At 72.9% G+C, this 111,499-nt stretch carries 118 protein-coding genes and 1 tRNA gene (1 of these 119 cut by a window edge); 48 read left to right on the top strand and 71 right to left on the bottom strand.

The annotated features are described in order from the left end of the window. Positions 1–589 carry the start of a vitamin B12-dependent ribonucleotide reductase gene (locus INN71_RS13445; RefSeq protein WP_277497999.1) on the bottom strand. Its footprint begins 2,297 nt before the window's first position, so only the first 589 of its 2,886 coding nucleotides appear in the window; it begins with the start codon at positions 587–589; its stop codon lies off the left edge, out of view. A 205-nt stretch (positions 590–794) separates the two neighbouring features. Beyond that, positions 795–1,331 (bottom strand): transcriptional regulator NrdR, encoded by a 537-nt coding sequence (gene nrdR / locus INN71_RS13440; RefSeq protein ID WP_277497998.1) that lies wholly within the window; start codon positions 1,329–1,331, stop codon positions 795–797. 359 nt (positions 1,332–1,690) lie between these two features. On the opposite strand from nrdR, the gene INN71_RS13435 reads away from it, so the two are divergent. The 5 genes from INN71_RS13435 (at position 1,691) to INN71_RS13415 (ending at position 5,194) form a co-directional block, all read left to right on the top strand. Further along, a complete protein-coding gene (locus INN71_RS13435) occupies positions 1,691–2,023 on the top strand; it encodes a hypothetical protein (protein ID WP_277497996.1) in 333 nt (110 codons plus the stop codon). Positions 2,024–2,131: 108 nt separating this feature from the next. Continuing rightward, the gene (locus INN71_RS13430) at positions 2,132–2,695 is read left to right on the top strand and encodes a DUF6318 family protein (protein ID WP_277497994.1); all 564 of its coding nucleotides are present in this window, start codon (positions 2,132–2,134) and stop codon (positions 2,693–2,695) included. A 302-nt stretch (positions 2,696–2,997) separates the two neighbouring features. Then, on the top strand, positions 2,998–3,540 hold the full coding sequence (locus INN71_RS13425; RefSeq protein ID WP_277497993.1) for a PKD domain-containing protein: 543 nt from the start codon (positions 2,998–3,000) through the stop codon (positions 3,538–3,540). Positions 3,541–3,806: 266 nt separating this feature from the next. Further along, positions 3,807–4,367, top strand: a complete 561-nt coding sequence (locus INN71_RS13420; protein ID WP_277497992.1) for a DUF6318 family protein — start codon at positions 3,807–3,809, stop codon at positions 4,365–4,367. Further along, positions 4,340–5,194: a PKD domain-containing protein gene (locus tag INN71_RS13415; protein WP_277497991.1), complete on the top strand. Its 855-nt coding sequence runs from the start codon at positions 4,340–4,342 to the stop codon at positions 5,192–5,194. Before INN71_RS13420 ends, INN71_RS13415 begins: the two co-directional genes overlap by 28 nt. Positions 5,195–5,429: 235 nt before the next feature. Here the strand turns inward: INN71_RS13415 and INN71_RS13410 are convergent, their stop codons facing one another. Further along, positions 5,430–5,810, bottom strand: coding sequence for a LysM peptidoglycan-binding domain-containing protein (locus INN71_RS13410; RefSeq protein ID WP_277497990.1), 381 nt, complete (start codon positions 5,808–5,810; stop codon positions 5,430–5,432). Positions 5,811–6,180: 370 nt separating this feature from the next. Here INN71_RS13410 and lexA point away from each other — a divergent pair, with 370 nt between their 5' ends. The 4 genes from lexA (at position 6,181) to INN71_RS13390 (ending at position 10,684) form a co-directional block, all read left to right on the top strand. Next, positions 6,181–6,936: a transcriptional repressor LexA gene (gene lexA, locus INN71_RS13405; protein ID WP_277497988.1), complete on the top strand. Its 756-nt coding sequence runs from the start codon at positions 6,181–6,183 to the stop codon at positions 6,934–6,936. Between the two features lie 109 nt (positions 6,937–7,045). Next, on the top strand, positions 7,046–7,474 hold the full coding sequence (locus INN71_RS13400) for a hypothetical protein (protein ID WP_277497986.1): 429 nt from the start codon (positions 7,046–7,048) through the stop codon (positions 7,472–7,474). A 140-nt stretch (positions 7,475–7,614) separates the two neighbouring features. Then, positions 7,615–9,348, top strand: coding sequence for an alkaline phosphatase (locus INN71_RS13395; protein ID WP_277497984.1), 1,734 nt, complete (start codon positions 7,615–7,617; stop codon positions 9,346–9,348). Between the two features lies 1 nt (position 9,349). After that, positions 9,350–10,684: an alkaline phosphatase family protein gene (locus INN71_RS13390; RefSeq protein ID WP_277497982.1), complete on the top strand. Its 1,335-nt coding sequence runs from the start codon at positions 9,350–9,352 to the stop codon at positions 10,682–10,684. 51 nt (positions 10,685–10,735) lie between these two features. Here INN71_RS13390 and INN71_RS13385 read toward each other — a convergent pair whose 3' ends face one another. The 6 genes from INN71_RS13385 to INN71_RS13360 form a co-directional block, all read right to left on the bottom strand. Beyond that, the gene (locus INN71_RS13385) at positions 10,736–12,691 is read right to left on the bottom strand and encodes an ATP-dependent DNA helicase (protein ID WP_277498024.1); all 1,956 of its coding nucleotides are present in this window, start codon (positions 12,689–12,691) and stop codon (positions 10,736–10,738) included. Positions 12,692–12,928: 237 nt separating this feature from the next. Then, complete coding sequence (secD, locus tag INN71_RS13380) at positions 12,929–15,250, bottom strand: protein translocase subunit SecD (RefSeq protein WP_277497980.1); 2,322 nt, start codon at positions 15,248–15,250, stop codon at positions 12,929–12,931. A 220-nt stretch (positions 15,251–15,470) separates the two neighbouring features. Then, the gene (gene hflX, locus INN71_RS13375; protein WP_277497978.1) at positions 15,471–16,979 is read right to left on the bottom strand and encodes a GTPase HflX; all 1,509 of its coding nucleotides are present in this window, start codon (positions 16,977–16,979) and stop codon (positions 15,471–15,473) included. Between the two features lie 42 nt (positions 16,980–17,021). Continuing rightward, positions 17,022–18,668, bottom strand: coding sequence for an alkaline phosphatase (locus tag INN71_RS13370; RefSeq protein ID WP_277497977.1), 1,647 nt, complete (start codon positions 18,666–18,668; stop codon positions 17,022–17,024). A 95-nt stretch (positions 18,669–18,763) separates the two neighbouring features. Next, on the bottom strand, positions 18,764–19,639 hold the full coding sequence (gene dapF, locus INN71_RS13365) for a diaminopimelate epimerase (RefSeq protein WP_277497976.1): 876 nt from the start codon (positions 19,637–19,639) through the stop codon (positions 18,764–18,766). 168 nt (positions 19,640–19,807) lie between these two features. Beyond that, positions 19,808–20,434, bottom strand: coding sequence for a TetR/AcrR family transcriptional regulator (locus INN71_RS13360; RefSeq protein WP_277497975.1), 627 nt, complete (start codon positions 20,432–20,434; stop codon positions 19,808–19,810). A gap of 70 nt (positions 20,435–20,504) precedes the next feature. On the opposite strand from INN71_RS13360, the gene INN71_RS13355 reads away from it, so the two are divergent. Next, positions 20,505–21,419 carry a sterol desaturase family protein gene (locus INN71_RS13355; RefSeq protein WP_277497973.1) on the top strand — a complete coding sequence of 305 codons (915 nt, stop codon included), beginning with the start codon at positions 20,505–20,507 and terminating at the stop codon, positions 21,417–21,419. Here INN71_RS13355 and INN71_RS13350 read toward each other — a convergent pair. The 3 genes from INN71_RS13350 to miaA form a co-directional block, all read right to left on the bottom strand. Continuing rightward, positions 21,416–21,994: a dihydrofolate reductase family protein gene (locus tag INN71_RS13350; protein ID WP_277497971.1), complete on the bottom strand. Its 579-nt coding sequence runs from the start codon at positions 21,992–21,994 to the stop codon at positions 21,416–21,418. The genes INN71_RS13355 and INN71_RS13350 overlap by 4 nt on opposite strands. Next, the gene (locus INN71_RS13345; RefSeq protein WP_277497969.1) at positions 21,991–23,052 is read right to left on the bottom strand and encodes a helix-turn-helix domain-containing protein; all 1,062 of its coding nucleotides are present in this window, start codon (positions 23,050–23,052) and stop codon (positions 21,991–21,993) included. The genes INN71_RS13350 and INN71_RS13345 overlap by 4 nt, the downstream gene beginning before the upstream one ends. Positions 23,053–23,274: 222 nt before the next feature. Then, a complete protein-coding gene (gene miaA, locus INN71_RS13340; protein WP_277497967.1) occupies positions 23,275–24,198 on the bottom strand; it encodes a tRNA (adenosine(37)-N6)-dimethylallyltransferase MiaA in 924 nt (307 codons plus the stop codon). Positions 24,199–24,292: 94 nt separating this feature from the next. Between miaA and INN71_RS13335 the strand changes: the two genes are divergently transcribed. From INN71_RS13335 to INN71_RS13320, 4 genes are all read left to right on the top strand, one after another. Then, positions 24,293–24,523 carry an antitoxin gene (locus tag INN71_RS13335; protein WP_277497965.1) on the top strand — a complete coding sequence of 77 codons (231 nt, stop codon included), beginning with the start codon at positions 24,293–24,295 and terminating at the stop codon, positions 24,521–24,523. Next, a complete protein-coding gene (locus INN71_RS13330; protein ID WP_277497963.1) occupies positions 24,520–25,116 on the top strand; it encodes an NUDIX domain-containing protein in 597 nt (198 codons plus the stop codon). The genes INN71_RS13335 and INN71_RS13330 overlap by 4 nt, the downstream gene beginning before the upstream one ends. Next, the gene (locus INN71_RS13325; RefSeq protein ID WP_277497962.1) at positions 25,113–25,358 is read left to right on the top strand and encodes a hypothetical protein; all 246 of its coding nucleotides are present in this window, start codon (positions 25,113–25,115) and stop codon (positions 25,356–25,358) included. Before INN71_RS13330 ends, INN71_RS13325 begins: the two co-directional genes overlap by 4 nt. Positions 25,359–25,466: 108 nt before the next feature. Next, positions 25,467–26,447, top strand: coding sequence for a glycoside hydrolase family 26 protein (locus INN71_RS13320; RefSeq protein WP_277497960.1), 981 nt, complete (start codon positions 25,467–25,469; stop codon positions 26,445–26,447). Positions 26,448–26,462: 15 nt separating this feature from the next. Here INN71_RS13320 and miaB read toward each other — a convergent pair whose 3' ends face one another. Beyond that, positions 26,463–27,968 carry a tRNA (N6-isopentenyl adenosine(37)-C2)-methylthiotransferase MiaB gene (gene miaB / locus INN71_RS13315; protein WP_277497958.1) on the bottom strand — a complete coding sequence of 502 codons (1,506 nt, stop codon included), beginning with the start codon at positions 27,966–27,968 and terminating at the stop codon, positions 26,463–26,465. 184 nt (positions 27,969–28,152) lie between these two features. Here miaB and INN71_RS13310 point away from each other — a divergent pair, with 184 nt between their 5' ends. The 4 genes from INN71_RS13310 (at position 28,153) to INN71_RS13295 (ending at position 31,584) form a co-directional block, all read left to right on the top strand. Continuing rightward, a complete protein-coding gene (locus tag INN71_RS13310) occupies positions 28,153–28,881 on the top strand; it encodes an amino acid ABC transporter ATP-binding protein (protein WP_277498023.1) in 729 nt (242 codons plus the stop codon). A 174-nt stretch (positions 28,882–29,055) separates the two neighbouring features. Continuing rightward, complete coding sequence (locus tag INN71_RS13305; protein ID WP_277497956.1) at positions 29,056–29,913, top strand: glutamate ABC transporter substrate-binding protein; 858 nt, start codon at positions 29,056–29,058, stop codon at positions 29,911–29,913. Between the two features lie 133 nt (positions 29,914–30,046). Further along, positions 30,047–30,739: an amino acid ABC transporter permease gene (locus tag INN71_RS13300; RefSeq protein ID WP_277497955.1), complete on the top strand. Its 693-nt coding sequence runs from the start codon at positions 30,047–30,049 to the stop codon at positions 30,737–30,739. After that, positions 30,736–31,584, top strand: a complete 849-nt coding sequence (locus tag INN71_RS13295) for an amino acid ABC transporter permease (RefSeq protein WP_277497954.1) — start codon at positions 30,736–30,738, stop codon at positions 31,582–31,584. Before INN71_RS13300 ends, INN71_RS13295 begins: the two co-directional genes overlap by 4 nt. Before the next feature lie 70 nt (positions 31,585–31,654). On the opposite strand, the gene INN71_RS13290 is transcribed toward INN71_RS13295, so the two are convergent. Both INN71_RS13290 and INN71_RS13285 read right to left on the bottom strand, forming a co-directional pair. Beyond that, positions 31,655–32,134 (bottom strand): hotdog fold domain-containing protein, encoded by a 480-nt coding sequence (locus INN71_RS13290; protein ID WP_277497953.1) that lies wholly within the window; start codon positions 32,132–32,134, stop codon positions 31,655–31,657. 33 nt (positions 32,135–32,167) lie between these two features. After that, a complete protein-coding gene (locus tag INN71_RS13285) occupies positions 32,168–32,992 on the bottom strand; it encodes a methyltransferase domain-containing protein (RefSeq protein WP_277497951.1) in 825 nt (274 codons plus the stop codon). Between the two features lie 87 nt (positions 32,993–33,079). On the opposite strand from INN71_RS13285, the gene INN71_RS13280 reads away from it, so the two are divergent. Continuing rightward, positions 33,080–33,565 (top strand): MarR family winged helix-turn-helix transcriptional regulator, encoded by a 486-nt coding sequence (locus INN71_RS13280; RefSeq protein ID WP_277497950.1) that lies wholly within the window; start codon positions 33,080–33,082, stop codon positions 33,563–33,565. Between the two features lie 422 nt (positions 33,566–33,987). Here the strand turns inward: INN71_RS13280 and INN71_RS13275 are convergent, their stop codons facing one another. From INN71_RS13275 to rsmI, 7 genes are all read right to left on the bottom strand, one after another. Further along, on the bottom strand, positions 33,988–35,802 hold the full coding sequence (locus tag INN71_RS13275; RefSeq protein WP_277497949.1) for an ABC-F family ATP-binding cassette domain-containing protein: 1,815 nt from the start codon (positions 35,800–35,802) through the stop codon (positions 33,988–33,990). Next, on the bottom strand, positions 35,802–36,773 hold the full coding sequence (locus tag INN71_RS13270) for a 4-(cytidine 5'-diphospho)-2-C-methyl-D-erythritol kinase (RefSeq protein WP_277497947.1): 972 nt from the start codon (positions 36,771–36,773) through the stop codon (positions 35,802–35,804). Before INN71_RS13270 ends, INN71_RS13275 begins: the two co-directional genes overlap by 1 nt. Beyond that, positions 36,770–37,690, bottom strand: a complete 921-nt coding sequence (rsmA, locus tag INN71_RS13265) for a 16S rRNA (adenine(1518)-N(6)/adenine(1519)-N(6))-dimethyltransferase RsmA (RefSeq protein ID WP_277497945.1) — start codon at positions 37,688–37,690, stop codon at positions 36,770–36,772. Before rsmA ends, INN71_RS13270 begins: the two co-directional genes overlap by 4 nt. A gap of 135 nt (positions 37,691–37,825) precedes the next feature. After that, complete coding sequence (locus INN71_RS13260) at positions 37,826–39,031, bottom strand: resuscitation-promoting factor (RefSeq protein WP_277497943.1); 1,206 nt, start codon at positions 39,029–39,031, stop codon at positions 37,826–37,828. A 336-nt stretch (positions 39,032–39,367) separates the two neighbouring features. After that, complete coding sequence (locus INN71_RS13255) at positions 39,368–40,318, bottom strand: TatD family hydrolase (RefSeq protein WP_277497942.1); 951 nt, start codon at positions 40,316–40,318, stop codon at positions 39,368–39,370. Beyond that, positions 40,315–41,178 carry an alpha/beta fold hydrolase gene (locus INN71_RS13250; RefSeq protein ID WP_277497941.1) on the bottom strand — a complete coding sequence of 288 codons (864 nt, stop codon included), beginning with the start codon at positions 41,176–41,178 and terminating at the stop codon, positions 40,315–40,317. Before INN71_RS13250 ends, INN71_RS13255 begins: the two co-directional genes overlap by 4 nt. A 19-nt stretch (positions 41,179–41,197) precedes the next feature. Then, positions 41,198–42,022: a 16S rRNA (cytidine(1402)-2'-O)-methyltransferase gene (gene rsmI, locus INN71_RS13245; RefSeq protein ID WP_277498022.1), complete on the bottom strand. Its 825-nt coding sequence runs from the start codon at positions 42,020–42,022 to the stop codon at positions 41,198–41,200. A gap of 90 nt (positions 42,023–42,112) precedes the next feature. Between rsmI and INN71_RS13240 the strand changes: the two genes are divergently transcribed. After that, a complete protein-coding gene (locus INN71_RS13240; protein WP_277498019.1) occupies positions 42,113–43,825 on the top strand; it encodes a dolichyl-phosphate-mannose--protein mannosyltransferase in 1,713 nt (570 codons plus the stop codon). Here INN71_RS13240 and INN71_RS13235 read toward each other — a convergent pair. Then, positions 43,822–44,817: an SDR family NAD(P)-dependent oxidoreductase gene (locus INN71_RS13235; RefSeq protein WP_277497940.1), complete on the bottom strand. Its 996-nt coding sequence runs from the start codon at positions 44,815–44,817 to the stop codon at positions 43,822–43,824. The two genes, INN71_RS13240 and INN71_RS13235, sit on opposite strands and share 4 nt — an antisense overlap. 51 nt (positions 44,818–44,868) lie before the next feature. Between INN71_RS13235 and INN71_RS13230 the strand changes: the two genes are divergently transcribed. Continuing rightward, a complete protein-coding gene (locus INN71_RS13230) occupies positions 44,869–45,750 on the top strand; it encodes a hypothetical protein (protein ID WP_277497937.1) in 882 nt (293 codons plus the stop codon). Next, positions 45,747–46,157, top strand: a complete 411-nt coding sequence (locus INN71_RS13225) for a pyridoxamine 5'-phosphate oxidase family protein (protein WP_277497935.1) — start codon at positions 45,747–45,749, stop codon at positions 46,155–46,157. Before INN71_RS13230 ends, INN71_RS13225 begins: the two co-directional genes overlap by 4 nt. A 131-nt stretch (positions 46,158–46,288) precedes the next feature. Here the strand turns inward: INN71_RS13225 and INN71_RS13220 are convergent, their stop codons facing one another. Continuing rightward, complete coding sequence (locus INN71_RS13220) at positions 46,289–46,825, bottom strand: Dps family protein (protein ID WP_277497933.1); 537 nt, start codon at positions 46,823–46,825, stop codon at positions 46,289–46,291. Between the two features lie 202 nt (positions 46,826–47,027). Here INN71_RS13220 and INN71_RS13215 point away from each other — a divergent pair, with 202 nt between their 5' ends. Next, a complete protein-coding gene (locus tag INN71_RS13215; RefSeq protein ID WP_277497930.1) occupies positions 47,028–48,335 on the top strand; it encodes an MFS transporter in 1,308 nt (435 codons plus the stop codon). A 62-nt stretch (positions 48,336–48,397) separates the two neighbouring features. Continuing rightward, positions 48,398–48,673 (top strand): HU family DNA-binding protein, encoded by a 276-nt coding sequence (locus tag INN71_RS13210; RefSeq protein ID WP_277497928.1) that lies wholly within the window; start codon positions 48,398–48,400, stop codon positions 48,671–48,673. Between the two features lie 109 nt (positions 48,674–48,782). Here the strand turns inward: INN71_RS13210 and INN71_RS13205 are convergent, their stop codons facing one another. From INN71_RS13205 to INN71_RS13185, 5 genes are all read right to left on the bottom strand, one after another. Then, positions 48,783–49,373 carry a hypothetical protein gene (locus tag INN71_RS13205; RefSeq protein WP_277497926.1) on the bottom strand — a complete coding sequence of 197 codons (591 nt, stop codon included), beginning with the start codon at positions 49,371–49,373 and terminating at the stop codon, positions 48,783–48,785. A 113-nt stretch (positions 49,374–49,486) separates the two neighbouring features. Next, positions 49,487–49,609 (bottom strand): type B 50S ribosomal protein L36, encoded by a 123-nt coding sequence (gene ykgO / locus INN71_RS13200; RefSeq protein ID WP_023645249.1) that lies wholly within the window; start codon positions 49,607–49,609, stop codon positions 49,487–49,489. Positions 49,610–49,672: 63 nt separating this feature from the next. Continuing rightward, positions 49,673–49,858, bottom strand: coding sequence for a 50S ribosomal protein L32 (gene rpmF, locus INN71_RS13195; RefSeq protein WP_277497913.1), 186 nt, complete (start codon positions 49,856–49,858; stop codon positions 49,673–49,675). A gap of 92 nt (positions 49,859–49,950) precedes the next feature. Beyond that, entirely contained in the window at positions 49,951–51,030 is a 1,080-nt protein-coding gene (locus tag INN71_RS13190; protein WP_277497911.1) for a GTP-binding protein, read from the bottom strand. Beyond that, positions 51,027–51,320, bottom strand: coding sequence for a type B 50S ribosomal protein L31 (locus tag INN71_RS13185; RefSeq protein WP_277497909.1), 294 nt, complete (start codon positions 51,318–51,320; stop codon positions 51,027–51,029). The genes INN71_RS13190 and INN71_RS13185 overlap by 4 nt, the downstream gene beginning before the upstream one ends. Before the next feature lie 69 nt (positions 51,321–51,389). Here INN71_RS13185 and rpmB point away from each other — a divergent pair, with 69 nt between their 5' ends. The 3 genes from rpmB to rpsN are packed head-to-tail and all read left to right on the top strand — an operon-like array spanning position 51,390 to position 52,101. Further along, entirely contained in the window at positions 51,390–51,626 is a 237-nt protein-coding gene (gene rpmB, locus INN71_RS13180) for a 50S ribosomal protein L28 (RefSeq protein WP_277497908.1), read from the top strand. Further along, positions 51,626–51,796: a 50S ribosomal protein L33 gene (rpmG, locus tag INN71_RS13175; RefSeq protein ID WP_277497906.1), complete on the top strand. Its 171-nt coding sequence runs from the start codon at positions 51,626–51,628 to the stop codon at positions 51,794–51,796. The genes rpmB and rpmG overlap by 1 nt, the downstream gene beginning before the upstream one ends. Beyond that, positions 51,796–52,101, top strand: coding sequence for a 30S ribosomal protein S14 (gene rpsN / locus INN71_RS13170; protein ID WP_277497904.1), 306 nt, complete (start codon positions 51,796–51,798; stop codon positions 52,099–52,101). The genes rpmG and rpsN overlap by 1 nt, the downstream gene beginning before the upstream one ends. A 301-nt stretch (positions 52,102–52,402) precedes the next feature. Here rpsN and npdG read toward each other — a convergent pair whose 3' ends face one another. Next, complete coding sequence (gene npdG, locus INN71_RS13165) at positions 52,403–53,086, bottom strand: NADPH-dependent F420 reductase (RefSeq protein WP_277497903.1); 684 nt, start codon at positions 53,084–53,086, stop codon at positions 52,403–52,405. Positions 53,087–53,407: 321 nt separating this feature from the next. Between npdG and INN71_RS13160 the strand changes: the two genes are divergently transcribed. Beyond that, entirely contained in the window at positions 53,408–54,676 is a 1,269-nt protein-coding gene (locus INN71_RS13160) for a hypothetical protein (protein WP_277497900.1), read from the top strand. Positions 54,677–54,688: 12 nt separating this feature from the next. Beyond that, positions 54,689–55,345, top strand: a complete 657-nt coding sequence (locus tag INN71_RS13155) for a class F sortase (protein WP_277497899.1) — start codon at positions 54,689–54,691, stop codon at positions 55,343–55,345. A gap of 106 nt (positions 55,346–55,451) precedes the next feature. Here INN71_RS13155 and INN71_RS13150 read toward each other — a convergent pair whose 3' ends face one another. The 3 genes from INN71_RS13150 to INN71_RS13140 are packed head-to-tail and all read right to left on the bottom strand — an operon-like array spanning position 55,452 to position 57,279. After that, entirely contained in the window at positions 55,452–55,916 is a 465-nt protein-coding gene (locus INN71_RS13150) for a carboxymuconolactone decarboxylase family protein (protein ID WP_277497898.1), read from the bottom strand. Further along, entirely contained in the window at positions 55,916–56,233 is a 318-nt protein-coding gene (locus INN71_RS13145) for a GNAT family N-acetyltransferase (protein WP_277497896.1), read from the bottom strand. Before INN71_RS13145 ends, INN71_RS13150 begins: the two co-directional genes overlap by 1 nt. A gap of 26 nt (positions 56,234–56,259) precedes the next feature. Next, a complete protein-coding gene (locus INN71_RS13140; protein WP_277497894.1) occupies positions 56,260–57,279 on the bottom strand; it encodes an LLM class flavin-dependent oxidoreductase in 1,020 nt (339 codons plus the stop codon). 109 nt (positions 57,280–57,388) lie between these two features. Between INN71_RS13140 and INN71_RS13135 the strand changes: the two genes are divergently transcribed. Then, positions 57,389–58,999 (top strand): peptide chain release factor 3, encoded by a 1,611-nt coding sequence (locus INN71_RS13135; RefSeq protein WP_277497891.1) that lies wholly within the window; start codon positions 57,389–57,391, stop codon positions 58,997–58,999. Between the two features lie 16 nt (positions 59,000–59,015). Here INN71_RS13135 and INN71_RS13130 read toward each other — a convergent pair whose 3' ends face one another. The 9 genes from INN71_RS13130 to INN71_RS13090 form a co-directional block, all read right to left on the bottom strand. Next, positions 59,016–59,873, bottom strand: a complete 858-nt coding sequence (locus INN71_RS13130; RefSeq protein WP_277497890.1) for a class I SAM-dependent methyltransferase — start codon at positions 59,871–59,873, stop codon at positions 59,016–59,018. 93 nt (positions 59,874–59,966) lie between these two features. Further along, positions 59,967–60,042: transfer RNA gene (locus INN71_RS13125), tRNA-Ala, on the bottom strand. Positions 60,043–60,122: 80 nt separating this feature from the next. After that, positions 60,123–60,974: a hypothetical protein gene (locus INN71_RS13120; protein ID WP_277497888.1), complete on the bottom strand. Its 852-nt coding sequence runs from the start codon at positions 60,972–60,974 to the stop codon at positions 60,123–60,125. Positions 60,975–61,054: 80 nt separating this feature from the next. Then, the gene (locus tag INN71_RS13115) at positions 61,055–61,972 is read right to left on the bottom strand and encodes a GDSL-type esterase/lipase family protein (RefSeq protein WP_277497886.1); all 918 of its coding nucleotides are present in this window, start codon (positions 61,970–61,972) and stop codon (positions 61,055–61,057) included. Positions 61,973–62,131: 159 nt separating this feature from the next. Beyond that, positions 62,132–62,743: a GNAT family N-acetyltransferase gene (locus INN71_RS13110; RefSeq protein ID WP_277497883.1), complete on the bottom strand. Its 612-nt coding sequence runs from the start codon at positions 62,741–62,743 to the stop codon at positions 62,132–62,134. Positions 62,744–62,751: 8 nt separating this feature from the next. Further along, positions 62,752–63,291 (bottom strand): molybdenum cofactor biosynthesis protein B, encoded by a 540-nt coding sequence (locus INN71_RS13105; protein WP_277497881.1) that lies wholly within the window; start codon positions 63,289–63,291, stop codon positions 62,752–62,754. Continuing rightward, positions 63,288–63,782 (bottom strand): cyclic pyranopterin monophosphate synthase MoaC, encoded by a 495-nt coding sequence (gene moaC / locus INN71_RS13100; RefSeq protein ID WP_277497879.1) that lies wholly within the window; start codon positions 63,780–63,782, stop codon positions 63,288–63,290. Before moaC ends, INN71_RS13105 begins: the two co-directional genes overlap by 4 nt. Then, positions 63,782–65,044: a gephyrin-like molybdotransferase Glp gene (glp, locus tag INN71_RS13095; RefSeq protein ID WP_277497877.1), complete on the bottom strand. Its 1,263-nt coding sequence runs from the start codon at positions 65,042–65,044 to the stop codon at positions 63,782–63,784. Before glp ends, moaC begins: the two co-directional genes overlap by 1 nt. Before the next feature lie 56 nt (positions 65,045–65,100). Continuing rightward, the gene (locus INN71_RS13090; protein WP_277497874.1) at positions 65,101–66,480 is read right to left on the bottom strand and encodes a UTP--glucose-1-phosphate uridylyltransferase; all 1,380 of its coding nucleotides are present in this window, start codon (positions 66,478–66,480) and stop codon (positions 65,101–65,103) included. Positions 66,481–66,503: 23 nt separating this feature from the next. On the opposite strand from INN71_RS13090, the gene INN71_RS13085 reads away from it, so the two are divergent. Further along, positions 66,504–67,106 (top strand): 5-formyltetrahydrofolate cyclo-ligase, encoded by a 603-nt coding sequence (locus INN71_RS13085; RefSeq protein ID WP_277497872.1) that lies wholly within the window; start codon positions 66,504–66,506, stop codon positions 67,104–67,106. Between the two features lie 22 nt (positions 67,107–67,128). On the opposite strand, the gene INN71_RS13080 is transcribed toward INN71_RS13085, so the two are convergent. Next, positions 67,129–67,575, bottom strand: coding sequence for a hypothetical protein (locus INN71_RS13080; protein WP_277497870.1), 447 nt, complete (start codon positions 67,573–67,575; stop codon positions 67,129–67,131). A 43-nt stretch (positions 67,576–67,618) separates the two neighbouring features. Next, positions 67,619–69,292, bottom strand: coding sequence for a HAMP domain-containing sensor histidine kinase (locus INN71_RS13075; RefSeq protein ID WP_277497868.1), 1,674 nt, complete (start codon positions 69,290–69,292; stop codon positions 67,619–67,621). A gap of 229 nt (positions 69,293–69,521) precedes the next feature. On the opposite strand from INN71_RS13075, the gene INN71_RS13070 reads away from it, so the two are divergent. Beyond that, complete coding sequence (locus INN71_RS13070) at positions 69,522–70,037, top strand: hypothetical protein (RefSeq protein ID WP_277497867.1); 516 nt, start codon at positions 69,522–69,524, stop codon at positions 70,035–70,037. Between the two features lie 79 nt (positions 70,038–70,116). Here INN71_RS13070 and INN71_RS13065 read toward each other — a convergent pair whose 3' ends face one another. Further along, entirely contained in the window at positions 70,117–70,317 is a 201-nt protein-coding gene (locus INN71_RS13065; protein ID WP_277497864.1) for a hypothetical protein, read from the bottom strand. Positions 70,318–70,471: 154 nt separating this feature from the next. Here INN71_RS13065 and INN71_RS13060 point away from each other — a divergent pair, with 154 nt between their 5' ends. From INN71_RS13060 to INN71_RS13025, 8 genes are all read left to right on the top strand, one after another. Continuing rightward, positions 70,472–70,795, top strand: coding sequence for an FmdB family zinc ribbon protein (locus INN71_RS13060; protein ID WP_277497862.1), 324 nt, complete (start codon positions 70,472–70,474; stop codon positions 70,793–70,795). Between the two features lie 178 nt (positions 70,796–70,973). Beyond that, complete coding sequence (locus INN71_RS13055; protein WP_277497859.1) at positions 70,974–71,648, top strand: SAF domain-containing protein; 675 nt, start codon at positions 70,974–70,976, stop codon at positions 71,646–71,648. A gap of 38 nt (positions 71,649–71,686) precedes the next feature. Further along, positions 71,687–72,073, top strand: a complete 387-nt coding sequence (locus tag INN71_RS13050) for an MscL family protein (RefSeq protein WP_277497857.1) — start codon at positions 71,687–71,689, stop codon at positions 72,071–72,073. Positions 72,074–72,214: 141 nt separating this feature from the next. Then, complete coding sequence (locus INN71_RS13045; protein ID WP_277497855.1) at positions 72,215–73,366, top strand: glycosyltransferase; 1,152 nt, start codon at positions 72,215–72,217, stop codon at positions 73,364–73,366. Further along, complete coding sequence (locus INN71_RS13040; protein ID WP_277497854.1) at positions 73,363–74,358, top strand: GDP-mannose 4,6-dehydratase; 996 nt, start codon at positions 73,363–73,365, stop codon at positions 74,356–74,358. Before INN71_RS13045 ends, INN71_RS13040 begins: the two co-directional genes overlap by 4 nt. After that, positions 74,358–75,290: an NAD(P)-dependent oxidoreductase gene (locus INN71_RS13035; protein ID WP_277497853.1), complete on the top strand. Its 933-nt coding sequence runs from the start codon at positions 74,358–74,360 to the stop codon at positions 75,288–75,290. The genes INN71_RS13040 and INN71_RS13035 overlap by 1 nt, the downstream gene beginning before the upstream one ends. Beyond that, positions 75,287–76,468: a glycosyltransferase family 4 protein gene (locus INN71_RS13030; RefSeq protein ID WP_277497852.1), complete on the top strand. Its 1,182-nt coding sequence runs from the start codon at positions 75,287–75,289 to the stop codon at positions 76,466–76,468. Before INN71_RS13035 ends, INN71_RS13030 begins: the two co-directional genes overlap by 4 nt. Further along, on the top strand, positions 76,465–77,517 hold the full coding sequence (locus INN71_RS13025) for a glycosyltransferase family 4 protein (protein WP_277497851.1): 1,053 nt from the start codon (positions 76,465–76,467) through the stop codon (positions 77,515–77,517). The genes INN71_RS13030 and INN71_RS13025 overlap by 4 nt, the downstream gene beginning before the upstream one ends. 32 nt (positions 77,518–77,549) lie before the next feature. Here the strand turns inward: INN71_RS13025 and INN71_RS13020 are convergent, their stop codons facing one another. The 8 genes from INN71_RS13020 to INN71_RS12985 all read right to left on the bottom strand — a co-directional run bounded on the left by INN71_RS13020 (position 77,550) and on the right by INN71_RS12985 (position 85,924). After that, the gene (locus tag INN71_RS13020; protein ID WP_277497850.1) at positions 77,550–78,380 is read right to left on the bottom strand and encodes a glycosyltransferase family 2 protein; all 831 of its coding nucleotides are present in this window, start codon (positions 78,378–78,380) and stop codon (positions 77,550–77,552) included. Next, positions 78,377–79,681, bottom strand: coding sequence for a lipopolysaccharide biosynthesis protein (locus tag INN71_RS13015; protein WP_277498017.1), 1,305 nt, complete (start codon positions 79,679–79,681; stop codon positions 78,377–78,379). Before INN71_RS13015 ends, INN71_RS13020 begins: the two co-directional genes overlap by 4 nt. Before the next feature lie 47 nt (positions 79,682–79,728). Continuing rightward, positions 79,729–79,950 (bottom strand): hypothetical protein, encoded by a 222-nt coding sequence (locus tag INN71_RS13010; RefSeq protein ID WP_277498015.1) that lies wholly within the window; start codon positions 79,948–79,950, stop codon positions 79,729–79,731. A 331-nt stretch (positions 79,951–80,281) separates the two neighbouring features. Beyond that, positions 80,282–81,223, bottom strand: a complete 942-nt coding sequence (locus tag INN71_RS13005) for an NAD(P)-dependent oxidoreductase (protein ID WP_277497849.1) — start codon at positions 81,221–81,223, stop codon at positions 80,282–80,284. Continuing rightward, positions 81,220–82,356, bottom strand: a complete 1,137-nt coding sequence (locus tag INN71_RS13000) for a glycosyltransferase family 4 protein (protein ID WP_277497848.1) — start codon at positions 82,354–82,356, stop codon at positions 81,220–81,222. The genes INN71_RS13005 and INN71_RS13000 overlap by 4 nt, the downstream gene beginning before the upstream one ends. A 79-nt stretch (positions 82,357–82,435) precedes the next feature. Next, a complete protein-coding gene (locus INN71_RS12995) occupies positions 82,436–83,680 on the bottom strand; it encodes a sulfate adenylyltransferase subunit 1 (RefSeq protein ID WP_277497847.1) in 1,245 nt (414 codons plus the stop codon). Then, entirely contained in the window at positions 83,680–84,594 is a 915-nt protein-coding gene (gene cysD, locus INN71_RS12990; protein ID WP_277497846.1) for a sulfate adenylyltransferase subunit CysD, read from the bottom strand. The genes INN71_RS12995 and cysD overlap by 1 nt, the downstream gene beginning before the upstream one ends. Positions 84,595–84,757: 163 nt before the next feature. Then, positions 84,758–85,924, bottom strand: a complete 1,167-nt coding sequence (locus tag INN71_RS12985; RefSeq protein WP_277497844.1) for a nucleotide sugar dehydrogenase — start codon at positions 85,922–85,924, stop codon at positions 84,758–84,760. Between the two features lie 393 nt (positions 85,925–86,317). Here INN71_RS12985 and INN71_RS12980 point away from each other — a divergent pair, with 393 nt between their 5' ends. Next, complete coding sequence (locus INN71_RS12980) at positions 86,318–87,670, top strand: hypothetical protein (RefSeq protein WP_277497842.1); 1,353 nt, start codon at positions 86,318–86,320, stop codon at positions 87,668–87,670. On the opposite strand, the gene INN71_RS12975 is transcribed toward INN71_RS12980, so the two are convergent. Together INN71_RS12975 and cysC are read right to left on the bottom strand one after the other, a co-directional pair. After that, positions 87,651–88,331, bottom strand: coding sequence for a GDSL-type esterase/lipase family protein (locus tag INN71_RS12975; protein WP_277497841.1), 681 nt, complete (start codon positions 88,329–88,331; stop codon positions 87,651–87,653). The two genes, INN71_RS12980 and INN71_RS12975, sit on opposite strands and share 20 nt — an antisense overlap. 286 nt (positions 88,332–88,617) lie before the next feature. Then, positions 88,618–90,414: an adenylyl-sulfate kinase gene (gene cysC / locus INN71_RS12970; RefSeq protein WP_277497839.1), complete on the bottom strand. Its 1,797-nt coding sequence runs from the start codon at positions 90,412–90,414 to the stop codon at positions 88,618–88,620. Positions 90,415–90,766: 352 nt separating this feature from the next. On the opposite strand from cysC, the gene INN71_RS12965 reads away from it, so the two are divergent. Both INN71_RS12965 and INN71_RS12960 read left to right on the top strand, forming a co-directional pair. Further along, positions 90,767–91,144: a helix-turn-helix domain-containing protein gene (locus INN71_RS12965; RefSeq protein WP_277497837.1), complete on the top strand. Its 378-nt coding sequence runs from the start codon at positions 90,767–90,769 to the stop codon at positions 91,142–91,144. A gap of 88 nt (positions 91,145–91,232) precedes the next feature. Next, positions 91,233–91,937 carry a hypothetical protein gene (locus INN71_RS12960; protein WP_277497835.1) on the top strand — a complete coding sequence of 235 codons (705 nt, stop codon included), beginning with the start codon at positions 91,233–91,235 and terminating at the stop codon, positions 91,935–91,937. A gap of 46 nt (positions 91,938–91,983) precedes the next feature. On the opposite strand, the gene INN71_RS12955 is transcribed toward INN71_RS12960, so the two are convergent. Further along, positions 91,984–93,159, bottom strand: a complete 1,176-nt coding sequence (locus INN71_RS12955; protein ID WP_277497833.1) for a nucleotidyltransferase family protein — start codon at positions 93,157–93,159, stop codon at positions 91,984–91,986. A gap of 25 nt (positions 93,160–93,184) precedes the next feature. Between INN71_RS12955 and INN71_RS12950 the strand changes: the two genes are divergently transcribed. After that, on the top strand, positions 93,185–93,490 hold the full coding sequence (locus INN71_RS12950; protein WP_277497831.1) for a DUF2516 family protein: 306 nt from the start codon (positions 93,185–93,187) through the stop codon (positions 93,488–93,490). On the opposite strand, the gene INN71_RS12945 is transcribed toward INN71_RS12950, so the two are convergent. Together INN71_RS12945 and rfbB are read right to left on the bottom strand one after the other, a co-directional pair. After that, positions 93,471–94,883: a bifunctional dTDP-4-dehydrorhamnose 3,5-epimerase family protein/NAD(P)-dependent oxidoreductase gene (locus INN71_RS12945; protein WP_277497828.1), complete on the bottom strand. Its 1,413-nt coding sequence runs from the start codon at positions 94,881–94,883 to the stop codon at positions 93,471–93,473. The two genes, INN71_RS12950 and INN71_RS12945, sit on opposite strands and share 20 nt — an antisense overlap. Before the next feature lie 53 nt (positions 94,884–94,936). Continuing rightward, positions 94,937–95,935: a dTDP-glucose 4,6-dehydratase gene (gene rfbB, locus INN71_RS12940; protein ID WP_277497826.1), complete on the bottom strand. Its 999-nt coding sequence runs from the start codon at positions 95,933–95,935 to the stop codon at positions 94,937–94,939. A gap of 23 nt (positions 95,936–95,958) precedes the next feature. Here rfbB and rfbA point away from each other — a divergent pair, with 23 nt between their 5' ends. After that, positions 95,959–96,819, top strand: coding sequence for a glucose-1-phosphate thymidylyltransferase RfbA (gene rfbA, locus INN71_RS12935; protein ID WP_277497825.1), 861 nt, complete (start codon positions 95,959–95,961; stop codon positions 96,817–96,819). Positions 96,820–96,933: 114 nt separating this feature from the next. Here rfbA and INN71_RS12930 read toward each other — a convergent pair whose 3' ends face one another. Next, complete coding sequence (locus tag INN71_RS12930; RefSeq protein ID WP_277497823.1) at positions 96,934–98,409, bottom strand: sugar transferase; 1,476 nt, start codon at positions 98,407–98,409, stop codon at positions 96,934–96,936. Positions 98,410–98,622: 213 nt separating this feature from the next. On the opposite strand from INN71_RS12930, the gene INN71_RS12925 reads away from it, so the two are divergent. Beyond that, positions 98,623–100,038: a polysaccharide biosynthesis tyrosine autokinase gene (locus INN71_RS12925; RefSeq protein WP_277497822.1), complete on the top strand. Its 1,416-nt coding sequence runs from the start codon at positions 98,623–98,625 to the stop codon at positions 100,036–100,038. A 58-nt stretch (positions 100,039–100,096) separates the two neighbouring features. Here the strand turns inward: INN71_RS12925 and INN71_RS12920 are convergent, their stop codons facing one another. From INN71_RS12920 to INN71_RS12905, 4 genes are read right to left on the bottom strand one after another with little or no spacing between them, the layout of a single operon-like run. Then, positions 100,097–101,842, bottom strand: coding sequence for a DUF4012 domain-containing protein (locus tag INN71_RS12920; RefSeq protein ID WP_277497821.1), 1,746 nt, complete (start codon positions 101,840–101,842; stop codon positions 100,097–100,099). A gap of 20 nt (positions 101,843–101,862) precedes the next feature. After that, positions 101,863–102,822: a folate-binding protein YgfZ gene (locus INN71_RS12915; protein ID WP_277497820.1), complete on the bottom strand. Its 960-nt coding sequence runs from the start codon at positions 102,820–102,822 to the stop codon at positions 101,863–101,865. Beyond that, entirely contained in the window at positions 102,815–103,282 is a 468-nt protein-coding gene (locus INN71_RS12910; protein ID WP_277497819.1) for a Fur family transcriptional regulator, read from the bottom strand. The genes INN71_RS12915 and INN71_RS12910 overlap by 8 nt, the downstream gene beginning before the upstream one ends. Before the next feature lie 3 nt (positions 103,283–103,285). Continuing rightward, positions 103,286–103,780 carry an FABP family protein gene (locus INN71_RS12905; RefSeq protein ID WP_277497818.1) on the bottom strand — a complete coding sequence of 165 codons (495 nt, stop codon included), beginning with the start codon at positions 103,778–103,780 and terminating at the stop codon, positions 103,286–103,288. A gap of 154 nt (positions 103,781–103,934) precedes the next feature. Here INN71_RS12905 and INN71_RS12900 point away from each other — a divergent pair, with 154 nt between their 5' ends. Then, positions 103,935–104,294 (top strand): DsrE family protein, encoded by a 360-nt coding sequence (locus tag INN71_RS12900; protein WP_277497817.1) that lies wholly within the window; start codon positions 103,935–103,937, stop codon positions 104,292–104,294. Between the two features lie 88 nt (positions 104,295–104,382). Here INN71_RS12900 and INN71_RS12895 read toward each other — a convergent pair whose 3' ends face one another. Beyond that, on the bottom strand, positions 104,383–104,826 hold the full coding sequence (locus tag INN71_RS12895) for a hypothetical protein (protein ID WP_277497816.1): 444 nt from the start codon (positions 104,824–104,826) through the stop codon (positions 104,383–104,385). A 153-nt stretch (positions 104,827–104,979) separates the two neighbouring features. Beyond that, positions 104,980–105,822 carry a 3-keto-5-aminohexanoate cleavage protein gene (locus tag INN71_RS12890; RefSeq protein ID WP_277497815.1) on the bottom strand — a complete coding sequence of 281 codons (843 nt, stop codon included), beginning with the start codon at positions 105,820–105,822 and terminating at the stop codon, positions 104,980–104,982. Between the two features lie 144 nt (positions 105,823–105,966). Between INN71_RS12890 and INN71_RS12885 the strand changes: the two genes are divergently transcribed. Next, complete coding sequence (locus INN71_RS12885; RefSeq protein ID WP_277497814.1) at positions 105,967–108,207, top strand: acyltransferase family protein; 2,241 nt, start codon at positions 105,967–105,969, stop codon at positions 108,205–108,207. Between the two features lie 34 nt (positions 108,208–108,241). On the opposite strand, the gene INN71_RS12880 is transcribed toward INN71_RS12885, so the two are convergent. The 6 genes from INN71_RS12880 to INN71_RS12855 form a co-directional block, all read right to left on the bottom strand. Next, positions 108,242–108,367, bottom strand: coding sequence for a hypothetical protein (locus INN71_RS12880; protein WP_277497813.1), 126 nt, complete (start codon positions 108,365–108,367; stop codon positions 108,242–108,244). 147 nt (positions 108,368–108,514) lie between these two features. Continuing rightward, positions 108,515–108,853, bottom strand: coding sequence for a hypothetical protein (locus INN71_RS12875; RefSeq protein WP_277497812.1), 339 nt, complete (start codon positions 108,851–108,853; stop codon positions 108,515–108,517). 166 nt (positions 108,854–109,019) lie between these two features. Next, positions 109,020–109,316, bottom strand: coding sequence for a DUF1416 domain-containing protein (locus INN71_RS12870; RefSeq protein WP_277497811.1), 297 nt, complete (start codon positions 109,314–109,316; stop codon positions 109,020–109,022). Position 109,317: 1 nt separating this feature from the next. After that, positions 109,318–110,181 carry a sulfurtransferase gene (locus INN71_RS12865; protein WP_277497810.1) on the bottom strand — a complete coding sequence of 288 codons (864 nt, stop codon included), beginning with the start codon at positions 110,179–110,181 and terminating at the stop codon, positions 109,318–109,320. A gap of 82 nt (positions 110,182–110,263) precedes the next feature. Then, a complete protein-coding gene (locus INN71_RS12860) occupies positions 110,264–110,746 on the bottom strand; it encodes a DUF4395 domain-containing protein (protein ID WP_277497809.1) in 483 nt (160 codons plus the stop codon). A 291-nt stretch (positions 110,747–111,037) separates the two neighbouring features. Further along, positions 111,038–111,499, bottom strand: a 462-nt coding sequence (locus tag INN71_RS12855; protein ID WP_301800730.1) for an FHA domain-containing protein, incomplete at its 5' end; no start/stop codon positions are given.

Genomic DNA, 111,499 nt, shown 5'->3' with positions numbered 1-111,499 from the left:
AGCGGATGCGGGAGAGGTTGAGGCCGGCGCCGGAGCCGCCCTTGAAGATGAACCCCTCCTCCTTGTACCAGTTGAGGATCGAGTCCATCGAGTCGTCGACCGACAGGATGAAGCAGGCCGAGACCTGCTGCGGCGACGGGGTGCCCACGTTGAACCACACGGGCGAGTTGAACGAGAAGTACTGGTGCACCAGCAGCCAGGTGAGCTCGTGCTCGAAGACCTCGGCGTCGGCCTCGGACGCGAAGTAGCCGTGCTCCACGCCGGCCTTCACGTAGGTCTTCACGACGCGGTCGACGAGCTGCTTGAGGCTCCACTCGCGGGCGTCGGTGCCGACGGCGCCGCGGAAGTACTTCGACGTGACGATGGTGGAGGCGTTGACCGACCAGAAGTCGGGGAACTCGACCCCGCGCTGCTCGAAGACGGTCGCGCCGGTCTTCCAGTTCGTCTGGACGACGTCCCGACGCTCCCAGGTGATCTCGTCGTACGGGTGCACACCGCTGCTGAACACCCGGTCGATGGTGAGGCCCGTCGAGCCGTTCGACCGACCTGCGGCGCCCGCTGCTCCGGGGCCGCTCACCGTCTCCGTCATGGAATCTCCTCGTCACTCTCGGTCGCTGCGTGGTGTCGTTCTGGGGTCGCCGTCGCGGGCCGGAGAGGCCTTCTGCACAACAAGGCCGCGACGACGGGTGTTCCGGTTGCTGGGTGCTGCTGCGGTGTAGATGGGTGCTGCTGCGGAGGAAGGAGTGGTGCGCCCGGCACGCCGCTTCCCCACGACGCGCCGGGCGGTCTGGTGGTCAGCCGGAGGTGGCTGACGTGGCCCGTTCACGATGCTGACCGGGGGCACCGACACTCTTCGTGTCGCTCCCCTCGGCGGCCGCCGCGGCCTCCCGGTCGAGGCGCAGCAGGGCGATCTCGGCCTCGAAGTCGGCGGCGGACTCGAACGAGCGGTAGACGCTGGCGAAGCGCAGGTAGGCCACCTCGTCCAGCTCGCGGAGCGGGCCGAGGATCGCGAGCCCGACCTGGTGGGCCGGGAACTCCGCCGAGCCGGAGGCACGCAGGGCGTCCTCGACCTGCTGACCGAGGCAGGCGAGCTCGTCGGTGCTCACGGGGCGGCCCTTGCAGGCCTTCCGCACGCCGGCGATCGCCTTCTCGCGGTTGAACGGCTCGGAGGCGCCCGAGCGCTTGACCACGGTCAGCTGCATCTGCTCGACCGTCGTGAATCGCTGCTCGCACCCGAGGCACGCGCGCCGGCGACGGATCGAGGCGCCGTCCTCCGCGACCCGCGAGTCGAGGACCTTCGTGTCGCTGTTGCGGCAGAACGGGCAGTGCACGACGAAGCTCCTCTCGGGCGCGGGGGTGTGTATGGAACGGGGTCTACCTGTGGATGGATCTGCACTTCGTGTGGGTATCCAGACCCGGGCCTGTGAACTAGATGTGGATAACTACACGGCTGTAAGTACTAGATGTGGGGGTAACCGTACGCGCGGTCCCCTAGAGGTGCAAGCGGATCGGCGTGTCTCCCGACACCCGTCCGGACCAGTCGGCGAACCCGCAGGTCAGCGCCCCGCGAGACGTCCGGTACGGCGTGTCGCGGCCCCACGGACGGGGTCCGGCGAAGCCGTTCACAGGCCCGCGGACGGGGTCCGGCGAACCGCCTGCGGGGTTGGGGACGGTGGGACATGATGGAGCGGTGCGGGGAGGGAAGAGAGCGGGTTCGCGACGGGAGTCCACCGCTGCGCCCCGCCCCCGCGGCCGCCTCGCCGCACTGGCCCTCGGCATCACGGTGACGGTCGTCGCGTGGGGCTACCTCGTCTGGGTGGCCATCGACTTCGGGGCCACCGCGCGCGCCGGCGAGGGCGCTGCCTGGTGGTTCGTGGCGCTGGCCTCGCTGGGCGCCATCGCGTGTCTCTTCATCGCGCTGCTGCTGGGCGCGGCAGCCCTGCGCACGCTCGGCGGCCCGGCGGCGCCGACCGCCCCCGAGAGTCCCCCGCGGCCCAGCGGCGGCAAGCGCGCCGCACGCTGACGGTTCTCCACAGGCACCCGTACGACGGGTAGCCGTGCCCCACGAGTCTCGTTAGATTCGACAGCACGCCGGCGCGATCGGGGCGCCGGACACCTCTCGGGAGGATCCATGCGCCTGCGACGACGCCTGATCGCCTGCACCCTGGCCGGTACGACGGCCCTCACCGCCTGCACCAGCAGCTCCGGCGAGACCGACGACGCCGACCCCAGCGGCGGCGCGAGCAGCAGCTCGAGCGCGCCGGTCGAGTCGACAAGCACCGCCCCCACACCCCCGCCGCTGCCCGACGAGGCCACCGGCGACGACGACGCAGCCGCCATCGCCTTCGTCGAGCACTGGGTGGAGTTGGTGAACTACAGCTTCCAGACCGGTGACACCGTCCCAGCGCGCGCCTTGTCCACTGGCTGCGAGGCCTGCGCGGCTGCCCTGGACCACATCGAGTCGACATTCGGCGAGGGCCCGCCGGGCAGGTGGCAGATTGCCAATCCCGACGCACTGGCACCACAGGGAGACGATGCTCCTCGAACCGACATAGTCATCGTCACGGACATCGAGGTATTCGACGGCCCTGAGGCAAGCGCCACGGTCACTCGATCGGGCATCTTCACGTTTGGTCTCGCCAGCGTCGACGAAACATCGTGGAACGTGGCCTGGGCGGACGGGCAAGAGTCATGAAGCGCCCTCGCGCCGTATCAAGAACTCTCGGGGTCACAGCACTCGCTGCAGGGTGCATTCTCGGAACGGCGTGGCAGGCGGCTGGTGACCGCGACACCGATGTCGGATCGGGCGCGGGCAGCTTTGATGTATGGGGCGACGCGGGTACTGGCGGGGAGACGTACGCCGAAACCCGCTCAGAAGGCTCAACCAACGGTGCCCGGGCGCCCGAAGTCGTAGACCCCGTTCAGGCGTGGGCAGACAACATCAACGCGCACACCTGCCTACCCATCGCGGGCCTAGCGTCACCCTGCATCGCGCCGGTGGCATGTGGGGACGGCGAGCTGAACGCCGTCCCAGCCGGCTGGCTCCTCGGCGGAGCATCGGCCGTCCGCTCCGAGTGCGAAGCCCCCGCCGCCGCGGCACCGGTCATCACCCCGGCACTCGTCCTGCAGGCGTTCCAGTCCGTGCCGTTGCCTGAGACCGTCCTGACGATCCAGCCCCCCGACGGCCTAACCCTGGTCAACTTCGACACGAACTTCTACACCGAAGCCGCTCCGTTCACGACCACCGTCACCCTCCTGGGCCAAGCCGTGGAGCTCGACATCACGCCGACGTCGTACACCTGGGCCTACGGCGACGGGACCACCGCCACCACCAGCACCCCCGGCGCGCCCTACCCCGACCTTGAGGTCACCCACCGGTACCAGCAGACCGGTAGCTACCAGGTCACCGTCACCACCACCTGGTCCGCCCGCTACCGCGTCAACGGCGGCCCCTGGCTCGATGTCGCCGGCACCGTCACCATGCCCAGCGCACCCGTGCCCCTCCAGGTCGACGAAGCCACACCCATCCTCACCGACTGACCACCCGTATTCACCTGCGCGGAGGTTTGCTGCGCCACGTCTGCTCAGCAGACCCCCGCACAGCCCGTCGACACGACGCCCGGTGGCGTGCTCCCTGCGCAGCGAAGTCGATCGCCACGCCTCGTCCTGCACCGCGTGGGCGCGGCTCCGCTGATCGACGCCTTCGTCCACAGGCGCCCGTGCGACGGGTAGCCGCGCCCCGCGAGTCTCGTTAGATTCGACAGCACGCCGGCGCGATCGGGGCGCCGGACACCTCGGGAGGATCCATGCGCCTGCGACGACGCCTGCTCGCCTGCACCCTGGCCGGTACGACGGCACTCACCGCCTGCACCAGCAGCTCCGGCGAGACCGACGACGCCGACCCCACTGGCGGCACCAGCAGCTCCGGCGCACCGGTCGAGTCGACCAGCACCGCCTCTACGCCCCCGCCACTGCCCGACGAGGCCACCGGCGACGACGACGCAGCCGCCATCGCGTTCGTCGAACACTGGGTCGAGTTGGTGAACTACGCCTTCCTGACCGGGGTGGGCGACTCCGCCAGGGCCCTGGCACCCGGGTGCGAAAACTGTGCCGCGGCCATCGACAACATCGAGAGCACTTTCGGAGACGCGGAACCGGGCTCGTGGACCGTTGATGGAGGCGAGACGTTCGATCCCCAGGCTCCCGATCGAGCCACTACCGACGTTGTTGTCCTCATGAATGTTGAGATCGCCGACAACGTGATCGAGGACCCCGCGATTACAGGCACCGGAACCCTCACCTTCGGCTTGAAGCGGACCGACGGATCGTGGGAGGTGTCATGGCTCGACGCAGCAACCGCGGCCTAGCGGCAGCGCTTGCCACGGCATTCCTGGTTGCACCGACAACGTCGGCGGTCGCCCTCTCCGACGGAGAGGAAGAGGTGACTCCCGGAATCGATAGCTTCAACATTGTGGGTGGCAATGTCACGGGCGGCGGCACATACCAGGCCGGCCAGGGCCGCCAGAACGAGAGCAGCAACTCTCAGAACTTCGATCCGATGGCCGCATGGGCGGCCAACTACAACGCCCACGCGTGCTTGCCATCCCCGGTCAGCTTTTTCAGTTTGATCAACCCCTGCTACGCCCCGGTGGCCTGCGGCGAGGGGGCGTTGAATGCGGTGTCGCACATCGGGCTGCTCGCCGGGGCATCGGCGGTCACGTCCGAGTGCGCAGCCCCCGCCGCGGCAGCCGCACCGGTCATCACCCCGGCGCTCGTTCTCCAGGCGTTCCAGTCCGTTCCGCTGCCCGAGACCGTCCTGACGATCCAGCCGCCCGACGGGCTCACCCTGGTCAACTTCGACACGAACTTCTACACCGAGGCCGCTCCGTTCACGACCACCGTCACTCTCTTGGGCCAAGCCGTCGAGCTCGACATCACGCCCACGTCGTACACCTGGGCCTACGGCGACGGGACCACCGCCACCACCAGCACGCCCGGCGCGCCCTACCCCGACCTGCAGGTCACCCACCGCTACCAACAGACCGGCAGCTACGACGTCACCGTCACCACCACCTGGTCAGCCCGCTACCGCGTCAACGGCGGCCCCTGGCTCGACGTCGCCGGCACCGTCACCATGCCCAGCGCACCCGTGCCCCTCCAGGTCGACGAAGCCACACCCGTCCTCACCGACTGACCGGTGCCGTCGCCCCGCCGCGGGTCAGGACGTGGTTTCGAGGCTCGCTAGCGCGAGCACCTCAACCACCGGGGGCGACGGACGCGCACCACCAACGGCACGAGGGGCGGAGCCGAAGCTCCGCCCCTCGTGGTTCTTCCCCGGTGGACCGACAGGTCGGGGTCGAAGCGACCTGTCGGGGTCTGTGGCCGCCCGAGCGCGCGCCGACGGGATGCCGGGCGCGGGGCGGCCGGGGTCAGCTGGTGGGCACCACCAGCAGCTGACCAGCCTGCAGCGAGCCGCTCGACATCGCGTTGAGGGAGCGGATCTCGTCGATGACGCTCTGGACGCTCTCGCCGTCGGCGGCCCGCTCCGACGCGATGGCCCACAGCGTGTCGCCAGCGCCGACGCGCACCGTCTCGGTCGTGCCGGTCGGGCCGGGCTCGTCGGTAGCGGACGAGACGGAGCCCAGCACGACGCCGAGCGCGAGCATCACCAGGAGCGCGAGCGCGACGACGACCACACGACCCCGGTGGGTGAGCCGCACGGTGCTGCGACGAGCGGACTGCGCGGCGACGGAGCGCGGCGCGGCCGGACGACGGGTGCGGACGGCGGGAACGGCGTACGTGCTGCTCATGATGACCTCCAGGGGAAGGAGTCGGGTCGGACGAGCTGATGTCTACCGACGGCCACCGACAGTTCTGATCCGCAACCGCTCCAGACCCACTGTCGATCATCCGTTCGATCGAACACGTGCTCGACAGTAGAGCAGGTGTTCGAACCAATCAAGGGTGCAGTCGAACATTTCTTCGAGCCTCCCCGCACGCCGACCGACACGCCGGTTCGAACAGATGTTTGATGCCGGAGGTCACGAACGACTAGCGTGACCTGCGTCGACCGGGCCCGGCCCGATGCCCGACGCAGCGGCACGGTGGCCCGGGCGCACGACGGAACCGGTCCACCGAACAGGCAGACGGAGCGCGCCCCGGCGCGGGAAGAAGGCGGAGATGGCCAGCAGCAGCAAGAGCGACGAGACGGGCGCCACGGTCGAGGACCTGTCCGCCCTTCCCGAGCCCGCCGCCGGCCAGGCCCGCCTGACCCCCCGCCAGGCCAAGGTGCTCGCCGTCATCACGCAGGCGCTCGACGACCAGGGCTACCCGCCGAGCATGCGCGAGATCGGCGAGCAGGTCGGCCTCACCAGCTCCTCCTCGGTCGCCCACCAGCTCAAGGCGTTGGAGGAGAAGGGCTACCTGCGCCGCGACCCGAACCGGCCGCGGGCCATCCAGGTCGTCACCCCCGGCTCCCCCGAGCGCGCCGCCGTCTCCTCCGTCACCGACCCCGACCTCGACGCCGTCCTCGACGAGACCGGCATCGGCGACGCCCAGCCGGCCGCGACGTACGTGCCGGTCGTCGGGCGCATCGCCGCCGGCGGCCCGATCCTGGCCGAGCAGCGCGTGGAGGAGGTCTTCCCCCTTCCGCAGCAGCTCGTCGGCGACGGCACCCTCTACCTGCTCGAGGTCTCCGGCGACTCGATGGTCGACGCCGCGATCTGCGACGGCGACTACGTCGTGGTTCGCCAGCAGCCCAACGCCGAGAACGGCGAGATCGTCGCGGCCATGATCGACGGCGAGGCCACCGTGAAGACCTTCCAGCGCAAGAACGGCCAGGTCTGGCTGCTGCCGCACAACCCGGCGTACGACCCGATCGACGGCACCCACGCCACCATCCTCGGCAAGGTCACCGCGGTCCTGCGCCGCCTCTGAGCCACCTGCACCCGCGCCCGCCCGGGCACCGGCCGTCCCACCCGCGGTCGATGCCCCGGTCGGGCGGGGTGCGCCGTACCCTTGCGGGGACCCGCTCCGAGGAGGTGCCATGTCGGCTGACGCGCCCCGCTTCCCCGTGCTGGAGGCCGCCGACGGCTACGACATCGCCGCGGTCGACCGGCACGTCGCGACGCTGCTCGACGACGTGCAGCGCGGCCGCCGCACCGGCTTCCACCCCGGCCCCCTCGACACCCGGCCGTTCGCCCTCGTCCACCGCTCGCAGGTGTACGACGCACGCGCCGTCGACGCCTGGTTCGACCGCTGCTCCGGCGAACTCGAGGCCCGGCGTCACCATCCCTCGGGGCTCGGCCGCGCGACGTACGACGGCGACCTCGACGACCCGCCGGAGCTGCGCGACGTGCCGGCGTCGCAGCCCGCGACCGACGACCACACCAGCACCATCCCCACCTGGGCCCGCATCGTGGCGCTCCTCGTGATCGTCGCGCTGCTCGGCAGCTACGTGCTCTCCTTCTTCTGACCCGCACCCGCCGTCCGCACCCGCCGCCCGCACCCGCCGCCCCACCCACCCAGTCGACCTCCGGGTGAACTCCCGCCGTCCGGACGGTGCTCACATCACCGTTCGCGGGACCTGGCCCGTTTTTCGTCGTTCAATGAGGTGTGACCGAGGCCTCATCCCCCACCCGCACCGACGCTGGAGTCGAGCAGCAGCTCGCCCTCCCGTCCGTGCCCCGCCGTACCGTGCTCGCCGGCGGCGCCCTCGTCGGCGCCGCAGCGCTCGTCGTCAGCCCCTTCGACGACGACGAGGCCCGCGCCGCGCTGGCCGGCGCGTCGCCGTACTTCCGCCACGGCGTCGCCTCCGGCGACCCGCTCGCCAACCGCGTCGTCCTGTGGACCCGTGTGACCCCCACCCCCGACGCCACCCCCGGCTCGGGCCGCGGGCCGGCGGTGACGGTGGAGTACCAGGTCGCGACCGACACCCGCTTCCGCCAGCTCGTCACCCGCGGCACCGTGCGCACCGACGCCGCCGCCGACCACACGGTCAAGGTCGACGCGTGGGGCATGCAGCCGGGCCGGTGGTACTACTACCGCTTCCTCCACCGCGGCGTGGCCAGCCCGGTGGGGCGCACCAAGACGGCGCCGGCCTACACGAGCGCGCCCGCACGCCTGCGGATGGGCGTCGTCTCCTGCGCCAACCTGCAGGCGGGCTACTTCCACGCCTACCGCCACCTCGCGGCCCGCAACGACCTCGACGCGATCCTCCACCTCGGCGACTACCTCTACGAGTACGCACCCGGGCAGTACGGCATGGGGCAGGACGACGTCGACGTGCGCCGCCACGTGCCCGCCCGCGAGATGGTCTCCCTCGCCGACTACCGGCAGCGCCACGGGCAGTACAAGGAGGACCCCGACCTCCAGTGGCTGCACTCGAAGTACCCGTTCGTCGTCACCTGGGACGACCACGAGTCGACCAACGACGCCTGGCGCGACGGCGCCGAGAACCACCAGCCGGGCGAGGGCGACTGGGCCACGCGCCGCTCGCGCGCCCACCGCGCGTACGACGAGTGGATGCCCGTGCGGCTCGGCTCGACCGCCGCGCTGGGTGACGGGACCCGCCTGTTCCGCAGCCTGCGGTTCGGCACCCTCGCCGAGCTGAGCATGCTCGACCTGCGCACCTACCGCGACCAGCAGGTCGCCTACCCGGTCGTCGACCCGGCCGTGAGCGACCCCGCCCGCACCATCACCGGCCGCGAGCAGCTCGCGTGGCTCAAGAAGGCGGTGGCCAGCACCGCGGTGCAGTGGAAGCTGGTCGGCAACCCCGTGATGATCGCGCCCGTCACCTTCGCCCAGCTGCCGACCGACCTCATCGACCCGGTCAACGACGTCACCGGCCTGCTGCCGCGCGACGGCGCGCCCTACAACGTCGACCAGTGGGACGGCTACACCGACGACCGGCGCGAGCTGTTCACCCACATCCGCGACCAGGGCATCCGCGACACCGTCTTCGTCACCGGCGACATCCACTCGGGGTGGGCCGCCGACCTGCCGTACGACGTCGCCACCTACCCGCTGGGCCGCTCGGCCGGCGTCGAGTTCGTCGCCAGCTCGGTCACGTCGAACAACCTCAAGGACATCCTCGGGGCCCCGCCGCGCACGGCGAGCCTCGCCGTCGAGACGGTCATCAGGACGGCGAACCGCCACGTGCGCTACCTGGACTTCGACAGCCACGGCTACTCCGTGCTCGACGTGACGCCCGCCCGGGCGCAGATGGACTGGTACACCACCGGCCCCCGCGACCAGCGGAACGCCGGCTCCACCTGGGCGGCGTCGTTCCAGACGCTCGCCGGCACCAACAAGCTGAGCCGGGCCGCCGGGCCCGTGGGAGGAAACTGACATGGGCCACGACCACCGTTCCTCCGGGCCCTCGCCGTTCCTCGACGGTGATCCCGAACGCGAGCAGCAGCGCCCGGCGGCGCAGCGTCGTACCTTCCTCAAGGTCGCCGGTGCGGGCGGCGCGAGCCTGCTCTTCTCCGCCGCTGCGGGCGCCCCCGCGCAGGCCGCGCCGAAGAGCTGGAACCGGGCCTACGTGCTCGTCGTGGACGGCTGCCGCCCCGACGAGATCGACTCCGGCTTCATGCCGAACCTCCGCGCGCTGCGCGACGGCGGGTTCAACTTCCCGCGCGGGCGGTCGATGCCGATCCTCGAGACCATCCCGAACCACGTGATGATGATGACCGGCGTGCGCCCCGACCGCAGCGGCGTGCCGGCCAACTCGATCTTCGACCGCACGATCGGTGAGGAGCGGACCCTCGACCGGCCCGGCGACCTCGTCGCCCCCACGCTGCTGTGGTGGGCCCGCAAGCACGGCCTCACCGCCGGGACGGTGCTGAGCAAGGAGTACCTCTACGGCATCTTCGGGCGCCAGGCGACCTTCCGCTGGGAGCCGCGGCCCATCGTGCCCATCAGCGGGCACGCGCCCGACGCCTTCACGATGGACGCGGCGCTGTCGATCGTCGAGCAGTTCGACCCCCACCTGGTCTTCGTCAACCTCGGCGACGTCGACCGCGTCGGGCACACCGACCTCACCGGCGGGCTCTCGCTCGAGGTGCTGCGCCGCACCGCGCTCGTCGCGACCGACCAGCAGGTGAAGCGCTTCGTCGACATGCTCAAGGCCACCGGCCGCTGGGAGAAGTCGATGCTCGTCGTGCTCGCCGACCACTCGATGGACTGGTCGCTGCCCCACAAGGTCATCTCGCTGACGCGGCCCCTCGAGGCCGACCCGCTCCTGCGCGGCAAGGTCGCCATCGCGCAGAACGGCGGCGCGGACCTCCTCTACTGGACCGGCCCGGCGTCGGGCCGCGAGGCCGGCGTACGCCGGATGCTGCAGGTCGCCGCGGCCCAGCCCGGCGTGCTCTCGGCCCACGACCGGGTACGGACGCCGTCGCTGCGCCTCGGGCCGAACGCGGGCGACGTCATCGTCTACTGCCAGGCGGGGTGGCGCTTCTCGGACCCGAGTGTCGTCAGCAACCCGATCCCCGGCAACCACGGGCACCCGGCGACCGGGCCCATCCCGTTCTTCCTCAGCGGCGGGCACCCGGCGATCCGGCGCGGCTCGTCGTCGGAGCCGGCCTACACCGTCGACGTCACCCCGACGGTCGCGAAGTTCCTCGGCCTGCCGGCGATGACCGGGCGCACCGCCTGGGACGGGAAGTCGCTGCTGCGCTGGTGAGGTCGCCCGGGCGGCCCGGGCGGCTCAGGCGGCTCGTGCGGCTCGTGCGGCTCAGGCGGTGACCGAGGCGAGGCGCGCGAGCGCCTTCGCCACCACCGCCGGGTCGCTCGTGCGCCACATCGAGGGCAGGCTCGCCTCGAGGAAGCGGCCGTAGCGCGCGGTCGACAACCGCGGGTCGAGGACCGCGACGACGCCGCGGTCCTCCGTGGTGCGGATGAGACGACCCGCGCCCTGGGCGAGCAGCAGCGCGGCGTGGGTGGCCGCGACCTGCATGAAGCCGTTGCCGCCCGCGGCATCGGCGGCCTTCTGGCGCGCCGACATCAGCGGGTCGTCGGGGCGCGGGAACGGGATGCGGTCGATGATGACCAGCTGGCAGGTGTCCCCCGGCACGTCGAGGCCCTGCCACAGCCCGAGGGTGCCGAACAGGTTCGTGTGCGGGTCGTCGACGAACTGGCGCGTCAGCTCCGACAGCTGCGCGTCGCCCTGCGCCAGGGTCGTGAGGTGGGGCAGCCGCTCGCGCACCGCCTCGGCCGCCGCCTCGGCGGCCCGCCGCGAGGAGAACAGCCCGAGGGTGCGGCCCTCCGCGGCGTCGACGAGCCGCACGATCTCGTCGAGCTGCGCCGGGCCGAGCCCGTCGCGGCCGGGGGTGGGCAGGTGGCGCGCGACGTACAGGATCCCCTGCTTGCCGTAGTCGAACGGCGAGCCGACGTCGAGACCCCGCCACGGCAGCACGGTGGGGCCCTGCCCGCTCTCCCCGGGAGTACGGCGCCGCTGCGGCTCGGCGCCCTCGGCGACGCGCTCGGAGGGCTTGAGGCCCATCGTCGAGGCCACCGCGTCGAAGTCGCCGCCCAGCATCAGTGTCGCGCTCGTCAGCACGACCGTCGACTCCGACAGCAGGCGGTCACGCATCTGGCCCCACACCTGCAGGGGCGCCACGCAGAGCCGGTCGGGCACGCGGTCGCGGCCCGGCGCGTACGGCTTCGAGAGCCACACGACGTCGTGGTCGCTGTTGGCCACCAACCGCTCGGCGGTCGTGAAGACCTCCTGCACCCCGGCCTTGGCCTGGGCCTTGCCCGCGTCGCCCTCCCCGTCCTTGTCCTTGCCGCGTTCCTTCGCGAACGCGGAGACGCACTCGCGGGCGGCGTCGCGCACCAGCACGAGGGCGTCGGAGAGCTCCTCGCCGAGCGTGTCGAGGCGTCCGCCCTCGGTCTCGCCCATCGCGGCCCGCAGGGCCTCGGCGGCGTCGGCGAGGTCGTCGGCGGGGTTGCCGAGGGAGTCCGACTCCTCGACGTGGCGCCGGGCCCGGCGTGCCGCGCGGTCGACCTCGCCGGCGGTCAGCTCGTCGGTGGCCGCCTGGGTCACGCGCGCGACCAGCTCGTGGGCCTCGTCGACGACCACCGCGTCGTACTCCGGGATCATCGGGATGCCTTCGATGGCGTCGATCGCGAGGAGGGAGTGGTTGGTGACGACGAGCTGGGAGGTGGCCGCCTTCTCCTTCGCCCGCTCGGCGAAGCACTCCTCGCCGTACGGACAGCGGGCCGCGCCCAGGCACTCGCGCGCGCTCACGCTCACCTGGCGCCACAGCCGGTCGTTGTGGCGCGGCGCGTGGTCCTTGTCGCCGGGGCCGCCCGACTCGGCCTGCTCCTCCGCCCACGCGCGCAGCGCCAGCACCTCGGCGCCCATGGAGCCCTCGGGCACGTCGACGAGCACGCCCTGGTCGTCGGGCACGCCCTCGCGGATGCGGTGCAGGCACGCGTAGTTCGACCGGCCCTTGAGCACCGCGTACGACGTGTCGACCCCCGCCTCTCCCTTCACCGCGCCGACGAGGCGCGGCAGGTCGCGCTCGACGAGCTGGTGCTGCAGCGCCAGCGTCGCGGTGGCGATGACGACCCGCTCGCCGTGGAGCATCGACGGCACGAGGTAGGCCAGCGACTTGCCGGTGCCCGTGCCGGCCTGGACGAGCAGGTGCTGCTCGTCGCGCAGCGCGGCGGCGACGGCCTCGGCCATCCGCACCTGGCCCTCGCGCTCCGCACCGCCCAGCCCGGAGACCGCCGTCGCCAGCACCTCCCGCACGCGGTCGGGGGTCGGGGTCTCCTCGGGCACTGGAGAACCCTAGCCGCGCGGCGGCTCCCGTCGTACGGCGCCTCCACAGCCCCCGCGACGGTTGCGGGGACGGCTGGGAACGCCGACGGGCCCGCCGCGTGGTGCGGCGGGCCCGTCGGTGGGTCGTGCTGGTGACGCGGGTCAGACCACCGCGCCGGAGTCGGTCGGGTCGCGCACGACCTTCTCCTTCTTCTCCCGGCCGAACGGCGAGAAGGGGTTGAGGTAGGTCAGCAGCGGCGTCGCCAGCGTGATCGTCGACAGCGTGCCGACCACGAGACCGATGAGCAGCGCGAGCGCGAAGTCCTGCAGCGAGTCGCCACCGAGGATGGTGAGCGCGGCGAGGATGAACATGGCGCCGAGACCGGTGTTGACCGTGCGGGGCAGGGTCTCCACGACGGCGTCGTTGGCGACGTCGATGAACTCGTCGTCGTCCTTCGACCCCCACCACTTCTCGCGGACGCGGTCGAAGACCACGACGGTGTCGTTGACGGACAGACCGATGATCGTCAGGGCCGCGGCGAGGAAGACACCGTCGATGGGCTTGCCGAGCCAGGCGAACACACCGACCACGATCACCACGTCGTGCGCCATGGCGAGCACCGCGGAGGCGCCGAACGTCCACTTGAACCGGAACGCCAGGTAGATCATCTGGGCGGCGAGCGCCAGGACGAACGCGATGATCGCGTTGCGCAGCAGCTCCCCACCGAGGGCGGCACCGAGGTTGTCGTCCGTGACGACGTCGGTGACCCCGACCTCCGCGTCGAGGGCGTCGCGGATCTGCTGCTCCTCCTCGTCGGAGATCCGGCCCGTGCGCACGGAGATGTCGCCGGCGTCGGCGCTCTGCACGGTCGCCTCCGGGAAGCCGGCGTCGGCGATGACGTCGCGGGCCCGGTCCGGCTCGATCGGGGACTCGGTGGCGTAGACGACGTTGCGGCCGCCGGTGAACTCCAGGCCCAGGTTGAGCCCCTGGGTGGCGATGCCGGCGACGGCCAGGACGACCGCGGCACCGGAGATGCCGAGGAACACGTTGCGGCGCTGCACCAGCTTCGGGCGCTTGCGCTCCAACCACGTGCGCACGCGGCCCACGTTGGCGAGACCGGTGATCTTCGGCTTGCGGTTGACCCAGCGCGGCTGCACACCGGCGGTGGTGAACACCCGGGCGACGACGAGCGCCGAGATCATCGACGCCACGGTGCCGATGATGAGGGTGACACCGAAGCCCTGGACAGGGCCGGAGGCGAGGAAGAACAGCAGGACCGCCGCGAGCAGCGTCGTGACGTTGGAGTCGAGGATGGCGGAGAACGCCTTGTTGAACCCGACCTGCAGGGCCCGGCGCAGGCCGGAGGCCCGGTTGGCGGCGTACTCCTCCCGCGCTCGTTCGAACACGAGGACGTTCGCGTCGATCGCGAGACCGATGGCGAGCACGAAGCCGGCGAGGCCGGGCAGCGTCAGGGTCGCCCCGACGATGACGAGCATCGCGTAGGAGATGAGGGCGTACGTCGCGAGCGCGACCGTGGCGAGGAAGCCGACGAAGCGGTAGACGAAGACGATGAACAGGCCGGTCAGCAGCAGGCCGATGACGCCGGCCTCGGCGGACGCCTCGATCGCCGAGTCACCGAGCGTGGGGCCGATGGTGCGGACGTCGGGCGCGATGTCGGCGCCGTCGTCCTCCGAGGCGATGCGCAGCGGCAGCGAGCCGCCCTCGATGAGGACGGCGAGGTCGCTGGCCTGCGACTGGTTGAAGTTGCCGGTGATCTGCGTGGAGCCCGTGATGGAAGCACCGCAGGCCACGGTCACCTGCGGGGACGAGATGACCTCGTCGTCGAGCAGGATCGCGATGCGGCCGGCGTCGCCGGTGGCGCACGCGGCGGTCTTGCTGAGCTCGCCGAACGCGTCGGAGCCCGAGCCGGAGAAGTCGACGGTGACGGCCCAGCCGGTGGAGTTCTGCGGCTGCTCGGCGGCGGCACCGGTGATCTGGTCACCCTTGAGCGCCACCGGGCCCATGACGATGGGGGCGCCGGACTGGTCGTCCGCGGCCTGGCACTGCGCGTCGTCCTCGGCCTCGGAGCACTCCACGATCGTGCCCAGCACCGTCGGGTCGATGGTCGACTGGTCGACCACGGGACGCACCTCGAGTTGCGCCGTGCGGCCCACCACATCGAGGGCGTCGTCCGGGTCCTGCACGCCCGGCAGCTCGACGATGATGCGGTCGGAGCCCGACCGCACGATGGTCGACTCACTGACGCCGATGCCGTCCACGCGCTGGCGCAGCACCTCGACCACCTGGTCGACCTGCTCGGCGGTGGGCTCCTCGCCCTCCTCCTCCGACAGCACCGTCAGCGTGATCTGGCTGCCGCCCTCGAGGTCGATGCCGAGGCGGGGCTGGATGCTCCACGCCGCGGCCGCGCAGGCGGCCAGCAGGGCGACGACGAACAGCAGCCGGACGAGGATTCCGCGAGACATGCACTACCTGCTCTGTCGTGGGCGAGAAGAACGCAAACGCGGGAAAGGGTACAGACACCGGACGTCCGCGAGGCATCGACGCTCCTCGACCACGACCACGACGACGACCACGCGCCCCGGGCCGGGCCCGGGGCGCGTCGGATCGTGCACGGCCGCCGTCGGGCGGCCCGAGGTCGTCAGGTCGTCGGGGTCAGCCGGGGTCAGTCGGGCTCAGCCGGGGTCAGCCCACCGCGTACGGCGCCAGGTCGCCCGCGAGGGCCGCGTTCGCCCGGCCGCTCACCCGGGTGCCCTCGCCCGTGTGCTCGAGGTGGTCGATCTCGCCCTGCTGGTGGATGCGGTTGACGAGGTCGCCGCGGGAGTAGGGCACGAGCACGTCGAACGGCTCCGCCGGGTGCGGCAGCTCGCCCTCGATGACCCGCAGGGCCTCCTCGATGCCCTCGCCCGTGCGGGCGCTGACGACGACCACGTGCGGCTCGCGCTGCTGCAGCCGCGCGATGACGAGCGGGTCGGCGGCGTCCGCCTTGTTGACGACCACCAGCTCGGGCACCTTGTCGGCGCCGATCTCGGCGAACACCTCGCGGACCGCGGCGATCTGGCCCTCGGGGTCGGGGTGGGAACCGTCGACGACGTGGAGCACGAGGTCGGAGTCGGCCACCTCCTCCAGGGTGGAGCGGAAGGCCTCGACGAGCTGGTGGGGCAGGTGGCGCACGAAACCGACCGTGTCGGACATCGTGTAGACCCGCCCGTCGGAGGTCGTGGTGCGTCGCGTGGTGGGGTCGAGCGTCGCGAAGAGCGCGTCCTCGACGAGCACCCCGGCGCCCGTCAGCCGGTTGAGCAGCGACGACTTGCCGGCGTTCGTGTAGCCCGCGATCGCGACGCTCGGCACCTGGTTGCGGTGGCGCTCGGAGCGCATCGTCTCCCGCGTGCCCTTCATCTGCGCCAGCTGGCGACGCAGCTTCGCGATGCGGGTGTTGATGCGGCGGCGGTCGGTCTCGATCTTGGTCTCACCGGGGCCGCGACCACCGATGCCCGCGCCGCCGGCGACCCGGCCACCGGCCTGGCGCGACAGGTTGCCGCCCCAGCCGCGCAGGCGCTGCTTCATGTAGCTCAGCTGGGCCAGCTCGACCTGCGCCTGGCCCTCCCGGCTCTTCGCGTGCTGGGCGAAGATGTCGAGGATCAGCGCGGTGCGGTCGACGACCTTGACCTTGAGCCGGTCCTCCAGGTTGCGCAGCTGGCTGGGCGCCAGCTCACCGTCGCAGATCACGGTGTCGGCGCCCGTGGCCTGCACGATCTCCCGCAGCCCGTCGACCTTGCCGCGTCCGACGTACGTCGCGGGGTCGGGCGACTGGCGCCGCTGGTACATCGCGTCGAGCACCTCGGAGCCGGCGGTCTCGGCCAGCAGCGCGAGCTCGGCCATCGAGTTCTCGGCGTCGGTCACCGTGCCGCCCGTCCACACCCCGACGAGCACGACGCGCTCGAGGCGCAGCTGCCGGTACTCGACCTCGGTGATGTCCTCGAGCTCGGTGCGCAGGCCGGCGACGCGGCGGAGCTGGTGGCGCTCCACCAGGTCCAGGTCGCCGGTCGTGAGGTCCTCGGGGTCGGGGCCGTCGGCGTCGACGACGTCGGGGTCGTCGGGCTCGTCGGCGTACCCCGAGACGAAGTCGTCGTCGTCCCAGTCGTCAGTGGCCGCCAGCTCGGCGGCGAGGGAGAAGTCAGGTGCGTTGCTCATACGTCCTCCAGAGTAGGCCGCGGTGCCGCACCTGGCGATCCGTTATCCCCCGGACGGCTCGGGCTCCAGGTCGACGGCATACAGCTCGGTACCCAGCGCGTCGCGCAACGAGACCCGCAGGAGGCCGTCGGCGGCGATCTCGCCGTACCCGATGAAGGTCTGATCCGGCGTCGGCGCCCGTCGGCTCGGCGCCGACGAGCCGGTCGCGAAGACCTGCTGGGCGCCGAAGGTGGTGTCGGGCTCCTTGACGCCGAACGAGCTGCACGCGATCGGGCCGGCGACGAACTCCCAGAAGGGGTCGAAGTCGGTGAAGGCCGCGCGGTCCGGGCGGAAGCGGTGGGCGGCGGCGAAGTGGACGTCGGCGGTGATCCAGACGACGTTGCGCACGCCGGCGGCGCGGAAGGCCGACAGGATGCGTGCCAGCTCGTGCTCGCGACCGCGCGGGGCGGCGCCGTCGGCGTTGCCGTAGCCGTCGAAGTCGACCGGCTTGCGGGGCCCCAGTGCGAGGGGCTGGTCGGCGGAGATGACCTTCCACGTCGCCCGCGAGGCCGTGACCTCCCGGATGAGCCAGTCGGTCTGCTCCTCCCCGAGCAGGGCGGCGGGGCGCTCGCCGTCGGCCTCGTCGTTGGTGGAGCGGTACGAGCGCTGGTCCAGGCAGAAGAGGTCCAGGTGGGCGCCTCGCGCGACCTTGCGGTAGATCCCCCGGTCGGCGAACCCCGTCGCCCCGCGGCCGAGCAGGTGGGCCTCGCCGATCGGCATGTACTCCTGCCAGGCCTGGCGGCCCCACCGCGCGAGCACGTCGACGCGCCGCTCGTCGGTGTAGGGGTGCGTGGTGGTCTCGTCGGTGAGCACCTCGCCGGGGTACCAGTTGTTCGTCGTCTCGTGGTCGTCCCACTGCGAGACCACCGGCACCGACGCGTGCAGGCGGCGCACGTGCTCGTCGAGGAGCACGTAGCGGTAGCGCCCGCGGTACTCCTCCAGGGTCTGCGCGGGGCGCGCCACCTGGTCGGTCACGACGTTGCGCCAGACCGTGCCGTCGGGCTCGACGACGGTGTCGGTGATGGGCTCGTCGGCGTAGATGTTGTCGCCGCAGTGCACGAAGACGTCGGGCCGCAGGTCGGCCACCGCGCCGTACCCCACGAGCCCGCCCGCGTCGGGGTTGATGCCGTAACCCTGCCCGCAGGTGTCCCCCGACCACGCGAACGTGGTGCGGGCCGGGGTGGTCGACGGCGTCGCGAAGGTGACGCGGCGGGTCTCGCCCGCCACCCCGGCGGCGTCGGTGAACCAGAGGTCGGCGGCGTACTCCCGGCCCGGCTCGAGCCCGTCGAGCGACATCCGCGCCGTCAGGTCGGTAGCGGCGGTCGCGACCTGCCCCACGCGGGTGCCGATCACCCGGCTGCCGCTCGACAGGCGCACCGTCAGCTGCCCCGGGCCCTCCCCGCGGGCCCACAGCACCCCCGAGGTCGGCGTGACGTCACCGGTCTGCGCGTGGGTGATGCCGTCGCGGGTGCGCACCAGGTTGGCCGTCGTGTGCGGCACCGGCCGGTCGGTGGCGCGCGCCGCCACCGCGGGGTCGCGCAACGCGTCGAAGGGTGGGCCCAGCATCACCCCACCCGCCACGCCGCCGCCGAGGGCCAGCAGCCCCCGCCGTCGCACGACCGCCTGCCCGAGACCTCGCGAAGTCGGCACGCACCGCACTCGACCGAGCGCGGGTGAACCGCGGGCCGACCCGCGGTGGCGTCGCGTCGGGGGCTGGGCGAAGGCTGGGCGGACGCCCGACGGCCCTACAGTGCGGAGACGCCCTCGGCGACGATCTCGGCGGGGCCGGTGAGGACCACAGTGCCCTGCGGCGTCCACGTCAGGTCGAGCTCGCCGCCCGGCACGTCGACGCGGTAGACCACCGGTTCGCCCGGCGGGGTGCCGTCGGCCGGGACGGCGCCGTCGGCCAGCGCGCTGGCGACCATGACGGCCGCCGCGCCGGTGCCGCACGACTGGGTCTCGCCGGAACCGCGCTCGTGCACCCGCATCGCGACGTGCCGCTCGCCGCGGCGCACCACGAACTCGACGTTGACCCCGTCGGGGTAGAGCGCACGGTCGTACGCCGGCCCGGCCAGCAGGCTGCCGGCCTCCGCGAGGTCGTCGACGAACGCGACGGCGTGGGGGTTGCCCATGTCGACGCCCGTCGTCGGCCAGGTCACCTCGGTGTCGGCGACGGTGACCTGGGAGGCGGGCAGCAGCGTCGGCGTACCGACCTCGGCGCTGACGCGGCCGTCGTCGTCCACGCGCACCGAGAGCACGCCGGCGCGGGTCGCGACCGCGACGGGTGCGGAGGGGTCGACGCCCTCATGGTCGACGAGCCAGCGGACAAAGACCCGGATGCCGTTGCCGCACATCTCCGCGACCGAGCCGTCGGCGTTGCGGTAGTCCATGAACCACTCGGCGGCGTCGCGCGCCGCGACCGCGTCGGGGTCGTCGGTCGCGGCCGTGCGCACGACGCGGAGGATGCCGTCGCCGCCGATGCCCGCGCGCCGGTCGGTGAGCGCCTGCACCCGCGCAGGGTCGAGGTCCGCGTGCCGCGTGCCGTCCGCGTCGGGGAGGATCACGAAGTCGTTGCGCGTGCCGTGGCCCTTGGCGAAGGGGTACGTCGGGTGCTCGCTCACGGCGTCGATCCTCCCACCCCGGACCACCGCGGCCCAGCCGCTGCATGTTCGTGGTGGGGGCGCCAGGCATTCCGCGGCGCTGCTCCCACGAACGGGGGCGGCGGCGGTTCGTGGTGGGAGCGCCAGGCCTTCCGCGGCGCTGCTCCCACGAACGGGGTACGGCGCCGCTCAGCCGGCGGCGAGCCCGGCACCGAGCCCGGCGGCCAGCCCCGCCGCGATGCGCTCGACACGGGCGAGCACGGAGGCGCCCGGCTCGTCGGGGTGCTCGGCCCACCAGCGCAGGACGGTGTCGAGCATCCCGATCCAGATGCGGGTGGTGAGCGCGCGGTCGGCGGGGTCGCTGTCGCCGGCGAGCTCGAGCATCTCCCCCACGCCCTCGACGGCGAGCCGGTGGAGCCGGTCGGTGTGGCGGGCGGCGGCCCGGGCGGCCTCGGTGCCGTCGGGCACCGTGGGGTCGAACAGCACGCGCCACAGGTGCGGACGGCCGTCGAGCACGGCCGTCAGGCCCGCCACGGTGAGCAGCCCGCGCTCGAGGCCGACGGCGCCGAGCCCGGCGCTGCGCTCGACCTCGTCGGCGACAATGGAGCCCGCGGCGTCGACGCACGCGACGTACAGCCCCTCCTTCGACCCGAAGTAGCTGTAGACGAGCGGCTTCGAGATGCCGGCGGCGCGGGCGACGGTCACGACGGAGGCCGCGCCGTACCCGACCCGGGCGAACTCCTCCTGCGCCGCGGCGAGGATCTGCTCCTCGCGGTCGCGGCGCGGGACGCCCTTCGTGCCGGTGCGTGCTGCCATGCGCCGGACTCTAGCCAGGTCATATGACCTAGGGGTAACTTACCTCGAGGTCACATCCCCTGGAGGTCCCGTGGACGAGCTGCTCGACCCGATGAAGAACCCGGTCACCTACGCCGCGCCGTTCTTCGTGCTGACGATCCTGGTCGAGCTCGCCGCGCTGCGTTGGCTCGACCACGACGACAACCTCACCGGCTACGCGCTGAAGGACGCCCGCACCTCGATCTCGATGGGGATCGTCTCGCTCGTCTTCCTCACCGCGTTCAAGCTCGTCTCGTTCGTCGGTTTCGTGGCGGTCTCGACGTACCTGGCGCCGTGGCACCTGCCGACCGACACGTGGTGGTACTGGGTGCTCGTCGTGCTCGGCGTCGACCTGGGCTACTACGCCCACCACCGCTTCAGCCACCGGGTGCGGATCGCGTGGGCCGGGCACCAGGCCCACCACTCCAGCGACTTCATGAACTTCGGCACCGCGCTGCGCCAGAAGTGGAACCCGTGGTTCGAGTTCTTCTTCTGGCTGCCGCTGCCGCTGCTCGGGTTCGCGCCGTGGACGCTCTACGTGGCCTTCGGCCTCAACCTGATCTACCAGTTCTTCACCCACACCGAGATCGTCGACCGCCTTCCGCGGCCCGTCGAGTGGGTGATGAACACGCCCTCGCACCACCGCGTGCACCACGGCAGCGACCCGGAGTACCTCGACAAGAACTACGGCGGCATCCTCATCGTCTGGGACCGCCTCTTCGGCACCTTCGCCCCCGAGCGGCACCGGCCGCGGTACGGGCTGACGACCCCGGTGACGACGTTCAACCTGCTCGAGCTGCAGTACGGGCACTACCGCGAGATCTGGCAGGACGCGCGCGCGGCGACGCGGTGGCGCGACAAGGTCGGGTACGTCGTGGGGCCGCCCGGATGGGCACCGACTGATCCGGCCACGCCGAGCGCCCCGGCTGCGCCGGGCCCGGCGCCCGCCGTACCGGAGCTGCCCTAGCCGGTCCAGCCGCCCCGCACCACGTCGTGGGTGGTGACGACGAAGTCGGCGTTGCGCTCGACGCCACGCAGCGCGAGCTCGAGGTGGCGCGGCAGGAGCGGCGCCCCGGCCCCCAGCACCACCGGGGCGTAGGCCACGACGACCTCGTCGAGCAGGCCCACGTCGGCGAGCCGGGCGGCGAGCTCGCCGCCGCCGACCACCCACACGTCGCGGTCCCCGGCCACGGCCGCCGCCTCCGCGTGGAGCGCGCGCACCGCGGCATCGTCGTCGGCCGCGACGAAGCGGATGTCGGCGCCGGCCCAGCCCGCCGGGCGCGCGGCCTCGAGCTCGGCGGCGCGGTGGGTGAGCACCCAGGTGGGCACGTCGTACGCCCACGGGTCGTCGCCGGCGTGCCGCGCGACCCAGGTGTACGTCGAGGCGCCCATGAGCGTCGCGCCCACCCGCGCCATGAAGGTCGTGTGGTTGCCCGGGCCCTCGGGGTCGAGGTCGCGGTGGAGCAGCCACTCCAGGGAGTGCTCGGGGGTGGCGATGAAGCCGTCGAGGCTGCTGGCGGTGTTGTAGACGGTGGTGGTCACGGGTGCTCCTGTCGGGTCGGCTGGCGGCTCGGCTGTCGGATGGGCTGGCGGACCCACTCGACGGGGTCGCCGAGGTCGGGGGCGGGCGGGGCGTCGTCGAGCGCGCCGAGCTCGCGCAGCAGGCGGCGCACGAGGAGGCGGCGGTGCGCGCCGTACTGCAGGACGTGGGCGCCCACCCCGCTCAGCACGAACGACTCGGGCGGCTCGCACAGCGCGTCGACGAGGCGGTCGTCCCAGGCGTCGCGGGCCACGACGTCGGCGACGGCGGCGACCCAGCGGGGCCCGGCCACGGCGTGGCGGGCGCGGAGGTCGTCGAGGTCGTCGGTGCCGGCGCCCGGGTGGTCGGCGCCCTCGATGCTCGCGACCCACACCTCCTGCGAGAACACGAGGGCCTGCAGCAGGGCGGCGACGCTCTCCTCGGGCGGGCCCCAGGCGTGGACGCGGTGGCCGGGCAGCAGCGGGCGTCGGTACGCCGCCGCGTCGAGCCCGCGCGCCGCCTCCAGCATGAGGGTGGTGTCGGCGACGCCGTGGTGCAGCTGCACGGCGAGCACCGGGTCGAGCCGCGCCCGCCCGGCGGACGGCTCGCGCACCCACAGGTTCGTCGGTGGGTGGAAGTGGATGCCGTTGGGGGCGGCGAGCCAGGTCGCGGTGCCGCTCGTCGTCGCGCTCGGCGGGTGCCCGTAGGCCCGCGCGAACGCCCGCCCGAACCCGTCGGTCGAGTCGTAGCCCGCCTCCAGCGCCACCTCCGTCACCGTCGCGCCGCCCGCCAGGCGCCATGCGGCCCGCTCGAGCAGCACCCGGCGGCGCAGCGCCACCGGCGGCTCCCCCGCCTCGCGGGCCACGAGCCGGCTGAAGTGGTACGGCGACGCGTGCGCCCCACGCGCCATGTCGCCCAGGCGCGGGTGGGCGTCGTCGAGCACGGCGTCGAGGAGCTCGCGCAGACGGTCGCGGCCGCGCGGCGGCGCGGGCTGGTCGCCGGGCTGGCTGCCGGGCTGGCTGCCGGGCTGGCTGCCGGGCTGGCTGCCGGGCTGGCTGCCGGGCTGGTCGGGGTCGGTCACGGGGTCCAGTCTGGGGCGGCCGGGGGCGTGCGCGCCCGACCGATCTTGCCGTCCTGCCCCCCGTCCTGCCCCCCGGCCTGCCCCCGTCCTGCCGCCGCCCGTTCGTGGTAGCAGCGCCACACATTCCGCGGCGCTGCCACCACGAACGGGGACGCCGGCGGTCCGTGGTGGGAGCGCCACACATTCCGCGGCGCTGCCACCACGAACGGGGTACGGCGCGCCTCAGCCCAGCGCGGCGACGGCGGCGAGGGCCCGGTCGACGCGGTCGGGCGCGTCGTACGGAACCCACGTGATGCGCGGGTCCTTCGTGAACCACGACTCCTGGCGCCGCGCGAACCGCCGCGTGGCCACCACGGTGCGCTCGCGGGCATCGGCAAGGGACAGCCGGCCGGCCAGGTGCTCGGCGACCTCGCGGTAGCCGATGGCGCGCGACGCCGTCAGCCCGTCGAGCAACCCCTCGCCCAGCAGCCGCTCGACCTCGGCGACGAAACCGGCGGCGAACATGGCGTCGACGCGCCGGGCGATGCGCTCGTCGAGGGCGGGCCGGTCGATGGCGACGCCGACCTGGACGGTGCGCGGGTCCACGTGCTCGAGCACCGGCAGCGACGCGCTGAACGGGCGCCCGGTCAGCTCGACCACCTCGAGCGCCCGCACGACACGCCGCCCGTTCTCGGGCAGGATCCCGGCCGCCGCGGCGGGGTCGACCTCCGCGAGCCGGGCGTGCAGCGCGGCCGACCCGACGCGGGCGAGCTCGGCGTCGTACCGCTCCCGGACGGCCGGGTCCGTGCCGGGGAACTCGAAGCGGTCGAGCACCGCCCGCGTGTAGAGCGCGGAGCCGCCGACCAGCACCGGCACCCGTCCCCGCGCGCGGACCTCCGCGATCACGCCGCGCGCCCGGCCCTGGAAGTCGGCGACGCTGGCGGGCTCGGTCACGTCGAGGAGGTCGAGCAGGTGGTGCGGGACGCCGCGGCGCTCGCTGGCGGGGAGCTTCGCCGTACCCACGTCCATCCCGCGGTAGAGCTGCATCGCGTCGGTGTTGACGACCTCCCCGCCGAGGCGTTGGGCCAGGTCGAGCGAGAGGTCGGTCTTCCCGGCCGCCGTGGCCCCGACCACCGCCACGATCGGCGGGACGGGCGGCTGGTTCACGCTGGCTATCCTTCCAGGACCGCACGAGACGACGTGCCCGACCGGCCGCCGCCACGATCCGGCGGCGTCGGGTGCCCCACCAGGAGGACCTCACATGGCGTTCAGCGACAAGCTCAAGGGCGCGCTCGGCCAGGCCCGCACGAAGGCCGGCGACGTGGTCGCCGAGCACGGCGACAAGATCACGGGCGGCATCGACAAGGCCGCGGCCGTGGCGGACGCGAAGACCAAGGGCAAGTACTCCGACAAGATCGCGAAGGGCACGTCGAAGGCCAAGCAGGGCCTCGACAAGATCGACCGGCGCAACGACGGCGGCACCGCTCGATGACGCCCGCCGAGCCGGACCCCGCGCCGCGCTCGGACCAGCGCCCGACCACCGACGACCCCGTCGGGATCGGGCGCTTCGTCGTGGTGCCCGCCGCCTACGTGCTGCTCCTGCGACCCGGCCGCGGTGACGTCCCCGAGGTGCTGCTGCAGCTGCGCTCGGGCACGGGCTTCATGGACGACCACTGGGCGTCGGGCGCGGCCGGGCACGTGGAGAAGGGCGAGACCGCGTACGACGCCGCCCGCCGCGAGGCGGTCGAGGAGCTCGGCGTCTCCGTCGCCGACCTGCGGATGCTGGCCACCATGCAGCGCCGGGCGCCCGGCCCCGAGCCCGTGGCGCCCATCGACGAGCGCGTGGACTTCTTCCTCACGGCGACGTCGTGGACCGGCCAGCCGCGGATCATGGAGGGCGCGAAGTGCGCCGACCTGCGGTGGTTCGGTCTCGACGCACTCCCCGAACCGGTCGTCCCGCACGAGCTCGTGGCGCTCACCGAGCTGCGCCGCGTCGTGGGGCCGCTGGGTACGGTGGAGGGCGAGCCGACGCCGTACCTGACCTACGGTTTCGCGACGCCCCAGCCCGAGGAGGAACAGCCGTGAGCGACCCCGGTCCGCAGCCCGAGCCCACCATCGAGCCCGCCGAGCCCAACCCCGGGGGGGCCGACGCGATCGACGAGTCGGACCGCTACGGCGACGCCGGCCAGGCGATCACGCCGGACCTGCCGTCCGGCAGCAACCCCGCCGTCGACGAGGACGCCCTGCCCGACGGCGTGACCGAGGGCGAGGACAAGCAGCAGGAGGGCGACGAGGACGTCGACCGCGACGCCGAGCCCGCCGACTGACGGACCCGAGCGGCGCGGGATCCCTCAGGTCGGCGGCGAGCCCGCCGACAGGAGGACCAGGTCCCGCGAACCCCTCTCCTGCGCGCGGGGTCCCGAGAGGTCTCCGTCGTGCTCCCCATCACCGTCGCCGCTGCTCCCCGCATGAGCCGCCGCTCCCTCCTGGGCGCCCTGGGCGCCACCACGCTCGCGGGGGCAGCAGCCCCCGCCTTCCTCGCGTCCCCCGCCGCTGCGGCCGGCGCCGGGCGGGGCTACGGCCTGTTCCTGCCGTCGTACCCCGGCAGCATCGACTCCGTGCGGGTCGCCGGCGAGGCCGTGGGACGGGCGCCCGAGCTGGTCATGTGGTACGCCGCGTGGTCGACCGGCGGCGCGTTCCCCCTGGCCCAGGTGCAGGAGGTCAGCGCCGCGGGCGCCGTCCCGGAGATCACCTGGGAGCCGTGGGACCCCGCGCTGGGCACCGCCCAGACGCGCTTCTCCATGGCGTCGATCGCCAGCGGCCGCCACGACGTCTACGTCAAGGCCTGGGCCCGGGCGGCGGCCGCGTGGGGCGGCGCCGTGCGCCTGCGGTTCGCCCACGAGTCGAACGGCCCCTGGTACCCCTGGTCCGTCGGGGTCGCCGGCACCACCAGCCGTGGCTACGTCGCCGCCTGGCGCCGCGTCGTCACCATCTTCCGCAACGCGGGCGCCCGCAACGTCCGCTTCGTCTGGTGCCCCAACGTGCCGTTCGCGGGGACTCCGGCGCTCGCCTCGATCTACCCCGGCGACGCGTACGTCGACGCCGTCGGCCTCGACGGCTACAACTGGGGCACGAGCCAGGACTGGTCGACCTGGGGCAGCTTCACCGACGTGTTCGGCGCCGGCGTCGCCGAGCTGCGCACGCTGACGACCAAGCCGCTCGTCATCGGCGAGGTCGGCTGCGCCGAGGACGGCGGCGACAAGGCCGCCTGGATCACCGACATGTTCGCCGTGCTCGCCGCCCACCCGGAGATCTCGGGCTTCACGTGGTTCAACGTCGCCAAGGAGGCCGACTGGCGCGTCGAGTCGACGCAGGCCTCGCTCGACGCCTTCCGCGCCGGCGTCGCCGGCGCCTGACGGCCGCCGACGGCCTCAGCGCACCGAGCAGGCGTTCTCGACGACGGGCAGGGGCGCGGGGACGCCGATGCTCGGCATGCCGAGCGACACGCCCGCGGGGGCGGGGGGCTCCGCCGTACGACGCTCCCAGGCGTCGCCGGCGCGCGTGCGGCGCAGCGCGAGCACGGGGCCGTCGGCGACGAGGTGGTGGGGCGCGCCGTACGTGATCGCGACCTCGACCATGTCGCCCGGGCGCGGAGCCTCGCCGCCCACGAGCGAGAAGTCCGACGCGAAGTGCACCAGCCGGTTGTCGGGAGCGCGGCCCGACAGGCGCGCGGTGGCGGCGTCCTTGCGGCCCTCGCCCTCGGCGACCATGAGCTCGAGCCGGCGGCCCTCGAGCTTCCGGTTCTCCTCCCACGCGATCTCGTTGACGAGCGCGACGAGGCGCTCGTAGCGCTCCTGCACGACGGCCTTCGGCACCTGGTCGGTCATGGTGGCGGCGGGGGTGCCGGGGCGGGTGGAGTACTGGAACGTGAACGCGCTCGAGAACCGCGACTCCCGCACCGCGTGCAGCGTCTGCTCGAAGTCCGCCTCGGTCTCGCCCGGGAAGCCCACGATGATGTCGGTGGTGATCGCCGCGTCGGGGATGGCGGCCCGCACCCGCTCGATGATGCCGAGGAACTTCCGCTGGCGGTAGGAGCGGCGCATCGCCTTCAGCACCGTGTCCGAGCCCGACTGCAGCGGCATGTGCAGCGACGGCATGACGTTCGGCGTCTCGGCCATCGCCTCGATGACGTCGTCGGTGAACTCCGCCGGGTGCGGCGAGGTGAAGCGCACGCGCTCCAGGCCCTCGATCTCGCCGCAGGCTCGCAGCAGCTTGCTGAAGGCCTGACGGTCGCCGAACTCCACGCCGTACGCGTTCACGTTCTGCCCCAGCAGCGTCACCTCGGTGACGCCCTCCGCCACCAGCGCCTCGATCTCGGCGAGCACGTCGCCGGGGCGGCGGTCCTTCTCCTTGCCGCGCAGGCTCGGGACGATGCAGAAGGTGCACGTGTTGTTGCAGCCGACGCTGACCGAGACCCACGCGGCGTACGCCGACTCGCGGCGGGTCGGCAGCGTGGACGGGAAGACCTCGAGGCTCTCGAGGATCTCGACCTGCGCCTCCTCGGCGATGCGGGCCCGCTCCAGCAGCACCGGCAGCGAGCCGATGTTGTGCGTCCCGAACACCACGTCGACCCAGGGGGCCTTGCGGGTGATCTCGCCCTTGTCCTTCTGCGCGAGGCAGCCGCCGACGGCGATCTGCATGCCCGGGCGCCGCGCCTTCACCGGCGCCAGGTGACCGAGGTTGCCGTACAGCTTGTTGTCCGCGTTCTCCCGCACCGCGCAGGTGTTGAGCACGACGACGTCGGCGTCCGCGCCGGCCGGCGCCGCGACGTACCCCGCCTGCTCCAGCAGGCCGGTGAGCCGCTCGGAGTCGTGGACGTTCATCTGGCACCCGAAGGTGCGGACGTCGTAGGTGCGGGGCGTGGCGGTCTCAGGCATGACCGCACCAGGGTACGGCGACCCGCGGCCGCCACACGAACGCGCGCGTCCTCATCACGAATAGGTCCCGATCATCGCGAACGGGCCCCTCCGGCTGGCTCGCACGGACCAGTTGGGTCTAGGTTCCCCGACCATGACGACGCTGGAGAAGGAGCCGACCCCTGCGGCGCCGCAGGGCGAGCCGCTGGTCGTGCTGTCGGGGGTGCAGAAGTGGTTCGGCGACCTCCACGTGCTGAAGGACATCGACCTCACCGTCCACCGCGGTGAGGTCGTCGTGGTGATCGGCCCCTCGGGCTCCGGCAAGTCGACGCTGTGCCGCACCATCAACCGCCTCGAGACGATCGGTGAGGGCTCGATCACGCTCGACGGCCAGCCGCTGCCCGAGGAGGGCAAGGCGCTCGCCGGGCTGCGCGCCGAGGTCGGCATGGTGTTCCAGAGCTTCAACCTGTTCGCCCACAAGACGATCCTCGAGAACGTCACCCTCGGGCCGATCAAGGTGCGCGGCGTCAAGAAGGCCGAGGCCGAGGCCCGCGCACAGGAGCTGCTCGACCGCGTCGGGGTCGGTGCCCAGGCGGGCAAGTACCCCGCCCAGCTCTCCGGCGGCCAGCAGCAGCGCGTCGCGATCGCGCGGGCCCTGGCGATGGAGCCGAAGGTGATGCTGTTCGACGAGCCCACCTCGGCGCTGGACCCCGAGATGATCAAGGAGGTCCTCGACGTCATGGTCGAGCTCGCCCGCGGCGGCATGACCATGGTCGTGGTGACCCACGAGATGGGCTTCGCCCGCACGGCGGCCGACCGGGTCGTCTTCATGGCCGACGGCCAGATCGTCGAGTCCGGCACCCCGCAGGAGTTCTTCACCAACCCCCAGAGCGAGCGCGCGCAGGACTTCCTGGGCAAGATCCTCAAGCACTGAGACCCGCCGGGCCCGGCCCCCGGTGACGGGGTGCCCGGGTCGACCGGCACGTACGACGGGACGCGCGCCCCGGCGCGACGCCCCCGCGCAGCCCCACCACCCCATCACCCGATGACGGGCCCCTCGGCGGCCCTGGAAGTAGGAGAGATGCGACTCAGAAGGACGATGGCCACGATGACCGGCCTGGTGCTCGCCGCCTCGCTGGCCGCGTGCGGCGACGCCGGCAGCGACGAGGAGGAGTCGGTCGACGTCGACGTCAACTCCGACGCGGCCGAGAGCTTCGAGGAGGGCACGCGCATGCGCGAGCTCGCCGACCAGGGCACGATCAAGATCGGCGTGAAGTTCGACCAGCCCGGCATCGGCTACAAGGGCGCCACCGACGAGGTCCCGACCGGCTTCGACCCGCAGGTCGGCACGATCCTGGCCGCCTCGCTGGGCATCGCGGCCGACGACATCGAGTGGGTCGAGACCATCTCGGCCAACCGCGAGTCGTTCCTCGAGAGCGGCGAGGTCGACCTCGTCATCGCGTCGTACTCGATCACCGACGCCCGCCGCGAGGTCGTGGGCCAGGCGGGTCCGTACTACGTGACCGGCCAGCAGCTGCTCGTCCCCGCCGACAGCGACATCGCCGGCGTCGAGGACGTGCAGGGCCAGGAGGTCTGCTCGGTGACGGGCTCGACGTCGCTCGACAACGCGCAGGCCGAGGGTGCGGTGCCGCGCGGCTTCGACACCTACTCCGAGTGCGTCGACCAGGTCCGTGACGGCACGGTCGCCGCGATGACGACCGACGGCGCGATCCTCCTCGGCTACGCCGCCGAGGACCCCGACAACCTCAAGGTCGTCGGCGACCCGTTCTCGGAGGAGCGCTACGGCATCGGCTACTCGATCGACGCCCCCGAGATGTGCGGCTGGATCAACGAGACCCTCGAGGAGTCGTTCGACGACGGCACCTGGGAGGAGGCGTTCAACAACACGCTGGGCGTCTCCCTCGACGAGGCCCCCGAGCCCCCCGCGCTCGACCCCTGCGCGTGAGGTGAGGTGGCGGGTTCCCCGGTGAACCGGGGAACCCGCCACTTACAGCACGAAACTTTCACCCTGAAGTGGTGGGTTCCCCGGTGCACCGGGGAACCCGCCACCCCCCTGAACCGGAAGGAGGAGCCGCCGCGTGGAGGCAGTCCTCTCTGACTACGACCTCTACCTGAAGGGCTTCGCCCTGACGGTCGGGCTGGTGCTCGTGTCCGGGGTCGCGTCGCTGGTGTTCGGCGCCCTGCTGGCCGCCGCGCGCGTCGGCCCCATCTGGGTGCTGTCCAAGGCCGCGAGCCTCTACGTGACGATCTTCCGCAACACCCCGTTGCTGATGGTCTTCATCTTCGTGGCGATCGCGATGCCGCGGATCGGCATCACCTTCAAGTTCGTCGAGGAGATCGCGGTCGGCGACTGGAGCATCTCGGCGTTCTTCTTCCGGGCCTGCGTCGCCCTGACGCTCTACACCTCGGCGTTCGTCTGCGAGGCGTTCCGCTCGGGCATCAACGCGGTCCCGCTCGGCCAGGCCGAGGCCGCCCGCGCGCTGGGCCTGACGTTCACCCAGAACATGACGAACGTCGTGATGCCGCAGGCGCTGCGTGCCGTCGTACCCCCGCTGACCAGCGTCATCATCGCCCTCACGAAGAACACCTCGGTCGCGGCCGCGTTCGGCATCGCCGAGGCGACCTCGGCGATGCGCACGCTCGGCAACCGCTACGGCGACCAGGTGGTGGAGATCTTCTTCTTCATCGCGATCGGTTACATCGTGGTCGTCGAGCTGCTCGCCCTCGGCTCGTACGCGCTCGAGCGGCGCTGGAAGGTGGCGTCGCGATGAGCGCCGGAGTCCTCTTCGACGCCCCGGGCCCCAAGGCCCGGGTGCGCCACCGCATCTACACGGTGCTGTCCGTGCTCGCGCTCGCCGGCGTGGTGGCCCTCGTGGTGCTGCGCCTGGCCGACAAGGGCCAGCTCGAGTACGCGCTGTGGGAGCCGTTCGTCACCCCGGACTACCTCCAGGTCATCCTCGACGCGCTGACGCAGACGCTGAAGATGGCGTTCGGCGCGATCGTGCTGGCCATCGTGTTCGGCGTGCTGTTCGGCATCGGCAAGCTGTCGGACCACGCCTGGGTGCGCTGGCCGTCGTGGGCGGTCGTGGAGTTCTTCCGCGCGGTGCCCGTGCTGCTGCTCATGACGGGGCTCTGGCTCGCGTTCTCGATCGGCGACGGTCCGCTCAGCCCGTTCTGGTGCGTCGTCATCGCCCTGACGCTCTACAACGGCTCCGTGCTCGCCGAGGTGCTGCGCGCCGGCATCAACGCGGTGCCCGCCGGGCAGGTCGAGGCGGCGTACGCCCTCGGTCTGCGCAAGTCGCAGGTCATCTGGCTGGTGCAGCTGCCGCAGGCCGTGAAGATCATGCTCCCCGCCCTGGTCAGCCAGTGCGTGGTGGCGCTCAAGGACACGAGCCTCGGCTACTACATCACCGCGCCGGGCCTCACCGCGGTCATGCGGCCGATCTACCTGGAGTTCCAGAACCAGGTGCCGACCGCCATCGTCATCGCGAGCATCTACATCGTCGTCAACATCCTGCTCACGCTGCTGGCGACCTGGCTGCAGCACAAGCTCGTCGGCGAGCGCAAGCAGCTCGACGTGCCGATGGTGGGCGCGGGCACGACGAGCACCACCTGACCGCACGCACGCGTACGACGAGGGGCCCCGCACCCGGGCAGGTGCGGGGCCCCTCGTCGTACGGGCGGGCTCAGCGCTTCTTCGGTGTCACCCACAGGCGGATGACGCCCTCGATGACGACCGTGCCGTCCTCGCGCACGCCCCGCACCCGCACCGGGAGATCCGGGTCGTCGCCGGTCCACTGCTCGGGGTCGGTCTCGGCGATGCAGCGGACGTCGCTGTCCGCCTTGGCGGTGTAGGCGACGTCCATGCCCTTGGGGATCCACCGCTTGTCGGCGGGGATCGTCGCCTCGGCGAGCGCACCCATCGCGGCCTCGAGGCCGTTGCACAGGGCGATGGCGTGCACGGTGCCGATGTGGTTGTGCACGCCGCGGCGCTTGGGGATGCGCAGCTCGGCGTAGTTGGGCCGCAGCTCGGTGAACCGCGGGCGGATCGTCGCGAAGTAGGGCGCCTGCTGGCTGAACGCCAGCGAGAAGACCCGCTTGCCCAGCAGCGGGCCGACGACGGGGAGCGAGGTGGTCTGCTTCCACAGCTGGAGCACGTTGGCCATGCGCCCCACCTTACTCATCGGTAACCGTACACGTCACTCCCCCGCCGCGCCCGTGCCGCCGGGTCGGGTCGCCACGACGAACACCCGCCGGAACGGCAGCACCACGGCCGGCTCGCCGCCGACCTCGGTGGTCGGGTACGCCGCCCGCAGCGCCGCGCGGAACTCGTCGGCGAAGCGCTCGCGCAGGTCGTCCGGGAGCGCCTCGAGGGTGGGCCGGGCGCCGGTCGAGCGCACCCACGCGAAGACCGGGTCCGGGCCGCGCAGGACGTGGAGGTAGGTCGTCTCCCAGGCGTCCACCTCGGCGCCCGTCGCCGCGAGCACCTGCAGGTAGGTCGCGGCGTCGTGCGCCGCGGGCACGTCGATGTCACGGGTGTGCTCCCGGTACGGCGCGCGCCCGGCCAGCTCGGCGCGCAGCACGTGGCTGGGCTCGGCGAAGTTGCCGGGCACCCCGAAGGCGAGCGTGCCGCCGGGCGCCACGCGCGCCAGGAGGTCGGGCAGCAGGTCGAGGTGGCCCGGCACCCACTGCAGCGTCGCGTTGGAGACGAGGACGTCGACGGGACGCTCGGGTCGCCAGGTGCGGACGTCGCCGACGGCGAAGGACGGCCCGCAGGGCTGCCCGGCGGGCGGCCCGGCGGGGTGCTCCGCCCGGGCGCGGTCGATCATCTCGGGCGAGGAGTCGATGCCGACGACCTCGGCCCCGGGCCAGCGGCGGGCGAGCAGGGCGGTCAGGTTGCCGGGGCCGCAGCCGAGGTCGACGACGCGGCGGGGCGCCTCGGCCCGCACCCGCGCCAGCAGCTCGACGAAGGGGCGGCCCCGTTCGTCGGCGTACTGCAGGTAGCTCGTGGGGTCCCAGGGCACGGTGGTCTCCTCGCGTCGGCGGCAGCTCCACCGTCCGCCCGAAACCTCTTGATGTCAAGATTCTCGACGGGCGGTACCATCGCTGTCATGCGGGACGAGGTCGACGAGCTGGTCGAGGCGTGGGCGCGCGAGCGCCCCGACCTCGACCTCGCGCCCGTCGAGGTGTTCAGCCGCATCAGCCGCCTGGCCCGGCACCTCGACCTGGCGCGTCGCAAGGCGTTCGCCGCGCACGCCATCGAGACGTGGGAGTTCGACGTGCTCGCCGCGCTGCGGCGGGCGGGCGCGCCGTACGAGCTCTCCCCCGGACGGCTGCTGCGCGAGACGCTCGTGACGAGCGGGACCATGACGAACCGCGTCGACCGTCTCGTCGCCCGTGGCCTCGTCGACCGCCTCCCCGACCCCCACGACCGCCGCGGCGTGCTCGTGCGCCTCACGCGCGAGGGCGGCGCCGCAGTGGACGGCGCGTTCGAGGCGCTGCTGGAGGCCGAGGCGTCCCTCGTCGCCTCCGTCCCCGCCGGTGAGCGCGAGCGCCTCGGCGCGCTGCTGCGCGAGCTGATGCGCCCGTTCTCCTGACGCCGGCGCGGTACGGCGGACGGTCGAGGTGGCCGGGCCGAGGTAGGGCGGACGGTCGAGGTGGCCGCGCCAGCGCCCCGACCGGTGGTTGAGGTGGCCGCGCCAGCGGCCCTCGAAACCACCACCCGCAACCAGACGTGGTTTCGAGGGGTTGCCAGAGCAACCCACCTCAACCACCGGCGGCCGGTGGTCGAGGTGGCCGCGCCAGCGGCCCTCGAAACACCACCCGCAACCAGACCTGGTTTCGAGGGGTTGCCAGAACAACCCACCTCAACCACCGGCGGCCGGGCAACCCACCTCAACCACCGGCGGCCGGGCAACCCACCTCAACCACCGGGAGCCGAGCAACCCACCTCAAACGCCGGAGGCCCAACGATCCACCTCGACCACCGGGAGCCGACCTCCCGCCCGGGGAGGCGACCTCAGCCGAGCAGGTCCGCCGCCTCGAGCCACTCCATCTCGAGCTCGTCCTTCTCCTCGGCCAGGGCCTGCAGCCGGGCGCTGACGGTCGCGAGTCGCTCGTAGTCCTGCGCGTGCTCGAGGGCCTCGGCGTTGAGCGCGGCCTCCTCCTGCGTCAGCCGCGCCAGGCGCTTCTCGACGCGGGCGACGGTCTTGCGGGCGGCGCGCTCCTCGGCGCCGCCGACCTTCGCCTTCCCCTCGGCGGACCCGGCCCCGGCCCCGGCCCCGGCTCCGGCCCCGGCGCCCGCCGTACCCCCGCCGGACGCACCGGCCGCGGCGCGGGCGTCGGTCTCGCGACGCTCGAGGTACTCGTCGACACCGCGCGGCAGCATCGAGATCTTGCCGTCGCCCAGCAGCGCCCAGGTGGCGTCGGTGGCGCGCTCGAGGAAGTACCGGTCGTGGCTGACCACGACGAGCGTGCCGGGCCAGCCGTCGAGGAAGTCCTCGAGCACCTGCAGGGTCTCGATGTCGAGGTCGTTGGTGGGCTCGTCGAGCAGCAGCACGTTGGGCTCGCCGAGCAGCAGGCACAGCAGCTGGAACCGGCGCCGCTCACCGCCGGACAGGTCGCCGATGCGCGCCGTCAGCCGGTCGCCGGTGAAGCCGAAGCGCTCCAGCATCGACGTCGCGGTGATCTCGCCGTCGGCGGTGCGGGTGACCCGCCGGATGTCCTCGACGAAGGGCAGCACGCGGGCGTCGGGGTCGAGGTCGTCGAGCTGCTGCGTCAGGTGCGCCAGCGCCACCGTGCGGCCGCGCTTCACCCGGCCCTTCTGAGGCTCGAGGGTGCCGGCGAGCAGCGACAGCACGGAGGTCTTGCCGGCGCCGTTCACGCCGACGATGCCGAACCGGTCGCCGGGCCCGATGCGCCAGGTGGCCGCCTCGAGCAGCACCTTCTCGCCGCGGCGCAGGTCGACGTCCTCGACGTCGACGACGTCCTTGCCGAGCCGCTGGGTGGCGAAGCGCTGCAGCGCGATGCTGTCGCGCGGCGGCGGCTCGTCCTCGATGAGCGCGTTGGCGGCGTCGATGCGGAACTTCGGCTTCGAGGTGCGCGCCGGCGCCCCGCGGCGCAGCCAGGCCAGCTCCTTGCGCGCGAGGTTGGCCCGCCGCTGCTCGTTGACCGCGGCCTGGCGGGACCGCTCGGCGCGGGCGAGGGTGAACGCGGCGTACCCGCCCTCGTAGACGTCGACGACGCCGTCGTGCACCTCCCACGTCCACCCCACGACCGCGTCGAGGAACCACCGGTCGTGGGTCACGACGAGCAGCGCCGACGACAGCCCCACCAGGTGGCGCGCCAGCCAGGCGACCGCCTCGACGTCGAGGTGGTTGGTCGGCTCGTCGAGCACGAGCAGGTCGTGGCGGTCGAGCAGCAGCGCGGCCAGCGCGCAGCGGCGACGCTCGCCACCGGACAGGCCGACGACGGGTCGGTCGAGGTCGACCCCGGCGAGCAGCACCTCGACGACCTCGCGGGTCGTGGCGTCGGCGGCCCACTCGTGGTCGAGCCGCCCCTGCAGCACGGCCTCGCGCACGGAGTGGGTGTCGTCGAGCTCGTCGCCCTGGTGCAGGTAGCCGATCTCGATGCCCCGCGTCATCGACACCCGGCCGGTGTCGGGTTCCTCGAGGCCGGTCAGCACCTCCAGCAGCGTGGTCTTGCCGTCGCCGTTGCGCCCGACGATGCCGATGCGCTGGCCCTCGCCGACGCCGATCGACACCTCCGAGAGCAGGGGGCGCACGCCGTACGACTTCGAGACGCGCTCGAGGTTGACGAGGTTCGGGGCAGCCATCAGACGTACTCCACCCGGTGCACGCCCGCGACGGGGCCGGTGGCGACGAGCACGACGTCGTACGTCGCGCGCAGCCGCTCGGCGACCTCGCGGGCGTGGTCGGCGTCGGTGCAGAGGAACACGCAGGTCGGCCCGGAGCCGGACACGATGCCGCGCACCGCCCCCGCGTCCTCCCCCGCCTGGAGCACGTCCACGAGGTCGGGACGCAGGTCGAGCGCGGGCAGCTGCAGGTCGTTGTGCAGCACCTGGCCGAGCAGCTCCGCGTCCTGCGACGCCAGCGCGGCGATGACGCGGTCGGGCACGACGACGCCCTCGGCGGCCGCGTCGGGCCGCAGCCGGTCGTGGTGGGCGAAGACGCGCGGCGTCGAGAGGCCCTCCCGCGACGGCACGACCACCCACCACCAGGTGGCGTCGACGATGGCCGGGTCGGCGTACGGCGCGACCTGCTCCCCGCGTCCCACGCCCGCGGCGGTGCCGCCGAGCAGGCAGAACGGCACGTCGCTGCCCAGCTCGGCCGCGATGGCGAGGAGGGCGTCGTCGGGGGTCTGCAGGTCGTGCAGCCGGTCGAGCGCCACGAGCGTCGCCGCGGCGTCGGCCGAGCCGCCCGCGAGCCCGCCGGCGACCGGGATGTCCTTCTCGACGTGCACGTCCGCGCGCAGGGTGCGGCCGTGGTGGGCGCCGAGCAGCTCGGCGGCGCGGTGCACGAGGTTGGTGCCGGGCGCGAGCGGTACGGAGGAGCCGTCGACGTGGTCGGACGCGGTCAGCTCGAGCTGCACCGGCACCGTGCCCGAGCCGCCGGGGCGGGCGGTCACGTCGTCGTACAGCCCGATGGCCTGGTAGACGGTGGCCAGCGGGTGGTAGCCGTCGGGGCGAGGGGCGCCGACGGCGAGGTAGAGGTTGATCTTCGCCGGGGCGCGCACGGTCACCGACCGGCCGCCGCCCTGGCCGGTGGGGGCGGTGCGGGCGCTCATGCGGGGTCCTCGGGGGTCTCGACGGGGGCGGAGGTGTCGGTGGACGCGGGGGGAGCCGTCAGGGCCAGGCCCTCGGCGACGCGGGCGAAGTCCTCCACCCGCAGCTGCTCGCCGCGGACGGTGGGCTCGACGCCGGCGTGGGCCAGGGCGGCCTCGATGCGCTCGGTGGAGCCGGCGAGGCCGCGCAGCGCGGCGCGCAGCGTCTTGCGGCGCTGGGCGAAGGCGGCGTCGACGACGGTGAACACCTCGGTGCGCGACGCGGTGGTGACGGGCGGCTCGCGCCGGGTCCAGGCGACGAGGCCGGAGTCCACGTTGGGCGCGGGCCAGAACACGTTGCGCCCGATCGACCCGGCGCGACGCACGTCGGCGTACCAGGCCGCCTTGACCGAGGGCACGCCGTACGTGCGCGAGCCCGGGCCCGCGGCGAGCCGGTCGGCCACCTCGGCCTGCACCATGACGAGACCGCGCTCGAGCGAGGGCAGCAGGGCGAGCAGGTGCAGCAGCACCGGCACCGAGACGTTGTAGGGCAGGTTGGCGACCAGCGCGGTCGGGGCATCGCCCGGCAGCTCGGTGATGCGCAGGGCGTCGGCGGCCACGACCTCGAACGCGTCGGCCTGCGCCGGGGCGAGCTCGGCGATGGTGGCCGGGAGCCGGGCCGCGAGCACCTCGTCGAGCTCGATCGCGACGACCCGGCGGGCGACGTCGAGCAGCGCCAGCGTCAGCGACCCCAGCCCCGGACCGACCTCGACGACGACATCGTCGGGCCCGACCCCGGAGTCGCGCACGATGCGCCGCACCGTGTTGGGGTCGATGACGAAGTTCTGCCCGCGCTGCTTCGTGGGCCGCAGGTCGAGCTCGGCGGCGAGGCGACGGACGTCGGCGGCGCTGAGGAGTCGCGGAGCGCCGGCCGTGGTCACGAGGGCCACCCTACGAACCCCGGGCCCCGGGCGGCTCGGCGCCCCGTGGGCCACCGACCCCCGGTACGACGCGAGCCGCCGCCGACCGGGTGGGGTCGGCGGCGGCTCGGCGTCAGCGGCGGGAGGGCGCTCGGGTCAGCGGGGCAGGCCCAGCTTGCTCGAGCAGCTCGGCCACGCGCCGTACCCACCGCGGTCGTCGCGCAGCTTGGTGGCCACGCGGATCTGCTCCTCGCGGCTGTTCTCGTGCGGGTAGCCCGAGCCGCCGTAGGCGCGCCAGGTCTGCAGGTTGAACTGCAGGCCGCCGTAGTAGCCGTTGCCCGTGTTGATGGCCCAGTTGCCGCCGGACTCGCACTGCGCGAGGTCGTCCCACACGGTCGAGCCGGAGGCGTAGTTGGAGCCGCCGGCCGGGGCGGAGGACGACGAGGAGCTCGACGGGGCCGGGGTCTCCTCCGGGCGCTCCTTCGTGCCCACGCGCACCCGCTCGGTGACGGGGGCGGTGGTGACGCGCGACGCGGTGACCTGGCGCTCGACGCCGCGGCCGTTGCGCAGCGTCACGAGGTAGGTCACGTCCTGGGCGCCGTCGCGACCGGCCGTCTCGACCTCCTCCTCGCCCTCGAAGAGCGACGGGTCCTCGACCTCGACCGTGCCGTGCGGCACGACCTGGTCGGCGACGGTGACCTCCTGCTGCGCCCAGCGGGTCACCGTGATGGTGCCCCCCTCGGCGACGGGGGTCTCGACGGCGGGGACGACCGCGTCGGTCGCGGCGAGCTCGATGCCGAGCTGCGCGAGCACGTCGCCGACGGTCAGGCCGGCCACCTGCTCGGTCACCGGGGCGTCGGCGCCGACGACGAGCGTGAGGGTCTTGGGGGTGACGAGCTCCAGGGCCATGCCGTCGCGGTCGATGCCCGCGCTGCGGCTGGCCGAGAGCTGCGCACCCTCGGCGGTCAGACCGATCTCGGCGAGGGCGCCGTCGACGTCGCGGGCGAGCACCCAGTGGGTGTCGGTCGCGCCGTCGACCGTGAGCTCGAGGGGCCGGGCGTAGCGCACGCTGATGCGCGAGCCGTCCACGACGTCCTCGTCCACGCTGGGGGCCACCTGGTCGCGGTCGCCGACCTCGACGCCCTCGCTCTCCAGGACGTCGCCGACCGAGCCGCCGAAGGCGGACACGGTCCGCTCCTGGCCGTCGACGCTGAGCGTCACCGTCTTGCTGAGGGCCGCGTACCCGGCGGTGGTGCCGGCCACCGCCAGCACCACGACCGCCACGAGGGCGGCGATGAACCCACGACTGCGGACGAACCGGGCGAGATCGCCGCGGCCGCCGCTCGAGCTGATGAGCTGCACAACACTCCGAACGCAGTTCTGTCCGGCCCTCGGACGTCGGCGCACCCCAGGCCGCAGCCGTCCGCGGGCGGGATCACGGGGGCGCACGCGCCTCCGGACCACGTCGTGGACCGTCTGGACCTGTCGGGCCGACTGGGGGAGTAGCGACCAGCCACCGCGGTTGTCTGCCCGCGGAGGCGGCCGCGAGCCGCACCCTGCGCCGGCTGGACGTGACGCCCGATCCCGGCTGACAAGAACTCGACCATAACCGCCGCTGCGGCGAGAGCCAATCCGTCGTCCACCGGTGGAACGCGGCTCACACGGCGCCGCGGCGGGCCGGGACGGCGGTGCCGGGGGTCAGGCGCCGGCCCGGGGGGCCGTCCCCCACGGCCCGCCGAAGGCCGCGAAGGTGGTGCGCTCGATGGCCGCGCACAGCTCGCCGAGGTCGTCCCCACGGGTCTGCGCCATGGCCCGCACGGTCACGGGCACCAGGTAGGACGCGTTCGGCCTCCCCCGGTACGGCGTGGGCGTCAGGTACGGCGCGTCCGTCTCCACGAGCACCCGGTCGAGCGGCGTCACGACGAGCGCCTCGCGCAGGTCACCGGCGTTCTTGAACGTCACCGTGCCCGCGAAGGAGAGGTGCGCCCCGCGGTCGAGGCAGGCGCGCGCGAAGGCGGCGTCGCCGGAGAAGCAGTGCATGACCCAACGGTCGGGCGCACCGACGGCGTCGAGCACGTCGAGCACCGCCGCGTGCGCGTCGCGGTCGTGGATGACGAGGGTCTTGTCGAGCCGCTTCGCGATGTCGACGTGGCGCGCGAAGCTCTCCCGCTGGGCGTCGAGGCCCTCGGGGCCGGTGCGGAAGAAGTCGAGGCCCGTCTCCCCCACGGCGCGCACGTCCGGGTGGGCGGCGGCGAGCCGCTCGATCTCCTCGAGGGCCGCGTCGAGCCGCCCGGCGGCGGCCAGCAGGGGCGCCTCGTTCGGGTGCAGCGCGACGCCGGCGACGAGCGCGTCGTACCGCTCCGCGGCGGCGACCGCCCACCGGGCACCGGGCAGGTCGCAGCCGATCTGCACGATGCGCGGCACCCCCACCGCCGCCGAGGCCGCGAGCGCCGCCTCGACGCCGAGCCAGTCGTCGGGCCCGGGCCCGTCGGCGATGTCGAGGTGGCAGTGGTTGTCGACGACGGGGTGCGGCAGCGGCTCCGGAGCCGGCGGGCGGCTGCGGTCGCGGCGCGCGCCCTGCTCGGTCGCGGCCGCCCGGGACCGGGTCGGGCCGTCGGGCGTCGGGGAGCCGTGGGGCCCCTCGCTCACGGGTGTCCGGCCGCGCCGCCGACGCGCTCGAGGACGGCCTCGGCCAGCGCCTCGGGCGCGTGCTCGGGGATCCAGTGGCTGACGCCGGTGAGCACGACGAGCTCGTACTCGGCGTCGACGTACTCCCCCGACATGTCGACGCCGGCGCGGTCGACGGCGGTGTCGCCGTCGCTCCACACCAGCGTCGTGGGCACCTTCACCCGGCGCGCGAAGCCCCCGCCGCCGGAGAACGGCAGACCGCGGTAGTAGCCGACGCCGCCGGGGAACGCGCCGTACTCGAGGATCTCGCGCCGGAACCGGGCGAGGTCCTCGGACCGCATGCCCGCGTGGGCCAGGATCCGCTCGAGGTCGCGGGGGCGCTTCGCGGCCAGCAGCTCGGGCAGGACGGGGAGCTGGAACATGCCGATGTACCAGCTGCGCAGCAGCTGCGGGCTGCGCAGTCCGGCCTTGCTGAACGCTCCCGGGTGCGGCACGGAGACGGCGGTGAAGGTGCGGATGCGGTCGCCGTGGGCGGCCGCGACGCCCCAGCCGATGGCGGAGCCCCAGTCGTGCCCGACGAGGTGGACCCGCGCGCCCGCGTCGCCCAGCGCGTCGAGCAGCGCCAGCACGTCCCCGACGAGCCTGTTCAGGGTGTACTGCTTCCGTCCGCTCGGGCGTGCGCCCGGGGAGTAGCCGCGCTGGTCGGGCGCGACGGTGCGGTAGCCCTGGGCGTGCAGCAGCGGGGCCACCTGGTCCCAGCACGACGAGCGCTGGGGGAAGCCGTGCAGCAGCACGACCACGTCGCCGTCGAGGGGACCGGAGTCCACCACGTCGAAGGTGAGGCCGTCGTTGGTGAAGGTCGTCACGCGCTCCGAGCTCATGGCGCCGAACCTACCGGGCTCAGCCGCGGTGGACCGCGTCGTACACGACCCGCTTGGGCACGCCGGCGGCCTCGGCGACCTCCTTGATCGCGTCCTTGCGCAGCGTGCCCGTCTCCTCCCGCTCGGCGACCGCGGCGCGGAGGCTGTCGGGGTCGGCGGCCACGCTCGCGCTCGCGACGACGCCCTGCACGACGAGGGTGACCTCGCCCCGCACGCCCTCGCCGGCCCAGGCGACGAGGTCGGCGAGCGGCCCCCGTCGTACCTCCTCGTGGGTCTTCGTCAGCTCGCGGCACACGGCCGCCGGCCGGTCGCCGCCGAAGGCCTCGGCGAGCGCGGCGAGCGCCGCCTCGGTGCGGTGGGGGGCCTCGAAGAACACCATCGTGCGCTCCTCGTGGGCGAGCACGGCGAGGCGGCGGGCCCGCTCGCCGGCCTTGCGCGGCAGGAAGCCCTCGAAGCAGAACCGGTCGACGGGCAGTCCCGAGACCGCGAGCGCGGTGAGCACCGCGGAGGGCCCGGGCACCGCGGTGACGGGCACCCCCGCCTCGACGCAGGCCGCCACGAGCCGGTAGCCGGGGTCCGACACGCTCGGCATCCCCGCGTCGGTGACGAGCAGCACCCGCTGCCCCGCCTGCAGCGCCTCGAGCAGCTGGGGGGTGCGGGCCTGCTCGTTGCCCTCGAAGTACGACGCCACGCGGCCGCCGACCTCGACGCCCAGGTCGCCCGTCAGGCGGCGCAGCCGCCGGGTGTCCTCGGCCGCGACCACGTCGGCGCGGGCCAGCTCGGCGACGAGCCGGGGCGACGCGTCGTCGGGGCGGCCGATCGGCGTGCCCGCGAGCACGAGCACGCCGGTGGGTGCCGCGTCGCCGGTCGCCTGGGGGGTGTCCACACCGGCGATCATCCCAGGACGCCGTCCGTAGAGTTCACCCCCGTGACGATGCCGACCCTGCCGCGCGTGCGTCCTGGCGCCGTGGCCCCGCCGGCCGTCACGCGGGCGCTCGCCGGGTGGGGGACCCGCTGGGGCGGCTGGCTGCCCGGCCTCGCCGTCTTCGTCCTCGCCCTGCTGCTGCGCCTCTACCACCTGGGCACGCCGCGGGAGTTCTCGTTCGACGAGACCTACTACGCCAAGCACGGCTGGTCGCTGCTCAACCACGGCTACGTGCGCGACTACCCCGACAGCGCGGACGAGTCGATCCTCGACGGGGACACGGACGTCTGGCTGGACGCGCCCGAGCTCATCGTCCACCCCGAGGTGGGCAAGTGGATGATCGCGCTGGGGATCCGCGCGTTCGGCATGGACCCGTTCGGCTGGCGCATCGCCGCGGTCGTGGCCGGCGCGCTGATGGTGCTCGTCATGTGCCGGCTCGTGCGCCGCATGACGGGCTCCACGCTGCTGGGGTGCGTCGCCGGTCTCCTGCTCACCTTCGACGGCATGCACTTCGTGCTCTCGCGCCTCGCACTGCTCGACATCTTCCTCGCGCTCTTCCTGCTCTGCGGCGTGGCCTGCGTCGTCAACGACCGCTACTGGCTGCGCGCGCGGCTGGCCCGGCTCGTGCCGGAGCGGCCCGACGACCCGGCCGCCGCCCTCGACCCGCTCGACGGGTCGCGCCGGTGGGGTGCCTCCGGTCCCGTCCGCGCGCTGCTGTGGCGCCCGTGGCTGCTCGGCGGCGGCGTCGCCTGGGGCCTCGCGGTCGGCACGAAGTGGACCGCGCTCTACCCCCTCGCCGCGTTCGGCGTCCTCGTCTGGGTCTGGAGCGCCGGGGCCCGCCGCATGTTCGGGGTGCGTCGCTCGCTGGTGCGCGCCGCGCTGGTCGACGGCGTGCCGGCGTTCGGCTACCTCGTGCTGGTGGCGCTGGCGACGTACGTCCTGAGCTGGACCGGCTGGCTGCTCCACGCCGACGAGCAGGAGGAGGCCTTCTCCTCGACGCAGTACACGCAGTTCGTCGCCGCGGCCACCGACTGCGACGACCAGGCGACGCTGGACCCGCAGGCGCGCTGGCCCACCGCCACGGAGCCGGACGCCAGCGGCCTGGGCGAGGTGACGCAGTCGCTGCGCTCGCTCTGGTACTACCACCAGGACCTCTACGTCTTCCACACGCAGTTCCTCAACTGCTCGACCCACCCCTACCAGTCCGACCCGGTCGGCTGGCTCGTGCTGAACCGGCCGGTCGGGGTCCACGCGGAGAACGACATCCAGCCCGGCGACCAGGGCTGCACGGCGGCGGCCGACAGCACGTGCCTGCGCCAGGTGCTCATCCTCGGCACGCCGGTGCTGTGGTGGTCGGGCGCACTGGCCCTCGTCGCGGCCCTCGGGCTGTGGGTGGCCGCCCGCGACTGGCGCTACGGCGTCGCCGTCGTGGGCGCCGGCTCGACCTGGGTGCCGTGGTTCTCCAACGACGACCGCCCGATCTTCCTCTTCTACGCGATGGCGATCCTCCCGTTCACCGTCATCGCGCTGACCCTCGTGCTCGGCCGGGTGGTGGGCCGCTCACCGGTCCCCACCCCCCGTCGTACGGCGGGGGTCGTCCTCGCGGGCGCCGTGGTCGTGCTCGTCGTCCTCAACTTCGCGTGGTTCTGGCCCATCTACACCGACCAGCTGCTGACCCGCGCCGAGTGGCTCGACCGCATCTGGTTCGACCGCTGGATCTAGGCGTCGAGCCCCGCGAGGTCACGGACCCACGCCGCGAGGGCGGCGCGCTCGTCGGAACTCGTGCGGGTGCGGCGCAGCAGGGCCGTCGGGCGGGGGCGGCGGTCGTGCCACAGCGCGCCGGAGCGGGGCGCCGGCTCGACGCCCGCCAGCCACACGACCGTGTCGGCGCCCTCCGCGGCGTCGCGCAGCACCGGGCCCGTGAGCCGGTGGAACCCGGGCAGGGAGTCGGCGACGCCGGGGGTGTCGGCCCAGCCCGGGTGGGCGGCGGCGACGACCACCCCGTCGGGGCCCCAGCGCCGCGCCAGCTCGGGCAGCAGCTCGACCTGGGCCCGCTTGGACCGCGCGTAGGCCGTCGTCGGCGAGTAGTCGGACGGGCCCACGTCGTAGGCCACGTCGTCGAGCCGCAGCGCCTGGGCGTACATGCCGCCCGACGTCACCCACACCACCCGCGCGCCGTGGCGCGAGGCCGCGAGCCGGTCGCGCAGCAGCTCCGTCAGCAGTGCCGGGCCCAGCACGTGCACCGCCATCGACAGCTCGTGCCCCTGGGCCGAGAGCGTGCGCTCCGGCGGCATGACGCCGGCGTTGTGGACGAGCACGTCGAGGGACCGCTCCCCCAGCGCCGCGCGCAGCTCGCCGGCCGCACGTCGGACGTCGGCGAGGTCACCCACGTCGCAGCGCTGCACCGTCAGCTCGGCCCCGGGCACGCGCGCGAGCAGCTCGCGGCGCACGGCCTCGCCCTTCGCGGGGTCGCGCACGACGAGGACGACGGCGGCACCGAGCCGCGCCAGGTCCTCGGCCGTCGCCGCGCCGAGCCCCGACGAGGCGCCCGTGACCGCGGCCGTGCGCCCGGCGAGCGCTCCGGGCGCCGGGTCGGCGGGCCACGTCGGGAGACGGCGGCGCACCGCCACGCCGAGGCGGGTGTAGCCGGGCACGACCGCGCGGTCCAGCGCAGTGTCGAGCGTGCGGGCGGCGCCGGTCGTCCACGAGGTCATGCCGGTGACGCTAGCCGCGGTGTGCTTGCCCGCGGCGGGGACGATGGCCGGATGACGACCTCCGAGGCTCCCCCCGCGCCGCCGGCGACCGCAGCGACCGACCGGGGACGCCCGGCGCCGGCCGACCGGGCGCGGCAGGTGGCGGTCACCGTCGCCTACGTCGCGTGCATCGTCGGCAACCTGTTCGGCGCCGGTGTCGTCGGCCCGGTCGAGGTGAGCACGGCCGGCAACGAGGCCTTCGCCGCCGACGCCTCCCTGCTGACGCCGGCCGGGTCGGCGTTCTCGATCTGGTCCGTCGTCTACGCGGGCCTCACCCTCCACGTCGCCGTGCAGTGGCTCCCGTCGCGGGCCACCTCGGCGCGGCACCGGGCGACGGGCTGGCTCGTCGTCGCCGCCTCGCTGCTCAACGCCGGGTGGCTGACCGTCTCGCTGCAGGGCTACCTGTGGACCAGCGTCGTGGTCATCGCGGCCCTGCTCGCGGTGCTCGTCGAGATCGTGCGCCGCCTCACCCGCCACCCGGCCGGCGGGACGGATCGCACCGGGCTGACCGAACGGGTGGCCGTCGACGGCACCTTCGGGCTGTACGTCGGGTGGGTCAGCCTCGCGGTCGTCGCCAACGTGGCGGCCGCGAGCACCGCCCAGGGGGCCGCGCGCACCGGGGACGTGGCGGTGACCGTCGCGGTCGTCGTGCTCGTCGGCGTCGCGCTGGTCACGGCGCTGGTGGCGCGCGCGTGGGGCGGCCGGGTGGCGGTCGCGCTCGCCCAGGCGTGGGGCCTCGCCTGGGTGGCCTATGGTCGCCTCGCCGGCGACCCGGAGTCGCTGGTCGTGGGCCTCGTCGCCGGCGTCGCCGCGCTCGTGCCGCTCGTCGCGGTGGGGGTGGTGCGGCGCGGACGCACGCCCGCGCGCGTCGCCGTACCCCGAGGAGAGTCGTGACCACCTGGAAGCCGGGCTGGGACGCCGTGCCGGAGCCGATCGAGCGCTTCTTCGGCGAGTACCACCTCGCCACCCTGACCACCCTGCGCGCCGACGGCCGCCCGCACGTCGTGCCGGTCGGCGTCACGCTCGACGTCGAGCAGCGCTGCGCCTGGGTCATCACGTTCCCGGAGTCGCGCAAGGCGCGGAACCTCCTCGAGCGCCCCGGCAGCCCCGTGGCCGCCTGCCACGTCGACGGCGGCCGCTGGCTCACCGTCGAGGGCACCGCGAGCGTGACGTCGGACCCGCAGCAGGTCGCCCGCGCGGTCGAGCGGTACGCCGCCCGCTACCGCCAGCCGAAGGAGCGCCCCGACCGCGTCGCGCTGCGCATCGAGGTCGAGCGCGTGCTGCACGGCGCCCACCTCTGACGCAGCCGCGACCGAGGCTCCGCCCCCGGACGCACGAGAGCCGGTGCTCCCTGCTCCGCCACAGAGGACAGGGGGCACCGGCTCGAGGCCGTGCGGACGGGGTACGACGGCTCGCGCCGCCCCCGCCCGGATCACTCGTTGATGCTGGCCGGCTCGCTCGCGTTGGCGGTGCGGTTCTCGGCGTCGATCATCCAGGCGAGCTGCTCGAGACGCTCGAGGATGGTGTGGAGGATGTCGGCCGTGGTCGGGTCCTCGGCGTCCACCTCGTCGTGGATGCGACGCGCGGTGCCGGCGACGGCGTAGAGCGCGCCCACGATCAGGTCGACGCAGCGGGCCGTGTCGATCTCGGTGGCGGGGAACTCCGGGATGCTCGACTGCGTGGCGACGCGGGCGGCGCGGCCGTCGACCGTCACGTAGACGGCGCGCATGCGCTCGGCCACGGTGTCGGAGAACTCGCGGGCCGCGTCGACGACCTCGTCGAGCTGCAGGTGGAGGTCGCGGAAGTTCTTGCCGACGACGTTCCAGTGGGCCTGCTTGCCCACGAGGTGCAGGTCGATGAGGTCGGCGCTGAGGGCCTGCAGGTGGTCCGCCAGCTGCTGGGACGCCTTGAACGGCGGGCGCGCCTGGTGGGTCGCGGTGGGGGCGGTGGTCTGGATGGTGTCGCTCATGGCGATCTCCTCTCCTCGGGGTCCGGGGTGGCCGCCGCAGCGGCCGATGGCCCCACCTTGCCACCTTTTCTGGAACCGTTCCAGAAAGGTTAGGCTCGCCTGGCCGACCCCCCGGGGGCTACCCTGGCGGTTGCTCAGGGTTCGGGCGCGTCTTGGAGGTGGGTACGGCGCGCAGCCTCGCCGTACCCGCTCGGAGCCCCGCATGACATCCCTCGACAGCTACCGACGTCTCCTCGGACTCGTCGGACCCACCTACGTCGCCGTCGCCTTCGTGGCGCGCATCCCGCTCGCCATGGCGCAGATCGGCACCCTCCTCCTCGTCGCGCAGGAGACCGGCAGCTACGGCGCCGGCGGCGCGACCGCCGGCGCCCTCGCCGTGGCCAACGCCCTCGGCTCCCCCGTCGCCGGCAGCCTCGCCGACCGCCTCGGCCAGCGCCCCGTCGTGCTGCTGCAGTCGTCGGTCGGGGCCGTCGGCCTCGTCGGCGTCGTCGTCGGCGCGACCCAGGGGGCACCCCTGCCGGTCCTGCTCGTCGTCGCCGCCCTCGCCGGCCTCGCCCTCCCCCAGGTCGGCCCGCTCGCGCGGGTGCGCTGGCGTCCCGTCACCCGCGGCGAGCAGCACCAGCACCGGCTCGTCGCCACCGCGTTCTCCTACGAGGGCGCGGCCGACGAGGCGTCGTTCGTGCTCGGCCCGGCGCTCGTCGGGCTCGTGGCGGCCCTGATCTCGCCGGCGGGCGCCCTCCTCGTCGCCGCGGTGACGCTCGGCGTCTTCGGCACCCTCTTCGGGCTGCACCGCACCGCCCCGCCCGGCGCGGGCCGCGTCGACCACGGCGCCACCGGTCCGCTCGTGACCGGCGCGGTCCTCGTGCTGCTCGCCGCCCAGTTCTTCCTCGGCACCCTCTTCGGCTCGATCCAGACCGGCACGACCGTGCTGGCGACCGCGGAGGACGTGGCCGGCGCCGCCGGCCTCCTGCACGCCCTGCTGGGCGTCGGCAGCGCGAGCGCCGCGATCGTCTACGCCTCGCTGCCCGACCGGTTCCGGCTCGCCGACCGCCTCGTCGTGGCCGCGGTCGCCCTGCTCGTGCTGTCGGCGCCGCTCCTGCTCGTCGACGGCCTCGTGGGCGTCGCGCTGGTGACGCTCGCGCTCGGCTTCGCCGTGGCGCCGTACATGGTCACCACCTTCACCTTGGCCGAGCGCGTGGTCCCGCTCGCCCGGGTCGGCACGGCGATGACCCTGCTGGCGGGCGCCACCGGCCTCGGGTACGCCGCGGGGTCGGCGCTCGCGGGCCGGCTCGCCGACGCCGCCCGCGCCGGGGACCTCCCCGGCGGCCTCGCGGACCTCGGCGGCCACACCGCGGCGTACGTCGTCACGGTCACCGCCACGGCCTGCGCGACCGTCCTCGCGGTGCTCGCCCGACGGGCCCTCGTGCGTGCCGCGGTGGCCTCCGAGGCCGACACGACGCGCTGGGACGGGGCGTCGGCGCCCGATCCGAGCGCCGCCCCGGTAGCGTGACGGACGACGTGGGACCGGTACGGTCGCCCCGCAATCCAGTAGTCCGCGACAAGGAGTCAGACATGAACAAGAAGGAGCTCGTCGACCAGGTCGCCGAGGCGACCGGCCTGGGCAAGGGCGAGGCCGAGTCCGCCGCCAACGCGGTGTTCGACGCGATCGGCAAGGCCCTCGCGGCCGGCGACAAGGTCGCCGTGGCCGGCTTCGGCACGTTCGAGACCCGTGAGCGCGCCGCTCGCACCGGCCGCAACCCGCAGACGGGCGAGGAGATCCAGATCGCCGCGAGCACGACGCCGGCGTTCAAGGCCGCCGCCGCGCTGAAGAAGACGGTCGCCGGCTGACGCCAGCACCACCGACAGACGCCGAGGGCGTCCGGCCCCTCGGGGTCGGACGCCCTCGGCGTCTGTGCGTCGCCCGTCGCCCACCGGGGGCGGCGGGGGTAGCTGCGGCTCAGCCCTCGGTCGGCGGGACGGTGGAGCCGTCCATCTCCTCGAGGTCCTGCAGCTGCTGCTCGACCTCGTCCTCGTCCACCAGCGGCTCGCCGGCCTCGGTGCAGGTCGTCGAGACCGTGGAGAGCGCGGCGAAGAAGTCGCCCTCGAGCTGCTCGATCTCGGCCAGCTCGGCCTCGGTCGGCAGGCCGGGCAGCGTGTAGGTGGCCGTCTCCCCCGGGTCGAGGTCGGTGGGGATGTTGGCCGGGTCGGTCGCCGCGTCGGCGATCTCCTCGTCGGCCGCGAGGGCCGGGCTGTCGGCCATGGCCTGGGCCGCGTCGGCGAGCGGGGTCAGCGTCGCGTCCATCTCGTCGTCGCCGTGCTCGACGAGGTCGCGCAGGCCCGACGCGATGCCGGCGTAGTCGGTCGTGCCCTCGTCGAGCTCCTGCGAGGCGACGAAGCCGGCGACCTCGGGGCACGCCTCCGTGATGTTCTCGGGCCAGTCGGTGCGCTCGGCCTCCGGCTCACCGCCGTCGTCGCCGCTGCAGGCGCCCAACCCGAGGGCGAGCACCCCCGCCAGCGCGGCGGCGCGGATGCCGTTGCGTGCACTCATCGGACTCCTCCTGGTGGGTCGGGACCGGTCCGAGCCTAGACGAGGTGGGCGGCGGGCGTCGTCGGCGACGGGGGTGCCGCCCGCCCGGACGGCACCCCCGCGACGCCGGCGACTCAGCCCTGGCGGGCCTTCAGGCGGGGGTTCTGCTTGTTGATGACGTAGGTGCGGCCGCGGCGGCGCACCACCTGCGAGCCGGGCTGGTTCTTCAGCGAGCGCAGGGAGTTGCGGACCTTCATGTCTCCTCCTCGGGAGCGGCGGTGGGTGCGGGGCGGTGCGGGGGTCGTGCGGTCGTGCCGGGCTCAGCGGACGAGCCGGCCGGTGGCCGGGTCGACGAGCCCGCGCCGCACGGCCGGCAGCAGGCGGCGGGGCACGGCGTGCTCCTCGCCGGCGACGGTGACGGGCACGAGGTCCGGTGCGCTCGCCTTCCAGGCGGAGCGGCGGTGACGGGTGTTGCTGCGCGACGTGCGGCGCTTCGGGACGGCCACGGTGGGTCCTTCCTCTCGGGCCCCGGAGGGCGGGGGGGGTGGGGCGGGGGTGGGTGCGGCGGGTGGGTGCGGCGGGTGGGTGCGGCGGGGACTCAGGCCACGTCGCGGATCGGGCCGAGCCAGGGCTCGAAGCCGTCCTCGACCTGGTGCCACCCGATCCCGCGGCCGACGGCGGCGCGCGGGACGAGCAGGCCCTCGAAGGCCGCCGCGAGGTGGAGCGGGGGCGCCCCGGTGCCGGTGAACGCGAGCTGGGTGCGCGGCACGCGGTCGCCCCACGGCTCCCCGTCGCCGATGCTCAGCTGGCCGCCGGCTCCCTCCCACAGCAGCGCGCGTCCCGGGCGGGTGGGCAGCCAGAAGCAGCCGCGGGTGCGGTGGCGCCCGAGTGCAAGGCTCTCGAGCCCGTCGAGGAGGCGCTCGGGGTGGAACGGCCGGTCGGAGACCAGGTCGAGCGTCCACACGTCGGCGGAGGCGGGCACGGGCAGGGGCAGCTCGCGCACGTGGGAGGCCCACGCCCGCGACCGGGCGTGCTGGTGGGGCGGGCGGGTGACGAGGTCGGTGCCGGCGAGCAGGTCGGCCCCCCGCACGACCGGTACGTCGGGACGTGCGAGCGCCCGCAGCAGGTCCGGGCCGGCGTCGGTGCCCGCGGCGCCGGTGGTGACGACGACGTCGGCGAGCTCGACCATCGAGCAGGCGACCTCGCCCACACCGCGCTCGTCGTCGTGGCTCGTGGCCAGCCCGCGCTCGGCGAGCGTCTCGTCGCCGAGGAGGTCGTCGACCAGCGTCGCGTCGGGCAGCGCGGTCACGACGGCCGCCAGGCGCAGGCGGCGCGCGAGGCGCCGGTCGCGGGCGATGACGCCGCAGACCTGGTCGGCCTCGGCCCCCACGGGCAGCTGCGCGACCACCGAGCGCCACCGGCCGTCGCGGGCGAGGCGCTCGAGGGTGGGGAGCACGTCCTCGCGCAGCGCGCAGCTGACGCAGGCGTGCTCGAGCTCGACCTCCTCGCGCTCGACGACCCCGGTGAGGTCGCTGACGACCCGCTCGAGCACCCCGCGGTCGAGGTCGATGTGGTGGCGCACCGCGACGGCGTCCGGCAGGTCGCACACCAGGCTCAGCTGGGCCGCGGCCATCGCGTCGGGGTGGACGCCGGTCACGAGCACGACGGCGGTCCTCACGCGTCCCCCTCCCCGGCGGCGCTGCGCCCGCCCGCGGCGCCGCGGGCGCCGTACCGACGGCGGAAGGCCTCGACGCGGCCCTCGGTGTCCATGACGCGACCCTTGCCGGTCCAGAACGGGTGGCTGGCCGAGGAGACGTCGACGTCGACGACCGGGTACGTCGTGCCGTCGATCTCGACGGTCTCCCCGCCGGTGCGGCCGGCGAGCGTCGAGCGGGTGAGCACCAGCTGGTCGGCCGAGCGGTCGCGGAAGACCACGGGCCCGTACGTGGGGTGGATCCCCTGCTTCATCTGGATCTGCCTCTTCCTGCGTGTGTTTAGAATGAGAACCGTTTTCAGTCTGACACGAAGGGAGTCCCGATGTCACGTGTGTGCCAGGTGACGGGGCGGGAGCCGGGATTCGGCCACCACGTCTCGCACTCGCACCGCCGCACCAAGCGGAGGTTCGACGTCAACATCCAGCGCAAGAGGTACTTCGTGCCGAGCCTCGGCCGGCACGTCGTGCTGCGGGTGAGTGCCCGCGGCATCAAGGTGATCGACGCCCGCGGGATCGAGTCCGTGGTCGCCGAGCTGCAGCGGAAGGGGACGGGGTTCTGATGGCCAGGCGAGGCAACGACGTGCGACCGATCGTGAAGCTGCGGTCGACGGCGGGGACCGGCTACACCTACGTCACGCGCAAGAACCGGCGCAACGACCCCGACCGGCTCGTGCTGCGCAAGTTCGACCCGCGCGTGCGGCGCCACGTCGAGTTCCGCGAGGAGCGCTGATGGCCAAGAAGTCGAAGATCGCGGCGGACGCGCGCCGCCGCGCGGTCGTGGAGCGGTACGCCGAGCGCCGCGCCGCCCTGCGCGAGGCCGTGCGGCGGGCCGAGCCCGGGTCCGGGGAGCTGACCGAGGCCGTCCGCGCACTGTCGCGCCTGCCGCGCGACTCCTCTCCGGTGCGGCTGCGCAACCGGGACCAGGTGGACGGCCGCCCCCGCGGCTACCTGCGCAAGGCGGGCCTGTCCCGCGTGCGCTTCCGGGAGATGGCCCACCGCGGCGAGCTCCCGGGCATCACGAAGTCGAGCTGGTAGCGGCTCTACCTGACGCCTCGACCACCGGGCCGCGTGCCCGGTGGTCGGGGCGGCGGGGTCCCGTGGGCGCGGGGCCACCGCCCGCCCGACATCGCCCGGATGTCACCACTCGCACCACGGAGCCCGCGCCACGACGGGGCGCTGCGCCCACGAGTGGATGCGATCGGGCGGCGAGCTCGCCAGCCACCCGGCAGCCGAGGGCGGTCGCCCCCGTGGCCACCCGGTGGTCGAGGTGGTCGCCCCCGCGGCCACCCGGTGGTCGAGGTGGTCGCCCCCGCGGGGCGACCCTCGAGACCAGCCCTCAGACGTCGGTGATCCGCACGCCGGCGTGCGCCTTGTAGCGGCGGTTGGCGGCGATGAGGTTGGCCGTCAGCGCCTCGACCTGGTGGGCGTTGCGGCGGCGGCCGGCGTACACACCCCGGACACCGGGGATCACGCCCGCGAGGTCCTGCACGAGGTCGGTGGCCTCGCGCTCGTCGCCCAGCACGAGCACGTCGGTGTCGATGCTCGTGACCTCGGGGTCCTCGAGCAGCACGGCGGAGACGTTGTGGAAGGCGCCGACGACGGTGGAGTCCGGCAGCACGGCCTGGGCCTGCTGCGTCGCCGACCCCTCCTCCACCTGCAGGGCGAACGGGCCCTGCTTGTCGAAGCCGAGCGGGTTGACGCAGTCGACGACGACCTTGCCGGCCAGCTCGGAGCGCAGGCCCTCCAGCAGCTCCTTGTGGCCGTCCCACGGCACGACCACGAGCACGACGTCGCCCGCGGCGGCCGCGCCGGCGTTGTCGGCGCCGGTGACGGAGCCCGCGCCCTCGCCCAGCGCAGCGGCGAGCTCGGCGGCCGCGGCCGCACCCTTCTCCTCGGTGCGGGACCCCAGCACCACGCTCAGGCCCGCGGCCGCGAAGCGGCGGGCGAGCCCGCGACCCTGCGGGCCGGTGCCGCCCAGGACGGCGATGGTCGTGCCCTCGAGGCTCTCGGGGATGCTCACGCGGCTGCTCCTTCTCGTCGCGCCGCAGCGGGCCGCGACGGGTGTCTCGGTGCAGGAAACCCTGCGGATGGATTCGCATCGTAGTGACGCTCGGGCGCACCCGCACCCGGCGGGCCACCCGTCGAACCATCGACCCGAGAGGCCCCTCGCAGGTCCGGAGTGCGACGTCCGTCACGTGCTCAACCCGGGTTTGATCTGCGCATTCAGTCGCCTTGAGGCAATCTTGAGGGTAGCCTGCGATCGCTTGTGTCGTTCAGCACAGCGAGTGACCCGACGCCTCGGATGTCGGGACTGCCGTGTTCCACCCTGGGAGGGATTCCTATGTCACGCCCCGCTGCGCGCCTCGTTGCCGCGCTCTCCACCATCGCCGTCGTCGGCGTCACCACGGCTCCGGCCATGGCCGCCGACCCCGCCGCGGAGGCCAGCGCGACCGGCGCCATCCTCACGATCGCCGGCAGCCCCGTCGACTCGGGTCAGTACACCGTCGTCACCGACGGCACGACCCAGACCGAGTCCGGCACCAACAGCCCCGAGGTCGCCGACGTGCTCTCGCAGCAGAGCAACGTCGACGTGGGCGTCATCTACCAGGACGCCACGACCTCCTCGAACGGCGGCCGGTCGAACGCCTTCGCGTGCTCCGGCGTCGCGGGCAACGGCGCCGTCGTGGCCGAGGTCGGCGACGGCACCTGCCTCACCGGCGGCGACCAGGTCACCCTGGTGCCCGGCACGATCGACCTGGGCAACGCCCAGCTGATCCAGAGCAACATCCTGGCCCCGCTGACGCAGCCGCTGAACGACGCGCTCGGCCCGGTCGTCTCCCAGCTGCTCACCCCGCTGAGCGACGTGCTCAACCAGGTGCTGGGCGGTCTCGGCAACCTCGGCGTCGTCATCGAGTCGGCCGGCGCGATCCAGAGCTCCTGCGCCGCCACCTCGACCTCGGCCGAGGCCACGTCGAACATCGCCGACCTGCGCGGTTACGTCACGGTCGCCGGCCAGGAGGTGGAGATCCTCAACCTCCCCGTCGGTGACATCGCGCCGAACACGGAGGTCGTCACCAACCTCGACGACGTCGTGGACGCGATCCTCGTGGGCCTGGACTCGCAGCTGACCAACGGCCTCCAGGGCGCCCTCGCCCCGCTGACCGCCCTGCTGCCCTACGTCCAGCAGATCAACGACCTGGTCATCGCCCAGATCTCCGACCAGCTCGCGCCGGTCCGCGACAACCTGCTGAGCCTGACGCTCAACAAGCAGAGCCAGCCGACCCCGAACTCCATCGAGGTCACCGCGTTCGACCTGCAGGTGCTCCCGGCGGCCAGCCAGTTCATCGGCACCAGCTTCGCCAGCGTCGAGCTCGGCAAGGCCTTCTGCCGCGGCGGCGTGTACGCCGTGGGCGAGCCCGAGCCCACCCCGACGCCGACGACGCCGCCGGTCACGCCGGTCGCCGACACCCCGACGGTGCCCACCTCGGTCCCCGCCGGCATGTCGGGCGAGACGCCCGCTCCCTGGGGTCCCGCCGCGCTGGTCGGCATGACGCTCCTCGCCGGCACCGCCGGTGTGGCCCGCTTCGTCCGCGCCCGCAACGCTGCGTGACCTGCTGACGCCATGACCGAGAAGAGCACGGGGGCAGGCAAGGTCCGCAGCACCGCGGTCCTGACGGCGCTGACCACCCTGCTCCTCGTCCTGAGCGTCGGGCTCGTGGGCATCGGGATCGCGTGGCCGGGCGGGGAGGCGGACGACGGCACGTCGTCGCAGTACACCTCGCTCGACCCGGCCGCGCCGATCCGCCTCGAGGTCCCCCGCCTCGAGGTGACCGCTCCCATCGTCCCGATCAGCGTCAGCACGGAGGGGGTCCTCGACCCGCCCCGCGACGCCGAGCTGGTCGGCTGGTGGAACGAGAGCGCGAAGCCCGGCAATGCCACGGGCCAGACGGTCATCACCGGTCACACCGTGCACACCGGCGGTGGGTCGATGAACCGGATCGGCTCGCTCGAGGCGGGCGACCAGGTGGACGTCGTCAGCGAGTCCGGCCGGATGCGCTACGAGATCGACCGGGTGCGCTACTACAGCCGGGACGACGTGGCGGAGAAGGCCGAGGAGCTGTTCGGCCAGGACCGCGGTGACGGCAACCTCGTCCTCATCACCTGCGCGGACTGGAACGGGGAGTACTACGAGCGCAACGTCATCGCCTTCGGCACGCCGCTCGGCGAGCCGAAGGAGCGGCCCACGGTGGAGCCCACCGCGGACCAGGCGGCCGGCTGAGCCCGGCGCCCGCACGACGAACCGCCGAGGGCGGGAGGAGCAACGCTCCTCCCGCCCTCGGCGCGTCCGGCTGAGCCCGCGCTCGGGCCCGCGCTCGGGCCCGCGCTCACACCACGGGATGCTGACTGGTGATCGAGACGCGGTTGAACGCGTTGATCGTCACCGCGATCCAGGCGACCGCCCCGTAGGCCTCGTCCCCCAGCACCCGCCGCGCGTCGGCCTCGACGGCGCGACGCTCCTCGACGGGCGGCAGCCGGGTGACCGACTCCGCCAGGGCCAGCGCGGCGCGCTCGCGCTCGTCGAAGAGCGCCGTCTCCTCCCACACCGACAGCACCGCGAGCCGGCGGGGGTCCTCCCCCGCCTTGAGCGCCCGTCGGTGGTGCAGGTCGAGGCAGAAGGCGCAGCCGTTGAGCTGGGAGACCCGCAGGTTGACCAGCTCGACGAACCCCCGGTCGAGGCCCGCCCGGCGCGCCGCCTCGGTGACGGCCTTGGCGGTGGCCGCGAGCGCGGCGTACACCTCCGGCTCGGCCCGGTCGAGGAACACGCCCTCGTGGCCCTCGGGGGCGCCCATCAGTCCGCGACGCGGCTGGCGGGCGCGTTGAAGGCGAGGTCGAGGTAGTCGGGGTGCCGGCGCATCCAGGACGCGATGAACGGGCAGGTCGGCATGACCCGCAGCCCGCGGGCGCGGATGTCGTCGAGCGCGTGCCGCGCGAGCGCGGACCCGACGCCCTTGCCCTCGTGCGCGTCCCCGACCTCGGTGTGCGGCAGCACCAGCATCCCGTCGGCCGGGATGTACGCCGCGAAGCCGGCCAGCTCCCCGTCGAGCCACGCCTCGTAGCGCTTCTCCTCGGGGTTGTCCCGCACCTCGACCGCGTTCGCCTCACCCATGTCGTCTCCTGCTCCTCGTACCTCGGTCAGCGCCAGCCGAGCGCGGGCGCCACGTGGGTCATCATCGCCTCCAGCACGTGGGCGTTGTAGTCGACACCCAGCTGGTTCGGCACCGTCAGCAACAGCGTGTCGGCGGCCGCGATCGCCTCGTCCTGCGCCAGCTGCTCGACGAGGCGGTCGGGCTCCGCGGCGTACGTCTTGCCGAAACGCGCGGCCCCGCCCTCGAGGAAGCCCACCTGGTCCTCGCTGCGGCCCTCGTGGCCGAAGTAGGCCCGGTCCCGGTCGTCGACGATCGGGAAGATGCTGCGGCTCACCGAGACGCGGGGCTCGCGCTCGTGGCCGGCGGCCGTCCAGGCGTCGCGGAACCGCTGGATCTGCTCGGCCTGCAGCTGGTGGAACGGCACGCCCGTGTCCTCGGTCAGCAGGGTGGAGCTCATGAGGTTCATGCCCTGCTCGGCGGTCCACTCGGCGGTCGCGCGCGAGCCGGCGCCCCACCAGATGCGCTCGCGCAGGCCCGGGGAGTGCGGCTCGATGCGCAGCAGGCCCGGCGGGTTGGGGAACATCGGGCGCGGGTTGGGCTGGGCGAAGCCCTCGCCCTTCAGCACCTCGAGGAGCACCTGCGTGTGGCCGCGCGCCATGTCGGCGTCGCTCATGCCCTGCGGGGGCTCGAACCCGAAGTACTTGTAGCCGTCGACCACCTGCTCCGGTGATCCCCGGCTGATGCCGAGCTGCAGCCGGCCGCCGGAGATGAGGTCGGCCGAGCCGGCGTCCTCGGCCATGTAGAGCGGGTTCTCGTAGCGCATGTCGATGACGCCCGTGCCGATCTCGATGCGGCTCGTGCGGGCGCCGACCGCCGCCAGCAGGGGGAACGGCGAGGCGAGCTGGCGCGCGAAGTGGTGCACCCGGTAGTAGGCGCCGTCCACCCCCAGCTCCTCGGCCGCGACCGCGAGGTCGATCGACTGCAGCAGCGTGTCCGACGCCGACCGCGTCTGCGAGTGCGGCGACGGCGTCCAGTGGCCGAAGGACAGGAACCCGATCTTCTTCACACCGACTCCAACGCTCCCCGCGCGCTGGTGTTCCCGCCGAGTCGTCGCGAAGCGCGCTCGTAGTCACGCCGAGTCGTCGCGAAGCGCGCTCGTGGGTACGGTCTGCGTCGTGTCCGACACCCCCCACGACGCGCGCACGCGCCGTACCTTCGCCGTCATCAGCCACCCCGACGCCGGCAAGTCGACGCTGACGGAGGCGCTCGCGCTGCACGCGCAGGTCATCGCCGAGGCGGGTGCGGTGCACGGCAAGGGCGACCGGCGGGCGACCGTGTCGGACTGGATGGACATGGAGAAGGAGCGCGGCATCTCCGTCAGCTCGACCGCGCTGCAGTTCGAGCACGACGGCCACGTGGTCAACCTGGTGGACACCCCGGGCCACGCCGACTTCTCGGAGGACACCTACCGCGTGCTGTCGGCCGTCGACGCGGCCGTGATGCTCGTCGACGCCGCCCGCGGCCTGGAGCCGCAGACGCTGAAGCTCTTCCGGGTCTGCGCCCACCGCGGCCTGCCGGTCATCACCGTCATCAACAAGTGGGACCGGCCGGGCCGCGACCCGCTCGACCTCCTCGACGAGATCGAGCAGCGCATCGGGCTGCGGCCCACCCCGCTGACGTGGCCCGTCGGCCAGGCGGGCGACTTCCACGGGGTGCTCGACCGGCGCACGGGCGAGTACGTCGCGTACACGCGCACCGCGGGCGGGGCGACGCGCGCGCCGGAGACCCGGATGGGGCCCGAGAGCGCCCACGAGCTGCTCGGCGCGACGTGGGACGAGGCGGTGGAGGGGCACGAGCTGCTGGCCGCCGACGGCGCCGACCACGACCACGCCGCGTTCCTGGCCGGCCGCACCACGCCGGTGCTGTTCGCCTCCGCGCTGCTCAACTTCGGCGTGGCCGAGCTGCTGCGCACCCTGGTGCAGATCGCTCCGGCGCCCGAGGGCACCCGCGCGGAGGACGGCACCCTGCGGGCGCCCGACGACGACTTCAGCGCCTTCGTGTTCAAGGTGCAGGCCGGCATGGACAAGGCCCACCGCGACCGCCTCGCCTTCGCGCGCGTCGTCTCGGGGGTGTTCCAGCGCGGCATGGTGGTGACCCACGCGCAGACCGACCGCCCCTTCGCCACCAAGTACGCCCACGCGGTCTTCGGCCGGCGCCGCGAGGCCGTCGAGGTGGCCCACCCGGGCGACGTGATCGGGCTCGTCAACGCCGGCAGCGTGCGGGTGGGCGACACCATCTACGCCGGCAAGCCGGTGCGCTTCCCGGGCATCCCCAGCTTCGCGCCGGAGCACTTCGCCACGGCCCGGGCCACGGACTCCGGGCGCTACAAGCAGTTCCGCCGCGGCATCGAGCAGCTCGACCAGGAGGGCGTCGTGCAGGTGCTGCGCTCGGAGCTGCGCGGCGAGCACGAGCCGGTGCTCGCCGCCGTCGGGCCGATGCAGTTCGAGGTGGCCGCCGCGCGGATGCAGGCGGAGTTCGGGGCGCCGATCCGGCTCGACGCGCTGGGCTACCAGCTCGCCCGGGCGGTCGACGAGGCCGACCTGGCGGAGGTGGCGGCGCTGTCGGGCGTCGAGGTGCTGCACCGCTCCGACGGCGTGCACCTCGCGCTGTTCCCGGACCGCTGGCGCCTCGGCGCGGTCGAGCGGATGCACCCGCACCTCGACCTCCGCCCCCTCCCGGCCAGCGACCTGGACGCCGAGCCCACCCGCCCCGCCCGGGAGTCCTGACCCCCGGCCCGCGGCGTCACGCCCGGGCGGTCACGATCCACACGGCGCCCGGGTAGCGCACGGCTCCGTCGACGAGATGGGCCCGCAGCTCGGCGCGCACGTCGTCGAGCAGCGCCGCCCAGCCGTCCTCGCCGAGCACCGGCACGAGCACGTCGTGGGCCTCGCGCCCGGTCGTGGTGCCCAGGACGGCGGCCAGCCGGCTCTCGACGCCGTCGCTGCCGTCGTACCCGTGGGCGTGGGTGTAGTCGAGCGGTCGCAGGTCGACGTCCCTCCACCCGGCGTCACCGAGCAGGGTGCGGACGCGCTCCGGATCGGCCAGGGCGACCGGGCCGGGCGCGTCGGGGGCCCGGACGGGCCGGGGGCCGTGGTGGGCCTCGATGGCGGCGACGAGCACCGACGTACCCAGGGTGAAGATCGGGTTCTCCCCCGGCGTGCGCCAGCAGGCGACGGCGAGGCGGGCGCCCGGCGCGCAGGCGGCACGCACGTTGGCGAAGGCCGCCACCGGGTCGGCGAAGAACATGACGCCGAAGCGCGAGACGACGAGGTCGAACGGGTGCCCGGGGGCGAGGGCCGCCAGGTCGGCCTCCTGCGCGTCGGCGGTGCGCACGACCGCCTCGGGCACGCGCGCGGCGGCCGCCGCGACCATCCCGGGCGATATGTCGACACCGACGGGCTCGGCGCCGCGATCGGCGACGGCGGCGAGCAGGGTCCCGCTCCCGCACCCGACGTCGAGCACGCGCTCGCCCGGCGCCGGCGCGCCGGCCGCGAGCAGGGCGGCGGTGACGGGCGCGAAGATCGCGTCGTACGTCGCCTCGTTCTCGACCCACCCGTCGGCGTTGCCGGTCCAGGTCTCCCGCATCAGCTCGTTGGCCACCGGGCCACCGTAGCCACGCGCAGCCGGGAGGGACGGCCGGGGACGCGCCCGGAATGCACGAAGGCCGCCCCGGGAGGGACGGCCTTCTCGTGGTGGTGGAGCTGAGGGGATTCGAACCCCTGACCTTCTCGATGCGAACGAGACGCGCTACCAACTGCGCCACAGCCCCAGTGCGTCACTCGCGTGACGCGAGAGGGAACGTTAGCACCCCCGCGCGGGGGGCACCGAATCGCCCCGGGAGCCCGTTCGTCAGTGCCCGACGACGCGGCGCTCGGCCGCCCGGGCGGCGTCGGCGGCCCGCTGCTCGTCGGCCTCCACGGCGGTACGGCGGACCAGCTCCGAGTCGGCGCGGTCGTGGCCTGAGGAGAAGATGCCGCTGTCGTCGAGGTCGAACGCGGGCAGCTCGCGGGCCGCGGCGTGGTCCTTGCCGACGTACGTCGGGAGCGGCGCGGCGACCGGGGTCCACAGCGTCGCGGGGTCGCGGTCGTCCTGCACCGCGGCCGGCTCGTCGCCGAGCTCGCGGGAGACGGCGGAGATGAGCTGGGTGTCGGCGCTGGCGTCGAGCAGCTCGGCGACCTCGCCGTCGTCGTACTCCTCGAGCTGGGCGACCAGGTCCTCCTCGCGGCTCGCGGCGTCGAGGACGACGGGGCCGCGCTGCGCCGGCTCGGGCGCCGGGCGGCGGGCGTGGTCGAACGCGGCGCGCTCGCCCTTGACCATCACCCGGCAGGTGACGAGCCAGGCGACGAGGAGCGCGACGGGCGCGGAGACGTAGCCCCAGGCCACGACGCCGAACGCGGCGAGCAGCACACCGATGACGAGCAGGCCGACCAGCACGCCGAGCACGCGACGACGCCGCTGCATCGCGCGGCGCGCGGCCGCCCGTCGGGCCCGGAGCTGCGCAGGGGTGGGCGCAGCTACGGGCACGGCGGTCACGGGGGGCGCCTCGACGGCGCCTCGGCGGGCGAGCACGCGCAGGGTCGCGGAGAACCGCTCGACCGACCGGCTCTCCACCGCCTCGTCGTGGTGCTTGAGCGCCTGGGGGATGAGGTACGCCGCCCACGCGACGGCCACGGCCACGAAGATGACACCGCTCAGATCCACGGGCCGAGCCTAGGAGCGCCGACGCGGCACACCCGGGACGTGCGGGGTGTGTCGGGCGGTGACTTGTGGGACGGGTGGGGTCAGTAGCGCAGCGAAGCGCTCGGCGAGCGCCGCTGCGTGGGCACGCCGATGCGCTGCAGCGCCCGGGCGACGCCGTCGGCGATGAGCACCTCGCCGTCCGCGTTCGGGTGCATGCCGTCGCGGGTGTGCGCGATCGTGGCGCCGGCGGTGGAGGCCGACACGACGCGGGCCTCGGGGGTGTCGAGCTCGAGGGCCATCTGCCGGATGAACGCGTTGAACTCGTCGACGCCCTCCACCCAGGTCTGCGGCAGCTCGACGAGCACGACGTCGACCGTCGGCGACACCGCGCGGGCGTCGGCGACGAGCTGCCGCACCCGCTGCGTGACGACGGCCGGGTCGTCGCCGCGGTGGTTGAGGTCGTTGACGCCCAGCATCTCGACGAGCACGTCGGGGCGCAGGTCGGTGACGAGCGTCGTGACGGGGAAGTCCTGCTCGGCCAGCGTCATGCCCCAGCGCGCGACGTGGTCCTGGTCGAAGGCCGGGTCGAGGTAGGCCGTCGACGTCGAGTCCTGCGTCAGCGCGTCGTACAGCACCTGGCGGGGGCCCACGAAGTCGTAGGCGGTGCCGGCGCGGTCGAGGGTGCGGGCGAGGCGGTAGCGCCACGTCCAGTCGCCGCCCGCGCCCTGGGTGACGGAGTCGCCGAGCAGCATGATGCGGGTGGGCGTCTCGACGGGCTCGACGGGCAGCTCGGCCGACGCCGACGCCTGGGGGTCGAGGGGCTCGAACGCGTCGGTCGTCGGGCTCGGCGCGGCGGTCTCGCCGGTGCCGCCGGCGACGTCCGCACCCTCGGCGGCGGCCGCCTCGGTGGCGGCGCCCTGCTCGCTGATCCGCTCGACGGCCGCGGCCCCGAACGGGATCCCGACGACCACGAGCGTGCCCGCGACGGCGATCGCCCAGCGCTTCGCGCCGTGTGCCACGTCCACCCCCGTCGACGACTGCTCGTGCCTGCCTGCGTACGGCGGGACTGCTGCGTCCGCGCCGGGGAGAACGGTGCCTCAGCGAGGCGCCCGGAGTCGAATCCCAACGGCGTGGCGCGTCGAGAAGTCGGCCACACCCGCCGCCGGGTCCGGCGCGGCCTAGCCCAGGCGGGCGCGCAGGCCGCCGGGGCACTCCTCGGCGGTGACGGCGTAGAGCCGGTGGTCGCACCAGGCGCCGTCGATGTGGAGGTAGCGCGGGGCGTAGCCGAACTCGGCGAGGCCGAGCTTCTCCACCACGCGCAGGGAGTTCGTGTTCTCGGGGCGGACGGCGATCTCGATGCGGTGCAGCCGCCCGGGCCCGAAGCAGTGGTCGACGGCCAGGGCGACGGCGCGGGGCACGAGGCCGCGGCCGGCGTACCGCTGGTCGATCCAGTAGCCGATCGACGCGGACTGCGCCGAGCCGCGCACGACGCTGTTGACCGTCACCTGGCCGGCGAAGGCGCCGTCGACCTCGATGACGAGCGGCAGCGCCTGTCCCGCGTCGGCCATCCGCAGCAGCGACCGGAGGCTGCGGCGCAGCGTCGTCGGCTGCTCGGACTCCGAGCCGGGCGGGGCGGTGGCGTCCCAGCGGCCGAGCCACGCCCGGTTGCGGGCGCGCACCTCCTGCCACGCCGAGGCGTCCCCCATCCGCAGGGAGCGCAGGACGAGGCCGGTGGCGGGGTCCGGGTCGGTGATCCGCGCCGGCCAGGCCGCCGCGTGGGTCCAGCGCACGACGGTCCTCAGGCGCTCGCCGTCGGCCGGGGGTGGTCGCCCCCGGTGACCTGGTCGACGGCGTGCGGCACGACGTCGGCGAGCACGGCCAGGGCGTCCTTCACACCGCCGCGCGACCCGGGCAGGTTGACGACGAGGCACGAGCCGGCGACGCCGGCGAGCCCCCGCGACAGCACGGCGGTCGGCACGCCCTTGGCGACGCCCGCGGCGCGGATCGCCTCGGCGATGCCGGGCACCTCGCGGTCGAGCAGCGGCCGGGTGACCTCCGGCGTGCGGTCGGTCGGGGTGAGGCCCGTGCCGCCGGTGGTCAGCACGACGCGGGCGCCGGCGGCGAGCGCCGCGCGGATCGCGTCCGCCACGGGCTCGCCGTCGGGCACGACGGCCGCGTCGTCGCACGTGAAGCCCCAGGCGCGCAGCGCGGAGACGATGAGGGGGCCGGTCGTGTCGTCGTACACACCCGCGGAGGCGCGGTTCGAGGCGACGACGACGGCGGCGGGCAGGCCCGGGCGGGCGGGCGGGGTGACGGGGGTGTCGGTGGCCTCGCTCATCGCGTCCACTCCCCCGAGCGGCCGCCGGACTTGGCCTCGACCCGCACGTCGGTGATGACGGCCCGCTTGTCGACCGCCTTCACCATGTCGATCACGGTGAGGGCGGCGACGGAGACGGCGGTGAGCGCCTCCATCTCGACGCCCGTGCGGTCGGTGGTGCGGACCGTCGCGCTGATCTCGACGGCGTCGTCGGCGACCTCGAGGTCGACCTCGACGCCCGAGACGGCGAGCGGGTGGCACAGCGGCACGAGCGCAGGCGTCTGCTTGGCGCCCATGATCCCGGCGATGCGGGCGACGGCGAGCGCGTCGCCCTTCGGGACGCCCTCGCCGCGGAGCAGCGCGACGACCTCGGCGGAGACGAGCACCCGGCCCGACGCCGTCGCGGTGCGCGCCGTGACCGCCTTCTCCGAGACGTCGACCATGCGGGCGGCGCCGCGCTCGTCGACGTGGGTGAGGCGAGCGGCGGTCCCGGTTTCCTGCGGGGTGCCCATCAGATCTGCTCGTCCAGCGCGAGCACGTGGACCGGCTGGCCGGCCTCGACGCGCGTGACGCTCTCGGGGATGACGATGAGCGCGTTCGACGCGGCCAGGTCGCCCAGCAGGTGCGACCCGGGGCCGCCCACCGGGGTGACGTGCGCCGTACGGGCCGCGTTGCCGCCGACGCCGGACGGCGCGTTGTACTCCCCGCGCAGGAACTGCCGGCGCCCCTCGGGCGAGCTCACCGGGTGGGTGAGCAGGGCGCGGCGCAGGGGGCGGGCGTACGGCGTGAGCCCCATGAGCTTGCGGATCGCGGGCAGCACGAACACCTCGAACGAGACGTACGCCGACACGGGGTTGCCCGGCAGCGTGACGATCGGCGTCGCGTCCTCGCCGATGGTGCCGAAGCCCTGCGGCTTCCCGGGCTGCATCGCGACGGAGCCGAACCACATGTCGCCCTGCGGGGCGAGCGCGGCCTTGACGACGTCGTAGTCGCCGGCGCTGACGCCGCCGCTGGTGATGACGAGGTCGGCGCGCACGAGCTGGTCGTGCACGGCCTCGAGGAACGTGGCCGGGTCGTCGGGCACGATCCCGACCCGGTAGGCGATCGCGCCGGCCTCGCGCACGGCGGCGGCCAGCATGTAGGAGTTGCCGTCGTAGATCGAGTCGTGGCCGATCTGGTCGCCGGGGGCGCGCAGCTCGGAGCCGGTGGAGATGACGACGACGCGCGGGCGGGGCCGGGTGCGCACGTGGGAGCGGCCGATCGCGGCGAGCAGGCCGATCTGGCGCGGGCCGAGGATGGTGCCCTCGGAGACGACGACGTCGCCGGCCTGCACGTCCTCGCCGCGGTGCCGCACGTGCTGCAGCGGGCGGGGCGCGTCGTACACGGTCACGTTGGCGACGCCCCGGTCGGTCCACTCGTAGGGGACGACGGCGTCGCAGCCGGCGGGCAGCGGCGCCCCGGTCATGATCTTGACCGCGGTGCCGGGGCTCAGCGCCATGATGTGCGCCTGCCCGGCCCCGATCTCACCGACGACGGGGAGGCTCACGGGCTGGTGCTCGCTGGCGGTGGCGACGTCGTCGGCGACGACCGCGTAGCCGTCCATCGCCGCGTTGTCGAAGGACGGCAGCGACACCCCGGCGGCGACGTCCTCCGCGCACGCCAGGCCACTGGCCTCCTGCAACGAGTGGGTCATCGGCTCGAGGGGTCGCACCCCGGCCATGACCCGCTCGAAGAACTCGGGGACGCCGATCGGCTGGGAGGTCGCGTCGGGCATCAGGCTCCTACTGGTGGGCGGTACGGCGGGCAGCCCGCGCCGCGCTCGCCGCGGGCTCAGCCTCCCAGCACGGTACCCGGCTCGAGGCGCTGCGCCGAAGGAGCCTCCTCGAGGGTGACCTCGCCCCGCACCTTCACGTCGCGGCCGAAGGTCCAGTCGCCGCGCACGCGCAGGGCCGCGGCCTCCTTGAGCGACGGGGCGCCCTCGGGGAAGCGGCGGTCGAAGTCGCCGACCAGCTTGTAGTGCTCGCCGTCGAGGTCGATGAACGGCACGTCGGCGGCGACCTGGTCGAGCGTGAAGTCGGGGCCGATGGCGTAGATGTCGCTGCGCAGCACCAGCAGGTCGTTCGTCGTCTTGACCGGGATGAAGCGGTCGCGGCCGACCTCGATGGTCTGCGCGCCGTCGAAGACCTCGATGGCCGCGCCCATGGCGGTCTCGATCTGCACGACCTTCTCGGTGCTGGAGTCGGACGGGTCGACCGTCTTGACGTTGCGGATGAGCGGGAGGCCGAGGATGCCCTCGCGCTCGGTGAGCGCCTGCTTCATCGCGGCGAGGTCGAACCACAGGTTGTTGGTCGACGTGTACTTGTGGCGGTCGAGGTCGGCGAGGGCGCCCTTGTCCTCGTCGCGCGTCTGCGCCGACTCGCGCAGGATGATGCGGCCGTCGCTCTTGCGGCGGGCGAAGTGGCCGCCCTTGCGGTCCGACGGCGTGCGGCGCACGGCCTCGATCGCGAACGGCGCGCCGGAGGTCGCGAACCAGCCGGCCACCTCGGGCGTGGGCACGGCGCCGAGGTTGTCGGAGTTCGACACGAACACGTAGCGGTAGCCGGCCTCGATCAGCTGGTCGAGCAGGCCGGTGCCGAGCAGCGCCGTGTAGATGTCGCCGTGGCCGGGCGGGCACCACTCGAGCGTGGGGTCGGCCGCGAACTCGACGGGCGTCAGGTCCTTCTCCCGCAGCTTGGGCTCCTTGTTCTGCAGGAACTCCAGCGGCAGGCCCTCCACCGGCAGGTCCTCGTAGCGCGCGAGCGCCGCGAGGGTGTCGGAGGAGGTGCGGAAGCTGTTCATGAGGATGAGCGGCAGCGGCGCGGAGTAGCGCTCGCGCAGGTGCAGCACCTGGCGGGCGATGATGTCGAGGAACGACAGCCCGCGCCGCACGCACAGCAGCGACTTCGCCCGGTCCATGCCCATCGACGTGCCGAGCCCGCCGTTGAGCTTGATGACGGCGGTCTTCTGCAGCGCGTCGGCCGCGGCGGCCTCGTCGACCTCGACGTCGGCCAGCGACGGCATGTCGAGCGGGTCGATGGTGTCCTCCGCGATCATGCCGGTCTCGCCGTGCTCGAGGAGCCGGTAGTAGTGCGCGAACACCTCCACCGCGGTCTCGTCGATCCCGGCCTCGCGCATCTTCTCGGCCGCCTGGTGCAGCCCGGGGGAACCCATGGCGGCGATCGTAGGCTCAACCGGTGGCCGCCACACAACCTCCGGCAGAAGAACATCCCGGGCGGGCGAAACGTGCGCTCCGCGCCGAGATCCTCGCGCGCCGCGCCGCGCGCACGCCGGCCGAGGTGGCGGCGTACGGCGAGCGCCTCGCCACGGCGGCCCTCGCCCACCCGGTGGTCGCCGGCGCGCGGTGCGTGGCGGCGTACGTCGGGGTGGGCACGGAGCCCGCGACCCTCCCGCTCCTCGACGCGCTGCGCGCGGGCGGCGTGCGGGTGCTGCTGCCGGTGCTGCGGCCCGACTGGTCGCTGGACTGGGGCCGGTACGACGGGCGCGACGCCCTCGTCACGTCCTCGCGCGGCCTCCTCGAGCCGCGGGCTCCAGAGGGCGCTGCCGGGACGGCCGACGCGGTCGACGCGCTCGGGGACGCCGACGTCGTACTGCTGCCCGGTCTCGCCTGCTCCGCGGACGGCGCGCGCCTGGGCCGCGGCGGCGGCGCCTACGACCGGGCGCTCGCCGCGCTCCGCTCCCCCGTGCCGACGTACGTGCTGCTGCACCCCGACGAGGTCGGCATCGACGTGCCGACCGAGCCCCACGACGTGCCCGTCGACGGGGCGATCACGGGCTGAGGGCCCTGTCCCGGGCCGCGCGTCAGTCGGGCAGGGCCGACGCCCGGGCGCTGATGGCGTGCTCGACGTCGTCGGACACCGCCCAGTACGCCTCGTCGAGCTCTTCCCACAGCGCGTCGTCGGCAGGCGACAGGTCGTCGCTGCAACTGTTCGGGCGCATCCGTCGGTACTCGACGAACGCCCTGTCGACCAGGTCCGCGACCTGGTCGAGACCGAGCGACCGGAGCGCGACGATGCCGTCGGTCACGTACTCGACATCGGTCTCGACGCAGTTCTCGATCGCGCCCACGAGGCCGCCGTTGCCGATCAGGCCGTGGATCACGGCGACGGCCCCGAGGTCCCACCGCCGGCGGGCTGCATCGTCCTCGAGGGACTCCCTGAGACCCACCCGGTCGTCGTAGTAGTCGATCGCTCGGTCCAGTGGCGACACGGAGGGGCCGGGGAGACCGGGAACACCGGAGGAGGACATGAGCCGAGCCTAGTGACGTCGGTCAGCCCCACGTCGGGCGACGTCACCCGCCGCAGGGCACGCGGATCTCGAACTTCGCGCCGTCGCCCTCGGCGGAGACGACGCGGGCGCTGCCGCCGTGGCGCTCGGCGGCGGCGCGCACGATGGCCAGGCCGACGCCGCTGCCCTGGATGGCCCACTTCTCGGCGTACCCGCCGCGGTAGAAGCTCTCGAAGAGCGAGTCGCGCTCCTGCCCGAGGATGGGGACGCCGTCGTTCTCGACGGTGACGACCGCCTCGAACGCGCCGTCGGTGCCCCGCACGCGGCCGACCTGGACGCACACGCGGTGCTCGCCGAACGTCAGGGCGTTGCGCACGAGGTGGCGCACGGCGCTGGTGAGGAGGGCCTCGTCGCCGGTGACGACGACCTCCCCGAGCCGCACGTCGATGCTCAGGCCGGCGCAGGACGCGCCGGCGCGCTCGCGCTCGACGGTCACGCAGTGACGCACGACCTCGTCGAGCCGCACCGCACGCGGCGGGCAGGTCGCGGGCCCGTCGACCTGGGTGAGCAGCACGAGGCTCTCGACCAGGTCGGCGAGACGCTCGACGTTGCGAGCGGTGGTCTCGACCACGCCCTGCTGCTCGTCGGTCAGCGGCCCGAAGACGCCCTCCTGCAGGAGGTCGAGACGCCCGAGGGCGTTGGTGACGGGGGTCCGCAGCTCGTGGCTGGCGGTGGCGACGAACCGGGCGCGGGCGACCTCCATGGCCCGCAGCTCCCGTACGACGCGCCGCTCGGCGTCGCGGCGCTGGTCGCCCACGATGGCCAGCGGCAGGGCCCACAGGGCCGCCGTACCGACGAAGACGCCGATCGACCACGACCGCTCCACGTTCGCGAGCGGCCCCTCGTGGATGCCGGTCATCGGCACGTGGAGGGGGGCGCCCACGAGCCACACGAGCACGCCGATCGCGGAGAGCACGACGAGCTCGATGGCCGTGACCCGCACGCCGAACTGGAGGCCGGCCCAGCTGAGGGCGACGAACACCGCGGTGCTCGCGACCGCCGTGACGAACCCGCCGACGAGCACGAGGAGCGCGCAGAGCGCCAGCATCGTGGCGACCTGCAGCGCGAGCTCGCGGGCCGAGTAGCGGTCGTAGGTGCGCTGCGGCCGCTGGAGCAGCACCGGGCACCACACGAGGATCGCCGTCGCGTTGGCCAGGGCCGCAACCCCGGCGGTGGGCCCGTCGGCCCCCTCGGCGCCGCTCAGCAGCAGCCCGCCCACCCCGACGCAGGCGGCCCCCAGGGCGGCGGCGAGGGCGAGGAAGCCGAACGCGCCCATCGAGTCGATCGAGCGCACCCCGGAGCGCACGAGCACGAGGGCGGCGGCCGCCGACGCCGCGGTCCCGCCGACCGCCACGATCACGGCGGCCTCGAGCGGCGACCCCACGAGGGCGGCACTGACGACCATGTACGCCGGCAGCGCGAGGCCCACGAGCACCTTGCCCCAGCGGGGGGCGAGCACGAACGCGGCGGTGCCGACGCCGACGGAGGACCACACCGGGTTCACGCCGTACACGTCGGAGCCGACGATGCCGCGCCCGACGGCGGTGCCGATCGTGACGACGGCGGCGAGCAGCCAGGCGACAGCGTCGACCGCGCCGGCGGGCCCCGACAGGCGTCGCGGTCGACGGGCCTGCCACACGGGCGTCGTCAGGGGGGCGACGGACGTCTGCGTCGTCATCGCCCTGCCTCCCCTCACCTCGTCCGGCCCGATCCGGACATCCGACAGTCCCACGTTGCAGGGCCCTCATCGGCCGGCTTGCGCGATTGTTGAGGAGTCAACCTAGAGACGCTTGAGTAGAACGGGGTTCACTTCCGCGCCGCCTGTTCTCACGACCACAGGTCTAGCCCACGGAGCCGTGTTCCGGCGTCCGCGAGCGCCGCCCGAGCGGCCGCCGTACGTTCCGCTCATGACCCTGCTCTCCCGCCGTTCCACCGCCCCCCGAGCCACGTCGACCGCCCGTCGCCTCGCTCCCGCCGCCCTCGTCTGCACCGCCGTGATCGCGGCCAGCGCCACGACCGGCGCCTTCGCCGCCACGCTCATCACCGGCGCGCAGATCGCCGACGAGACCATCACGACGAAGGACGTCAAGAACGGCTCGCTCTCCGGCGCCGACCTCGGTCGCGCCAGCATCTTCGGAGCGCAGATCAACGGCGCGACCAAGAAGACGTTCATCGGCGTCAACGGCTACGAGGTCGTGGAGGAGCTCGTCAGCGTCGGCGCGCTCGAGTCCGACGCGTACGGCGAGGTCTACTGCCCCGAGGGCACCGCCGCGCTCAGCGGCGCCGCCTACTGGTCGACCAGCGACGAGGCCGTGCAGTTCCTCGTCAACCCGGACGGCTCCAGCGTCTCCGCCTACGCCTCCAACCCCTCCGACGTCGCCGACGACCTCGTCGTGCAGGCCGTCTGCGCCACCGTCAACTGAGACCGGCGGGCTCCGCCCGCACTGCGACCCCGTCACGCCCTGCGTGGCGGGGTCGTGCGGTTCCACCCCCTCGGCGGTCTCAGCGCAGGGCGCGCACGCCGAGCCCGACGAGCACCGCCCACGCCAGCAGCCGCGGCACGTCGCTCGCGACGATCCCGTGGGTGTCGCTGAACGCGACGAGGATCTTCACCGGCTGGTGGTCGTTCGTGATGGACGACAGCATCCAGGCCGTCGCACCGACGAGGAACGCCAGCACGCAGCTGCGGCGTACCCAGGTCATCGGGTCAGCGTACGGAGGGTGGGGGGATGGGCCGTTCAGTGAGCACGATCCACCGCTTGGCCGGATGAAGCACTACCGGTGACACGACCTACAATTGGCAGTCGAGCCCGCCGAGTGCCAGTCTCTCGGCCAGCACACGTCTCCGGAGGTCCACGTGCCCACGTACCAGTACGCCTGCACCGAGTGCGGTCACGCCTTCGAGCAGGTCCAGAGCTTCAGCGACGACGCCCTGACCGAGTGCCCGGAGTGCCACGGCCGGCTGCGGAAGCTGTTCAACGCCGTCGGCGTCGTCTTCAAGGGGTCGGGCTTCTACCGCACCGACAGCCGCACGGGTGCCTCGAGCTCGGACACCTCGTCGACGACCAAGTCCTCGAGCGACGCCGGCTCCTCGTCGTCGGGCGACAAGTCGTCGAGCACGTCGACCTCGACCGAGAAGAAGACGCCCAGCAGCTCTAGCGCCGCCAGCACCTCCGCCTGATCCTGGGCGGTCGTCCGGCGCGGCCGCGCCAGCATCCGGTTGAGCTGGCCGCGCCGACACGCGGTGGTTGAGGTGGCCGCGCCAGCACCCGGTGATCGAGGTGGCCGCGCCAGCGGCCCTCGAAACCACCTGTGGAAGCCCGCCGACGCCGCGCCTCGATCCGGCCTAGCGTCGTCGCATGCCTCTCGCCACCCCACCGACGACGGCCGCGCGCTCGCGCGGCGCGACCCTGACGCGCGGCCCGCGCCGCGTCTTCGCCCGCCACCGTCGCGCACTGGGCGCGATGCTCCTCGGGGTCGCCGTCCTCGCCTGCGTGCAGGCGTTCGCGGCCCCAGGCCGACCCACCACGCAGGTGGTCGTCGCGGCCCGTCCGGTCGCGGCCGGCGTCTCGCTGACCGCGGCGGACCTGACGACCGTGACGCTCCCGGTCGAGGCCGCGCCACCCTCCAGCCCGGCCCTGGACGACCTCGTCGGTCGCGCGACGGCGAGTCCGATCGGGGAGGGCGAGGCCGTCACCGAGACCCGCCTTTCCTCGGCGACGACCTTCGCGACCGGGTCCGGCGAGGTGGCGGTGCCCGTCCGTCTCCCCGACCCTGCGATGGCCGCGCTGCTGCGGGTCGGGGACGTCGTCGACCTCGTCGCCACGGCCGCTGAGGACGGCACGACGACCACCGTTGCCCGCAACGTCCGCGTCTCCGCCCTCCCGCAGCCCGTCGACGATCCCGGTGGAGAGCTGGTCAGCGGTCGACTGGTCGTCTTCGCCGCCGACCCGGGTGACGCGCTCGACATCGCCCGCGCCGGCGCGCAGGACTTCCTGACCATCGCCTTCCGGTCTAGCGTGGCCGCCCGGTAGCCCCGCGACCTGCGGGGCCTCGGGACGAGGAGCAACCGGTGAGCGGATTCAAGGCATTCATCCTGCGCGGCAACCTGATCGAGCTGGCAGTGGCCTTCGTCGTGGGCGCTGCGTTCACGACGGTCGTGACCGCCACCGTGGCGATCTTGATGGACCTGATCGGCAAGGTGGGCGGGCAGCCCGACTTCTCCACCTACCAGCCGGGAGGCGTCTCGGTCGGCGCCTGGCTGACCGCCGTCATCTCGTTCCTCATCGTCTCCGCCGTCGTCTACTTCGGCGTCGTGCTTCCCTACACGAAGGCGAAGGAGCGGTTCTTCCCCGACCCGGAGGGCGAGCCCGGTACGCCGGAGGACGTCGCCCTGCTCACGGAGATCCGCGACCTGCTGGCCTCCCAGGCTCGTGGGGGCAACGGGCTCTCGACCTGAGCCCCGGTTCCCGAACGCACCGGGCGTGTGACGGAACCCGCGCCGACCTTGACGGGATCCTGCGACAACGGCCCCCGCGCCCGTCTAGGGTCATCGGGAGCCGCAACCACAGATGGCCGGAGAACGGGGTGGACGAACGCGATGAGGACACAGGGCGCGGGCAGCAGCGCCCCTCGCATCGCGATCGCGCACGACTACCTGACCCAGCGCGGCGGCGCGGAGCGCGTCGTCCTTGCCCTCGCGAAGGGCTTCCCCGACGCGCCCATCTACACGACGCTGTACGACGCGGACGGCACCTTCCCGGAGTTCCGTGACCTCGACGTACGCCCGTCGCGCCTGAACCGGGTCGGACCGCTGCGGAAGGACCACCGCAAGGCGCTCCCGCTCCTCCCCGCCGCAGCCTCGTCGATCTCCGTCAATGCCGACGTCGTCATCGCCAGCAGCAGCGGGTGGGCGCACGGGTTCGGCGGCAGCCACAAGACGCTCGTCTACTGCTACTCCCCGGCGCGATGGCTCTACCAACCCGACGTGTACCTCTCTGGCAACGCCGGCCGCCTGCAACGAGCCGGGCTCAAGGCGCTCAGCGGGCCGCTGCGCCGCTGGGACCGACGGGCGGCCTCACGAGCCGACCGCTACCTGGCGATCTCGACCATCGTGCAGGAGCGCATCCGCGCCACGTACGACATCGAGTCGGCCATCCTGCCGGCACCGCTGAGCGACCGCCTGCGGGCGGTGGCGGCAGAACCGCTCGACGAGCCCGTGGTGCGAGACGGCGGCTACCTGCTGTGCGTGTCGCGACTGCTGCCGTACAAGAACGTCGACAAGGTGACCCGCGCCTTCGTGCAGCTGCCGGACCACCGGCTCGTCGTCGTCGGCCGGGGACCGGAGTGGGACGCCCTCCGCCGAGATGCGCCGGACAACGTCACCTTCCTCCGCGACCTCACCGACGGCCAGATGCGCACCGTCTACGAGCGTTCTCGTGGACTCGTCGCTGCGAGTCACGAGGACTACGGCCTGACCCCGCTCGAGGCGGCCCTGTTCGGCAAGCCCAGCGTCGTGCTCGCGGCTGGGGGGTTTCTCGACACGATGGAGGACGGCGTCACGTCGGTCTTCTTCGACTCCCCCACCCCTGGTTCGATCGCGGGCGGCGTCCGCCGACTCCTCGACTCGGTCTGGGACGAGCGCGCCGTCTCGGCGCACGCCAGCCGCTTCACCGAGAGTGCGTTCGTCGCGCGTCTGCGCGACGAGGTCGCCTCCCTCATCGACCCGCAGCTCCAGCAGGAGGAACAGTGACCAGCCCCAAGCGCGCCCTCATCACCGGCATCACCGGACAGGACGGGCAGCACCTCTCGGAGCTCCTGAACGCCAAGGGGTACGAGATCTACGGACTCATCCGCGGGCAGCGGAACGCCCGCCGCGAGGCCTTCGTGGCGGAGTTCCCCTTCGTGAACCTGGTCGAGGCAGACCTCACCGACCCCACGTCACTGCTCGCCGCCGTCCGCACCTCGGAGGCTGACGAGGTCTACAACCTGGGGGCCATCAGCCACGTCGGCTACTCCTTCCGCAACCCGCAGCTGACTGCCGACATCACGGGCAAGGGCGTGCTCAACCTGCTGGAGGCGATCCGTTCCTCCGGGCGCGCCGACGAGGTGCGCTTCTACCAGGCGTCGACCTCCGAGATGTTCGGCGGCCTCGACTACAACCGGCCCGGAGCCGGCTACAACGAGGACTCTCTCTTCCACCCCCGCAGCCCGTACGGCGTGGCGAAGCTCTACGCCCACTGGATCGCCAAGAACTACCGCGAGTCCTACGGCATGTTCGTCTCCACGGGAATCCTCTTCAACCACGAGGGCGAGCGTCGTGGTCTCGAGTTCGTCACCCGCAAGATCAGTGATGCCGTGGCCCGCATCCACCACGGCTTGCAGCCCCACATCGTGCTCGGCGACCTGTGGCCCAAGCGCGACTGGGGCTACGCCGGCGACTACGTCCGCGGGATGTGGCAGATGCTGCAGCACGACGAGCCCGACGATTTCGTGCTGGCCACCGGCGAGACACACTCGATCGAGGAGTTCCTGGCACTGGCGTTCGCCGAGATCGGCATCGACGACTGGCGGCCCTACGTCAAGCAGGACCCGCAGTTCATGCGGCCCGCGGAGGTGGACATCCTGCTCGGCGACCCCGCGAAGGCCGAGCGCGTGCTGGGCTGGAAGCGCGACGTGGACTTCGCCGGCCTGGTGCACCGGATGGTCCAGCACGACCTCAAGGTGACGGACCCGAACGCCTGATGTCCGAGCCGGTCGTCGTCACCGGGGTGAACGGGTTCGTCGGCCGCCACCTGGTGCTATCGCTCGTCGCCTCGGGGCGTCGCGTCGTGGGGGTGTCCCGGGACGCCAGACCGGGTGACGACATAGCTGGCTTGCTTGTCGACCATGTGGCGGTCGACCTGGCCAGTGACCCGTTGCCCGTGATTCACGCGTCCGGCGTCGTGCACCTCGCTGGCCTCTCGGCCGTGGGACCGTCGTTCGACCATCCTCAGCACTATCTGACGTCGAACACGGCGATGATGACCAATGTCTGCGAGCCGTTGTTGGCCGCCAACTCGCCAGCTCGCGTCGTGGTGGTCAGTTCCGGGGCCGTCTACGACTCCGCCCAGGACCTGCCTATCACCGAGGCGGGCCGTACGGCGCCGACATCGCCCTATGCGGTCAGCAAGCTCGCCGTCGAGCATCAGGCGTTCTACTACGCCCGCCGCGGCCTGGCCGCCACGGTCGCGCGGCCGTTCAACCACATCGGGCCCGGTCAAGGCCCCGGGTTCCTGGTTCCGGACATCATCGCCGGGCTGAAGGCGGCCCAGCGAACTGGTGTACCCCCAGCGTTCGGCGACCTGACCTCGCAGCGGGACTACACCGACGTCCGGGACGTGGCCGACGCCTACGTCGCGCTGCTCAACGCCGACGGGCTCGCGCCAGGTGAACTCGTCAATGTCTGTACTGGGCGAGCGGTCGAGGGGACGAGGATCCTCAGCTCGTTGGCCCAGATCGCAGAGGTCCCCATCGACGGGGTCACTGTCGATGCCTCCCTCCTGCGCCCGGCCGAGCCGTCCGTGATCGCCGGTTCCAACGCCAGGCTCTCGCGCCTCACCGGCTGGCGACCAAAACTGACTCTCGACCAGAGCCTGGCCGACGCGTGGGCGGCCTCCCTCTCGGCCATGTCGTGACCCGCGTCGCGTACCTCATCCACTCGGCGGCTCCCTCGGGAGCCGAGCTCGCGCTGGGCCGGGCGCTATCGGTCTGGCCGACTCACTCGACCGTCGAGGTCCACCTGGCCGCCGACGGCCCGGTGGTGGACACCTACCGCCGGCTCGGCGTGCGCGTGCACGTGCGACCCCTCTCAGAGGCCTCGCGGGCGACCCGGCGGGACGCCGGTGCACGCGCCAAGGCAGCGGCGCTGCTGGCCCTGTTGCGGTACGCCGTGAGGCTACGACGCGAGCTCCGCGGCAGCCGCCCCGACGTCGTGGTTGCCGGCAGCTTGAAGGCCGTGGTGTACGCCCGCATCGCGACGGCGTTCTCCGGCACGCCCCTGGTGTGGAGCGTCCACGACCGGGTCGGCCGTGACTACCTCGGTCCGGCAGCACCGTTCTTCTCGCGCGTCCTGCCGAGCCTGGTCGACGGGATCATCGTGAACAGCCGCGCGACCCTGGCGTCGTTGACCGCCGGGCGCACTCCGGTCCTGATCTGCCCTCCCGGTGCCCGCCTGCGCCGCGTCGCGCGTCCGGTCGGCGAGCAGGTTCGAAACATCGCCGTGCTGGGTCGGCTCAGCCCCTGGAAGGGCCAGCTCGAGGCGGTGCGCGCCTTCGCGTCCGCCGCGCTGCCGTCGTCCACGCGGCTCCACCTCATCGGCGGAGCGCTCTTCGGCGAGCACGACTACGAGTCGGTCCTGCGCGAGACAGTGGCCGAGCTCGGTGTCGACGACCGTGTGGTGTTCCACGGCCACGTCGACGACCCCCGGTTCTTGCTCGAGGAGATGGACATGCTCGCCCACACCTCGGTCCTGCCCGAACCCTTCGGCTCGGTAGTCCTGGAGGGCATGGACGCGGGCTGTGTCGTGATCGCTTCTCGACCGGGCGGTCCGGCTGAGGTGGTGCAGGACGGGGTGAACGGCTTCCTCGTGCCGTGCGGCGACGTCGACGCGCTGCGGGAGGCACTGACGAGCACCGCGGCTCTGGGACCGGGCGCCCGCCGAGAGCTGGTCGCAGCAGGGCACCGCACCACGGGCAGGTACGCGATCGGGGTGACGACCCCAGCCCGGGCCGGCTTCATCCGTGCCATCGCCCGCGGGCGGCGCCTGCCCGCCGTGACCGAGTGGCACCAGTGGACCGAGGAGATGGACCGATGACCAAGATGCGCGTCACGTGGGTGAGCCTGGAGTGGCCCCGCGAGGGCCATCACTCGGGCGGTGTGGGCCGGTACGCCGCCCGCCTGGCGGCGCGGGTGCAGGAGCTCGTCGACCTCACCGTCATCACCTACGCCGGGGCCGCGCCGGTCCCGGGGGTCGAGCTCGTCACGATCCCGCCGGCCGGCTCGCGGGTCGAGCGCTACTACACCTCGGCCTGGCGGGCGGCACGCGCCCTGCCCGCCACCCGGCCCGACGTGGTGCACGCCCATGGGGACGACTTCCTCCTGCGCACCTCGGCGCCCATCGTGCGCTCGTTCTACGGCACGTCGTGGGGAGAGGCGAAGTCGTCCACGGGTCTGCGCAAGGCCAACCACGTGGTGCTGGCGGGGGCCGAGCTCTGGTCTGCGAAGCGGGCGCAGCTGCGCCTGGGCATTGCTCCCGAGTCGCTCGAGATGTTCCGCTGCCAGCACGTCTTCCCGCCGTACCTCCGGCAGCAGCGCACGACCGGCGGCACCAAGGGAGCAGAGCCCGTCGTGGTCTTCATCGGCAGCTTCCGGGGCCGCAAACGGGGCTGGATGGTGCAAGAGGCCGTCGAGGCACTGCGCGCAGAGGACGACCGGGTCCGCCTCGTCGTCATCGGACCGGCCGACGACGCCGCCAGCTGGTCGCCGTGGGTCGAGCACCGGGCCGGGCTCGCCGACAGCCAGGTCGCCGACGTGCTCGGCTCGGCGTGGGTCCTCGCCTCGCCCTCGGAGTACGAGGGCTTCGGGATCCCGGTCCTCGAGGGCATCGACCACGGCCTGCGCGTGGTGGCCAGCAGCAACCCGGGCTCCCAGTACCTGCAGTCACGCGCAGAGCCCGGGGTCCCGCTCGACGTGGTGGAGGACGAAGCGTTCGGGGCGTCCCTCGGCCGGGCGGTCGCACGCGGGCCGGTCAAGTCGCGGCCCGAGCGCGAAGCTGGCGGACGCCTCGTGTCCGACATGGCAGCCGACGGCTCCCCTGAACGCCTGCTCAGCATCTACCAGGAGGCCCTTCGCGCTGCCCGATAGGTACCGTTCGCCGTGGCGCTCTTCAGGCCCACTCAGCGCCCCTGACGCGCCCCCCGAACGTAATCGGCGGCAGTCACCGCGTAGGCGCGGGGGAGCCGCGCGGCACCGTACAGCCGCCGCTTCGGCGGCAGGGCACGATCGAGAGCGACGTGAGAGTAGATGTAGGCCATCTCGAAGGATCGCTTGGCCGACCGCACGCGCGTCAGGTTGTCAGGATGCTCTCGCCAGTAGCCAACGGCCTCGTCGAGGTGGAGAACCGGGTGGGTGCGACTCAGTTGGTAGCCGATCCAGAAGTCGTATGAACCGCCCACGGCGGCTGGAATCTTCACGGCTTGCAGCTCGGGCGTCCTCATCAGGGCACACACCACGGACGGGAATGCCAACCTGGTGCTCCGCACGTCTCGTGCCCAGTTTCCGATTCTCCCGGCAGGCACGTCAGTGAGGTCCCACGTAGTCCAAGCATGAGAGGTCCGGCTCTCGTCGAAGCGCCCGTCAGCCGTGGTCACGCGGGGCCGAGAGAATGCTGCAACGCAGTCTGGGTGCCGCTCAAGCCCGCTCAGCAACGTATCCAGGGTCTCAGGCTCCCACAGGTCGTCATGGTTGACGATCGCTACGTACTTGCCGCAGGCCAGGGAGATGCCGCGAGCGTGATTCAGCGCTGGCCCTAACGTCGTTGGGTTTCCGTGGTACTTGATCCGGCTGTCTCCAAGGCTTGCTGCCAATTCGGCAACATCCGGACTATTGGCATCGTCCATCAAGAGGATTTCAAATGATGGTTCAGACTGCGCGAGAATACTCTTTAGCGTCGCGCGCAAGTATCCGCCACGGAAGGTTCCGACAATTACAGAACATTTTACGGTCATTGCTCAGCTTGGACCTTTCGGCGCTTGTATATCAACTGGACCGACCGCGGCGAGAGCAGCAGCCAACGCCGAACCGGGATGCCCGAATTAACTCGGGCATAGGTTAGAAGCAGCGCGAAGCTCGCCCCATAACCCGAGGCACTCGCCGCGGCGACGCCAAGAATGCCAAAACGGGGCCCCAAGACCGCCATCCCGAGCAGCATCGTCACGACACCCGCACCTTGGGCCCACGCGACTACGGCGGGCTTGGCTGCCAGCGTGATGGCGTTGCCGAGGGTCTGCGCAGCGGCGCCGAGAACGGTCCCTGTCAATAGGAACCACACTACTGGCACAGCTTCGTCAAACTCGTCGCCGAACAGAAGTGGCACCAGAACCGGCGCCGTCAGGGCAATCGCAGACGCCGCGATCGCAGCGAGGGCAAGAACCGCTCCGACGGTTGCCGCTGCGAACTCACGCAGGTTGTCGAGCGAGAGTGCGCGGGCAGTCGCCTGCGTTACCGCCGCCGGCACCACTCCGGGCAACGCGGCCAAGGTGGCCGCCACCGCATAAATTCCCAATGACCGGAAGTCGAGGACTGCCGCGACCATGAGTCCGTCCGCGCGAAGATTACTCACGTTCAACAGGGTGCTCAACCAAGCGCCCCGACCGAACCGCCACGCATCCCTGACGGCCGAAACGTCCGTCGCAATCGGGCGCGAGCGCCACCAAACACCCAGCGCGATGACCCCAGCCGCCACAGCCGCCAAGTAATAACAGACCACCGTCGAAAGGAGCGTAACCTCGTCAACGAGCAACAGGACCACAAGACCGATGAACGGCACCACGGCGCCGGTGAGACGAACGAAGGCGATGAACCGCCAGTTGGCGCTACCCAGCGCCACTCCGCTCGCAGCCTGCACCAAGGAACTGAAAGGAAGCAGGAGGATCTGGAACAGCAACAGCCAGAAGAGCAATGACTCGTCGCTCCCGCCCACCATGGTGGCGATAGGGAACGCGAGTGCAACGGCTACCAGCCAAGCAGCGAGCAGGAGAGGCGCGGCCGATCGGAGAACGGAGCCTGCCCGCTCCCCGTGTGCGACCTGCCGCGTAATCCACCCGAGGGCGCCGAAGTCGGACAGAAACGCGCCGATCTGACCCACGATAAGAACCGTTGCTAGCTGCCCCCGCAGCTCGGGACCCAGCTCGCGCGCTTGGATCGGTCCCGTCGCGAACGACAACAGCATTACGACCAGCTGCACGCCTGTGAGGCCGAATGCAGCGCGGGCTATTCCAGACCCCCGCAGGGCTTCCAACGCTGGCATACGCCGGCGTCGACGCCAGGGGCCGCTCGACGTCACCGCCTATCGGCCTAGACCACGAACTTGACATGTCGGGCTGGAACGCCAGCCACGAGGGCGCCGGGGGCGACATCACTAACGACGACCGCCCCGGCCGCGACCACCGCGTCCGGTCCGATCTTGCAAGGTCCGATGACCGTGCAGTTCGCGCCTAGGAATGCGCCGGGGCCCACCGTGATGTCGTACCCCGCGTCGGGGATGGCCTTGCGACGCTCGTCCCCCGTCCTGGACATGTCGTGGGTACCAGCCACGAGCGTCACGCCCGGAGCCAACATTGCAAGTGCTCCGATTTTCACAACGCCACTTGTGGCGTTGATGTGAGCGTTCTGAACGCTGGCCGACGGATGGATCTCGCAATCCGGGCCGTGGTGTCCGACTACATGAATGTTGCGTTCGACCGCCATTCGCGCAACTCGACCAAGGGGACCGTCAGCAAGACGCCGCTTGATACCAGAACGAAGTACGTCGAACGAAGTCGTGGGACGTCGCGGCAACCGGTACTGGCGCGACGTCGGTTGATAGCCCCGCGGTCGCGCCTTCAGAATAGCCACCTAGTTGCCCGCCTCAGGCCGAGAGATCATTCTGCTGCGCCACCCAATCGTAGGTTCTTCGGATCCCGTCTGCGAACGGGACTTCAGGAACATGGCCGAGAGCTCTCAGAGCGGCGATGTCGGCGCACCAACGGATCGGGTCACCCTCGCGCACTTCGCCGGTGAAGCGAACTTGGATCGTGCTGCCCGCCGCGTCCACCAGAGCAGACACGAGGGCGGACAGCGTTGTTTCCAGCCCGGAGGCGACATTGAACGCCTCCCCCTTGAGGGGCGCCCGCTTGGCCACCGAGATGACCGCTCGCGCCGCGTCCGTGACGTAGACAAAGTCGCGCGAGACATCGGCGTCGCCCGCGACCTCGAGCGAAGTCGCGTCGGCACCGATCCGTCGCGCCAAGTCGTAGACCACCTGTTTACGCTGACCGGGACCATAGACTGAGAAAGGCCGTGTCGACGCCGCCGGGACTCCGAATTCCCGCGCGTACAGCGCGACGTACTCCTCAGCCGCGAGCTTGGAAACTCCGTAGGGCGAGACAGGCCTCTTGGGGTGGTCCTCCCGCATTGGCAGCGATAACGCAGTTCCATATACCGCGGCCGACGAACAGAACACGAACGCGGGCGGACGATCCAACCGACGACTGAGATCGAGTAGGCGCAGCACCGAGTGCGTGTTGGCCAGCAGATCGGAGACCGGGTCTTCGATCGAGCGTGGGACGGATGCAACCCCAGCGGCGAAGAACACCGTGTCCACGTCTTTCAGCAGACCCTCCATGCGCCCATCGGCCTGGTCGATCGCGTGACAGCGTGCCGGCGCCTGCAGTGTGGGCATGACGGGACCACCGCCTCCGCGTGACGTCCCGACGACCTCCACACCCTCGCGAGCGAGCTCGTGAGCTATCCAACTACCAAGGAAGCCGGACGAGCCGATGACGAGGGCACGTTCGATCGGCCGGCTCACTCTTCTACTCCGGCGACGTCCCGCAGAAGGCTCTCAAGCTGAGCTGCCACTGATTCCCACGTGAACTCCTCGAGCACACGGTTCCTGGCTGCCACTCCGTAAGTTGCAGCAAGAGACGGATCCAGCAACAAGGCCGAGAGAGCGTCGGCCACCTCGTCAGCGGACTCGGGGTTGACGAGCAGCCCCGTTTGCCGATCCAAGACCGCTTCTGCCGGCCCTCCGACATTTCCGGCCAAGGTCGGCAGCCCCCATGCCGCTGCCTCGAGGTAGACCACCGGGAAGCCTTCTCCGCCGACCTCGCCCTCCGGGTAACGGGCTGGCATCGCGAACACGTGAGCCTGACCGAGCCAATGATCACGCGTAGCGTCGTCGACCGAACCCAGGAAAGTGACCGCCTCCGCGAGGCCCCGATCGGCGCAACGCTGCTCCAGCTCGGGTCGGAGCCTCCCATCGCCGATGACGACCCAGCGCGCGTCCGGCACCCGTCGCACGACCTTCTCCATGGCGTGCACCATGACGTCGTGGCCCTTGTACCAGTCCCTCAGGCGAGCGGTGGTCAGCACCGTAGGTCGCTGAGCCCTGGTGGACGGCAGCTCTGATGGAGGCTTGGTACCCGGATGGACCACCCGCACCTCGAGAGGTAGAAGTCCGCCGGCCACACGTTCCATTGCGCCGCGGGTGTAGGCAGCAACTGTGACCCCGGCGTGAGCACGGCGCATCGCCCAGCGGGCCGTCCGTGGCCTGCCCTCTACCTCTTTGCCGTACGTGTAGAGCACTTGGCGGACCTTGAACCGGCGAGCCAGGACAACGGCGGCAGGCGCGGTTACGACGTGACCGTTCAAGATCACGTCTGGGCGCCACGAACTGCGGAAGAACGCCAGAGACACGTTCAACATGGCGTTCCGGACCAGCGGACGCCGACCGACCGCCGGCAGACGTCGCGTCGGAGTTCTGCTCGAGCGGTCGAACTCGGCCGCTCCCTCGGTCGACAGAGTCACGACCCGGACCTCGGCCGATGGCATGTGTGACGTGATCTCGTAGAGCAGCCGCTGGATGCCGCCGTGCGCCGGAGGGAAATCGGGAGTGACAAGCAGAACCCTCAACGGCCTCGCGACATCACTCCCTGGGCTCACCGGTTGAACGTACCAAGGCACGAGGGGGGCTCACGGCGCTTTGTCGAGAGTGGGACCAACACCACTGCCCACCAACGACCTAGTCGTTGATCATTCCCGCGCCCACCGTCACACCCGTCGCCTCGTCGATGAGGATGAACGCGCCGGTGGTGCGGTTGCGCGAGTAGGGGTCGACGAGCAGCGGCTGCTGGGTGCGCAGGCGCACCCGGCCGATCTCGTTGACGCCGAGCTCGCCGGTCTCCTGGTCGCGGTGCAGGGTGTTCACGTCGAGCCTGTAGTCGAGCTCCTTCACCAGGGCCTTGACCGTGCGCGTCGTGTGCTTGACCAGGAGCCGCTGGCGCGGGCGCAGCGGGGTCGTGCTCATCCACGCGACCATGGCGTCGATGTCCTGCGTCACCTGCGGCTGGTTGTTGGGCCGCGCGATGAGGTCGCCGCGCGACACGTCGAGCTCGTCGTCGAGGCGGATGGTGACCGACATGGGCGGGAACGCCTCGTCGACCTCGCGGTCGAACAGGTCGATGCCGGCGATCTTGGCCGTCATGCCCGACGGGAGCACGACGACCTCGTCGCCGGGCTTGAAGACGCCGCCGGCGACCTGTCCGGCGTACCCGCGGTAGTCGTGGTGGTCGTCGGACTTGGGGCGCACGACGTACTGCACCGGGAATCGCGCGTCGCGCAGGTCCCGGTCGGAGGCGACGTGCACGTTCTCGAGGTGGTGCAGCAGGGACGAGCCGTCGTACCACGGCATGGCCTCGGAGCGCGTGACGACGTTGTCGCCCTTGAGCGCCGAGATCGGGATGACCGCGAGGTCGGGGATGGTCAGCTTCGTCGCGAAGGCGCTGAACTCGCGCTTGATCTCGTCGAACCGCTCCTGCGAGTAGTCGACGAGGTCCATCTTGTTGACCGCGAGCACGAGGTGCGGCACCCGCAGCAGCGACAGCAGCACGGCGTGGCGCCGCGACTGCTCGGACAGCCCGTGGCGGGCGTCGACGAGCACGAGACCGAGGTCGGCGGTCGAGGCGCCCGTGACCATGTTCCGCGTGTACTGCACGTGTCCCGGGGTGTCCGCGATGATGAACTTGCGGCTCGGGGTGGCGAAGTAGCGGTAGGCGACGTCGATCGTGATGCCCTGCTCGCGCTCGGAGCGCAGGCCGTCGGTCAGCAGGGCCAGGTCGGTGTAGTCGTAGCCCTTCGACTGGCTGGTGGCCTCGACGGCCGCGAGCTGGTCCTCGAAGATCGCCTTGGAGTCGAGCAGCAGCCGCCCGATGAGGGTCGACTTGCCGTCGTCGACCGAGCCGGCGGTGGCGAAGCGAAGCAGGTCCATCAGAAGTAGCCCTCCTTCTTGCGGTCCTCCATGGCGGCCTCGGAGAACCGGTCGTCGCCACGGGTGGCGCCACGCTCGGTGAGGCGGGCCACGGCGATCTCGTCGATGATCTCGGTCGTGGTCGACGCGGTCGACTCGACGCAGCCGGTGAGGGTCAGGTCGCCGACGGTGCGGAACCGGACGGTGCGCTCCTCGGCGGTCTCGCCGGCACGCAGCGGGTTGTGCTCGCTCTCGGTCAGCAGCATGCCGTCGCGCTCGAAGACGCGGCGCTGGTGGCTGAAGTAGATCGACGGGATGAAGATCTGCTCCCGGTCGATGTAGTGCCAGATGTCGAGCTCGGTCCAGTTGCTCAGCGGGAAGATCCGCATGTGCTCGCCCGAGTGGATGCGGCCGTTGTAGAGGCTCCACAGCTCGGGGCGCTGGTTCTTCGGGTCCCACTGGCCGAACTCGTCGCGGTGAGAGTAGACGCGCTCCTTGGCGCGGGCCTTCTCCTCGTCGCGGCGACCGCCACCGAAGGCGGCGGTGAAGCCCTCCTCCTCGATGGCGTGCAGCAGGGTGCCGATCTGCATGCGGTTGCGGGTCGTGCGCCCGTCGTCGACGACGACACCGGAGGCGATCGCCTCCTCCACGCTGGCGACGACCAGCCGCAGACCGAGGCGGGCGACCCACTCGTCGCGGCACTCGAGCACCTCGGGGAAGTCGTAGCCCGTGTCCACCTGCAGCACGGGGAAGGGGATCTTCGCGGGGAAGAACGCCTTCTCGGCCAGGCGGAGCATGACGATCGAGTCCTTGCCGCCGGAGAACATCAGCACCGGCTTCTCGAACTCGGCCGCGACCTCGCGGAAGACGTGGATCGACTCGGCCTCCAGCTGGTCCAGCTGGCTCAGGCGGTAGTCGGGATGCGACGCGGACACCCGATGAGAGTACGGACGGCCGTCTCAGCACCCGGCCACGTATCAGTCCGTGGGCGCCGAGTGGTTTCGAGGGCCGCTGGGGCGGCCACCTCAACCACCGGCTCGGGCCGCTGGGGCGGCCACCTCAACCAGCGGCCCGATCAGCGCCGGGCTGCGGGGCCGATCAGTCGCGGCCGTAGATGTCGCGCGTGTAGACCTTCTCGGCGACGTCCGCCAGCACGTCGGTACGCCGGTTCGCGATGATGACGTCGGAGCGCTTCTTGAACTCGTCGAGGTCGGTGATGACCTCCGAGTGGAAGAACTCCTCCGTGTCGAGCGCGGGCTCGTAGACGACGACCTCGATGCCCTTCGCCTTGATGCGCTTCATGACGCCCTGGATGCTCGACGCCCGGAAGTTGTCCGAGCCCGCCTTCATGATGAGGCGGTAGATGCCGACCGTGCGGGGCCCGCGGCGCAGCACGTCGTCGGCGATGAAGTCCTTGCGCGTCGTGTTGGCCTCGACGATGGCGCTGATGAGGTTCTGCGGCACGTCCTGGTAGTTCGCCTGCAGCTGGCGGGTGTCCTTCGGCAGGCAGTACCCGCCGTACCCGAAGGAGGGGTTGTTGTAGTGCGACCCGATGCGCGGGTCGAGCCCGACGCCCTCGATGATCTGCGCCGAGTCGAGCCCGTGCACCGCGGCGTAGGTGTCGAGCTCGTTGAAGTACGCCACCCGCAGCGCGAGGTAGGTGTTGGCGAAGAGCTTGATCGCCTCGGCCTCGGTGGGGTCGGTGAAGAGCGTGGGCACGTCCTTGTCGATCGCGCCCTCGACGAGCAGCGCCGCGAACTCGCGCGCCCGCTCGGAGGTGTCGCCGACGACGATGCGCGAGGGGTGCAGGTTGTCGTAGAGCGCCCGGCCCTCGCGGAGGAACTCGGGCGAGAAGATGATCGATGCGCCCGCGTTCTCCTCCCGCACGCGGCGGGTGAAGCCGACCGGCACCGTCGACTTCACGATGATCGTCGCGTCGGTGTTCACCGCCAGCACGTCGGCGATGACGCTCTCCACCGTGCTGGTGTTGAAGTAGTTCGTGCGCTCGTCGTAGTCCGTCGGCGTCGCGACGATGACGAAGCGGGCGTCCGAGTACGCCGCCGCCTTGTCGAGGGTCGCCGAGAGGTTCAGGGGGATGGAGGCCAGGTACTTTTCCAGTTCGGCGTCCTCGATCGGCGACTGCCGCTGGTTGAGCAGGTCCACGCGGCTCTGGTCGACGTCGACCGCGACCACCTCGTGGTGCTGCGCGAGGACGACGGCGTTCGACAGCCCGACATAGCCCATGCCGGCGACGGCGATCTTCATGGGCGGCAGGCTACCGGGCGCTCCGGGCACATGACGTCCGAGAGGCAGGGACTGGTCGGGCGAGGGGTGATGCCGCAGTAGGCAGAACCGCCGCGGCCACTTGGGCCCGCCCTGTCGTCACGAGACCAGCCGCTCAGTCGCGGCCGGGCGCTACCCCAGGTCTAGCGGCGCCGCCCTCGCAGAGTTGCGAGTCCGCCCCGAACGGCCCACCTGTTTGATAGACCCCGCCCGGCGCCGGGTGCCGACGCTCCGGCAGTCGCCATGGCGAGGGAGCACGGACAGCAGCCGAGGGTGACCGAAGCGGGCGGCCTGCGCCGACTGCACCTCTCCCCTAGGCTGCCACCTGACAGACAGCTGGGAGTCTTCATGCGCGGTGTGGGTAGCGGCCTCTTGATGGCCCTGGCGATGTTCCTGTGCGCGTCGCTAGGGGTGCTGGTCGCTGTCGAGCCGCGGCTAGCGCTGGCCGTCGTCCTGCTCCTGGCGGGTTTGCTCGTTCGAGCACGAACAGCGTTGGTCATCCTGCTTGCCTGCGTCGTGTCCCTGGGTCTCGTGCGGCGTGTCACGTCAGGTGGCCGGACCGAGACGGACCCGCTGTTGCTGTTGCCCATCGCTCTACTGGCGCTCGCACTCATGTGGAGCGTGGGGCGCGACCGCGGCGTGGCCTTGCGCAGAACCGACCCGGTCCTTGGTCTTGCGCTAGCGGCACTCGTGTTCCTGCCGCTAATTTCTTGGGCGCTTTCCGAGCGTTCGGTGGAAGCGCTCTACGTGGCCATCGTCTACTCGACCTGCTTCCTGGCGATGGCGACGGCTGCCTCGGGTCTGCTGCCCAACGCATCGGAGGCGGTCTCTCGAGCTGCGCCCTGGGCGACGCTGGCCATCGCTGGCTACGGGCTGGTCCAATTCCAGTTCCTGCCCTCGTGGGACCGGGCCTGGATGGTCGCCTCCAACCTCAGCTCGATCGGTGCGCCAGTGCCCGGCCAGGTCAGGGTGTTCGGGTCGCTGGAATCACCAGGTCCGTACGCACTCGTCCTCGGCGCGCTCATGTGCGTGGTCGCCCAGGGCGTTGTACGTGGTGCGGCTCGGCGACAACTGGCGCTGCGGGTTACGGCGCTGGCGGTCGCTGCGCCTGCCTTCTTCCTCACGGGCGTGCGCACCGGCCTGTTGTCGATGGCACTCGTCTTGCTGGTCGCCGCGGTCAAGACAAGGTCACTCGCGTTGGTCACCGTTGCCGTCGGCGCCAGCGCGGTGCTGTACGCCGTCGGGACACGCGTCATCGCGAGCTCAGCCGAGACCAACGTCTTCACCGTCGAGCGCTACACCGATCTGGGCGGCGACCAGTCGCTCGAGGCTCGCCTCCGGCTGCTCGACGGGGTCGGGCCAGCCCTGCGCCAACCATTGGGAACCGGATTCAGTGCCTCCGTTCAACGGGCGGACAACCTCTACATCGACCTGCTCGTGGCTGCCGGCCCCCTTGCACTCCTGGCGATGCTGGTGGTCGCCGCGATCACGGCGAAGCGCGCCGTGGCGGCGGACTGGAAGCTCCCCGGGAACGACCTCAGCCTGGCCGTGCTCTTCTCCATGGCCTTCACCGTCGCCGGCTCGACGTTCGCCACCACGTCGGGGCTAGCCGTCGCGCTCGCCTGGGGCTGGGTGCTCAGCGCGCCTCCCGCCCGTCCTGACCGCGATCGGGGCCGGGCTTCGGCTCAGGCCGTCCGACGTCACCCGGTCACGGGAGCGCAGCCGTGATGCGTTCTGCCATTGCCCGGTGGCCTGCCTCGTTGGGATGGAAGTGGTCGAGGCAGTAGTGGTCCCACCTCTGGAGCGCGCCGTTCATGGGCACGTAGCTCCGGGCAACGGAACGGGAGCCGCTCGCGTACTCGCGAAGAGCAGCGCTCGAGCCCGGGAAGTAGCGGTCGTCCAGGTCGGTCGGCCCAAGTATCACGACGTGGGCACCGCGAGCCCGGAGCGCATCCTGCAGGCCGACCATGTGATCGACGAACGCGGGCAGTGCCAGCAACTGCTCAGCAGTTCCCCACTTGAGCAGGCCGACCTTGACCCGCCAACGAGCCTCAGACTCGAGGCGTTGGGCCAAGCGCCTGTGCCGACTCGTCGAGAAGTATGGCCGCGGGTCGAGCCAACCGGTTCGCCGCCACCTGGCCGGCACGCACCGCAACGTTCGCTGGGAGGGTCGAAGAATGGCCTCCGTCGTCCCGTGCGCGATGATTGCCAGGTCGATGCCGTCGACCCCGGACGCGCGCAGCCGGGCCTCCGAGACGGCCACGGTCTGGGCGGACGCGGTGAAGTCGAGCAGTTCCGCCCCCAACGCCTCGGTCACGAGATCCGCGTAACGCGGTCCGCGGACTCCGAGGCCGTTGGCGATCGAGTCCCCGAACACCGCTACGCGCACGGCGCAACCCTAGGGCAGCGTACTCGGCAGGACCCTCGGTCGGCCGACCCCTTGGCTTGTCCCGCCGGCGAGACGGGGGCCATCAGATCACCGGCCGGGAGCGCTGCTCCTCGACCTGGTCCCCGCTGAGCTCGCACGCGTTCTCGCACTGGACACTGCGGAGATGGGACGGCCGGCGCTCCACGTCCCAGTCCAGATGGAGCGTCAGCGCCTTGCAGACAGGACAAGCCCGGGTCGCGTTCACTCAACGAGTGTCCCCCAGGGCCGCCCGGGTCGCCGGCGCGGGTCACGGTCGCGCCAGGTGGTCCGCGATCTTCTCTACGAGACCGTCGATGAGCGCCGCGCACTCGGCAGCCGCCACTGGGCCCCGGCGGAAAGGGTCGGCGATGTCGAGGCCCTCGGCGCTCGGTCGATTGGCCCCGACGTGGGCCACGGCCGCCCGGGCGTCGACCGGGCCCTCCAGACCCTCGACCCCGCGCGCGAACTGCCCCAGAGTGAAGACCTTGCGGAACGCCCCCGGGCTCTCGTCGAGGATCAAAGACCGGTGACGACTCTCCGCCGTCAGCACCAGGTCGGCGTCGTCGATCAGGGCGCGGGTGAGCGGCCGGCTGCGGAACTGCGCCGGGTCGAGCCCACGAGCGCGGGCCTCCGCGGCCATGTGCTCGTCCATCGGGTGGTCGGCGTAGCCGTGCGTTCCCGCCCCCGCGACGACGACGGCGTCGCCCGCCGCCGCCTGGAGTGCGAGCTCCATGTACGGCGAGCGGCAGATGTTCGCGGTGCAGACGACGAGGACCTTGAGCGGGGTTTCGAGGGGCGCTGGCGCGCCCACCTCGGCCGTGGTTTCGAGGGGCGCTAGCGCGCCCACCTCAACCAGCGGCTCGCGACCCACCTCAACCACCGGTTCGCGACCTACCTCGACCACCGGTTCGCCGCCGACCTCGACCCCAGGCGCGATGGCGGCGAGGACCGGCGCCAGCGCCTCCTCGACGGTCAGGCCCGTCGTGTCGACGACGACGTCCGCGTCCTCCGGCACCTCGTACGGCGCCGAGATGCCGGTGAAGTCGGGGATCTCGCCCGCGCGGGCCTTGGCGTAGAGACCCTTGCGGTCGCGCCGCTCGCACTCCTCCACGGGGGTCGCGACGTGCACCAGCACGAAGCGGCCTCCCGCGTCGGCAACCAGGCGGCGCACGTCGCGGCGAGTGGCGTCGTACGGCGCGATCGGGCTGCAGACCGCCACCCCGCCGTGCCGGGCGATCTCCGCCGCGACCCACCCGATCCGGCGGATGTTCGTCTCCCGGTCCTCGCGGGAGAACGTCAGTCCGGCCGACAGGTTCCTCCGCACGACGTCACCGTCGAGGCTCGTGACCGTGCGCTCCGTCGTCTCCAGCAGGTGGTCGACGAGCGCCCGCGCGACCGTCGACTTGCCGCTGCCCGACAACCCGGTGAAGAAGACCACCAGACCGGCGGCCCGCTCCGCCGCCGCGGTGCTGCTCTGCCCTCCCCCGTCACCCAGCTCGACCACCGGCGCGTCACCGGCGTACGCGGCCACGACCCGCTCCCGACGCTCCGCGTCGACGGCGACGTCGCCGGTCCGGGCCAGCGGCACCACCACCACGTGCACCGAGGACAGGCTGCGGACCGCCGCCAGGGTCGACCGCACCAGGCCCAGCGGGCTCGTCCCGCGGGGCCAGCCGTCGCCAGCGAGGACGAGCAGCAGCACCTCCCCGTCCGCGGCGGCCAGCTCGGCGCGCTGGGCGGGCGACAACGGCGACTCGACCGGCACACGGACGGCCCCGGGGTGCTGCTCGCGCACCTCGTCGGGGCTCAGGCGCAGGCGCCGGAACGGGCCGTGGGCGGGGCGTGCCAGCGGCTCCACGGTCCAGCCACCCGCGTCGCGAGCGTGCAGGCGAGCGAGAGGGAGACCTTCGGGATCGACCAGCTCGAGCAGGTCGGGCTCGTCGGCTGCGAGACCCGACGGCAGGTCGAACTCGCCGGCATCGACGGGCCCGGGGAGGACACCCCAAGCCCGGAGCTCCAGGTCGTCGAGCACGCGAGGACTCGGGCAGTGCTGCGTCGTGGCCACCGCGCCATCCTGCCAGCGACCCGGGCCGGGGCAGGAGGAGCCGCCCTGCTCTCTGGGGTTCAGCAGGGCGGCTCCCGGCGGAGGCCGCAGGCTCCCGGACGTCAGGGATCCCGGGGGCAGCGTCACTCCGCGATCTACTCTGGCACGCCCCCACCGCGGGCACAAAGGGTGCTGGGACAAGTTCTGGACCTCTTGCGTGCGCCCCGCCCGGGGCCTCGGGCTCCCTTGGGGCCTGCAAGCAGTTGCTAGCGCACGAGCGGCGCACCGCCGCCGCGTCCCGCCTGAACTTTCAACCGTCATGTGGCCCGCCTCACCGCAACAGGGGTTGTCAGCGCTAGCTACAGTTAGCACTATGGAACTCATGGCGAAGGGCAAGGTCGGCAAGACCGTCGAGACTCTCGGGGAGTACCTCAAGGAGCAGCGCACCTCTGCGCAGCTCTCCTTGCGGCAGCTCGCCGACCAGGCAGGCGTGTCGAACCCCTACCTCAGCCAGATCGAGCGCGGTCTCCGCAAGCCCTCGGCCGAGGTGCTGCAGCAGATCGCCAAGGCACTGCGGATCTCCGCCGAGCAGCTCTACCTCCGGGCGGGCATCGTCAGCCCCCCGGACGGCGAGGGCGGTTCGGTCGAGCTCGCGGTCCTCGCCGACCCGCAGCTGACGGAGCGGCAGAAGCAGTCCCTGCTCGAGGTCTACGCGTCGTTCCTGGCGCTGAACGGCCAGGGCGACGGCTGACCCACCGGCACTGCTCGCCGCTCGATCGCGCGGTGCACATCCTCCGAGCGCGGCCCTGAGCCGCCTCACCCCAACCGAAGGAGTGAACATGGCTTCCGCCAAGTTCGACATCAAGACCGAGGCCAACAAGACCCTCTACGCCGGCGCCGGCGTCATCGACCTCGCCGTCGAGGCCGTCCGCGAGTACGTCGCGACGACCCAGGCCCGGGTGACCGAGGCGCAGAAGAGGGCCACCTCGTTCGACTTCGAGCCGAAGGCGCTGCGCGACCAGGCGGTCAGCACGGTCAACGCCCGCATCGAGGCACTGACCACCGAGGCCAAGGAGCGCCGCGCGGCCGTCGAGGCCCGGATCGCCGAGCTGCAGGCCGAGGCCCGGGCCATCCCGGAGAAGGCGCAGAAGCGCGCCGACGAGTACGTCTCGACCGCGACCGCCACCTACACCGACCTCGCGAAGCGGGGCGAGACGCTGGTGGCGCGCATCCGCCGCCAGGAGTCCACGCAGCAGGCCGCCGCTTCCGCGAAGTCGACCGCCTCCCGTGCGAAGGCCACCACGACCACCGCGGAGAAGACCGCGTCGTCGGCGAAGTCGACCGCGACCACGACCGCGAAGCGCACGGCCGCCGCGGCCAAGGACGCCGCGACGTCCACCCCGGCCAAGAACGCCACGGCGACCACGCGCAAGCGCGCCGCGACGACGAAGAGCACGGCGAAGGCGACCGGCACCACCGCCAAGAAGACGGCGGCCAAGACCGCCACCGCCGCGAAGGACGCCGCCGCCAAGGTCGGCGACTGACCGAGCAGCACCGAGGACGGGCCCGCGGCGTCGCCGCGGGCCCGTCCTACGTCCCGGCGCCGGGACGGTCCGACGAGGGCACCGTCCCGCGTCGCTGCCACTGACGCGTCCGCTCGCGGAACGCGCGGGTCCGTACGCCGACCGCCGCGGCGGCGCCGCGGAACGTGCCCGTCGCCTCGATCGCGCCCAGCTCGCTCGGGTGGAAGACCGTCACCGCCAGCACCCGCCGGGCGTCCGCGGCCGACCGGACGTCCCGGGCGGACCGCCGGAGTCCGACCAACGTGCGGTGGCCGGGGAACCGGCCCACCGACACCTCCGGGTCCGACGCCTGACGGGCCGTGACCAGCCCCTGGCCGGACGGCCGCCCCGCCGGCGGGGAGCCGAGGAGCCACGCTGCGACCGCCGCCGTGCGACGCCGGGCGGGGGTCGACAGGACCGTCGCGCTGTGACCGACCCGCTCGAGCATTCGCACGTCCGCCAGGCTCCGCAGCCACGCCCAGTCGTCCTTGGCGGCATGGCTCGCCGAGTGCTCCAGCGCGTCCCGGACGCCGAGCGTCGCCACCTCCCGGCCGCCCACGTCGACCAGGGCCCGCCGGCCCCACAGCTCGTCAAAGGTCGGGAAGGCGTCGCGCGCCGTCGCGAGGTGCCAGTGGAGGTCGACCGCGACCCCCCGACCCGTCAGCGGCACCTCGCAGTAGTTGCGCACGGTGAACCGCCAGGCCCACGTCGGCCCCGGTGCGGGGTAGGCGCTGCTCGGGTGCCACCCCGCCGACCGCAGGGCCCGGTAGGCGACCTCGACGTCCGCGGGCGGCACCAGGAGGTCGAGGTCCCCCGACCCGCGGGCGGTGTAGTCGCCGTACGCCTGGGCGGCCAGGGCGACCCCCTTCACCGTCAACGCCCGCACGCCCGCGTCCTCGAGCACGTCGAGGACCCGATGGAGGTCGTGGGCCATGACGAGGCACGGCATCCGGCCCCGTCGTCCCTCGCTGCGGAGCCGCTCGGTCACGGCCGCGGGCAGGTCCAGGCGGTCGAGGTGCATCGACAGGAAGACGACGACGCGGTGCCGGTCGGCGGCGGCGAGGAACTCGTCCCCGCCGACCTCCGGCGGAAGGCGGAACACCCGCCCGTCGTCCGCCAGCACGACCCGCAGCGCCCCGCGTACCGCCTCGACCGAGGCGGGCGTGTACGGCAGGTCGGGTCGTGATGCCGGAGGACGCCGCACCAGCGACACCCTAGTGTGGGGTCCCGTGAACGTCTTCGTGATGCAGAGCTGGATCGGGCTCGCCGTGCTGGTGGCGCTGCTCCTGGTGAAGGGGTTCAGCCTCGTCAACGCCCTCGCCCACCGCGCCGACGCCTACGACGCCGCCGGCAAGCTCACGAAGCAGAAGTGGGTCGCGATCCTCGCCATCGGCTTCGTCCTGCAGCTCGCGGTCTTCCTGTTCTACCTGGGCTTCCTCGGCACGATCCTCAACCTCGGCTTCACCATCGCGGCCTTCGTCTACCTCGCCGACGTGCGCCCCGCGCTCAAGGACGTCATGCGTCCGCGCTGGTGACGTACTCCTCCAGCTGCTCCAGTGCGTCCCGCGGCACGAAACCGGTGGCCTCGACCTTGGCCAGGTCGAGCGCGCTGTTGCGCGGCCGCGGCGCCAGGGTCTTGCCGGCCTCGTACTCCTCGGTCGTGATGGGCGTGACGTCATCGGCCGAGCGTCCCGCCAGCTCGTAGACCCGCTTCGCGTAGTCGGCCCACGACAGCACGTCGCCGCCGCCGGTGACGTTGTAGGTGCCGTACGGCGCGCCCGTGTCCACGAGGTGCCGCACCGCCCGCGCCAGCTCGCTGGTGAAGGTCAGCCGGCCGCGCTGGTCGTCGACGACCGTCGGGGTGACGCCGTTCCCGGCCAGGGTCTGCATCGTGCGGACGAAGTTCTTCCCGTCGCCGATCACCCACGACGTGCGCAGCAGGTAGTGGCGCGGCGCGGTGCCCACCGCGAGATCGCCGGCGGCCTTGGCCTGGCCGTAGACCCCCAGCGGGCTGAGGCGCTCGTCCTCCGGGTGCAGCGGGTGCGTGCCGTCGAAGACGTAGTCGCTCGACACGTGCACCAGCGTGAAGCGGTGCTCGGCCGCGAGCCGGGCCAGCGTGGCGGGCGCCGTGGCGTTGGCCGCCCAGCAGACGACCCGCCCCTCCGGGGTCTCGGCCGCGTCGACGGCCGTGTACGCCGCGGCGTTGAGCACCACGTCGTAATCGTTCCAGGGCCACGCAGCGACGGCGTCGGCGTCGGTGAGGTCGAGGCGCTCGACCCCGTCGCCCGGCTCGCCGAGGTCCACCAGGTCGGCGCCGGGGAACACGGCCTGCAGGGCGCGCCCGAGCTGGCCGCGGGCGCCCACGACGAGCGCGCGGCGCGGCTGCATCGGGGTGACGTCGGCGAGGCGCGGGTTGCCCTGGTCCTTCGCGGAGATCTCGGCCTCGGCGAGCGGGATCGGCCACGGGATCGCGGAGGACTCGTCACCGAGGTGCAGCGCCGGGTAGGTGCGGCCCGGCACGTAGTGGTCGTTGACCAGGTACGTGTACGTCGTGCCGTCCTCGAGCGCCTGGTAGGAGTTGCCGACGCCGCGCGGCACGAAGACCGCGACCGACTCGTCGATCTCGATCCAGAACGTGGTTCCGAACGAGTCGCCCTCGCGCATGTCGACCCAGGCCGCGAAGACGCGACCCGTCGCCACCGCGACGTACTTGTCCCACGGCTCCGTGTGGATGCCGCGCGTGGCGCCGCGCGTCGCGTTGTAGGAGACGTTGTTCTGCACCGGGCCGAAGTCGGGCAGGCCGAGCGCGGTCATCTTCGCCCGCTGCCAGTTCTCCTTGAACCAGCCCCGGCTGTCGCCGTGCACGGGCAGGTGCACGACCAGGAGGCCCGGGATGGGGGTGGTCTCGACGCTGAGCTGCTGGGTCATCGGGTCCTCCGTCGTGGCTTCGAGACGCTCGTTCCTCGCTCCTCGACCACCGGTTACTGGCCCTTCGCCGCGTAGGTCGCCTCGACCGCGGTCTTGTGCGGGCGCCACCAGGCCTCGTTGTCGCGGTACCACTGGATGGTGCGGGCCAGGCCCTCGGCGAAGTCGGCGTACCGCGGCGCCCAGCCCAGCTCGGTGCGCAGCTTGGTGGAGTCGATGGCGTAGCGCAGGTCGTGCCCGGCGCGGTCCGTCACGTGCTCGAAGTCGTCGGCGGGGCGGCCGAACGCCTCGAGGATCATGCCGACCACCTCGAGGTTGTTGCGCTCGCCGTCGGCGCCGATCAGGTAGGTCTCCCCGATCTCGCCCCTCTGGAGGATCGTCCAGACCGCCGACGAGTGGTCGTCGGCGTGGATCCAGTCGCGCACGTTGAGCCCCGCGCCGTACAGCTTCGGGCGGCCGCCGTCGATCACGTTCGTGATCTGGCGGGGGATGAACTTCTCGATGTGCTGCCACGGCCCGTAGTTGTTCGAGCAGTTCGAGACCGTCGCCCGCACCCCAAAGCTGCGCACCCAGGCGCGCACCAGGTGGTCCGAGCCCGCCTTCGACGCCGAGTACGGCGAGGACGGCGTGTAGGGCGTCGCCTCGGTGAACCGGTGCGGGTCGTCGAGCTCGAGGTCGCCGTACACCTCGTCGGTCGAGATGTGGTGGAGGCGCACGTCCGCCTTGCGCACCGCCTCGAGCAGCACGAAGGTGCCGACGAGGTTGGTCTGGATGAACGGGCTGGGGTCGCTCAGCGAGTTGTCGTTGTGCGACTCGGCGGCGAAGTGCACCACCGCGTCGTGGCGGGCCACGAGCGGCTCCACGACGGCGGCGTCCGCGATGTCGCCGACCACGAGCTCGACCCGGTCGGCCGGCAACCCGGCGAGCGACTCGCGGCTGGCGGCGTAGGTCAGCTTGTCGAGGACCGTCACCGTCGCGTCCGTGTGCGCGAGGAGGTGGTGCACGAAGTTCGAGCCGATGAACCCGGCTCCGCCCGTCACGAGGATGCGCTGCATGGGCGCCACCCTAGAGTGAGCGCATGCGCGGAATCATCCTGGCCGGCGGCACGGGCTCGCGGTTGCACCCGATCACGCTCGGCGTCAGCAAGCAGCTCGTGCCCGTCTACGACAAGCCGATGATCTACTACCCGCTCACCACGCTCATGCTGGCGGGCATCCGCGACATCCTCATCATCACCACGCCCCACGACGCGGAGCAGTTCCACCGGCTGCTCGGCGACGGCTCGCAGCTGGGTGTCGCGATCACGTACGCCGTGCAGCCGAGCCCCGACGGGCTCGCGCAGGCGTTCGTCATCGGCGAGGACCACATCGGCGACGAGACGGTCGCGCTCGTGCTCGGCGACAACATCTTCTACGGCCCGGGGCTCGGCACGAAGCTGCGGCGCTTCGAGGACCTGGACGGCGCGGCGGTGTTCGGCTACCAGGTGGCCGACCCCACGGCGTACGGCGTCGTCGACTTCGACGAGCACGGCGTCGCGACCTCGATGGAGGAGAAGCCGACGCACCCGAGGAGCAACTACGCGGTGCCCGGCCTCTACTTCTACGGCAACGACGTGGTCGAGCGCGCGAAGGTGCTCCAGCCGTCCGCCCGCGGCGAGCTCGAGATCACCGACCTCAACCGCACCTACCTCGAGGAGGGCCGGCTGCAGGTCGAGATCCTGCCGCGCGGCACGGCGTGGCTCGACACGGGCACGTTCGACTCCCTCAACGACGCCTCGAACTTCGTGCGCACCCTCGAGGGCCGCCAGGGCCTGAAGATCGGGTGCCCCGAGGAGGTCGCCTGGCGCATGGGGTTCCTCAGCGACGACGAGCTGCGCGAGCGCGCGGCGCCGCTGCGCAAGAGCGGGTACGGCGCCTACCTCGAGGGCCTGCTCGACTGAGTCCGCGCGCGGCGCGCCCCGTCCTGGAGCGGCGCCGACGTGACACGACCGGGGCCCGCCATCCCCCAGGACCGGCGGGTCCCGGCCGTGTGTCCGGGGAGGGTGACGTCGTGCTCAGTAGGCCCCTCGAGAGCCCAGCACGGCGCCGACGGTGCGCACGAGGATGCTGAGGTCCTGCATCATCGACCAGTTGTCGACGTAGTAGATGTCGAGACGGATGGCCTCGTCCCACGACAGGTCGGAACGCCCCGAGACCTGCCACAGTCCCGTCATGCCGGGCCGGACCCGCAGGCGGCGGCGCATGTCGTCGTCGTAGCTGACGACCTCGCTGGGCAGCGGCGGTCGCGGACCGACGAGGCTCATCTCCCCGCGCAGCACGTTGAAGAGCTGGGGCAGCTCGTCGAGGGAGAAGCGGCGCAGCCAGCGGCCCGGCTTCGTGATCCGCGGGTCGTCCTTCATCTTGAACAGCCCCCCGGAGAACCCGGACTCCGACTGCAGGCCCGCCAGACGCGCCTCCGCGTCGACCACCATCGTGCGGAACTTGAGGCAGGCGAACTCCACGCCGTCCCGTCCCGTACGGGTCTGGCGGAACAGCACCGGCCCGCGGTCGAACACCCACACCCGCAGAGCGGCGAGCGCGAGGACCGGGCTCAGCACCACCACGAGGCCAGTGGCCCCGAGGAGGTCGAAGGTGCGCTTGGCCCAGCGGGACGCCTGCGCGGACCGTGCGGTGTCGAGGTGCATGAGGGGGAGCCCGCCCACCGGGCGCACCCGCACCCGCTCGCGGGCGACGTCGGTCACGCTCGGCGCGACCACGACGTGCGTGCGGTGCTGCTCGAGGTCCCACGCCGCGCGGCGCATGTCGTCGGAGGTGCGGAACGCGCCCGAGGCGAAGAACACGACGTCGGCCTCGGCCGCGCTCGCGACCTCCGCGATGCGCTGCGTGTCGCCGAGCACCTCGATGCCGGAGTCGGTGACGTCCTTGACGTGGCCCATCGGGGTGACGGCTCCGACGACCTGGTAGCCCAGCCACGTCTCCCGGTCGAGCACCGCGGCGATCTCGTCGACGTGGGACGGGCGGCCGGCGATGACGACCCGGTAGCGCAGGAGGCCGAGCCGGTGGGCCTTGTGGAGCGCGCGGCGCAGACCGAAGCGACCGATGAGCAGCAGCGGGATGCCGAACCCGACGGCGAGCAGGAAGAACCCGCGCGACAGGGGGAACTTGGCCAGGTAGCAGCCGATGCCCACCGCGGCCGCGGTGTAGAGCGAGGCGTTGAGCACCCGGCGGTACTCGTCCGGTCCCGCCCCGAAGACGGAGCGGTGGTAGCCGCCCACCGCGGCGATGAGGGCGACCCAGCCGAGGAACATGAGGGGGCCGACGACACCAAGGGTGTCGGCCACGTTGTCGGAGCCCGGCCGGGACGCCAGGAGGTGGTCGCGCCCCGCCAGGGCCAGCGCCGCCGTCAGGGAGATGGCGGCCACGTCGGTCAGGAAGGCGGTGACGGGCAGGTAGCTGAGGGCACGGTGGCGGACCGAGCGGGTGGCCGCGGGCGCGTCGTCGCGTTGCGCTGTCTCGACGACGACAGACATGCAGGCTCCGAGGGGACGAGAAGGGGGTGGCAGACCTTCATTGTCAGGCACCAGCCGCGGTTCGTGAACCAGGATGCGTTAAGAATGAATGAACGTGGTCACAGTGAACGCGGTTCTGTGGCCACGCTTCATCACATCGGGTGAGTTTCGCCGTCGAGCCCGCGGTGGCGGACACTACGATCCACGGGACGTCGCCGAACGAAGCTGGAGCTCATGACCCTGCGGGACTACCTGCGCATCATCCGGGCCTCCTGGCTCGTCATCACCCTCGTGGCCCTGACGACGGTGGCGGCCTCCGCGGCCTACACGTTCCTGGTGACGCCGCAGTACGAGTCGACGGCCCGGTTGTTCATCAGCACGCAGCAGAGCGACGTGGGCGAGTCCTTCACCGGTGCCCAGTTCTCCGCGCAGCGCGTGACGTCCTACGCCGACCTCGTCCGCAGCCGCGAGCTGGCCGCCGACGTGGTCGACGACCTCGGGCTCGACGCCCAGCCCGGCGACCTCGTCGGTGCGGTGTCCGCCAGCGTGGTGCCGGAGACGGTCAACCTGGAGATCCGCATCGTCGACGAGGACCCCAACGAGGCCCAGCGCCTGGCCCAGGGGTACGCCGAGGGCATGGTCGACCTCGTGCGGGAGCTGGAGACCCCCGTCGGGTCGACCGTGGCGCCGATCAAGGCGACCATCGTCGATCCGGCCAGCTTCTCGGACACGCCCATCTCGCCCCAGCCCGTGCGGAACCTCGCCCTCGGTCTCATCCTCGGCCTGCTGCTCGGCGTCGCCGTCGCGGTGCTGCGCGACCTCCTCGACACCACGGTGAAGACGACCGACGACATCGAGGCCGCCACCGCGGCACCCATCGTGGGCGCCATCGGCTACGACACGACCGTCAAGAGCGACCCGCTCATCACGTCGCTACCCCCGCACGCCCCGCGGGTCGAGGCCTTCCGGGTGATGCGCACCAACCTGCAGTTCCTCGACGTCGACAAGGCCTCGAAGGTCATCGTCGGCACCTCCGCCGTCCCCGGCGAGGGCAAGACCACCACGATGGTGAACCTGGCCCTCGCCCTCGCCCAGGGTGGCGAGCGCGTGCTCCTCATCGAGTGCGACCTGCGCCGCCCCAAGGCCGCCCAGGCGCTCGGGCTGGACTCCAGCGTCGGCGTCACCACGATCCTGGTCGGCAAGGCGGCCGTCGCCGACGCGGTGCAGAAGCACGCGGGGTCGGGGCTCCGCCTCCTCGCCAGTGGCGCTGTGCCGCCCAACCCCGCCGAGCTCATCCAGAGCCAGGCGATGCGTGACCTGCTGGCCGAGGTGCGGCGCGACTACGACGTCGTGCTCATCGACGCCCCGCCGCTGCTGCCCGTCACCGACGCCGCGCTCCTGGCCGCCCAGGCCGACGGCGCCCTTCTCATCGTGCGCCACGGCAAGACCACCCACGACCAGCTGGCCGGCGCCGTCAACCGCCTCGCCCAGGTCGACGCAACTCCGCTCGGCGTCGTGTTCAACATGACGCCGAGGAGCGGCGGGGGCTACGGGTACGGCTACGGGTACGGCTACGGGTACGGGTACAGCCCGGTGGAGTCGTCGGCGCCGACGCCCAGGAGCCGCGGCGGCAAGCGCGCCCGCGGCTGAGACCTCACCGACCCGAGCGGCCGACTCCGCGCCTCACCGACCCCGGACCGCCGGCGCCTCAGCAGGCCGCCGCGGCCACGATGTCCAGGTCCGCCGGCGTCACTCCCGGGGTGGTGTCGACGACGACGTCGCCCGTCTGGTCCTCCCCCGTCGTCATCGTCCACCGCACGTCGGCGGTGAACCCCGGCTCGAGCTCTACGAGCACCGTCACGACCGGCCGTCCGTCGAGCTCGACGGTGGGCGGGACGGGGAGCGGGGCGTCGTTGAAGGTGACGTCCTCGACCTCACCGCCGACCGGCCCCACGATGTTCACGGCCACCAGCTGCTTGCCGGGCTCGATGCCGTACACCCCCGCGCCCGTCACGTACCTGGGAAGCGCAGCGGCGTCGGCCGGGGCGTCGGACAGGAGGTAGGCCCGGCCCGTGAGGCCCTGCACGCCGGCCCGGCAGCTCGTGGCCGTCACGTGCACCTCGTGGCGCAGGAAGTAGGACATCTTCGCCCCGGTCGCGTCGTTGAGGTAGACGCCGACCTGCGGGTCCGCCGCCGGGTCGGCGACGAGCTCCCCGGCGATGGCCGTGCCGCTGAACGCCGCCTGCTCGGTCTCGGCGAAGGAGTGCACCTTGAGACGGCCCTCGTCGGTACCCCGCGCCAATGCCTCGATGAGGGCGCGCGGGTTCTCCCCGCCCCCCGTCAGCTCCGCGAAGATGGTGCTCGCCGCCGCCTGGAAGTAGGCGTCCTGGTCGGCGGGGTCCTCGTAGCGCAGGTACACCTGGTGGAGCAGCTCGTCGACCACGTTGGCCTGCGTGAGGGTGGGCCCGCCCGGCACCTCGACCGGCCCCGTCGCCCCCAGCACGTAGGACAGCGTCACCGGGTCGAGGGTGAGCACGCCGTCCACGGGCTCGTACTCCTGCTCCCAGCGCGCCCGCCACAGGGCGGCGGAACGGGGGAAGTCGGGCGTGAAGTTCGCGTCGAGGAAGTAGGTGCCCAGCTGGCGGCCCCAGATGTCCTCCTCCGCCTCGCTCAGCTCGAGCACGGGTTCGTCGGTGCGCCCGAACGAGCTGCCCGCCGCCTGCCGCGTCAGCTCGATCGCCCCCGCGTTCGCGGTGACCAGGGAGGCCGACCCCGGGAGCCCACCGCCCGCACGGATCTCGGCGTTGTTCTGGAACACCAGAAGGTAGTTGCGGGGACCCTCCGCGCCGAGCATCGACGGCAGCACCTGCACGGCGCGGTCGGCCGTGTCCAGGGCGTCCGCCGCGCGGTCCACCTGCCGGACGACCTCGCGGTACTCGTCGCGCAGGGTCGCCTGGTAGCCCGACGGGTCGTGCTCGGCGAGGCGCTCCCGCGCGTCGGCGAAGGCCGCGTTGCCCGCTGCCACCGGGCCGGCGAGGCCCTCGACGGCTGCGAGGTCGATGCGTCCGTCGCGGGGCGTCAGCGACTCGAGGTCGCGCGCCGTGGCCACCAGCGGCTCGAGGCCGTCCGCCGCCAGGTCGTCCAGCACGGCGCTGACGGTGCGGACGCCGTCGAGGTCGTCGCCCACCACGGGAGCCCAGGTCAGGGTCGACCACAGCGGCCCGCCCGTGCGGTCCGCGGCCGATCCCGCGTGCTCCCGCAGGTCGGCGAGGGCGGCGTCCGACGCGGCGTCGTCGCCGGCGGTCACGGCCTGCTGCAGCCGCTGCGCGTCGTCGGCCGCCGCGGTGAGGTCGCGCGTGGTCGACAGCACCTGCCACGCGGCGTACAGCCCCAGGACGAGGAGCAGTGCCGCGAGCAGGAGGACCGGCAGCTTCCAGCCGCGGAGAGCACGCATGGCGTGACTCTAGCGACGCCTCAGCGCAGGCGCGGACGGACGTGCAGTCCGACCTCCGGGTCGACGACGACCTCCTGCGCCGCCGGCATCCCGCCGGCGTCGAGGACCGCGTCGAGCGGCACGTTGCGCTTCACCATGGCGAGCGCGATCGGGCCGAGCTCGTGGTGGCGCGCCGACGTGCCCACGAAGCCGACGACCTTGTCGTCGTGCCGCAGCTCGGCCCCCACGGCGGGCAGCACGATCTCCGTGCCGTCGAGGTGCAGCAGCGTCAGGCGCCGCGGCGGGCGCCCCAGCGTGTGCACGCGCGCCACCGTCTCCTGGCCCCGGTAGCAGCCCTTGTCCAGGTGCACCGCCGGCCCGATCCAGCCCGCCTCGTTGGGGATCGTGCGGTGGTCGGTGTCGAGCCCGAGCCGGGGCTCGCCGCGCTCGATGCGCAGCGCCTCGAACGCCCACAGGCCGCACGCGGGGCCAGCCGCCGCGGCGTACGCCTCGAGCTGGTCGCGGGGCACGAGCTCGTACGCCGAGTACGGCGCCTCCCCCGCCGACGAGGGCCGCCAGGTCAGCGCCCAGTCGGCGGTCACGTCGGCGATCTCGACCTCGCTCCAGAACTTCATGCGCTCGAGGAAGGTGACGAGGGCGGCCGCCTGGCCGGGCTCCGTGTGCGCGACGAAGGCCTCGCCGTCGTCGTACCCGTAGAAGGCGTGCTCGACGTGGCCCTGCGGGCTCAGCAGGAGCACGCCCGTCCACTCGCGGGGGGCGAGGTCGAGCAGGTGCTGCGTCGTCAGCGAGTGCAGCCAGGTCAGGCGGTCGGGCCCGGCGACCCGCACCACCTCGTGGTGGGAGAGGTCGACGAAGCCCTCGCCGGCCACCAGCGTGCGCTGCTCGGTGATGAACGAGCCGTAGTGCGCGGCGACCGGGGCGTCGACACCGTCACCGGCCACGGCCCCGGGGAGCGAGAGGAGCGGGCTGGTCTCAGGCATCGTCGGTCCTTCGGTCGGAGGGCGGGCACGCCACGCACGTGCCGAAGACCGCCAGGTGGCCCGTGTCCGCCACGAACCCGTGACGTTCCCGGAGCCGGTCCGTCAGGCCGGCGGCCTCCGCAGCGTCAACAGAGCTGACGCGGCCGCAATTCCGGCACACCAGGTGGAAGTGCTCGTGGTCGGGGTCGACGGCGTGGAACGTGGGGGCCCGGTCGCTGAGGTGGGCGTGGCGCACGAGGCCGAGGCCCTCCAGCACCTCGAGGGTGCGGTAGACGGTGGAGAGGTTCACCGCCGACGAGGAGCGCCGCACCTCGGCCAGCACCTCGTCGGGCGTGGCGTGCCGCAGCGTCGTGACCGCCTGGAGGATGAGCTCGCGCTGGGGGGTGAGCCGGTAGCCCTGGGCCCGGAGACGACTGCGCCAGTCGTCACCGGTGCCCGGCGGGTGCGCGTGCTCCCCCACGGCTCAGACCCGCTGCAGTCGGGCCCAGGTGCGGGGCTGCAGGCCGTGCTCCGTCGTCGAGCGGTCGTAGGCGTAGAGCAGGTCGCCCTCGACGTTGCCGTAGAGCCGCTTGCCGCCGGTGACCTCCTCGGCGTCCTCGACCCGGCCGACCGCGTCGGTGACGATCTCCATCCGGCCCGCGCCGGCCTCGCCGGCCCAGATCTCCACGACGCCGTTCTCGTGGGCGAGGAGCAGCTCGACCTTGCCCTCGGGCCGCGCCAGCAGGAAGCCCGTCTCGATGGCGTCGTCGCGCACCTTCTCACCGTCCGCGTCCACCACCCAGGAGCGCGCCATGTAGTGGAAGAACGGGCGGCCGTCGTGCGTGAAGATGAGCTCCTGGCCGAACTCGTAGGACTCGATGGTGGGGTAGGCGCCGTGCCCGTTGCCCCGCCACGTGCCGAGCATCCAGGCGATCGGCCCGCAGTCGGGGTGCAGGTCCAGCGGCAGCTCGAAGGGCATCAGCGCACCCGCGGGGCGCGCAGGAGGCGGACGAGGGGGCGCGACGCGACCGCGGCCAGGGCCAGCGGGGCGCACGCGAGCGCAGCGATCAGGACGGCATCCACGCGCGCCAGTCTATCCGCGCCCGTCCGCACCCCCGCCTAGGCTCGGGCGCATGCGAAGCCTCCGGATCAAGGTCACCTGCGGCTCCGAGGACCCGGAGCGGTGCAACCAGGCGTTCACGGTGGCGGCCGCCGCCGCCGCGGCGGGCGCCGACGTCGGCCTCTGGCTCACGGGCGAGGCCGCCTGGTTCGCCCTGCCGGGCCGCGCCGAGGAGTTCGCGCTCCCCCACGCCACGGCCCTGGCTGACCTGCGCGACACCGTGCTCGAGCTGGGCCAGGTGACGGTCTGCACCCAGTGCGCCGTACGACGGGGCATCACCCCCGACGCGGTGCTCCCCGGGGTGCGCGTCGCGGGCGCCGCGACGTTCGCCGAGGAGATCCTGGCCGACGGCGTACAGGCGCTCGTCTACTGACGCGCCGGGGTCGCGGGGTCGACGTCGCGCACATGCGGCGAGGCCCCCGCCGGAGCGGGGGCCTCGCCGTGGAGCGGTGGTGCTGTGATCAGGGGCGACCGGTACGCGTGACCCACACGTAGAACGAGCGGCTCGTCTCCTGGTAGGCCTCGTCGTACGGGAAGAACGTGACCGTGACCTGGTAGTTGGCCGGCACGGGGCGCAGCAGGAAGTTCGGCGTCCAGATGCGGCGCGTGCTGCCGAAGTAGTCGTACGACGTGGCGCGGATGTCGGCCGTGCCGACGCGGCGGACGGTCGTGACGACCTCGCCCTCGACGCGCGAGCCGTTCGAGCCGACGAAGAACACGGTGAGCGGCTTGGCGGCGTTGGCGCGGCCGTACTGGTACGGCGCACCCACGACGATGCGCGAGCCGACGGTGTAGGTGCCCGGGTACGGCTCCTCCGCGGCGGACGCGGGAGAGACACCGGTGCCGGCGACCAACCCAGCGGTCATGAGGACCGCCGAGAAGACCGCGACGAGAAGCTTCTTCATGAGAACCCCTGACGTTGATCTGGCTTGCGGTGGACGAACCCCTCACCCACCTGCGGAGAACAGTAGGGCACGAATGGCTGCTGCCCTACCGATGTGGGACAAATCCCCTCTAGCAGGGTAAAAGTTCACCCGCCCGCAACACGCGCCGTGGCGTCACGCCGCGACTTCCAGCCCCAGGAGCCGTCGGACCTGCGGCGGGGACATGGGGTCCCGGCGGACTAGACCACCCAGCTCGCGGGCCCGGTGGACGAGGTCGACGTTGCCGCCCACGGGCTCGCCCGGGGCCAGCGTCAGGGTGTCCTCCATCCCCACCCGGAGGTGGCCTCCCTTCGCCAGCGCCGTCATCGCGACGGGCAGTGCCGTGCGCCCGATGCCCGTCGCGGACCAGGAGGTCACGGCGGCTGGGAGGGCGGCGACCGCGGCGACGAGGGCGTCCGCCGTACCCGGCAGCCCGCCCGGCACGCCCAGGACGAGGTCGCAGTGCACCCGCCCGCCCGGCGGGAGCCCGTGGCGGTCGAGGAGCCGCCCGAGCTTGTGCACGTGGCCGAGGTCGAACAGCTCGAACTCGGGCGCGATGCCGCGCTCGCAGGCACCCTGGTAGAGCTCCTGCACGAAGGGCCAGGGGTTGAGGAAGACGTCGTCGCCGAAGTCGACGGTGCCGACCGTCAGCGAGCACGAGTCGGGGGCGGCGTCGAGCACCCGCAGGCGGGCGTCGTACCCGTCGTGCACCGAGCCGCCGGTCGACAGCTGCACCACGAGGTCGCACGACTCCCGCAGCGCCGCGACGGTCTCGGCCAGCCGACCGGGGTCGAGCGTCGGCTCGTGGTGCTCGTCGCGCACGTGGACGTGGATCATCCCGGCCCCGGCGGCCTCACACTCCTGCGCCGTCGCGACCAGCTCGTCGAGGGTGGTCGGCAGGGCGGGGCAGTCCGCCTTCGCGGTCTCCGCGCCGGTCGGGGCCACGGTGAGGAGCAAGGCGGTCGGGTCGTCCGGCATGGCGGGCATGCTGCCAGGAGATCGTCCGGCGAGCCAGGGTCGGAGCAGGACGGGATCGCGCTCCACGGCGGGGGATTCAACCCCCGACCGCTCCGTTACCTATGGTGGGGCGGTTGGCGTCCCCGAGGTTCCCGGAGTGCGTGCGTGACCGACACCCTGTCCCGGACCGGGGCCTCGCCCGACGGCGGACCCACCCCCACCCGGGGCGGCCGGCGCGTCAAGGTCGCCACCGGCCCCCGCAAGGACATCCAGGGGCTGCGGGCCGTCGCGGTGCTGCTCGTCGTGGCCGAGCACCTCACCGGCTGGCCCCACGGCGGCTTCATCGGCGTCGACGTGTTCTTCGTGATCTCGGGCTTCCTCATCACCGGCCTGCTGCTGCGCGAGCACGAGCGCACCGGCCGCATCTCGTTCACGTCGTTCTACCGCCGGCGCGCCCGCCGCATCCTGCCCGCGGCGACCCTCGTGCTGGTCGTGACCGCCGTCGGCGCCTGGCTCGTCTACCCCGAGACCCGGGCGCGCACCGTCGGCGTCGACGCGATCTGGGCGTTCTTCTTCGCCGGCAACTACCGCTTCGCCTCGGCGGACACCGACTACTTCGCGGCCACCGCCGACGCCTCGCCGCTGCAGCACTTCTGGTCGCTGGCGGTCGAGGAGCAGTTCTACTTCGTCTGGCCGTGGTTGATGCTGCTCGCCCTGACGCTGCTGGCGCGGGCGGGCCGCGGGCACCACTCCCGGCTCCTGGCCGGCGGGATGATGACCGTCATCGTCGTGGGCTCCTTCGCGTGGGGCCTGCACGAGACGCTGGACCGCCCGGCGTGGGCCTACTTCTCCACGCTGGCCCGCGTCTGGGAGCTCGGCCTCGGCGCCCTCCTCGCCATCGCCACGCCCCTGCTCGCCGGGGTGATCGGTCGTCGCACCGGCGCCGTCGTCAGCTGGAGCGGCCTCGGGCTCATCGTCGCCGGCGCCTTCCTCGTGAGCGCCGAGCAGGGCTTCCCCGTGCCGTGGGCCGCGCTGCCGGTGGTCGGCAGCGCGCTCGTCATCGCCGGCGGCGTGGGGGGCACACCGCCGTACCTCGCGCCGCTGACGAACAAGGCCATGACCTACGTGGGCGACCTGTCGTACTCGCTCTACCTGTGGCACTTCCCCGTCATCGTGCTGCTGGCGGCGGCGCTGCCGTCGGACTCGGCGCTCTACCTCGTCACCGCCCTCGTCGTCATGTCGATCCTGACGGTCACGAGCTACCACTGCTTCGAGAACCCGATCCACCACTCCTCCTGGCTCGAGCCACGCTCGCGCCGCAAGGCCCCCGAGGCCCGCCGCTCGGCCCGCGCCGCGCGCGTGCCCGGCTCGCCCGGCCTCCGGGTGCCCGGCGGGCGCCACGTGGTGCTCGGCGTCGTCGGGGTGCTCGCCGCCGTCGGCACCGTCGGCGTCGCCATCGCCGTCGCGCCGCAGACCCAGGTGCGGGGCGAGGCCGAGCTGCGCGCAATCGTCGCCGCCCCCGACGACGGCACCGCGACCGGCGCCTGGCGCAAGGACGTCGCCCGCGCGCTGCTCGCCACCGAGTGGCCGACCCTGACCCCCAGCGTGGACGAGCTGGGCCGCGACGACATCGTCGACCCGTGGAGCGAGGACGGCTGCCTCGCCTTCGAGGACGGTGCCGACCCGGACCCGATCGTCAACGCCCGCCGCTGCGTGTACGGCGACCCCGACGCCGACCGCACCCTGGCCGTGCTCGGCGACTCGATCGGCATCTCCTGGGTGCCGGCCATCGAGGAGGCGTTCGGCGAGACCTGGCGCATCGAGGTGTGGACCGCGCGACAGTGCACCGTCGCCGACGTCGAGGTGACCGAGACCGACGGCGGGGCCTACCCCGAGTGCTCCGACTTCCGCCGCGACGCCCGCGCGGCCCTGGCGGCCGAGAACCCCGACGTGCTCGTCGTGACCTCCGAGGGCGACCCCCGCCAGGTCGCCGGCACCGAGGGCACCGACGACGCGTTCGCCCGGTTGGGCGAGGGCCTCGCGACCGCGGCCGAGGAGCTCGCGCCCATCGCGGAGCACACCGTCTACCTCCCGCCGCCGCCGCCCGGACTGCCGCTCACCGAGTGCCGCACGGGGACCGCCGTGCCGGCTGACTGCGTGCGGCGCCCGGCGGGCCTGCCCGGCCCCTGGTACGACGCGTTCCGCGCCGCCGCCGAGGACAACGGCGCGGCGTTCGTCGACGTCGTGCCGTGGTTCTGCGTCGGGGGCGTCGGCTGCCCCGGGTTCGTCGACGGCGTCCCCGTGCGTGCGGACGCCGCGCACCTCACGGATCCGATGTCGCGCAAGGTCGCGCCGCTCGTGCGCGAGGGCTTCGCCGCGGCGCTGCCCGAGGTGTTCGCGGGCTGAGGCACCGCGCCCCGCGGGTCGGGGGGCGTGCGGGTCAGGGCGTGCGGGTCAGGGCCAGGTAGACGAGCACGAGGGTCAGCGCGGACAGCAGCGTGAGCAGCGTGTACTGCAGCACGTTCTTGCGCCGGCGCTGCTCGACGGGGCTCGGGCGGCGGGACATGAGGGCTCCTCGGGGCGACGCCGAACGGGGCTGGCTCGGCTCGGGTGACGGTGGATCACGGACGACGAGACACTGCGCTGACCCGAGGTTCGCAGGAGCAGAGGTGGCAGCCCAGGGGGGACTGGACCGGCGCGGGGGTGAGGCGCGTCACCGCGCGAGCGGCGCGAGCCTCCGATCGAGGACGACCTCGGCGAGGCTCGCCCCGCTGGTGGCGTCCACCAGCTCCACGAGCGTCCCGGGGATGGTGAGCGGCGGGGACACGACGGTGGTGCCCGGCCGCAGCTCCAGCGTCAGGTAGGCACCGTTGCCCGAGTCGACGTGGGCGGCGAGGAGGAGGGCGGCGCGGCTGCGGGGAGAGGTGATCGCCAGCGCGCCGTTGCGCAGGGTCATGGTCGGTTCCGCGGCGGAGCTCGCGGACGGGGCCGGGGCAGGGGCCACGAGCACGGTCGCAGCCGGGGGCGCCTCGGTGAGGAGCGACGTACGCATGACCGCATCGTGCTCCGACCGGAGGCCCACCTGAGCCGGATTGTCGGAACCTTGCGCCTAGCCTGAGTGACCCTCGCGTCGACGTGTCGTGCGGGTCACGGAACGCCGACGGGGGAGCCCGGGCGCAGTGCCCGGGCTCCCCCGCAGGATGGTGCTCAGGTGGTGCTCAGATGGCGATCTCGACCTCGGCGACGACGCCGGTGCGAGCCACCACCGTGCGGTCGACGGTGTCGGCCTTCGGCGCCAGCGTGCGCAGGGTCCACTCCCCGTCGTTCGCGAAGAACCGGAAGTGACCGCTGGCCGACGTCGGGACCTCGGCGGTGAACTCACCCGAGCCGTCGAGCAGGCGCACGTAGGCGTTGCCGACGGGCTCGCCGGCGCGCAGCACCTGGCCCTGGATCACGGCCTCCTTGGCGACGTTCACGCCGTCGAGCGACAGGCCGCCCTCGGTGGCGCCGCACATCTCAGGCGCCCTGCCCGTCGGCGGTGCCGGGCTCGTCGCCCAGGGCGACCGGGACGCCGACGAGCGAGCCGTACTCGGTCCACGAGCCGTCGTAGTTCTTCACGCTGGAGTGGCCCAGGAGCTCCTTGAGCACGAACCACGTCAGCGAGGAGCGCTCGCCGATGCGGCACAGGGCGATCGTCTCCTTGGAGTCGTCGATGCCCGCGTCGGCGTAGAGCGCCTTGAGGTCCTCGTCCGACTTGAAGGTGCCGTCGTCGTTGCAGTTCTTGCTCCACGGCACGTTGATCGACGTGGGCACGTGGCCGGCGCGCTGCGCCTGCTCCTGCGGGAGGTGCGCGGGGGCCAGCAGGCGCCCGGCGTACTCGTCGGGGCTGCGGACGTCGACCAGGTTCTTGACGCCGATGGCCGCCACGGCCTCGTCGCGGAACGCGCGGATCGAGCGGTCCTGCTCCTGCGCCGTGTACGACGTGGCGGGGCGCTCGACGACGTCGGCCGTCAGCTCGCGGGAGTCGAGCTCCCACTTCTTGCGGCCGCCGTCCATGAGCTTGACGTCGGCGTGGCCGTAGAGGGTGAAGTACCAGAACGCGTACGCCGCGAACCAGTTGTTGTTGCCGCCGTAGAGCACGACGGTGTCGTCGTTGGAGATGCCCTTGCGGGAGAGGAGCTCCTCGAACTGCTGCTTGTTCACGAAGTCGCGGCGGACCTGGTCCTGCAGCTCCGTCGTCCAGTCGAGCTTCACGGCGCCACGGATGTGGCCCTTGTCGTAGGACGAGGTGTCCTCGTCGACCTCGACGACGACGATCCCGTCGGTGTCCAGGTTGTCCTCGACCCACTGCGTGGTGACGAGAGCGGTCTCGCGGCTCATGTAGGTACTCCTCTGCGCCTCGGGGCGCGGTTGGGGGCGGGGATGGAAGTCGGGTGGGACTCGTGCGGCCTCGGCGCGGTGGTCACGCCCGCGCCGTCGCGCGACGGGCGAGGAGGTAGACCTCGCAGCCGAGGCAGAGGGCGAACACGGCGTTGAGCAGGGCGGCCACGAGCGCCAGCCCGACGGCGACCTGGGCGACGACCACGGCGCCGGCCAGCAGCGCGACGAGCCCGACGCCGGTGAAGACCAGGCCGACGGCCTGGGCGAAGCGGGGCGGCGCGACGTCCTCCAGCTCGGCCGGCGGGGCCAGCCGGGGACGGACGAGGACGCGGAACACCCAGGCGTACGGCGTGTGCTGCGGCCCGGCGGCGGCGCCGAGGGCGAACACGGCGACCTGGGCCGCGAGCAGCACGACGGCCGCGGTCGAGTCGCCCAGCACCAGCACGAGGGCCAGCACGACGGAGGTGAGGCCGGCGGCGACCTGGGGGCCGCGCGGGTCGATCTGGCGGGCGCCGGGCCGGGCAGGACGCTCGGGGGCGGCCACGGTGTGCGGCTCAGGGGGCATGGCGGGAACCTGACGGGTCGGCGGTGGGCGGGGGCTCACGGTGACGCGGTCGGGTGCGCGCGCGGCGCGACGGGGACGGCGTCGGTCAGGTCGGTCGACACAGCGCGGAGCGCACGCGGCAGTGGTCGACTGCGCGTCGCTTCGTCAGCAGGGTCGTGAACACGAGGTCCAATGTAGGGGCGGCACAGGAGCGCACCGAACGGCGGAGTCGCATCGTGAGACAGGGTTCCGCGATGTGGACTACGCCGTCGACCTCCGCCCGTGGCACGGGGGGCCCGGCGGCACCGTGGCTCAGGCGGCCGACGACGCGGCGAGGGCGCTGCCGTCGACGGGCCGCAGCACGACGAACGCGGTGCCGCCGGGGCCCCCGACGAGCACGTGGCTGCCCTCCCGCAGCGGGGTGGCGCCCCGCACGGGGGCCCCGTCGACGAACGTGCCGTTCGTCGAGCCGAGGTCACCGATCCACCACGCCCCGCGGGCGAGGTAGACCATCGCGTGGTGCCGCGAGACCCGGTGGTCGCGGAACCGGACCCGGCAGCCCTGCGCGCGCCCGACGAGCGCGCCGGAGCGCACCCGCACGAGGTCACCGCCCCCGGTCACGAGCGCCAGCTCGTCCACGCCCCGGATGACGTCAGTGCGCATCCCCGGGCCGCGGGTCGGAGCGGCGGCCGGGCGCACCGGCGGGCGCACCGGCGGGCGCACGGGCTGGCCCGCCCCACGTGGCGCCGGGCGGGCGGCGGGGCGAGCGGGCGG

It is taken from the genome of Nocardioides sp. ChNu-153, assembly GCF_030466625.1.
In the GTDB taxonomy this organism is placed as follows: Bacteria; Actinomycetota; Actinomycetes; order Propionibacteriales; family Nocardioidaceae; genus Nocardioides.
This window is presented reverse-complemented; position numbering and strand designations above follow the sequence as displayed.

Coding starts and splice junctions, on each gene's coding strand:
- INN71_RS13430 (WP_277497994.1), top strand. CDS start 2,132: ATGCGCCTGCGACGACGCCTGATCGCCTGCACCCTGGCCGGTACGACG.
- INN71_RS13420 (WP_277497992.1), top strand. CDS start 3,807: ATGCGCCTGCGACGACGCCTGCTCGCCTGCACCCTGGCCGGTACGACG.
- INN71_RS13415 (WP_277497991.1), top strand. CDS start 4,340: ATGGCTCGACGCAGCAACCGCGGCCTAGCGGCAGCGCTTGCCACGGCA.
- INN71_RS13410 (WP_277497990.1), bottom strand. CDS start 5,810: ATGAGCAGCACGTACGCCGTTCCCGCCGTCCGCACCCGTCGTCCGGCC.
- lexA (WP_277497988.1), top strand. CDS start 6,181: ATGGCCAGCAGCAGCAAGAGCGACGAGACGGGCGCCACGGTCGAGGAC.
- INN71_RS13400 (WP_277497986.1), top strand. CDS start 7,046: ATGTCGGCTGACGCGCCCCGCTTCCCCGTGCTGGAGGCCGCCGACGGC.
- INN71_RS13390 (WP_277497982.1), top strand. CDS start 9,350: ATGGGCCACGACCACCGTTCCTCCGGGCCCTCGCCGTTCCTCGACGGT.
- INN71_RS13385 (WP_277498024.1), bottom strand. CDS start 12,691: ATGGCCGAGGCCGTCGCCGCCGCGCTGCGCGACGAGCAGCACCTGCTC.
- secD (WP_277497980.1), bottom strand. CDS start 15,250: ATGTCTCGCGGAATCCTCGTCCGGCTGCTGTTCGTCGTCGCCCTGCTG.
- hflX (WP_277497978.1), bottom strand. CDS start 16,979: ATGAGCAACGCACCTGACTTCTCCCTCGCCGCCGAGCTGGCGGCCACT.
- INN71_RS13360 (WP_277497975.1), bottom strand. CDS start 20,434: ATGGCAGCACGCACCGGCACGAAGGGCGTCCCGCGCCGCGACCGCGAG.
- INN71_RS13335 (WP_277497965.1), top strand. CDS start 24,293: ATGGCGTTCAGCGACAAGCTCAAGGGCGCGCTCGGCCAGGCCCGCACG.
- INN71_RS13330 (WP_277497963.1), top strand. CDS start 24,520: ATGACGCCCGCCGAGCCGGACCCCGCGCCGCGCTCGGACCAGCGCCCG.
- miaB (WP_277497958.1), bottom strand. CDS start 27,968: ATGCCTGAGACCGCCACGCCCCGCACCTACGACGTCCGCACCTTCGGG.
- INN71_RS13305 (WP_277497956.1), top strand. CDS start 29,056: ATGACCGGCCTGGTGCTCGCCGCCTCGCTGGCCGCGTGCGGCGACGCC.
- INN71_RS13295 (WP_277497954.1), top strand. CDS start 30,736: ATGAGCGCCGGAGTCCTCTTCGACGCCCCGGGCCCCAAGGCCCGGGTG.
- INN71_RS13290 (WP_277497953.1), bottom strand. CDS start 32,134: ATGGCCAACGTGCTCCAGCTGTGGAAGCAGACCACCTCGCTCCCCGTC.
- INN71_RS13280 (WP_277497950.1), top strand. CDS start 33,080: ATGCGGGACGAGGTCGACGAGCTGGTCGAGGCGTGGGCGCGCGAGCGC.
- INN71_RS13275 (WP_277497949.1), bottom strand. CDS start 35,802: ATGGCTGCCCCGAACCTCGTCAACCTCGAGCGCGTCTCGAAGTCGTAC.
- INN71_RS13270 (WP_277497947.1), bottom strand. CDS start 36,773: ATGAGCGCCCGCACCGCCCCCACCGGCCAGGGCGGCGGCCGGTCGGTG.
- INN71_RS13250 (WP_277497941.1), bottom strand. CDS start 41,178: ATGAGCTCGGAGCGCGTGACGACCTTCACCAACGACGGCCTCACCTTC.
- INN71_RS13240 (WP_277498019.1), top strand. CDS start 42,113: ATGCCGACCCTGCCGCGCGTGCGTCCTGGCGCCGTGGCCCCGCCGGCC.
- INN71_RS13235 (WP_277497940.1), bottom strand. CDS start 44,817: ATGACCTCGTGGACGACCGGCGCCGCCCGCACGCTCGACACTGCGCTG.
- INN71_RS13230 (WP_277497937.1), top strand. CDS start 44,869: ATGACGACCTCCGAGGCTCCCCCCGCGCCGCCGGCGACCGCAGCGACC.
- INN71_RS13220 (WP_277497933.1), bottom strand. CDS start 46,825: ATGAGCGACACCATCCAGACCACCGCCCCCACCGCGACCCACCAGGCG.
- INN71_RS13215 (WP_277497930.1), top strand. CDS start 47,028: ATGACATCCCTCGACAGCTACCGACGTCTCCTCGGACTCGTCGGACCC.
- INN71_RS13210 (WP_277497928.1), top strand. CDS start 48,398: ATGAACAAGAAGGAGCTCGTCGACCAGGTCGCCGAGGCGACCGGCCTG.
- INN71_RS13205 (WP_277497926.1), bottom strand. CDS start 49,373: ATGAGTGCACGCAACGGCATCCGCGCCGCCGCGCTGGCGGGGGTGCTC.
- ykgO (WP_023645249.1), bottom strand. CDS start 49,609: ATGAAGGTCCGCAACTCCCTGCGCTCGCTGAAGAACCAGCCCGGCTCG.
- INN71_RS13185 (WP_277497909.1), bottom strand. CDS start 51,320: ATGAAGCAGGGGATCCACCCCACGTACGGGCCCGTGGTCTTCCGCGAC.
- rpmB (WP_277497908.1), top strand. CDS start 51,390: ATGTCACGTGTGTGCCAGGTGACGGGGCGGGAGCCGGGATTCGGCCAC.
- rpmG (WP_277497906.1), top strand. CDS start 51,626: ATGGCCAGGCGAGGCAACGACGTGCGACCGATCGTGAAGCTGCGGTCG.
- rpsN (WP_277497904.1), top strand. CDS start 51,796: ATGGCCAAGAAGTCGAAGATCGCGGCGGACGCGCGCCGCCGCGCGGTC.
- INN71_RS13160 (WP_277497900.1), top strand. CDS start 53,408: ATGTCACGCCCCGCTGCGCGCCTCGTTGCCGCGCTCTCCACCATCGCC.
- INN71_RS13155 (WP_277497899.1), top strand. CDS start 54,689: ATGACCGAGAAGAGCACGGGGGCAGGCAAGGTCCGCAGCACCGCGGTC.
- INN71_RS13150 (WP_277497898.1), bottom strand. CDS start 55,916: ATGGGCGCCCCCGAGGGCCACGAGGGCGTGTTCCTCGACCGGGCCGAG.
- INN71_RS13145 (WP_277497896.1), bottom strand. CDS start 56,233: ATGGGTGAGGCGAACGCGGTCGAGGTGCGGGACAACCCCGAGGAGAAG.
- INN71_RS13105 (WP_277497881.1), bottom strand. CDS start 63,291: ATGAGCGAGGCCACCGACACCCCCGTCACCCCGCCCGCCCGCCCGGGC.
- moaC (WP_277497879.1), bottom strand. CDS start 63,782: ATGGGCACCCCGCAGGAAACCGGGACCGCCGCTCGCCTCACCCACGTC.
- glp (WP_277497877.1), bottom strand. CDS start 65,044: ATGCCCGACGCGACCTCCCAGCCGATCGGCGTCCCCGAGTTCTTCGAG.
- INN71_RS13090 (WP_277497874.1), bottom strand. CDS start 66,480: ATGGGTTCCCCCGGGCTGCACCAGGCGGCCGAGAAGATGCGCGAGGCC.
- INN71_RS13080 (WP_277497870.1), bottom strand. CDS start 67,575: ATGTCCTCCTCCGGTGTTCCCGGTCTCCCCGGCCCCTCCGTGTCGCCA.
- INN71_RS13075 (WP_277497868.1), bottom strand. CDS start 69,292: ATGACGACGCAGACGTCCGTCGCCCCCCTGACGACGCCCGTGTGGCAG.
- INN71_RS13070 (WP_277497867.1), top strand. CDS start 69,522: ATGACCCTGCTCTCCCGCCGTTCCACCGCCCCCCGAGCCACGTCGACC.
- INN71_RS13065 (WP_277497864.1), bottom strand. CDS start 70,317: ATGACCTGGGTACGCCGCAGCTGCGTGCTGGCGTTCCTCGTCGGTGCG.
- INN71_RS13055 (WP_277497859.1), top strand. CDS start 70,974: ATGCCTCTCGCCACCCCACCGACGACGGCCGCGCGCTCGCGCGGCGCG.
- INN71_RS13045 (WP_277497855.1), top strand. CDS start 72,215: ATGAGGACACAGGGCGCGGGCAGCAGCGCCCCTCGCATCGCGATCGCG.
- INN71_RS13035 (WP_277497853.1), top strand. CDS start 74,358: ATGTCCGAGCCGGTCGTCGTCACCGGGGTGAACGGGTTCGTCGGCCGC.
- INN71_RS13025 (WP_277497851.1), top strand. CDS start 76,465: ATGACCAAGATGCGCGTCACGTGGGTGAGCCTGGAGTGGCCCCGCGAG.
- INN71_RS13020 (WP_277497850.1), bottom strand. CDS start 78,380: ATGACCGTAAAATGTTCTGTAATTGTCGGAACCTTCCGTGGCGGATAC.
- INN71_RS13015 (WP_277498017.1), bottom strand. CDS start 79,681: ATGCCAGCGTTGGAAGCCCTGCGGGGGTCTGGAATAGCCCGCGCTGCA.
- INN71_RS13010 (WP_277498015.1), bottom strand. CDS start 79,950: ATGTCCAGGACGGGGGACGAGCGTCGCAAGGCCATCCCCGACGCGGGG.
- INN71_RS12995 (WP_277497847.1), bottom strand. CDS start 83,680: ATGGACCTGCTTCGCTTCGCCACCGCCGGCTCGGTCGACGACGGCAAG.
- INN71_RS12985 (WP_277497844.1), bottom strand. CDS start 85,924: ATGAAGATCGCCGTCGCCGGCATGGGCTATGTCGGGCTGTCGAACGCC.
- INN71_RS12980 (WP_277497842.1), top strand. CDS start 86,318: ATGGCCCTGGCGATGTTCCTGTGCGCGTCGCTAGGGGTGCTGGTCGCT.
- INN71_RS12965 (WP_277497837.1), top strand. CDS start 90,767: ATGGAACTCATGGCGAAGGGCAAGGTCGGCAAGACCGTCGAGACTCTC.
- INN71_RS12960 (WP_277497835.1), top strand. CDS start 91,233: ATGGCTTCCGCCAAGTTCGACATCAAGACCGAGGCCAACAAGACCCTC.
- INN71_RS12945 (WP_277497828.1), bottom strand. CDS start 94,883: ATGACCCAGCAGCTCAGCGTCGAGACCACCCCCATCCCGGGCCTCCTG.
- rfbB (WP_277497826.1), bottom strand. CDS start 95,935: ATGCAGCGCATCCTCGTGACGGGCGGAGCCGGGTTCATCGGCTCGAAC.
- rfbA (WP_277497825.1), top strand. CDS start 95,959: ATGCGCGGAATCATCCTGGCCGGCGGCACGGGCTCGCGGTTGCACCCG.
- INN71_RS12930 (WP_277497823.1), bottom strand. CDS start 98,409: ATGTCTGTCGTCGTCGAGACAGCGCAACGCGACGACGCGCCCGCGGCC.
- INN71_RS12925 (WP_277497822.1), top strand. CDS start 98,623: ATGACCCTGCGGGACTACCTGCGCATCATCCGGGCCTCCTGGCTCGTC.
- INN71_RS12920 (WP_277497821.1), bottom strand. CDS start 101,842: ATGCGTGCTCTCCGCGGCTGGAAGCTGCCGGTCCTCCTGCTCGCGGCA.
- INN71_RS12915 (WP_277497820.1), bottom strand. CDS start 102,822: ATGCCTGAGACCAGCCCGCTCCTCTCGCTCCCCGGGGCCGTGGCCGGT.
- INN71_RS12905 (WP_277497818.1), bottom strand. CDS start 103,780: ATGCCCTTCGAGCTGCCGCTGGACCTGCACCCCGACTGCGGGCCGATC.
- INN71_RS12900 (WP_277497817.1), top strand. CDS start 103,935: ATGCGAAGCCTCCGGATCAAGGTCACCTGCGGCTCCGAGGACCCGGAG.
- INN71_RS12895 (WP_277497816.1), bottom strand. CDS start 104,826: ATGAAGAAGCTTCTCGTCGCGGTCTTCTCGGCGGTCCTCATGACCGCT.
- INN71_RS12890 (WP_277497815.1), bottom strand. CDS start 105,822: ATGCCGGACGACCCGACCGCCTTGCTCCTCACCGTGGCCCCGACCGGC.
- INN71_RS12880 (WP_277497813.1), bottom strand. CDS start 108,367: ATGTCCCGCCGCCCGAGCCCCGTCGAGCAGCGCCGGCGCAAGAACGTG.
- INN71_RS12875 (WP_277497812.1), bottom strand. CDS start 108,853: ATGCGTACGTCGCTCCTCACCGAGGCGCCCCCGGCTGCGACCGTGCTC.
- INN71_RS12870 (WP_277497811.1), bottom strand. CDS start 109,316: ATGTGCGGCGCCACCGAGGGCGGCCTGTCGCTCGACGGCGTGAACGTC.
- INN71_RS12865 (WP_277497810.1), bottom strand. CDS start 110,181: ATGAGCCGCGAGACCGCTCTCGTCACCACGCAGTGGGTCGAGGACAAC.
- INN71_RS12860 (WP_277497809.1), bottom strand. CDS start 110,746: ATGCCCCCTGAGCCGCACACCGTGGCCGCCCCCGAGCGTCCTGCCCGG.